We start from the raw sequence: 113,274 nt of genomic DNA on the forward strand, positions 1-113,274 counted from the left end.
GAGCCGAAGGGGCGAGGCGGGGTCAGACCGCCTGGGCGAAGGGTGCCGGGGCATCGGCGAGCGCCGCGAGGCCCGGGGGTACGTCCCAGCCCTTGCGGCGGAGCGACTGCGCCCAGAGCCGGCCCGCTCGGTACGACGAGCGCACCAGCGGCCCGGCGAGCACGCCGAGGAAGCCGATCTCCTCGGCCTCCTCGCGGATCTCCACGAACTCCTCCGGTCGCACCCACGACGCCACCGGAAGGTGCCGCGGCGAGGGGCGCAGGTACTGCGTCACCGTGATGATGTCGGTTCCGGCGTCGTGCAGGTCGCGCAGCGCCGACGAGATCTCGGCGCGGGTCTCGCCCATTCCCAGGATGAGGTTCGACTTGGTGATCAGCCGCGCATCCCGAGCCTGTGTCAGCACGTCGAGCGAGCGCTCGTAGCGGAAGGCCGGGCGGATGCGCTTGAAGATGCGCGGCACCGTCTCGACGTTGTGCGCGAACACCTCGGGCCGCGACGCGAACACGACCTCCAGCAGCGACGGGTCGCCCGAGAAGTCGGTGGCGAGGATCTCGACCCCGGTGCCGGGGTTGAGCTCGTGGATGAGCCGCACCGTCTCGGCGTGCAGCCACGCGCCCTCGTCGGGCAGATCGTCGCGGGCGACGCCCGTGACCGTGGCGTAACGCAGGCCCATCGAGCGCACCGACTCGGCCACCCGGCGCGGCTCGTCGGTGTCGTAGTCGGCGGGCTTGCCGGTGTCGATCTGGCAGAAGTCGCAGCGCCGGGTGCACTGCGAGCCTCCGATCAGGAAGGTGGCCTCCTTGTCCTCCCAGCACTCGAAGATGTTCGGGCAGCCGGCCTCCTGGCACACGGTGTGCAGCTCCTGCGACTTCACCAGCGACTGCAGCGCCTTGTACTCGGGGCCGAAGCGGGCCTTCGTCTTGATCCACTCGGGCTTGCGCTCGATCGGCGTCTCAGCGTTGCGCACCTCGAGCCGCAGCAGCTTGCGGCCGTCGACGGGGGCGGTCATGACGCCACCGCCAGCGCGGGCGCGGCGAGAGAAACGGGTGCCCCTCCGGCACGCGGCGACGGATGCCGGCCGGCGGCCTCGCGCGGCGACACGAACCGGTCGACCACCGCATCCGCCACCGCCACCGGATCGACGCGCCGGCCCACCAGGGCGCTCAGCGTGGTGACCCCCGCATCCCGGATGCCGCACGCCACGATCTCGTCGTACGGCTCGAGCGAGTTGCTGCAGTTGAGGGCGAACCCGTGCGTGGTGACGCCACCCGCCACCCGGACGCCGATGGCCCCGAGCTTGAGCTCGCGACCCTCGCCGGCCACCCACACCCCCGATCGCCCCTCGACGCGGTGCGCCGCCACCCCGAACGAGGCGACCACGTCGATCAGCAAGCCTTCGAGCAGGCGCACGTAGGCCACCACGTCGATGGGATCCGGCAGCCGCACGATCGGGTAGCCGACCAGCTGGCCCGGGCCGTGCCAGGTGATCTTGCCGCCCCGATCGACGTCGATCACCGGTGTGCCGACGGCAGCGGAGGGCCGCTCGGAGGGCTCGGTGCGCTTACCGGCCGTGTAGACGGCCTCGTGCTCGAGCAGCAGCAGGGTGTCGGGCGCCTCGCCCGCGAGAACCCGGTCGTGCAGGTGCGACTGCAGCGCCAGGCCGTCGGCGTAGGGCACCAGGCGTTCGCCCAGCCCCTCGATCACGATGTCGGTCATGAGCCGATCATACGATTAATGTACCGAGCACATAAAGCACGGGCATGCCTGCGGAAGCACCTTCACAGATCGGCAAGATCGCCCGAACTTTCCGCGGCTCACCCACCGGAATCCGGCCGCGACCTGTCATCGTGACAAGGTGACCCCGAACCGCCCCGACCGCATCACCCTCCGCTTCCTCGCCGCACCGCAAGACGCCGCCGCCGACGGCCGCACCGTCGCCGCCGGCCGCGTGCTCGAGTGGATCGACAAGGCCGGCTACGCCTGCGCCGTCGGCTGGAGCGCCTCGTACTGCGTCACCGCCTACGTCGGCAACGTGCACTTCACCCGCAGCGTCGAACCGGGCGATCTGGTCGAGGCTCACGCCCGCGTCATCCACACCGGTCGCACCAGCATGCAGGTGCTCGTCTCGGTGGAGTCGGCGGATGTGCGCAGTCGCCGCTTCACCCGCGCGACGCACTGCATCCTCGTGTTCGTCGCCGTCGACTCCGCGGGCGCGCCCACCGCTGTGCCGCCGTGGCGCCCTGCCGACGCTGACGATCGGATGCTGAACGAGCGTGCCGAGGAGAGGCTGGTTCCGCGCCGCGTCATCCGCGACGCCATGCAGGCGCAGAGCTACTCGGCCGAGGGCACCACGCCGAAGACGGTGTTCCGCTTTCTCGCCGCGCCGCAGGACGCCAACTACGGCGGCAACGCCCACGGCGGAACCGTGCTGCGCTGGATCGACGAGACCGCTTTCGCCTGCGCGGCATCCTGGGCAGGGGAGCACACGGTGGCGGTGTACTCGGGGGGCATCCACTTCTACCGGCCCATCCGCATCGGCGACCTGGTCGAGATCGAGGCGCGACTGATCCACACCGGGCCGCGGAGCCTGCACATCGCGGTGCACGTGCGCGCCGCCTCCCCCACGTCGCCGCACGACCTGCGGCTCACGACCCAGTGCATGACCGTGTTCGTGGCCCTCGGCGCCGACGGCCGGGCGCAGCCGGTCGACCCTGTGCCGCTCGTCTCCGACGAGGACCGCCGCCTCGACGAGCACGCCTTGGCCCTGATCGCCCTGCGGGCCGAGCTCGAGGCCCTGCCCGTCTGACCGGCCGCCCGCGCCCGACCCCGGCTGCCGACCCCGGACTCCCGACCCCGGCTGCCGACTTCCGGCTGCCGACTCCCGCCGAACGACGGAGATTCGGGCCGACACGCCGTCACAGCTCCGACCGAAGCCCGATGTGCGCCAGAACCCCGTCGTTACCGGGGTGGATGCCGGGTCGCCGGGGGAATGCGGGCGTGGCGGCGTGGCGCGCATCCGGTGCTCTTGGCGGGAACAGAGGCCGAGTCGGTAAGGTTCTTGCGCAGCGCCGAGTGGCGCGGAATGAGGAGCCCCACCAGGTATGAGCCCCGCCACCAGTGACAAGCGCATCTACGACGGTATGCCCAAGAAAGACCGGCAGGCCCTCGCCCGCGAACTCGCGCGCATCAAGCGCGAGGAGGAGCAGAAGCGCCGTCGCCGCAACCGCATCGTCGCCATCGTGATCGCGGTGGTGGCGGTCGTCGCCATCCTGGCCGGTGCGGGCTGGGCCGTGTACAGCGCGGTGCGGGCGAGCTTCGTGGGGCCGCTGAACATGCTGAGCGACGGCGTGATCCTGACGGGCGACGGCTCGGCGGTGACGTCCACGACGACGGATGCGATCCAGCCGGGCGAGCAGCCCGTGGCCTCGGAGCTCGACACCGCGTCGGTGCTGCGGCTGACGGAGTACGTCGACTACGGCAACGCCGACGTGGGCACCTTCGAGACCACCAACGGCTCGGCCCTGCAGTCGTACGTGAGCGCCGGCTACGCGAGCCTCGAGCTGCACCCGGTGGCGCTCGAGGGCCCCGACTCGTACTCGGCGCGGGCGGCGAACACGATCGCGTGCGTGGCGAACACGGTTCCGGATGCGGTGCTGCCGACCCACAACGCGCTGATCGCCAAGATCGCCGACCTGCCGGACGGCGGTCTCTCGAACGACGAGCTGGCGACGCTGGTGTCGGATGCGGGACTGACCGACGAGTCGGTCGCCTCGTGCATCCGGGGCAACGAGTTCTCGGACTGGGTGACCGACGCCACCGCGCGGGCGCAGTCGGGCGTGCCGAACTCCGACGTGTCGGCGCTCAGCACGGTGCCGCTGCTCGTGGTCGACGGCAAGGCGTACACCGGAGCGCTCGACGACGCGGAGGCGCTGCAGACCTTCATCACCGAGACGTACACGGCGGTGGCCGACCCGGCCGAGGGCGCGGACGCGGGTGACGCGGCCGACGCGGGTGACGCGGCCGACGCGGGTGACGGCGCCGCCACCGACGGCACCACCACCCCCCAGGACCCGACGGCCACCGACCCCGCGGCGACCCCGGCGCCGTAGGGCACCCGCACCCTCCGTCCCGCCGACCCCGCGTGGTGACCCTTCCGCGATCGACGGAGTTTCAGGCGGGATGACGAGAACGACGGATGCGCGACCCGCTCTGAGGTCGTGCATCCGTCGTTCACGGGGCTGAAGTGACGCTCAGTCGTCGGCGACCGTGATGGTGACCTCGATGTTGCCGCGGGTGGCGTTGGAGTACGGGCACACCTGGTGCGCGGCGTCGGCGAGCGCCTGCGCGACGTCGTGGTCGACGCCCGGCAGCACCACCTCGAGCAGCACGGAGAGCTGGAATCCGCCCTGGCCGTTGGAGTCGATGTTGACCTGACCGCCGACGGAGGACTCGCTGATGTCGACCTTCTGCGTGCGGGCCACCATCTGCAGGGCGGAGTGGAAGCAGGCCGAGTAGCCCGCGGCGAACAGCTGCTCGGGGTTCGAGCCGTTGCCCGAGCCGCCCATGGCGACGGGGATGGCGAGGTCGAGGTCGACCCGTCCGTCGGAGCTGCGCACGTGGCCGTTGCGGCCGGCACCCGTGGCGAGGGCTTCTGCGGTGTAGAGGGACATCATGTGCCTTTCGGTCGTGGCACCGCGGGTCGGTGCCGAGGTCGCGAAGCCGGGTGGGCTCCGCGGGTCGGGATGCGGCATCGGCGCCGCCGGGATGGGTGAGTGCGTCAGCGCTTGGCGTGCGGCGGGGTGACGGCCGAGGCTGCGGAACCGGAGGCGGCGGCGGGGGCGGCAGCGACCGCGGCGGCGGCAGAACCCGCGGCGGCGGCGCCCGGGGCGGCGGCCCGCATGCCGGACTCGATGCGGCCGAGGGCGGCCAGCAGGTTCGAGAACTCCTCGGCCGACGAGACGCCGTAGCGCGGCGAGATGCACTGCACCGCGTCGGCCAGCTCGGCGAAGGTGTGCGCGCCGGTGTCGGTGAGGGTGACGGTGACCCGCCGCTCATCCGGGTCGCGACGCTCGCGAGAGACGAGGCCCCGCTCGTCGAGCCGGCGGAGCATCGGCGACAGCGTGCCCGAGTCGAGGCCGAGCCGGGTGCCGAGTGCGCCCACCGTCAGGCCGTCGGGCGCGGTGGAGAGGGCGACCAGCGCGATGTACTGCGTGTACGTGAGGTTCCACGGCGCGAGCGCGTCGCGGTAGGCCTGCGCCACCGCGTTCGAGGCGCGGTAGAGGGCGAAGCAGAGCATCGCGTCCAGCGGCGACGCAGCGGAGGGCGCCGGCGCGGGTTCGGCATTGGTGTTCATGAGATCGACTGTACCCCATTGAATTGCGCACAACACAAATCGGCGAACCGGGAGAGCGGCAGGCCGGCCACCGATCAGTGGATCGCGGCCGACTCGATCACGACCACGCCCACCATGATGAGCACCAGGCCCACGATCATGCGCGGCGTGAGCCGCTCCTTGAAGAACACCCGCGCCCCCACCGCGGTGAGCGCCACCCCGCTCGCCGCCCAGATGCCATAGGCGATTCCCACCGGCATCCCCTCGGCCAGCGCGATCGCCAGCAGCCCGAACGCCGTCACGTAGAGCACGGCCACGGGCGCGATCCAGCGCTTCTTCTTCAGCCCCTCGGATGCACGCAGCGACAGCGTGGCCGCGACCTCGGTGACGATCGCTCCGGCGAGCAGCAGCCAGATCACGGCGCATCCTCCGACGACGAAGAAGGCGACGAAGGCGACGCCTCGCCGGTGGCCCCGCCCGTCTCCACGAGCACCACCCCCACGATCACGATCGCGATGCCCACCCCGATCGGCACCGTGAACGCCTCACCGAACACCACCGACGCGAGCACCGCCGTGAGCGCAACCCCGGTCGCCGACCACACGCCGTACACCACCCCGATCGGGGCCCCGCGCCGCAGCAGCGCGGCGAGCGCCACGAACGCGCCGGCGTAGCCGACGACAGCGAGCACGCTCCACACGGGCCGGTCGACGGCCGCCCGCAACGACAGCGTGGCCGTGACCTCGAGCGCGATCGCGGCCGCCAGGATGAGCCAGTTCTTCACGACACTCCCTCCGCGGGCACCGTTCGACGGCCACAGCCTAGCGGCCACCGACAACAACGCTCCGCCGGGCATCGGACCTGCAGGGCGCCCGATTGACTAGGTAAGCCTTACCTAACTAGGCTCGGGGGATTCCCTCTCCCTCGCTCAGTTCGGAACCATGCCCCCCACCACCCGCCTCCGCCCGCGCGCCGTCGTCGCTCTCGTCGTGGCGGCATCCGTCGCCCTCGGTCTCGGCGCCTGCAGCGCGACCGGCACCGGCACCGGAGAGGCCGGCGCGACCGCCGACCAGTGCCTCTCGAGCGACGTGGCGCTCGCCGACCTGCCCCTGGTGGACGACCCGAAGACGCACCCCGGCGAGGCCACCGCCTGCCTCGAAGACACCGGCATCGACCCCGTGGCCGACCCCGGCACGGTGCAGCCCGCGCTGCCCGCGACCGTCACCGACAACCAGGGCACCGAGGTGACGGTCACCGACACGAGCCGCATCCTGGCGCTCGACATCTACGGCTCCCTCGCCGCCACCGTCTACGGGCTCGGCCTCGGCGACAGCGTCGTCGGCCGCGACACCTCCACCAGCTTCGCCGGCGCCGAGCAGCTGCCGGTGGTGACGCAGAACGGGCACGAGCTCAATGCCGAGGCCATCCTGGCGCTCGAACCGACCGTGCTCATCACCGACTCCTCGATCGGCCCGTGGGACGTGGTGCTGCAGGTGCGCGAGGCCGGAATCCCCGTGGTGGTCACCACGCCCGAGCGCAGCATCGACAACGTGGGCGACATCGTCACTCTGGTGGCCGCGGCCCTCGGCGTGCCCGAGCAGGGCGCCGCCCTCACCGAGCGGGTGAACGGCGAGATCGCGGCCGAGGTGGCGACGATCGCCGCCGTGGCACCGGCCGACCCGGCCGACCGGCCGCGCATCCTGTTCCTCTATGTGCGAGGCAACGCCGGGGTGTACTACATCTTCGGCGAGGAGTCGGGCGCCGACACCCTGATCGACGCGCTCGGCGGCATCGACGTGGCGGGCGAGATCGGCTGGCAGGGCATGCGCCCGATGACGGCCGAGGCGCTCGTGAAGGCGCAGCCCGACATCCTGCTGATGATGACGGGCGGGCTCGAGTCGGTGGGCGGCGTCGACGGGCTGCTGGAGCGCATCCCGGCCGTGGGCGAGACGCCCGCCGGCCAGAACCGGCGCATCGTCGACATGAGCGACTACGAGATCATGAGTTTCGGTCCGCGAACCGCTGCGGTGCTCGATGCGCTGGCGCGCGCCGTATACGCGCCCGAGGCCTCCGGCACGGTGAACGGATGACGGGCACGGCCCTCCGCCCTCCCGCCGCCCCGCCGGCTGCCGAACGTGGGCACCGCCGCCGCGGGGTTCCGCTGCCCGCGCGCCGCGCCCTCCTGTTCGGCACGCTCGCGGTGCTGCTCGTGCTGATGTCGCTCGTCGCCGCAGGATCGGGGCAGCTCGCCATCGCCCCCGACGAGGTGCTCGGCTCGATCATGCACCGGCTGGGCGTGACCGTGTGGCCGCTGCCGGCGCATCCGAACGGCGACAGCGCCCTGTGGAGCATCCGCTTCCCGCGGGTGGCCCTCGCGATCCTGGTCGGCGCGGCTCTGGCCGCGGCCGGACTCGTGATGCAGGCCATCTTCGGCAACCCGCTGGCCGAGCCGGGAGTGGTGGGCGTGAGCTCGGGCGCCGCGCTCGGCGCCTCGGCCGCGATCGTGTTCGGGGTGAACGCGCTCGGCGAGTGGAGCATCGCGGTGTCGGCCTTCGTGGCCGGGCTCGCCGCGACACTGCTGGTGTACGCGGTGTCGCGCGCGAACGGCAAGACCGAGGTGGTGACGCTCGTGCTCACCGGCATCGCCGTGAACGCGTTCGCGGGGGCGGGGCTGGCGCTGTTCATGTTCCTGGCCGACACGCAGTCGCGTGAGGCCATCGTGTTCTGGCAGCTCGGCAGCCTGAACGGGGCGCGCTGGGCCGACGTGCTGGTGGTGCTGCCGGTGGTGGTGGCGGGCATCGCCGTGGCGCTCGTGCTCGCGCGTCGCTTCGACCTGCTCTCGCTCGGCGAGAAGGCGGCGCGGCACCTCGGCGTGAACGTGGAGGCGCTGCGCATCGGCTCGATCGTGCTGGTGGCGCTGCTCACGGGGGTGGCGGTGGCGTTCTGCGGCATCATCGCGTTCGTGGGACTCGTCATCCCGCACCTGATGCGCATGCTCATCGGGCCGGCCCACCTGCCGCTCGTGATCTCTTCGACGCTCGGCGGGGCACTGCTGCTCGTGAGCGCCGACCTCGTGGCGCGCACGGCGGTGCCGATGGCCGACCTGCCGATCGGCATGCTGACCTCGCTCATCGGCGGTCCGTTCTTCTTCTGGCTGCTGCGGCGCACCCGCAAGCGGGCGGGGGGCTGGGGATGACGCGGGCTCGACGCGCGAATGCGGCCGGGCGGAGCGGCGGGACAGCCCGCGCTGCCGGGCCGGCCGTGCGCGTGACCGAGGTCGACGTGTCGATCGGGGGTGCGGGCATCCTGCACGACGTGTCGTTCGAGGCGTCGGCCGGCGAGCTGGTGGCCCTGATCGGCCCCAACGGCGCCGGCAAGTCGACGCTGCTCGGTGTGGTCACCGGCGACCAGCCCGTGACGGCCGGACGCGTGCAGATCGACGGCCGCGACCTGGGTGCCTGGAGCCTGGCCGAACTCGGCCGTCGCCGGGCGGTGCTGCTGCAGCAGAACGGGGTGTTCTTTCCGTTCACGGTGCAGGAGGTGGTGCAGATGGGCCGGGCGCCCTGGCAGCGCACCGAGCGCGAGGCCGACGACGACCGCGTGGTCGACGAGGTGATCGCCCTCACCGAGCTCGACCGGATGCGCGACCGGGCCCTGCCCTCGCTCTCGGGGGGCGAGCGGGCGCGGGCGTCGCTGGCGCGCATCCTGGCTCAGCAGACCGGGGTGCTGCTGCTGGACGAACCCACCGCCGCCCTCGACCTGCGGCACCAGGAGGACGTGCTGCGGATCGCCCGCGACCGGGCCCGCGCCGGCGACTGCGTGGTGGTGGTGCTGCACGACCTCAGCCTCGCGGCGGCCTACGCCGACCGCATCGTGCTGGTGGCGGGCGGGCACGTGGTGGCCGACGGCACTCCGGACGCGGTGCTCACGGCGCCGCTGCTCTCGGCCGTGTACGAGCTGCCGGTGGAGGTGATGCGGCATCCGGAGACGGGCACCGCCGTCGTGCTGCCGGTGCGAGCCGCCGCAGCCGCCTCCGCCGACCTCGCAGCTCCGGCCGGCGCCGGCCGCGTCGGCCCCTCCCCCGCGGCCGCCCCCACGACCACACCGACCCCCGCATCACGACCCGTCGCTCAGGAGATCTCATGACGCCCGGCCCCGCATCCGTTCGCCCGCCCCGCCGCGCCCGCACCGACTGGTCCGGCGGCATCCGCCGACTGGTGGCGACCGCAGGACTGGCGGTCGGGCTCGTGGCCGTGTTCGCCGGACTGCTGCCTGGCCAGCCGGTGCCCGCCGCCCACGCGGCCGGGTCGGTGAGCGTCGTGGTGAAAGACCGGCCTGACCTCGTGGGCGTGGCCGACCCCACGTACCTCACCGAGGTGAGTGTGTCGGGCAGCGGGTTCCAGTCGGTGCCCAATGGCTTCGGCGGCATCTACGTGTTCTTCGGCTGGGTCGACGGCGGGGCCTGGGCTCCGAGCCAGGGCGGCACGACCGGATCGGGCTACCGGTACGTCTACGACGACGAGGCGAACCCGGTGGGGTACCAGATGTTCGTCAGCTTCCCGGGATCCTCGACCGAGTACGCGGCCAACGGCGGCGAGGTGTCGGCCGACGGCAGCTGGAGCGGCACGATGAAGATCCCGGGCTCGAGCTTCGAGTCGTACGACCGCAACGGCGACGTCACCACGGTCGACTGCCTGCAGGTGCAGTGCGGCATCATCACCATCGGGGCGCACGGCGTGGTGAACCCGAGCAACGAGAGCTTCACGCCCATCACGTTCCGCGACCTGTACTCGGGCGATGCGGCCGGTGCGGCGGCAGCTGGCGCGGCCGCTGCCGCTTCCGGGGGTGCGGCGACGGATGCGGCGGCGGCCGAGGCGGCGGCCGCCGAGGCCGCTGCGGCTGCGGCCTCCGCTGCCGAGGCTTCGCCGGCCGAGACCGAGGCGGATGCGCCGGCTCCCGTGAGCACCACCATCATCGCGGCTCCCGCGGCTGCGGCCGACGACGCGAACCTGGTGCCCATCCTGCTCGGCGCGATCGGCGGCGTGGGCGTGCTGGCGCTGGCGGCGATCGGGTTCCTGGTGTGGGCCATCGCGTCGACGCGGCGGCGGACGCGGGCACCTTCTGCTTCGGGCGTGGCTGCGGCCGGCGGCGCGGCCGCGTCCGCGGCGCCCGCGGCGAGCGCCCCGGTTCCTGCCGGTGGCGCGGCGGCGAGCGGCCCGGCGACGTCGGGCGAGGGCTCCTGATGGCGGGGGTGCGGCGGTTGCTCGCGGGCTCGCGCGGCCGGGTGGTCGCCACGGTGACCCTCGCGGCCCTGCTGGGCGGCGGCGGACTGGCCACGGCCGGCCCCGCCGGCGCGGCGACCGCCGCTGTGGCGCAGACGACCGCACCCGCGACGGTCTCGACAGGGGTGCAGGCCTCTCCCGTCGCCGCATCCGCGCTCGTTCCGACGCCCACGGGCGGAGCCGCGACGGATGACGGCTCACAGTCCCCCCCAGAGGTCGAACCGGTGCCGTCACCCACCGCCGAACCCACGCCTGCGCCTGAGCCCACGCCTGCGCCTGCCGAAGACACGACGCCCGACGCCGGCACCGAGCCGGCCTCCCCCGAGACCACCGACCCGGGTGCGGGTACCGGCGGCGGAACCGGCGCAGCCGCATCCGGCCCGCCGACCACCGAGGCGGCCACCCCCGACGAGGCCGCCGCCGGGGCCGAATCCGCCGCCGACGCCGAAGCGGCCGCCGCTGCGGCTGCTGCCGGGTCCGCCTCCCCAGCGCCCGGCACCCCCACCACGCCCGCGGCCCCCGGCGTCGCGACGCCCCTGCCCGCGTCGACGTGGTCGGCCACAGGCGACGCCGCTCCCGGAGAGGTCGTGCTCGAGGGCGACCCCGCCGGCATCGACTACGGCGTCGAGATCGCCTGGGCGCCACCGGCGTCGACGAGCGCTCCGGTGCTCGGGTACCGCGTGGAGCTGTTCTCGGGCCGCGGCGTCACGAATGCCAACACGATCGTGGCCCGCTCCGAGGTGGGGGCCACGACGACGTCGCTGCGCGTGGACGGTGTGGCCTTCGGCGCGACATCCGTCACCGCCCGCGTGACTCTGCTCGACGGCGCCGGCGTTCTCGACAGCCCGCTCGTGAGCGACCCGTTGACCCTGCCCGCCGCCAGCGCCGGCGCCCTCACGACCGCGCGCGCCGGGGTGCCGACCCTCTCCGACCCCACGGCCGACGGCTTCACCGTCACCTGGACCCCCGCCGACACCTCGGCCGGCGACCCCGCCCCGGCGGGCTACGTGGTGCGCGTGCTCGAGCGCCGGCACGAGCTCTCGGCCACCAGCGCGAGCTTCTTCATCGCCGCGACCCTGGATGCGGGCCCCGCGACCTCGACGCTCGTCACCGGACTCGCCGGGTCGAGCCGCTACCTCGCGGCGGTGGTGGCGTACGACGTGGTGGATGGCGTGAAGCGGTTCCGGCCCTCGTCGGCGTCGAGCGCGGTGCCGGCGTGGACGGCCGAGTACCCCGCCCAGACCCTCGGTGCCCGCGCGCCGCTCACGCCGTGGTCGACGCCTCCGGCTGCTCCCGTCGCGGCAGCGTCGGCCGCCGCCCCCACCATCACCTGGGCGGGCGACCCCGTCACCGACCGCTTCACGGGCGGGTCGCCGATCACCGGCTACCGCATCGAACTGCACCAGGCCGGCGTGGGACTCGTCGCCACCGCCGAGTCGTCGACCCCTGCGGCTACCTTCAGCGCCGCCGGAGCCGGGACCTCGGCCTCGACCACCGCCGCCGCGCCGACCCTCGCTCCCCTCCAGCCCGGTGCCCGCTACTCGGTGCGCGTCGCGGCCGTCAACGCCGAGGGCGTCGGCGAGCGCTCCGACTTCAGCCCCACCCTCACCCTGCCCGCCACGACTCCCACCCCGACGACACCCACCACCCCCACCCCCACCCCCGGGGCCGCCGGCCCGCGCACCCTCGACGACGCGGTGCTCCGCTGGGGCCTGAACGACGAGTCGAACAACGGCGCCTACTTCGGCGGCTGCAACTTCCTCTCGGCCGGCAAGACCGCCGACCCGGGCGCCTCGGCCGTGTTCACCGAATCGCAGTTCGCGAGCACCGCAGGCGCCGTGCGCATCGAGAAGCCCGACGCCTCGGGCGGCTACACGGCCGCCACCTGGGCGAACCGCTGCCTCGACCGCACCGGCGAGACGCTGCGCACCGGCAGCACCACACCCGCGGGCGGCAGCCAGTTCGTCATCACCGGCGGAACCGGCGAGGTCGACCCGGCCACCGGCAGTGCCCGCATCCGCTGGACCGGCGACGTCACCGTGGCCTACTACGGCGGCATGACGTTCTGGTACCTCAGCGACCCGCTTCTCACGGTGGAGAACGGCGTCGGCACCCTCACCGCCACGGCCAGCGGCTTCGGCACCGACATGGACGACCGCTCGAAGTGGCAGGCCATCCCCGCCCGCACCGTCACCCTCGCCACCCTCCCGGGCGTGCAGATCGGCGCCGAGGGCTTCACCGCGCTGCCCGACTACCGCGGCGTGGCCGTGTCGCTCCCCGCCGGTCAGACGGCGCAGTCGCGCGACGGCGCCGACTGGGGCTCGTTCCCGCAGAGCTTCGTCGACTTCCAGCTCGAGACGGGCCAGGCGGCGTACTGGTACTCCAGCGGCGGCCAGGCCGACGGCGCGAAACCGGCGACGGCGCTCACGGTCGGCTACGACGCCGCGACGTTCTCGGCCCCACCCCCGGTCGACGCCCCCGCCGCGGAGAAGCCGTCTGCGCGCGTGCCGCCGGCTCTGCGAGCGCCGCCCCGCTCGCCGCTCGCGCCCATCCCGGTGCCGGCCGCCGCCGCGGCCTCGGCTGCCGCCGCGAGCACCCCGGCCACCACCGCCCTGGCCGCCTCGTCGGTGGTCATCATCGAGCAGGCCCCGGATGCGGCACTCACCCGCGCCGAGCTCCTGCTCGCCCTGCTGCTGCTTGTGGCCCTCGGGCTCATCGTGGTGGTGGGCGCCGTCGGCGGCGGCGTGCTGATCCGGATGCGCCGCCCCTAGTGCGCGTGCTTCACCGGACGAGCGGGAACCAGTGTCGATCGCGAAGGGGGGAGCCGCCCGTGATGCCCACCCACGTGCCCTCGACGATCGGCGGGTTCTCCGAGGTCCACACGCCGAAGTGCGCGTGCGGCGTCGGCCAGGGATAGCCGTCCTGCGGTGACGCCACGACGTTCCGCACCGCCCCCACGAACACGAGGTGACTCCCGTCGCCGGTCAGCTGCTCCGCCAGGCTGGTGATTCCGAGCATGCCACCCGGGTCGTCGGGCTCGACCGACCGCAGCGGAAGGTCGAGTCGTCCGGTGTCCGCCCGGGGAATGCAGAAGACCCGGTCGGCCTGGCGGAGCAGGAGCCTGACTACGCACAGGGGCGTCGGCGGGGTGCTCCGCCGAATCACCTCGGCCCGGCCACCTGGGGGAAGCCACGCGGCGTCGGGTGTCACGTGGATGACGGTCTCATCGTCGGCAATCACCCCGCGAGCGTAGCCGAGCGGCTCCCGGCCGGCCTCACCGGCGGAGGTAGAATTGCGAGCGTTCGTGCGTGGGAAGGGAGCCGACGTGAACGACGCCAGGGCGCGCATCCGGCCCGTCGCCCGCTGTGGTGCGGCGACGGTGTCAATGCTCTTCGTGACCTCGATGCTCACCGGCTGCCAGGGCACACCTCCGCCACCCCTGTACGACGACGACACGGTGACCCAGGTCACGGTCACCATGGTCGACGCCGTCGACGACACCTTCGCCGCCTTCGGCACGACGGAGGGGTGGACCGACCGGAGCGGCCATGATCCCATCGATTCCTCAGGGGCCCGGAGTGCCGAGTTCGAGACAGAGGGGTGTTACGGCACCACGTGGATGGGCCTCAGAGAAGACGGCCCCGCCGGATTCCGCTATGCCATCGAACTCGACGGCGGAGCGCAGACGATCACCGACGACCTGCTGGCCCGGCTGACGTCGGCCTGGAGCGACCGCGGGCTCACCAGCATCTCCGGACCCGAGATCGGTGCCGACCAGCGCACACACCTCATCGCCACCGGCCCCGAGCAGCCGTCAGCGACCATCGACCTCTCCTACTACCCCGATTCGCCGACGCAACCGGTGCTCCTGGAGGCCCACGGAGTCTGCGCACACCCCTGATCAGCCAGGGCGACCCGTCGCGCTCAAGTTTCTGCTCAGGTTTTGCTCAAGACGCCGTGATCGACAGGCGTCGCCTACTAGCGTTCAGATGCCGGTGTGGGCCGCACCACCGGTGCGATCCCTCGGCGCCCACGCCACAGACGCACAACCGAGGACCGATGTCGAGATCGACGAGACCACCGTCAACCAGACGGCGACAATGGGGATCCGAGCGCACCCGCACTCCCCTCCCCACCGTTCACCGCCGCCCGAGCGACGCGAAGATCGTGCGGGGACGAGTGGCCATCATCGTCACCGTCTCCGCCTGGGTGCTCTATCTGGTGACGACGATCGCCCGCCAGATCTTCGAGTACGGCAACCAGGACTTCCGGCTCTCGATGGAGGCCGTCTTCTACCTCGTGGTCGTGACCTTCCTCACCTTCTCCGCCCTGATGTACCTCGTCGCCCGGCAGGGTGCGCTGCGCCGGTTCCGCGACCACGTGCGGGTGCCGCGAGCCGAGCTCGACCACCACTTCGCCTCCCCCCACCCCGATGGCATGACGGTGCTCGTGCCGTCCTACGCCGAGGAGCCGTCCGTCATCCGCAAGACCCTGTGGTCGGCGGCCCTGCAGGAGTACCGGACCCTCCGGGTCGTGCTGCTCCTCGACGACCCGCCGAAGCCCAGCGACCCCTTCGTCGCCGCACGCCTGGAAACCACGAGAGCGATCACCGACGACATCGCCCGCGCCCTCGAGGCTCCGGCGGCACGGTTCGCGGATGCTCTGCTCACCTTCGAACACGAGCTCCTGCTGACCGGGCTGGTCTCCCTCGACGCCGTCGAGATCCTCGCCGGCGAGTACGAGGAGGCCGTGCGCTGGCTTCGCGCCATGGCCCAGGACGAGCCTCACGAAGACCACGTCGACACCTTCTTCATCGACCAGGTTCTCGGCGGACTCGCCGACGACCTCGAGCTCACCGCCCTCGCCCTCCACGGCGCCCTCCACGCCGAGACCACCGGCGACCACCCGACCATCGGGTCGACTCTGAGCGGCGAGCGGATGCTCGAACTCCACCGCCGCCTGGTCTGGATCTTCGGGGTCGAGACGGCCGTCTTCGAGCGCAAGGCCTACGCCTCGCTGTCGCACGAGGCCAACAAGGCGATGAACCTCAACGCCTACATCGGCCTGATGGGCGGCCGCTTCCGCGAGGAGCGCATCCCCGAGGGCGTGGTGCTGCGCCCGGTGGCCGGCGCGCAACCGGCCGACGTCGTGGTGCCGAACGCCGAGTACCTCCTCACGCTCGACGCCGACTCGCTGCTGCTGCGCGACTACTGCCTGCGCCTGGTCTACCTGCTCGAGCAGCCCGACAACGCGCGGGTCGCCGTGACGCAGACCCCGTACTCCTCGTTCCGCGGCGCCCCGACCCGGATCGAGCGGCTCGCGGGCGCGAGCACCGATCTTCAGCACATCCTGCACCAGGGCCTCACCGAGTACGACGCCACCTTCTGGGTGGGTGCGAACGCGGTGATCAGGATGGAGGCACTCGACGACATCCTCGAAATCGAGACCGTCGGAGGCTTCGAGGTGCGCCGTTACGTGCAGGACCGCACCGTGATCGAGGACACCGAGTCGAGCATCGACCTCGGCCAGCACGGCTGGACGCTCGTGAACTACCCCGAACGCCTCAGTTACAGCGCGACCCCGCCCGACTTCGGGTCGCTCGTGGTGCAGCGCCGACGGTGGGCCAACGGGGGGCTGCTCATCCTGCCGAAGTTCTTCCGGCAGATGAAGGCGCGGAAACGCGCCGGCGACCCCGTGCGGCTGACCGAGATCATGCTGCGGGTGAACTACATGGCCTCGATCGCCTGGGCGAGCTTCGGCCTGGTCTTCCTCCTCGCCTACCCCTACGACAGCCGACTGCTGAGCCCGCTGGTGCTCCTCGCCGCGCTGCCCTACTTCATCGCGCAGGCCAGCGATCTCAAGGCCTGCGGCTACAGGTACAGCGACATCCTGCGCATCTACGGCTTCAACCTGATCCTCCTGCCGGTGAACCTGGCCGGGGTGCTCAAGTCGATCGAGCAGTCGTTGACGGGCAAGAAGATCCCGTTCGCCCGCACCCCCAAGGTGCGCAACCGCACCGCCACCCAGCTGCTCTACGTCGTGGCGCCTTACGGCATCGTCGCCTTCTCGGTGCTCACCGCCTGGCGCAACGTGATCGACCAGAACTGGGGCAACGCGGCCTTCGCGGCGTTCAACGCGTTCTGCGCCTCGTGGGCCATCCTCGGCAACATCGGCGTGATCAACTCGCTCGCCGACGTGTGGCTCGGGCTCACCGACTGGATGTGGGTCGACAAGAAGCACCGCGACCGCGATCACGACCAGAGCGGGAGCGCCGAGTTCGACTGGCAGACCGCGCTCTATCACGGCCACACCCCGGCCGGCGCTCCCAGCAGCTCGCGGCCCGCGCCGCGGCCGAGCGCCCGTGCGGCGCGACCCGCTGCGTCCGCCGCCCCGACCAGCCCCCGCCGGACACAGAACGAGACGCATCCCGCATGAGCACCCTCCCCCAGCCCGCCGGCCCGCGCGCCGGCAAGCGCCTGTCGTTCTGGCGGGTGCTGCTCGGCCTCGTCGTCGTGGCGGCCGTGGCGGCGGTGGCGGTGTTCGGCTTCCGTCTCGTCGTCGTCGACCAGGCCAGTGCCAGCGGCACCTCACCGTCGTTCGCCGGGTACGTGGATGCGACGCTCACTCCCGAGTACCCCTTCGAGACACCGGAGACGGGCGCCCAGGGCGACGTCGTGCTCTCGTTCATCGTGGCGGCCTCCCCCACCGACTGCACGCCGAGCTGGGGCGCGGCGTACTCGCTCGACGCGGCCGCAGAAGATCTCGATCTGGACCGCCGCACCGCCCGCCTGCGTCAGCTGGGCGGCGACGTCGTGGTGTCGTTCGGCGGTGCGGTCAACGCCGAACTGGCCACCGCCTGCTCGAGCGTCGACGACCTCACCTCGGCCTACCGCTCAGTCGTCGATCGGTACTCCCTGTCCACCGTCGACCTCGACATCGAGGCCGACGACCTGACCGACTCGGTCGCCGGAGAGCGCCGCGCGACCGCGATCGCGGCCTTGCAAGCCGAGCGAGAGGAATCCGGCCACGACCTGGCGGTCTGGCTCACCCTGCCGACCATGCCCACCGGCCTCACCACCGAGGGCAGCCACCTCGTCGACCAGATGCTCGCCGCGGGGGTCGACCTCGCCGGCGTGAACATCATGACGATGGACTACGGCATCGACCTCGGCGGCCAGACCATGGGCGACGCCGCGATCGACGCGCTCAACGCCGTGCACGGTCAGCTGGCGCGCGCCTACTCGATCACCGGTGACGACCTCACCGATGCCACCATCTGGGCCAAGCTCGGCGCCACCCCGATGATCGGGCAGAACGACGTGCCCGGCGAGGTCTTCACACTGGACGACGCGCACCGTCTGAACGACTTCGCGCAGCAGCACCGGCTCGGCCGCCTCTCGGCCTGGTCGCTCAACCGCGACCGCTCGTGCGGCCCGAACTACCTCGACACGACCACCGTGTCGAACCTCTGCAGCGGAGTCGACCAGGGCGACGAGACCTTCGCCGAGGTGCTCGCCACCGGTCTCTCGGCCGATGACGAGGCCGGCACCCCGACGGCGACCATGCCCGGACGACCGGCATCCGGTGGCCCCACCCCCACCGTGACCGGCGGCGCCGGCGCGGAGACGGCGACGTCCGGCCCCGGTCACGAGGGCGAGCCCCCTACCGACGACCCGGCCACCAGCCCCTACCCGATCTGGTCGCCCGGCGCCGTGTACCTCTCCGGCTCCAAGGTGGTCTGGCACGGCACGGTCTACTCGGCCAAGTGGTGGACCAGGGGCGACCGGCCGGACGACCCGGTCGCCGACGCAGCCGACACCGCGTGGACCCTCATCGGCCCCGTGCTCCCGGGCGAGACCCCGTACACGCCGCCGACCCTGCCGGCGGGCACCTACCCCGACTGGGCGGGTACGAGCGTCTACCAGGAGGGCGACCGCGTGCTGTTCCAGGGCATCCCGTTCGAGGCGAAGTGGTGGACGCAGGGCGACAGCCCCGCTGCGACCGAGCGCGACTCCGACGGGTCGCCGTGGGTCGCCCTCACGGCGGCGCAGGTCGAGGAGATCGCCGGTCACCGCTAGCCCCCGGCCGCACGGCGGTCGTGACGGCAGCGACGGAGTTCGGGCGCCGTTCCCGGTGACGACGGATGCCGGGACCGACGTCGGTGCGCATCTCCGTCGTTGCGCGGGGGTCGTCGGCAGACACCAGGGGCCGCGAGTCGCGGGTGGTTCGCAAATCGGTCGTCAACAGCCCCTTCACCGCCGGCGCCCGTTACGATCAGGTGGGGGCTCGCTTGACGAACGCGCCCCGTTCGTCGAGACGATCGGGAACGCCGACGCGCGTTCCCGTCTGGTGAAAGGAGGCCTGCTCGATGCCGTTCCGGAGCAAAGAGACCCTTGAAGCGTGGCTGGACGAGTTCCGCACGACCCGCGAGGGAGGGAACCTGATCAACGTCCTGGTGCAGGACGGAGACGACGGCGCCGACACCGGCCTCGTGATCGTGCCCCTGCGCAACGAGTCGACCGAGATCTACATGCAGCCCACCTCCCCGGGTTCCGACACCTGGGCGGTCACCCTCGGCCAGCGCGGAGGATCGTACGAGCTCAGCTCGGCCGAGCTGCAGGGGCTCGCCGCCGAGCTCGCCGTGGCCGCCTCGCTCTGCCAGTTCCTGCAGGAGAAGTCGGTCGACCACCAGGAGCCCCCGGCCGAATAGCACGACAGCCCGCGGAGACGGAGACGGGCCGGCCGGCACCGACTGGGGAAAGAAATTAGGTATGCCTTACCTTATTAAGGCTACGCTTACCTAGTCCTTCCCGTTCGCTGTGAGTCGCTCTGCCGACTCGCATCCGTCTCACTCGGAGCTTCTCGTGAAACCACATCCCTTCCGGGCGCGCACCGCCCTCGCGACGGGCGTCGCCGCCGCGCTCGCCCTCTCGGCGGTCGCCGCGGCACCGGCCATGGCCGCACCCGCCCCCGCCACCGCACCCGGGGCATCCACCGACACCGCTGCGACCGCAGCCGCAGCCGCAGCGGCCGCCACCCCCATCTCCGACGCCGTCTTCACCTGGGCCCTCAACAACGAGTCGGGCAACAAGGCCTACGCCCCCGGCACCTTCAACCTGCTCAGCGCCGGCATCCTGCCCAAGACCTCGGCCGCCGACACGGTGACCTCGAGCGAGTGGAAGGCCACCGACGGCAACGTCACCATCCAGAAGAACCTCAACGGCGCCTACTCCACCGCCACCTGGGCCGGGCTCACCACCGACACCACGGGTGCCGCCATCGTGAGCCCCACCAGCGGCAAGACCAGCGGCAACCGCGTCTCCATCGCCGCGGGCACGGGCACCGTCGACCCGGCCGCCGAGAACGCCGACATCCAGTGGGACGGCGACTTCACCGTGGCCTTCTACAGCGGCATGACCCAGTTCTCGGCGAGCGACCCGCACCTCGTGGTCGAGAACGGCGTGGGCACGGTCACCGCCACGCTGAACGGCTACGGCACCGACATGACCGACACCACCGAGTTCAGCACGCTGCCCGCCACCGAGGTGGTGCTCGCCGACCTGCTGAACGTCGACGTCACCGCCACGGGCTTCGAGGTGGCCCCCGAGTACCTCGGCGTCACGCTCACGCTGCCCGAGGGCACCAGCCCGCAGAACACCTCGGGCGCGACATCCGGGGCCTTCCCGCAGAGCTTCGTCGACTACCAGCTGCTCACGGGCCAGTCGTCGTACTGGTACTCCAGCGGCGCGGCGACGGATGCGGGCAAGGTCGCCCTGCCGATCGCTGTGGGCTACACGCAGCCGGCTCCGGCCCCGAAGGTCACGGTCTCGAAGGTCGACTCCCTCAACCCGCTGGGCGACACCATCACCGTCACGGGCACCGGCTTCGCTCCGAACGCCCCCGCCACCAACGGCGCCCGCCCGCCGTTCGCCGGCCAGTTCGGCGGCGTCTACGTGGCCTTCGGCACCTTCCTCGACACCTGGAAGCCCTCGGAGGGCGCGCCGAGCTCGGCGCGCAAGACCCTGCAGTCGGCCACCAAGTGGGGCGTGACCGCCTCGCAGCTGCCCACCATCGGCACCGACGCCGGCATCGTGGTCGACGAGAACGGCGGCTTCAGCACCACGCTCACCGTCTCGCGCGGCTTCGCCGGAGCCCTGTCCGCCGGCAACTACGGCATCTACACCTACCCCGGCAGCGGCGCGACCTACGCGCCGTTCGAGACCTACACGCCCCTCACCTTCGCGCTCGCGGGCGTCGACCGCATCGACGGAGCCGACCGCCTCGAGGTGGCCACGAAGGTGTCGCAGCAGGCCTTCCCCTCCGGCGCCGACACGGCGTACCTGGTGAACGGCTACGTGTTCAGCGACGCCCTGTCGGCCGCACCCGCCGCCGTCAGCGACGACGCCCCGCTGCTGCTCACCGCTCCGGATGCGCTGTCGGCCGGTGTCGAGGCCGAGCTGAAGCGTCTCGATCCCTCCACCATCGTCGTCGTGGGCGGGCCCGCCTCCGTGTCGGAGAAGGTCATCAGCTCGCTGAAGTCGATCGCCGGCACCGTCACCCGCATCGCGGGCGCCGACCGGTACTCCACGAGCATCGCCGTGGCCGAGTACGCGTTCGGCGGCGAGGGCGACTCGGTGGCCAACGCCTACTTGGCCACCGGAACGAACTTCCCGGATGCGCTCTCGGCGAGCGCCGCGGCCGGCACGAAGGGCGAGCCCGTCATCCTGGTGCACGGCCCGTCGTCGGCCGTCGACGCCGCCACGGCCGCGGCCATCACGGGGCTCGGCGCCTCCTCGGTCACCATCGCGGGCGGACCGGCCTCGGTGAGCGCGGGCATCCAGACCTCGCTGGCCTCGGTCGAGGGTGTCGAGTCGGTCACCCGGCTGGATGGGCCCGACCGCTTCGCCGCGTCGATCTCGATCAACAACGCCGCGTTCGACACCGCCTCGCAGGTGTTCCTGGCCACCGGCTTCAATTACCCCGACGCCCTGGCCGGAGCCGCTCTCGCGGGCTCGCTCGGAGCGCCGCTGTACGTGGTGCCCACCGACTGCGTGCCCTCGGGTGTGCTGACCGCGGTCGCCGACCTCGGTGCCGACGCGGTGACGCTGCTCGGCGGACCCGTGTCGCTGAGCCAGAACGTGGCCGAGCTGAAGGCCTGCTCGTTCTGACGGGCGGCGGCCTGACGGGCGGCGGCCTGCCCGACGTGACCGCCTGACGGACGTGACCGCCTGACCGGCCGACCACCCGCGCTCGACGGCGCATCCTGAACCCGCGTTCCGGCCCACCAGCCGGGGCGCGGGTTCTGTGTACCCGGCCACCCCGGAATATAGTTGTCGATACAACCGTTGACCAGCATCATGACAGACCACACTGATCTCCTCGCTCCCGACACCGTCATGGGGGCGGTGACCCTGCGCGTCGGCGACCTCGACCGCATGATCCCCTACTACCGCGACGCCGTGACGCTCGACGTGATCGCGCAGCAGGGCGACTCGGCGGTGCTCGGCCGCGGCGGGGTGCCGGCCGTCATCCTGAAGCACGCCCCCGAGCTGAAGAACCCCGAGCCGCGCGCGGCCGGACTCTTCCACACCGCCATCCTGTTCGAGTCCGAAGCCGCCCTCGCGGCCGCGGTGTACTCGGTCGCCACCCGCTTCCCGCACTCCTTCACCGGCTCGAGCGACCACCTGGTGTCGAAGGCGTTCTACTTCGACGACCCGGAGCACAACGGAGTGGAGCTCTACTGGGACCGCGATCGCACCGAGTGGAGCTGGGTGCACGGCCAGATCGAGATGTCGACGCTCTACCTCGACCCGAACGTCTTCCTCGAGCAGCACCTCACCCCCGAGTCGGTGGCCGACCCGCGACTGGGCGGCGCGAGCGTCGGGCACGTGCACCTCTCGGTGGGCGACGTGGCCACCGCCCGCGACTTCTACGTCGACACGCTCGGCTTCGAAGTGACGGTGGGCCTCGGCGCCTCGGCCCTGTTCGTCTCGGCGGGCGGCTACCACCACCACATGGCCATGAACGTGTGGAACTCCCGCGGCGCCGGCCGCCGGCAGCAGACCCTCGGGCTCGGCCAGGTGGAGATCGTGCTCCCGGATGCCGACGGCGTCGCCTCGGTCGACGACAGGCTGCGGCAGCACGGCCTGCAGACGGCGAACGACGGGCGCACCGTGACCGTGGCCGACCCGTGGGACAACACCATCCTGCTGCGGCCCGCCGCCGCCTGAGCCCCGGCCGGCGCACGCGAGAACGGCACCGCCTCCGTGAGGAGGTCGGTGCCGTTCCGACGTGCGCGAGGCCCTGGAGCTACGCCGAGGCCAGGCCGATGGAGCCCGTGGCGGGCACCGAGGGTGCGGTGCTGCGCGCCCGCACCCGGCGGGGAGCCTCAGGCTCGGCGTCGGTGTACCGGCCGACAGGCCGCTCGTTGGCCGAGTTCGTCGAGATGTAGGAGCCCCACACGTGTCGAGGGCCGTATTCTGGGGTGTGTTCGGTCATTCTTCTGCCTTCCAGAGGTGATGGTTGGATCGAACCTGCGGTGCCGGGGTCCAGCCCGGCACCGCACTTCTCATTCGGGGTCAGGCCTGGCCGATGCCGACCTGCTCGGGGGCGACGTCGGCGCCGGGAGCCGAGGGCTCGAGGGCCTCTGCCACCCGGAGCGCCAGCGTCGCGTCGACGTTGTGCCAGTACTCCAGCACGCGGGTGCGCAGCTCCGGGATGGTGACCTTCGACACGTGGCCGGCGATGTTCGCCACCAGGCGGTCGCGCGCCGCGTCGTCGAGCACCTCGCGCACGAGCGTTCCGGCCTGGCCGAAGTCGTCGTCCTCGGGGTGCAGGGTCGCCGCCGCGCGCACGAGCTCGCCGTCGGACTCCCAGCCCGCGTCGTTGCCGTGGCGCGCCGGGTCGGCGTGCGGGCCGCCGTAGGAGTTGGGCGCGTACACCGGACGGTCGGCGGGAGCGAAGTCGTACCGCATCGCGCCGTCTTTGGAGTACGAGTTCACCGGGCTGTGCGGCGCGTTCACCGGCAGCTCTGCGTGGTTGGTGCCCACGCGGTAACGGTGAGCATCCGCGTAGCTGAAGATGCGGGCGAGCAGCATCTTGTCGGGCGACGCCGCGATGCCGGGCACGAAGTTCGACGGCGCGAAGGTGGCCTGCTCGATCTGCGCGAAGTAGTTCTCCGGGTTGCGGTTGAGCGTCATCTTCCCCACCTCGTGCAGCGGGTAGTCGGCGTGCGGCCACACCTTGGTGAGGTCGAACGGGTTGAAGCGGTAGGTGGCCGCATCGGCGTAGGGCATGATCTGCACCGAGAGCGTCCACGAGGGGAAGTCGCCGCGCGAGATGGCCTCGGAGAGGTCGCGGATGTGGAAGTCGGCGTCTTCACCGGCGATCTGGTCGGCGGCGGCCTGCGAGAGGATCTCGATGCCCTGGTCGGTCTTGAAGTGGTACTTCACCCAGAACCGCTCGCCGGCGGCGTTGATCCACTGGTAGGTGTGCGAGCCGAAGCCGTCCATGTGACGCCAGGAGGCGGGCAGGCCGCGGTCGCCCATCAGCCAGGTCACCTGGTGCGCGCTCTCGGGCGAGAGGGTCCAGAAGTCCCACTGCATGTTGTGGTCGCGCAGGTGCGTGCCGGGCAGGCGCTTCTGCGAACGGATGAAGTCGGGGAACTTGATGCCGTCGCGGATGAAGAACACGGGGGTGTTGTTGCCCACGAGGTCGTAGTTGCCCTCGTCGGTGTAGAACTTCAGGGCGAAGCCGCGCGGGTCGCGCCAGGTGTCGGGCGAGCCCTGCTCGCCGGCGACGGTGGAGAAGCGGGCCAGCATGTCGACGGATGCGCCGGGCTGGAAGAGGGAGGCACGCGTGTAGGCGCTCACGTCACCGGTGGTCTGGAAGGTACCGAACGCTCCGCCGCCCTTCGCGTGCACGACGCGCTCCGGAACCCGCTCGCGGTTGAACTGAGCGAGCTTCTCGACGAGGTAGTGATCGTGGAGGACGACGGGCCCGTCGGCGCCGACGCTCTGCGAGTGGTCGTCGCTGGCGACAGGGGCACCGGAATTGGTGGTGGTGTAGTTGTCGGTCATGGTCTCCTCGTTCGTTTTCAGGATCTGTTCTCGCCCTTCATGATCTGACCTCGAGCTTCTGGCAGGCTGGGCACAGGCCCCAAAAAGTCACCTCGGCCGTGGTCACCCGGAAGCCGCCCGTCGACGAGGGCGCGAGGCAGGGGGCGGCCCCGTGCACGCAGTCCACGTCTTCGACGGCGCCGCATCCGGTGCACACCACGTGGTGGTGGTTGTCGCCGATGCGCCGCTCGTAGCGCGCCGGCGAACCGGCGGGCTCGATGCGGCGGATGAGCCCCGCCTCCGTGAGCGCGTTGAGCACGACGTAGGTGGCCTGCAGCGAGAACCCGGGCAGCCCCTCGGCGGCCCGGCGGTGAACGGCGTCGGCGTCGGCGTGCGGCAGCTCCTCGAGCACCCGCAGCACCTCCAGACGCTGCCCGGTGACACGCAACCCGGCATCCCGGATGCGCGTCTCCAGCTCGATGGTCATGGAACGACCGTAGCCGCTAATTATGAACAATTCATAATTAGCGGCTACGGCGGGCGTGTCGCCCAGGTGTCCAGCCGGGGTTACCGGGTGCAGACCGCCAGGTCGTCGACGCTCTTGGTCACCGAGGCCTCGCCACCGATGACCGTCACCCGGGTGGCCCCGAGATCGGTGATCTGGTCACGCGTCTCCTGCGGCACGCAGCCGCCGGGGATCGTGAACAGCGGGGCGTCGATGCGGGGCGCGTAGGCCGAGGCCGAGAGCGCATCCGTGAACGTCAGACCGGTCGTGAGCAGCACGCGGTCGGCGGTGTCGAAGAAGTACGCGTTGATGTTCCGCGACGCCTCGTACCGGTCCTTCCCGCCGAGCCGCTCGGTCGGCGCGATCGTGTTCGCGTCGGCGAGGATGCCGGCCGAGACCGACGCCTCACCGCCCACGATGACGAGCTTGTCGACGCCCAGGTCGGTGAGCAGAGCCTTGGTGGCGGCGTCCAGCTTCGACTGGCCGCCGTTCACCAGGATGACCGGAGCCTCGCCGGCCACCGCTGCACCCGCGGAGAGCGCGTCGGCGAACGACGTGCCCGTGGCGAGCACCGCGTACGGGGCGCCGTCGGGGTACGCGGCCTTCGCCACGTTCCGCGACACCTCGTACCGGTCGGCCCCGCCGATGCGGGTGACGGTGCCGAGCGTCTTCAGCTCGGTCTCGACCGCGGTCGAGACCGTCGCCGGCCCGCCCACGATCACGATGTTCTTCGCACCGAGGCGCACGATCTCGTCGCGCACCGCCTGCGGCAGCACGCCGTTCTGCGTGAGCAGGATCGGGCCGCTGTCGACCGTCGCGGCCGGGGCCGCGGCGAGGGCGTCGGGGAAGACCTCGCCCGAGGTGACGTAGACCGAGTCCGCGCCGTCGGGGAAGCCGTCCTTCGACAGGTTCACCGAGACCTCGAAGCGGTCGGCTCCGGCGATGCGGTCGACCTCCGGCGGGTTCGGCAGACCGTTCGAGACGGTGACCGGGATGCGCACGACGGTGCCGCTCGGCGACGCGGTGAGCACCAGCTCGCTGTTCTTGTACGCGTCGACCGGAACCTCGACGGAGACCGTCGCGCTGCCGTTCGTGACCGGGATGGAGGCGAACGTCGCCGCCGAACCCGTCCAGGTCGCCGTGAGCGAGGTGTTCTCCGGGCTGCCGAGGGAGGTCAGGTTCAGACCCGACACGGTCGCCGACACGTCGGCTCCCAGTTCGACGTCACCGGCGGTGACGCCGCTGACCTGCACGGCCTGGCGGGCGAAGTCGGGCGTGAGGCCCGGGTTCGACTCCAGGTACGAGATCCACGCGTCGCGGTCGACCAGACCCGAGTCGCGCGTGTTCGTGCCGCTGGTGAACTCGCGGAAGTTGTCGCCTCCCTGGAGCAGGAAGTTGAACGACCCGATGCGGTACGAGGCCGCGGGGTCGATCGGCTCCCCGTTGATCCAGATGCCGGTGATGTGCGATCCGCGGGCGGCCGTGGCGTCGAACGTGTAGGTCACGTTCTTCGACAGGCCGAGCTGCAGGTAGGGCCGCGACGGCACGGTGCCGTCGGGGTTCGTCTGCCACTGCTGCTCGAGAACGGTCTTGAACTGCGCGCCCGTGAGCGAGGTCGTCCAGAGGTTGTTCACGAACGGCAGCACCGCGTTGGCCTCGGCGTAGGTGATCGTGCCGTCGGTGTTCGCGGGGTTCGACGTGGTGTCGCCCTTGAACAGCAGCTCGGCACGCAGGCCGCCGGGGTTCACGACGCCGATCTCCGCGCCGCCGCGATCGGCGGAGCTGAGCGACGACACGAGCGAGTCGGCCACCAGGTCGCCGAGCGTCGACTCCGAGGCGCGGTCGTCACGCGAGCCGCCCACGTAGACGCCGTCGACGTAGCTGCCACCCGTGTTCGCGGAGGTGATGTCGGCGGTCACCGAGCCCTTGGGCTGGTTGCCGATCTCGGCCGCGTAGGCGAGGGCGGCATCCGTGATCGTCTTCACCTCGGCCACGGCCGGGTAGGTGTTGACGAGCTGGGCGTCGAGGGCGGCGCTGAGCGCTGCCGTCTCGGCCGGGGTCGCGCCGGTGGCCGAGGCGAGGCGCTTCACGTTGGTGGCCGTGTAGCTCACCAGCTCGTGGGTCTCAGGATCGATGCTCAGCTTCACCTGTCCGATGTTCTCGCCGTAGTTTCCGGTCTGAAGCACGGGGCGGGTCTTGTCGGTGCCCTTGATAGGACCGTCCCAGGCGTACTGCTTGTGGGTGTGGCCGGTGAAGATCGCGGCGACCTTCGCATCCGTGTCGTTCACGATCTTCGCGAACGCGCCGCCCTGAGCGAGCTCCTGCTCGAGGGTCGCACCCTCGACGAGGCCGGCTCCGGCCCCCTCGTGGTAGCTGGCGATGAGCACGTCGGCTTCGCCGTTGGACTCGTCACCGTCGGTGAGCTGGGCCGCGACGCGGTTGACCGCGTCGACCGGGTCGCCGAAGTCGAGGCCCGAGATGCCGCCGGGCGACACCAGCGAAGGCGTCTCCTGCGTGATCGCGCCGATGACTCCCACGCGGAGACCCCCGACCTGCTCGATCGCGTACTCGGGCAGCGCCGGAGTGGTGGTGCCCTTCTCGTACACGTTCGCACCGAGGTAGGCCCACTTCGCGTTGCGCGCGTCGTCGGCACCGATGATGCGGTCGGTGAGGTCGGCGTAGCCCTGGTCGAACTCGTGGTTGCCCACGGCGCTCGTCTTCAGGCTCAGCGCGTTCAGCACGTCGATGGTCGGCTGGTCCTGCTGCACGCTCGAGGCGAACAGCGAGGCGCCCACGTTGTCACCCGAGGAGATGAACATCGAGTTCGGGCTCTGGGCCTTCAGCTGCTCGATCGTTCCGGCGAACTTGACCGTGTTGGCATCGATACGACCGTGGAAGTCGTTGATGTCGATCAGGTTCAGCTCGACCGGACCGGCCACCGGGTTGTAACCCAGCACCACGGGGTCGTGGTCGCTGGAGCGGAAGACGCTCTCGTCGTAGAAGTTCGTCGCGTTGTAGTTGTAGCGGCTGTACTCCTTGGCGATCGTCTCACCCGAGTTGATGTTCCAGATGTCGACGCCGGTGACCTTGGCGTCGGCCGACGGCGAGGCGAACACGTGGTCGAGCGAACCGCTCGTGCCACCGAACGAGTAGCTGTACTTGCCCGACTTCGCGCCCTGGTCGATGTAGCCGGCATCCGTCAGCGCCACCGCCGGGTCTTCCTTCGAGTAGGCGTTGAAGTCGCCGATCAGGAAGACGTCGGTGGTGCCCAGCTCGGTCTGCAGCGACGACGAGAACGACAGCAGAGCCGCCGCCTGACGCGTGCGGTCGCCGTTGAAGGCGCCCTGGACGCCGTTGGCGTTGTCGCCCGTCGCGGGCGGCGTGCTGTCGCCCTTGGACTTGAAGTGGTTCACGATGGCGATGAACTCGCCGCCGGTGGCGCCGACCGGAGCGAACTCCTGTGCCAGCGGCTGGCGGGCGTTCGAGAACGCCGGGTCGATCAGCACACGTGACGCGCCCACGGGCTCGACGGCGGCCTTCTTGTAGATGAAGGCGGTGCGGATGACGTCCTGCTGCGCCAGCGGCGGCAGCGCGTCGGCGGCGGGCGAGGGCACGAACGCCCACTCCTCGGAGCCGAGGGCTGCGTTCAGCGCGGTGACCAGGGTCGACAGGGCCGAGTCGCGGTCCTCGCCGAACTTGGCCGAGTTCTCGATCTCCTCGAGCGAGACGACCTCGGCGCCGAGGCCGTTGATGGCCGCGACGATCTTGGCCTGCTGGCGGGCGAGGTCTTCGGCCTCGGCCGCACCGCGGGCGTCGCAACCCCGGTTCACGGTGACCGGGTCCTTGTCGCGGTCGACGTAGTACGTGCATCCGGTGAGCTGGTCACCGGTGGTGGTGAAGTAGTTCAGCACGTTGAAGCCGGCGATCTGGATGTCGCCACCCACCTCGGCGGGAGCGACGTCCTGCTCACCCGTGAACGTGGCCGGAGCGGTGCCGCCCACGGCGTACTGGGTGGTGGGCTGGAACTTCCAGGCGCTGTTGCGGAAGTCGAAGATCAGCGGCGCGGTGAACGTGGCCTTCGAGCCCACGACGATGTCGGGGTTCTCGGTGAGGTACGGCAGCGGGATGTTCTGTGCTGCTCCTCCACCGTTGGGCAGGAAGTTGATGCTCGCACCGTCGTCGAGGGTCACGGCGCGCGCGGCGTTCGACGCCACGGCGGCGGTGTACTCGGCGCTGTCGGGACGGGCCGTCTCGGTGGGGGTGACCAGCGGGGTGTCGCCCGCGGCCAGACCGATCTCGGCGTACTGGTTGGTGGAGTAGTTGTTCGTCACCGTGAAGTCACCCTGCGGTGCGACGAGCATGCTCTCCATCGTCTCGCGGGCGGCGTCGTCGAGCGGCAGCGTGAGCGCCAGCGGGGTGACGGCCTCGGCGGGGGTGTCGAGCTTGGTGAGCCCGGCGGCCGAGGTGACCTCGAACTCGGTCAGGCCCTGGAACTCCGTGACGGTTCCGGTGAGCTTCACGTGATCGCCGATGGCGACGGATGCGACGGTCGACGCCGAGTAGACGTAGATCGCGTCACTCGCGGTGCGGCCGGTGACCTGCGAGCCGGTGCCCGGGGTCTGGATGACGTAGCCGTTGAAGCCGCCCGTGGGGTACACCGCGGTGACGACACCGCTGGTGCTCACGACCGGCTTGTCCGAGGTGGCGAACGGCGACGAGGCGCCGGTGCCCTGGAGCTCGGCGATGGTGTACTCGGTGGGGTCGGCCGGAGGCGTCGTGGGCTCGGGCGTGCCGGTCGGCGTCGGCGTGGGCTCGGGGGTCTCGCCCTGGCCGCTGCTCTGCGGGGTGACGTCGGCCGACGAGACGAAGTCGGCCGAGTTGACGTCGGTGTCGGCGAAGCCGGTGCGGTTCAGCGAGTTCGGCACGCCGTTGGCGCCGTCGACGGTCGCGACGCCGCCCTCGAAGGTGTTGGAGGTGCCGTAGCCGACCAGGTCGACGATGTTCTCGGCGCCCACGACCGAGCCGGTGGCGGGGGTGAGCGCGGTGGTGGTGCTGGCGAGGAAGAGGGTTCCGTTGGTGCCCGACGGGTTCAGCGCGCTGCCCAGGTCGACATCGGCCTCGGGGAGCGCGGCGCCGGTGGTGCCGTTGCCGTTGATCGCGGCCAGGTAATAGCCGTCGGCGGGGATGGAGCCGGTGAGGGCGCCCACGCCGTTCGCGGCGGCGCTGGCGGATGCGCTGCGGTACTGCAGCGACCAGCCGTCGAGCGACACTGGGGCGTCGCCCGGGTTGTACAGCTCGACGAACTTCTTGTTGAAGGGGGCGTTGGCACTGCCGCCCTTGAGGTACGCCTCGTTGATGATCACGCCGGTTCCGTCGACGCTGGCGGATGCGGATGTTGCGACCCCGACGAGTGGCGCCGCGAGGAGCGCACCCCCCAGGATCGTCGCGAGAACCGCTTTCACGGTTCTCGTGGCTGATTCGGACATGGATCTCCTAGGACGAAGGGCTCACACGGATTCCGTCATGCTAGGGGCCTCATGCAACGAAAGAAAGACTGAACATTTCCAGCAGGTTAACTTAGGGAAACTGAAGGATTGTCACCCCCATGGGGGTCAAAAACACTATGGGACAGGCGCCGCGCTTGTCCAGAGCGCGACGCCTGTCGATTCTGTTCTGTGACCTTTTCAGGGGGCGTCGACCGGCCCCGCGGAGGCCGTGGCGAAGGACAGGCTCGCCACCTCCCCGGGCACCACCGGTGCGATCCCGACCCGCAGGGCCGTGACCAGGTACTGCGCGCTCGAGTCGCCATCCGCCTGTTCGAAGCCGGTGTCTCCCGGGGCGCCGAACTGATCGGGCTGCACGTTGGCCATCAGCGAGAGCACCTGCGGCAGGGCGCCCACCACCGCCGACAGGGCCGTCACGATCGGCGCCGTGGCCAGCGAGAGGGTGGAGCCGAGCGTGGTGACCGCTCCGATCGCCGTGGTGCCGACCGCGTTGGCGACGGGGGACACCAGGAAGGGCGCGAGAGCGTTCACGATTCCGAGCAGCCCGTTCAGGGTCAGGCCGAGCGGACTCAGCAGCGGATTCAGCACGATCGCCGCCCCGAGAGCCGTCGCACCGACCGTGAAGGTCGCCGTGCTGTCGATCACCGCGCCGAGCGGAGCCACGAGGTCGACGGTGACGGCCACCAGCGGAACCAGCCCGGCGAGCAGGTTCACCCGCAGGCCGAGATCGACGGTGAGCGTGGCCGCCCTGATCTCGTTCGTCAGCTCGGTCACCACGTCGGTGACGAAGTCGTCCAGCAGGTCGCCCACCCGTTCGACCAGGTCGTTGACGACCAGGTCGTCCAGCACCAGCTCCGAGTTGGGGGCCAGGTTGTTGATCGACGTGGAGTCGTAACCGAGCAGCTCGTCGAGGTCGACCGAGATGGTGCCGTTCACCAGGTCGATCGACACCACGCCGTCGCCGAGCGGAGTCGTCAGCAGTGTGGCGACCGAGCCGGCCAGGTCGAGCCCGGACAGGCCCACCGTGCCCGTCACGTCGCCGACCGCCAGACCGCTCACGAGCCGGGCGAGCAGCGCGGTGCTGATCGAGTTGGAGATGAGCCCGTTCGTGCCGAGCAGCGAGTCGATCGAGGACTGCACGGCGGGCAGCCCCGTCGAGACGTCGTCGACCAGGTCGCCGATCAGGGGTGAGTCGATCTCGAGGCCGAGGCCCGCGATGCCGTAGTCGCGCACCACCCCCGAGACGCTGCCGTCGCCCCAGAGCGCGGAGCGCAGGGCCGCGCACCAGTCGAGCGTGGAACTCGCCGCCACCGCCCCCACCTCGAGCCGCGCATCCGTGATGCCGGCCGCAGCGGGGAGGAACGTGCTGAGGCCCACCGTGGCGGGCTCGGGCAGATCGGCGTCGGGGGTGGTGGGGGTCACGCCCACCCCGCCGGAGTTGCTCACCAGCCCGGAGGCCCCGGCGGCGGTGCCGTAGCCCGACACCTGCGCGTACTGGTTGACGGCGCCGGCCGAGCCCACGGGGAGTCCTACGGTGAGGCCGGTCAGGTCGATACCGGCCACGCCGCCGAGCAGCGACACGTTCAACGGGTTGGTGTAGGTGGCGGTGGGCGGCGCCGATCCCTGGTCGATCGAGGTCGGCGGATCGACGGCGAGCGCGCCGTCGGCGGCCCGGTCGAGCTCGACCCCGTTCAGGGCGGCGAGCGAGTCGAGGTCCTGCGTCAGCAGCTCCCCCGAGAGGAAGCGGCCGAACGCCGTGGCGGCATAGCCCTCGTCGGTGCCGCACGCGAACGACGAGGTGCCGACGGTGCCGTGCACCCACTCCTCGTCGGGCCACGAGGCCGTGGTCGCCGCGATGGTCGAGGGCACGAGTGCCGTCGTGAGCACCGCGGTGGAGACGAGCGCGATGGTTCTGGTGACTCTGCGCATGTCAGATCTCCTCGTGGTGGATGCGGCCGGTGGGGGTGCGACCGGGCTCGGCCCGGCCGGTATCGGTGTTCAGGCCCGACAGGCTCTGCCGGCGCAGTCGCGTCCTGGCGATCACGAGGGCGAGCCCGATCAGGCCGGCGGTGAGCGCACCGAAGGCGATGACGCCCGAGAGCATCCCCTCGCGCCCGGTGTTCGCGAGGTTGCCCTTCGACGGCTTCACGGGAGTGATCGCCGCTCCGTCGACGGCGGTGGCGGTGAGGCCCACCCCCATGCCGCCGGTGAGACCCATCAGACTGCTGTCGGCCTGCGCCGCGGCCGAATCCTCGACCGCGAGCGTCACGAGCAGGTGCTCCGGGCTGCCGGGCACGAGCGGGGTGAGCTCGAAGCTCGGGCTGGTGGTGCTGTGGTCGTCTTCCGGGGTGGCCTGCGTGATGCGGGCCGCACCCTCGGCGCACGTCGGCGCGCCGGCCTCGACACCGGTCCAGGCGACCGAGCAGCGGTCGACGGTCATCACGAGGCCCCGCGGATGCTCCGCCAGTTCGCCGTCCTTCCGCAGCTCGAGCGAGAGGGTGGCGCGGGCGGCGTCCTCCAGCCGGGCGTCGACCCGCCAGTAGGCGGGGTCGCCGGGGCTGAGGTCGGGGAACATCGCCGGGTACGGGTCGGCCGCGAGAACCAGCCGGCCCGGCATCCCGGTGGCGGTCGGCACGTCGACGAAGGCGGCCCGGGCGGAGTCGGCGAGCAGCAGGCTCCCTGCCGTCAGAGCCAGAACGGCCGCGGCGCCGATGGCGCCGGTGACGACGCGCGAGGGCGCCGGCACGGCCGATGGTGGGTGGTGCATGTGTTTCCCCTGTCAGTGACGTGGAGCGACCGGGCGGCGTCTCGGCCAGAAGCCCCACGCGGCGATCGACGCCGCTCCCACCGTGACGGCGATCATCGCCGTGGGGGATCGAAGGGTCAGCACGGCCGAGCCGATGCCCGGGAAGGAGGCGACGACGCGGCCCACCTCGGCCACGACATAGCGGTCGCGGTCGGGGAAGGCGTTGTCGTCGCCCTTGAGGGTGAGCGTGCGCTCCGCGTCGTCGGCCGCCGGTTCGACGGCGACGACGCGGTGCGTGACGGGTGTGCCGCTGTCGGGCCGGTGAACCGTCACCACGTCGCCCACCCGCAGGTCGGCGGCGGAGACGGACTGCACGACGGCCGCGGTGCCGGTGGGCATGGTGGGCGACATCGACCCGGTGACGAACACGATCACCGAGAGCGAGAACACCCACGACACGAGCAGCCAGACCACCACGAGGATGCCCACCGTCCCCGCCGCGGCGACGGCGATGTCGCCGGTCCTCTGGGCGGTGACGGTGGGCATGTCGGTCTCCTCGTGGGTCGGGAAGGGTGCTGCTACGCGGTCTCGGCCTCGAACTCCCAGGCCGGGGCGAAGGTCAGGCCCATGTAGTCGTCCAGGGTGAAGCCGGGCGCCGGGGTCAGACCATCGGGCAGGGTCACCTCGAAGCAGTAGAACTGCGTGCTGCCGGCCTCGGCCCCGAGCGCCTGCTCCGCCGATCCACCGGTGCTGTCGAGCGCTCCGTCGGCGATCACGGCGGGGGCGCCCGGCGCTCCGCTGAACGCGCCGACCTCGCACGTGAACGCCGCGTCGTCGGTGGCGACCCGCACGTCGAGGGCGCCGTAGAGCAGACCGTCCGGGTCGTCCTGCACGATCGTGGCCGCGGGCACGGCGGCCTGCAGCAGCACGTCGCCGGCCAGCGAGGTGTCGGAGGTCTGCAGCGCCACTCCGGCGTAGACCGAGTCGCCAGGGGACAGCGACAGGGCGTCGAGACCGAAGGTGATCTCGCCACCGGGGTTGGCCTCGTCGTTCACGAAGTCGTCGGGGTCGGTGTACGGCGCGACGGTGTTCTGCAGCACCTCGAACGTCGAGGTGCCGATGCCCGCTCCCCCGGCTCCGTCGCCGCCGAACACCCATTCGGTGTCCGTCCAGGCGGCCAGGGTGGCGGTGGCTCCGATGCCGAGCACGGCGGCGCCGGCCGCGAGTGCGAAGACCTTGCGGCGGGCCGTACCGGTGGAGCGGCTCGCCTCTGAGCGATGTGATGTCATGTGGATTCCCCTTGTTCCAGTCGACCGGCTGCGTGCCACGATGCGGCGCCGGGTGATCCTCGATTCGGATCTGCACCGGACGCTATGGGCCGGCGGCCGGCCCGCACATCCCCTCAGAACGCCCTTTGCGTGGTCGCTCAGTGGTCGCTCCCCCCGGCGCGCACGGGTGCGTATCGCGACTCGGTAGTGGATTCAGTAGTGGCGTGGGCAACCACTCGGTCGTTCGCACCGAACACTGAATGAAGGACGACAAGAATGTCGACCTGAACATCAGGTGTTGAGTACAGTTGCGGCAACGGCAAGTCACGGGTGGGTATCGACTCGCGGGGTCGTCAGCGAAGAAGAGATGCACCGTTCGTGCTGACCGTGGGGGTTCAGGATGCCGGAGAACAACCGGAGACCAGCAAGAGACACCGGGGGCGACGATGTCGTCGGCCTCGATCGGAATGCGAAAGAGGTGGCGGCACGGCTGGCGCGAGGCGGCAGCGTCGTGGTGGTGGGCGAGCTGGGCACCGGCAAGAGCCACCTGTCCCGGGCGGTGATCACGCAGCTGCGCGAACGCGGGCTCGACCCGGTGCTGGTGCGCGGGGCGCGACCCCTCGCGAGCACCCCGTTCGGTGCCCTGCAGGCCGTGGGCGACCGGAGGCTGGCGCCCCTGATCGACCGGAACGACGAACCGGCCGACGGCCCCCCGCTCGTGCTCGTGGTCGATGACGCCCACACGCTCGACGACGACTCGCTCCGCGTGATCACCGACGCCGTCTACGACGGCAGGGTGCGCGCGCTGCTGTCGATCACCTCGGCGCCGACGAGCGCCCACCCCACCACCATGCCTCCGGCCGTCGCAGCCCTGTGGCTCGATGGCCTTGCCGAGCGCCACGACCTGCAGCAGCTCGATGACGAGGTGGCCGACGCCCTGATCACGTCGTTCGTGGGCGAGCACGTGCTCGACTCCGTGGCCCGGGCCGTGATCACCGTGCGGTCGGCGGGTTCCCGGATGCTGCTGCGCGAGTTCGCCCTCGACGCCGTGGAGGCCGTTCGCCGCGGGGAGGATCCGCTCGACCCCCGCCGCGCGCCGCGAGCCGGGTCACGGCTGTCCGACGCCATCCGGACCGTCGTGAGCGAGTACACCGAGGAGGAGTGTCTGGGGCTCGCCCTCACCGGCCGGCTCACCGGCATCGAGTTCACCACCCTCAGCCGGGTGGTGGCGCCCGAGGCGCTCGACGCTCTCCTGCGCCGACGTGCCGTGCGCACCGACGGTGGGCCGCAGCGGCTGCTGTACCCGAACGGGCCCCTCGCGCTGGAGGCCGAGCGGCAGCTGCCGGCCGGACTGCTCGACGCGACCCTCGACGCCCTGATCACCGAAGCGCTCAGCGGGCGGCGGGGGCGGCCGAGCGAGCCTGTGATGCGCGTCACGGCGGCGGCCTGGCACGAGGGCCGCGCCGGTGTTCCCGGCCCCGACGACGTCGACCACTGCGTCCGCGTGCAGGTGCTGTCGACCGCTGCGCGCTCCGCGAACGCCGAGGGCCGTGCCGATCTGGCGCTCGCCTACGTGGAGATCTGTCATGAGGAGGTGCCTTCGCCGGCGCTGCAGCTGCAGGTGTCGCGCGCGCACGCTCGACTGCGGCGCTTCGACCTGGCCTACGCCGCGCTGAGCGGACTCGACGCCACGACCATGCCGACCGACGATCTGCGCCGGGTGGTGCGCTGGTGGTCGACCCTGATCGGGTGGCAGCCGCTCGGCCGCGAGTTCGCGGAGATCGACGAGTGGCTGGCCGCGGGCGGGGTGACCGACCCGAGTGTGCTCTGCGAGCTCGCCGAGCAACGTGCCGAGGCGGCCTACCTCGAGATGGACTGGACCGAAGCCGCTCAGCGGGCCGCCGCCGTGCTGAACGTGCGGGAGGCCCACGTGCTCGTCCGCCTGAGGGCGGCCATCGTGGCGGCGATGGCCCTCGGGCAGCTGGGGCGCGGGCGCGCCGGCGTCGACCTGCTCATCACCGCCGACCGGCTGAACCGCGATCCGGTCACCGGCAACCCGGTGTCGGTGCTCGCCGAGCTGGCGCTGATCTGCTTCCAGGCGGTCACCGGCCTGATCGCCGACGCCATACCCCCCGGCCTCGAGGATCACTTGCGCCAGGCCGTGTCGATGGCCGCCCAGCGCAAGGACCGCAGCGGTCTGGTGCTCTCGGGCATGGTGTCCGGCGTGGTGCTCGGCTTCGCGCGCGGTGACGACCACCACAGCGACCGCGAGTTCGAGGCCGCCCTCGGTCGGGTCGACCGCATCGAGTTCGCCGTGTTCCGGCCGCTCATCGCGCACCTGCGCGCCAGCGCGCTCGCCCGGCTCGGACAGGCCGAGCAGGCGCGGGCCGTCATCGACGACGTCGACATCGAGCAGCTGAACCAGCACCGCCTCTTCCGCTACTCGCGGCGGGTCGCCGAGTTCGACGTGGCGCTCGCCGACGGTGATCTCGCGGGGGCCGAGGCGGCTCTCCTGGGCGCCGAGGACGAGCGCGCGGCCGGCGACCCCTCATCCGCCCCGTCACTGCTCGAAGAGCTGCGGATGGCCGCACTGCTGCAGGCGCTCGAGCGGGGCAGCGGCCCGCACCTCACCGCGGTTCCCGCTCTCGCCGAGCCGGAGCCCCGGGAGCTCACCGAACGCGAGCACGAGGTCGCGCTGCTCGTCGCGCGGAGGCTCAGCAACAAGGAGATCGCGCAGCAGCTCTACCTGTCGGTGCGCACCGTGGAGTCGCACATCTATGCCGCCCGAGGCAAGCTCGGCGCGGGATCCCGGCGCGAACTGGGACTGCTGGTGGCCGAGACCGAGGGCAGGAGGCACTGAGCGGGCGGTAGACTGGGGGCCGTCCTCCCCCGACCACTCGCCAGGAGCGCCTCCGTGCCGAAAATCGTCGTCGACGTCATGCCCAAAGCCGAACTCCTCGACCCGCAGGGCAAGGCCGTCGCCGGCGCCCTGGGCCGGCTCGGCAAGTCCCAGTTCACCGGCGTGCGCGTCGGCAAGCGCTTCGAGCTCACGGTGGAGGGCCCGGTAGACGAGGCCACCCTCGCCGATGTGCGGGAGATCGCCGACGAACTGCTGTCGAACTCGGTGATCGAAGACGTCGTGAACATCACGGTGCTCGACGAGGCCGGCTCGCACAGCGCCGCCGGAGCGCTCGCGTGACCCGCGTCGGGGTCATCACCTTCCCCGGTTCGCTGGACGACCGCGACGCCCAGCGCGCCGTACGGTTCGCCGGAGCCGAACCCGTGGCCCTCTGGCACGGCGACCACGACCTGCAGGGCGTCGACGCCGTGGTGCTGCCCGGCGGCTTCAGCTACGGCGACTACCTGCGCTGCGGCGCGATCGCGTCGCACTCGCCGCTGATGCGCGAGGTCGTCGAGGCCGCCGAGCGCGGAGTTCCCGTCCTCGGTATCTGCAACGGCTTCCAGATGCTCACCGAGGCGCACCTGCTGCCCGGCGGCCTCATCCGCAACGACCACGGCAGCTTCATCTGCCGCGACCAGGTGCTGCGGGTCGAGAACACCTCCACGGCGTGGACGAACGCGTTCACCGAGGGCCAGGAGATCACCATCCCGCTGAAGAACGGCGAGGGCGGCTACATCGCGTCGGCCGAGACGCTCGAGCGCCTCGAGGGTGAGGGGCGGGTCGTGTTCCGCTACCTCGGCGTCAACCCCAACGGCTCGCTGAACGACATCGCCGGCGTCTCGAACGAGCGGGGCAACGTGGTGGGTCTGATGCCGCACCCCGAGCACGCCATCGAGGCCGGCTTCGGCCCCGACACCGCCGTCGCCATGCGCTCCGGCGTCGACGGGCTCGGCGTCTTCGCCTCCGCCCTCCGCGCCCTCCTAGCCGCCTGACCCTCTCCCCTCCCCCCTGCCCACCTTTGTAAGCGACAGATCCTCACTTCTGAGGTATGGTGTCCTCTGCTCGTCGAGCAGACCCATCCATACCCAAGGAGATCCATGTCGACCACGACCTCACCTTCACCCTCACGGCGCAGATTTGCCGCACTCATAGCGGGATTCGCCGTCCTGCTCGCACTGGTGTCATTCATCCCCGCCCAGTCCGCGTCAGCTCGAGGCTGCGTGCTCGGTCCGAGTCTCGGCGCCGCCGCGAAGGCGGCCGGGGTCAGCTGCCCCGATGTGGAGGGAAACGGCTCCACCGGCGGCGAGAGCGGTGCCTGGGGACCCGCCAACGGCGGGTGCAAGTTCGGCTGGGACGCCAGCCAGCTTCCCGCCGGCATGCTCGACTTCCTCGATCGAGGCTCGGCGTTCCACAACGAGTATCCATCGACGGGCGGGTCGCGCATCACGACGACCACCTACCGTCGTGAGGGCAAGACGGTAGGGCAGGTGAGCGTCCACTACTACCCGAGCGACAAGACGTTCATCATGACGATCAATGTGTACGGGCGCGCGGGTAACAAGTCCGAGTTCGCCTACTTCGATTGTGCCGACTCGCGAGATGGCGCCATGTACGACAACATCCCGGGCAGCCCGACGATCGTCATGTCCGCTCCGGGCACGGCAGTCCCGGTCGGGGTCGAAGGCTATGTCGAAACCCGAGGAACCATGACCGCGGTTCCCGACGGACGGTACCTTCTCCGTATCGACGTGACGAACACCGGCTCGCAGGAGGGTTTCGCCGACGTCTACCTCGGCCTGAACGGATACTCTGTCGACAGCGTGGTCTCGCTGCCCCGGGTCGCCCGGTGTGCGCCCTACCAGGGCCTGATGTGCACGTTCGACACCCTGCTGCCGGGTCAGACGCTGTCGATGCTCATCGCCGTCCGAGCGGAAGGCGATGATTCAGTCACCTCAGCCATCGACGTCGACGTCACGGCGCTCGGAAGAAAGAAGGTCGCAGATGACGTCGGCTCCGCGCCGGTCAACCGCACTGTCGTGACGCAGAACCTGTACCAGGTTCTGCGTCCGTAGTCGCAGGCGGTCACCACGCCCCAGGGGGCGGTCTGGGTGGGGAGGTCGAAAGAAGACGTCGAACTCACCTCATCCCGGCCGCCCCAGAGCATAGGGTCAGCCTATGAGCGAAGCGATCACCATCGTGCGGGCCGACATCACCACGATGCAGGCCGACGCGATCGTGAACGCGGCCAACAGCTCGCTGCTCGGCGGCGGGGGCGTCGACGGCGCCATCCACCGCCGGGGCGGGCCCGAGATCCTCGCCGAGTGCCGGGCCCTGCGCGCCGGCCCGTACGTCGACGGCCTCCCGGCCGGGGATGCGGTGGCCACCACCGCGGGGCGGCTTCCCGCCCGCTGGGTCATCCACACGGTCGGCCCCGTGTACAGCCGCACCGACGACCGCTCGGCGGTGCTCGAGTCGGCCTACCGCCGGTCGCTCGAGGTGGCCGGCGAGCTCGGCGCCGCATCCGTCGTCTTCCCCGCGGTGAGCGCCGGGGTGTACGGCTGGCCGCACGCTGATGCGGCGCGCATCGCGATCTCAACCGTTCGGGCGAGCCCCTACGCCGGGGCGGTCGCCTTCGCCCTCTTCAGCGCCGACATGGTGGCAGTGTTCGAGGCAGCCCTGGCGTCCTGACGGCCCGCCCGGCCCTCGAACCGTCGCAACCCGCCCTCTGAGAGGCGCGGAAGGGCGGTTTGCGACGGTTCGGCGCCCGCAGGGCGGGGGGGGGGGGGGGGAGCGGGGCGGGCGGGTCAGTCGGCGTCGGGGCCGCGCTGGACCGCGGTGAGCGACGTGGTGTCGAGCGTGGCCGCGCCACCGTACCCGCTGCGCCGACGGTGCAGGAACGTCACGAGCCACAGCACCACCCCGAGCACCAGCAGGATGCCCGCGATCTGGTACTGCTGCGGGTCGCGCCCCGAGGTCCACGGCAGCACGAGGTAGAGGCACGCCACGGCGCCCACCACCGGCAGCACGGTGGGGGTGCGGAAGTGCCCGTGGTCCACGGGCTTCCGCCGCAGCACCAGCACGCACACGTTCACCACCGCGAACACCGCCAGGAGCAACAGCGAGGTGGTGCCGCCGAGCAGCACGGCGATGGGGTTGGCGGGGTCGATCGACACGAACGCCGTCAGCCCCAGCGCGATCACGGTGGTGAACAGGATGGCGGCCCACGGAGTGCGCCGCTTCGGCAGCACCTTCGACAGGAACGGCGGCAGCACACCCTGCTTGCTCATGCCGTAGAGCAGCCGACTCGCCATCATCATGTTGATCAACGCCGAGTTGGCCACCGCGAACAGCGAGATGAACGGGATGAGCGCCGAGATCGGGAAGTCCGGTGCCGCCGTCTGCACCACCGTCACGAGCGGGGTGTCGTTTCCGGCCAGCTCCCCCACCGGAACGATCGCCACGGCCACCACCGACACCAGCACGTAGATCACGGCGGTGATGCCGAGCCCGGTGAGCATCACCTTCGGGAAGATCTTCGAGGGGTTCTTGGTCTCCTCGGCCATGTTGACCGAGTCCTCGAAGCCCACCATGGCGAAGAACGCCAACGACGTGGCGGTCGAGATGGCGAGGAACACGTTCTTGTCGTCGGGCGTCTCGAACGCCACCACCCGCGAGAAGTCGGCCTGCCCGCCGAAGATGGCGAAGAAGCTGATGAAGATCACCAGCAGCAGTCCCGACAGCTCCACCAGGGTGAGCACCACGTTGAGCCCCACGCTCTCGGCCACGCCCCGCAGATTCACCACCGCGATCAGCAGCATGAACGACAGGGCGATCACGAGCGCGAGGCCCGGCCCCTTGCCCAGACCGAACCCGATCGCGAAGTTGCTGGCGAACGCCCCGGCCGCGGCCGACGCGGAGGTGACGCCCGACGACATCACCGTGAAGCAGATCAAGAAGGTCACGAAGTGGATGCCGAAGGCCTTGTGCGCGTACAGGGCGGCACCGGCGGCCTGCGGGAACTTGGTCACCAGCTCCAGGTAGGAGCACGCCGTGATGGTGGCCACCACGAACGCGATGAGGAACGGCAGCCAGGCCGCACCACCCACTTCGGCGGCCACCTGACCGGTGAGGGCGTAGATCCCGGTGCCCAGGATGTCGCCCACGATGAAGAGCAGAAGGAGCTTCGGCCCCATCACTTTCTTGAGTTCGGACTGGGTCTCCGGCGAGCCGGTCGACGCGGACGTCGTCGTCATGCACCCCAGCATGCACCCGTTAACCTTCGTTCGGCATAATGCCCCTATGGCGAAGAAGACGAAGACGGCACTGAAAGACCTCGTGAAGGCCCTGGAGAAGCACCAGGAGGTGCTGGCCGACCGCAAGAGCGGGGACGGCAAGCGCAGCCGGGCGGCCAGCCGGGTCCGCAGCGCGACCATCGCCTACGCCTCGGCCATCTACTCCCGCAACGGCGGCAAGAGCCCCTTCCTCGACCTGCCCGACCCGGGGCTCGACGCATCGACGGTCGCCTCGCTGAAGGCCGAGAAGGCGGCCCTCGACGCGAAGCAGTCGGCCAAGAAGTCGTCGTCGGAGCTTACCGAGCCGGCCGCCGACGCGCCCGCCGCCGCCGACTCCGCAGCGGCAGAGCCCGACGCCGGCACCGAACACCCCTCGGCCTGACCTCGCCCGGCGGCGAACACCACCCGCCGCTGCACGGCGAACCCCACCAGGTACAGCGTCGCCTCGGTGACCAGCTTCGCGACGAGCAACGGAGCACCGGCCGCGGTGAGCAGTTCGAGCAGGCCCACGTTGGCGGCCAGCAGTACGGCGACGAGCGCGGCGTAGCGCAGCGCATCCTGAACCGCCGGCCGACGCGACCGCTTCCGGAAGACGAACCGCCGGTTCACCGCGAAGTTCACCGAGGCGCTCACCACCCTGGCCCCCACCGCCGAGAGCACCAGCGAACCGGTGACGGCGACGAGCAGCTGCAGCAGCAGCACGTCGACCACGAAGGCCGCGGCCGACGAGGCGGCGTAGCGCAGCAGCGGCCGCAGCACCCGCCACGAGTCGACCACCGGCCGGAAGTGCGAGGAGGCGTTGCGCTCGAGGTACACGGTGTCGATCTCGAGCTCCTCGATGCGGTGGCCGGCCGCGCGCGACTCCAGCAGCACCGCGAGCTCGTACTCGAAGCGATCGCCCGGCAGTCCCACGAGCCAGGGCAGCAGGCCGGGCGGATAGGCCCGCAGCCCGGTCTGGGTGTCGCCGAGCCGGAGCCCCGTCGCCAGCCGGAACAGCCCGCACGAGACCGCGTTGCCGAAGCGGCTGCGGGCCGGCACGTCGCCGGTGAAGCGCCGCCCGCCGAGAACCATGGTCGACGGATGCGCGCGGGCCGCCCGCTCGGCCGCGCCGGCCACGCGCAGCACGTCGGCCACACGGTGCTGCCCGTCGCTGTCGGCGCACACCACCACCTCGCCGGGATGATGCCGCAGCGCGTGCCGGAACCCGGTCTTCAGGGCAGCTCCCTTGCCGCGGTTCACGGCGTGCCCGATCACCTCGGCACCGGCGGCCCGGGCGAGATCGAAGGCCAAGTCGTACTCGGCGCCGCTGCCGTCGTCGACCACGAGCACGGCCGCGTGCGGAGCCGCCGCCCTCAGCTCGGCCACCAGGTCGACGAGGCGGGCATCCGGTTCGAAGGCGGGGATGAGCACGAGCACGGCTCAGCCCTCGTTCGCGATGTAGAGGATGTCGGAGGTGCCCCGCTCGTCGGAGGTGCCGTTCGGGTCGTTCACCACCTGGCCGTCGAAGTACATCGTCGACGAGCCGCCGCCATCGAGGTTGTAGGCGGTGGTGGCGCCGAGCGACTGCATGATCTGGGCGAGGCCGGTCATGGTGACACCCGCGCTGTGGCCCGCATTCCGGCCGTCGACCACCACGAACACGAGGTGGTTGTCGTCGATCACGCCCACCGCGGTGCGCGGCTGCTCACCCTGGATGGTGTGGTTGCCGAAGTTGGTGTCCACCTCGACGCTGTCGATTCCGTCGACGATCTCGCCGCCCTCCACCAGGGCGGGCCCGAAGCTGAGGGTGTTCCAGACACCGTCGGCCACGAGCTGGTCGGCGGTGGTGGCGGTCTCGTCGTACACCTTCACGGTGCCGTCGGAGTAGAAGGCGAGCCCCTCGCGGGCGCCCTCGTCGCGATACACGACGCCGTTGCGGATGACGATGCCCGTGTCGCGGAAGCCGTAGTAGTCGCCGTTCACGGCGAAGATCGCGTCGTTGTCCTCGGCGGTGGCCGAGGTGGTCTCGGTGATGTTCTGCCCGAAGGAGTCGTCGGCGAAGGCCGAGCGGAGCACGGTGGCGTCGCCGAGGGTGACGTCGGCGACGTAGTAGGTGACGGTGTCGTCGCCGGATCCGGTGGTGACGGTGGAGAGCTGGATGTCGGCGTCGTCGGACGTGTAGCTCGTGGGGGTGGTGGTGACCGTGCCGGCGTCGCCGCTCGTGTCGTCGTCGACCGTGGCGGCCGTTCCCGACTGCGCGGCCTGCTCGGCCTCGTACTCGTCGACGTTCGCGATGGCCACGTGCGGCACCAGGTACCGCTCGGCGGCCCACGCGGCGCCGCCGCCGAGGCTGAGCGCCACCACCAGGGTGGAGGCGATGACGACGGTTCGGCGGCGCGACCACCGCCGCCGGGTGGGGGTCTGTTCGTTCTCGGTGTGCATACCTCCTTGCTACGCACCGAGTCCAGGCGCCCGCCTCGACGGAGCTTGCACCGCCTTATGAGTTGCTATCGGCCTCCGATGAGACCTCGGCCGCGCGTCACTCGGGCGAGCTGCCGATGTTCACCATCCAGTGGATGCCGAAGCGGTCGGTGAGCATGCCGAAGCTGTCGCCCCACGGAGCGGGCACCAGCGGCTCGTCGATCCGGCCGCCCGCCGCCAGGGCGTCGAAGTAGCCGTGCAGCTCGCCGGAGTCGGTGCCGCTCAGCGACACCGTGATGTTGTCGCCGACGGTGAGCTCCATCTGCTGCGGGGTGTCGGCCGCCATCAGCACGAGGCCGTTCGGCGAGGTGAGCTGGGCGTGCATGATCTGCCCCTCCTCGCCGGGCGCCACCGGCATCCCGAAGTCGGAGAACGTGTTCATCCGCAGGTCGCCGCCGAACACCGAGTGGTAGAACTCGATGGCCTCCTTCGCCTGGCCGCGGAAACTGAGGTACGGGTTGAGAGTGGTCATCGTCGGTTCCTCCTCGTGGTCGTGGTGGTCGTGCGGTCACGGTAGCAGAGCATGTGAACGGTGTACACATCTGTGCGATGAACGGATGCCGCGGCATCCGTCGCCCGCACCACGACCATCGAGGTCAGCCGGCGCAGGCTCCCGACGACACGGGCTCGGTGGCGCCCGCCGCCGCCAGCACGGGCGCGATCTCGCCCAGCGTCATGGCGTAGCCGGTCTCGGCGTCGATGGTCGACCGTGCGAACACCACGCCCACCACCTGGCCGTCGACGTCGAACAGGGGGCCGCCCGAGTTGCCCGGCAGCACCGTCGACCGCAGCGAGTAGATCTCGCGGGTCACGGGATCCTGGCCGTAGATGTCGCGCCCCACCGCGTCGACCACCTCGCGCACCCGCGACGGCACCACGGAATAGGGCCCGTTCTCGGGGTAGCCCGCCACGACTGCGGAGTCGGCCGACGCGAGGTCGGTGCCGAGCGGCAGCGGATCGACCGGCAGACCGGGCACGTCGAGCACCGCGAGGTCGCGGTCGGGGTCGAACACCACCAGTCGCGCGTCGAGCAGCTGTCCCACTCCGCCGAGCTGCACGAAGAGCTGCTCCGATCCCGCCACCACGTGGGCGTTGGTGACGACCCGGTCGCCTGCCACCACCCAGCCGCTGCCCTCGGCGTCGGAACCGCAGCGCGGGGCCGACGACAGGATGCGCACGACCCCCGTGGATGCCGCGTTGACGGCATCCGGAACATTCGGATCGGGCTCGGGCGCACCCTGGATGCTCTCGTCGCCGAACGCGAACACCTGCGGGAACCCGGCGTCGTCGAGCACCTGCCCGAGACTGCCGAGCGCGCTCTGCGACGGAACCGGGGCGAGCGAGTCGAGGGTCGAGACCACACGCGAGGACGCCACCGCCTGGGTCACCGGAGCGAGGCCCGTGGTCTGCAGGAACCCAGCGAGCAACCACACCACCACCGCCCAGGTGGCGAGGCCCAGGATGCCGCCGCCGAGCGAATCCAGCCCGCGGCCGATGCGCACCACCCCCACCACGCGTCGCAGCAGCCCCGCCACCAGCGAGAGCACGCCCACCGCCAGCGAGATGCTCAGGATGAGCACGGCGGCCGCGGCGAGGGTGCGTTGCAGACTGCTGCTCCAGCCGAGCCCGGCAAGCCAGTCGACGGCCGGCGGGGCCGCGACACTCGTGATCAGACCGCCCGCGACGATGCCCACGAGGGAGGCTGCCGTGACGAGGGCGCCACGGCGCCAACCGCCGATCACGGCGAGCAGGGCGAGCGCGAGCAGCACGAGGTCGATGAGGATGTCCATGTGGGTCTCATGGTAGGGACGCGGGGTTGGTCGAGCCTGGGAAGCGGGGCCCCGATTGTGGGGCTCGCTGTCGGACTGGATGGGTAGAGTGACGCCATGACCGCTGCGCTGACCGAGATCCCCCTCACCACGATCGACGGGGGCACGGCGACGCTCGCCGACTACGCGCCCGTGAAGCTCATCGTGAACGTGGCGTCGCGCTGCGGCCTGGCGCCGCAGTACGAGAAGCTCGAGGCACTGCAGAAGCAGTACGAGGCGCGCGGATTCACGGTGCTGGGGTTTCCGAGCAACCAGTTCCTGCAGGAGCTCGGCGACACCGAGAAGATCAAGGAGTACTGCTCGCTCACCTGGGGCGTCACGTTCCCGATGTTCGACAAGGTGAAGGTGAACGGCCGCTCGGCACACCCGCTCTACCAGGAGCTCACGAAGACCCCCGACGCCGACGGCAAGGCCGGCCGCGTGAAGTGGAACTTCGAGAAGTTCGTGGTGACGCCCGACGGCACGGTGCACCGCTTCCGCCCGTCGACGGAGCCCGACGACCCGGCCATCGTCGCGCTCATCGAGGCCTCGCTGCCCGCCTGAGGTTTCTGAGCTTTGCTCGCTTAATACGCGGTTCTCCAGTACCGTCTGGTTTGACCGGCACCCGCCGGCATCCCGATCGAACGGAGACCCCATGCCTCGCCGCACTCTAGCGACCCTCGCTGTCATCGCCGGCTGCTCCGCCATCCTCGCCGGCGGGGTGATCGCGCCGGCCGGTGCGGCCACTCCGGGTGTCGAGAGAATCAGCGGCGCAGACCGGTACGCGGTATCGGCCGCCATCTCGGCCAACACCTTCACTGGGCCCGACCCGGTGCCGATCGCCTACGTGGTGTCGGGCGAGGTGTTCTCCGATGCCCTGTCGGCGTCGGCACTCGCCGGCCTGCGGGGCGGCCCGGTACTCCTCACCACGAAGAACGCGGTGCCGGAAGCCGTGCGAACCGAGCTGTCGCGCATCGATCCGGTGAAGATCATCGTTCTCGGCGGCGCAGCCACCATCAGCGACGCCGTGTACCAAGAACTTCGTAAGCTCTCGCCCACGGTCACCCGGATCGGCGGGGCGGACCGCTTCGAGGTGTCCGCCAGTGCCGTGCACGACTACTACTCGGCGACGACGCCTCGTCCCGCCGTGCCGATGTCCTTCGTGGCATCGGGTGCCAACTTTCCCGACGCCCTGTCCGGTGCCGCAGCAGCCGGTCATCTGAGCGGTCCGGTGCTCCTCACCAGCAAAGATCGCCTCCCCGATTCGGTGCTCACCGAGCTGAAGGAGGAGAAACCGAAGAGCATCCGAGTACTCGGAGGTCCGAACAGTGTCGACCAGTCGGTGATCGATACGCTCACGAGTGGGGTCACCACGGACACAGCCCGTGTGCCGGGGGCGGATCGATTCGCCGTCTCGGCGAAGATCTCCGAGACCAGCTTCGGGGAGAGGGTACCGGTCGTCTACATCGCGTCCGGCGAGGTCTTCCCCGATGCGCTCTCCGGGTCGGCCGCGGCCATCGCCAAGGAAGCGCCGGTGCTTCTGGTCACCAAGTCGGCCATCCCCGGACTGATCGCAACCGAGCTGCAGCGTCTGAAGCCGGCGAAGATCGTCGTTCTCGGCGGAACGAACACCATCGACGCCGCGGTGGAGGCACAGCTCGGGGGCTTCGTGGTGAAGTGATGAGGTATCGTCGCGCGTAGAGTGTGCGCGATGAACGGCAACGACAGTCGCGGGGAGCGCGAGCGGATCGCGGGCGAGCTGCGGCGGGCCGGGTGTGTGTTCGCCGAGGAGGAGGCCGACGTCATCCTGCGGGCCGCCGGGGGCGACTCGGCGGCGGTGCGGCGGTTCGTCGCCGAGCGGGTGGGCGGCCGTCCGCTCGAGCACGTCGTGGGGTGGGCCGAGTTCGCCGGGCTGCGCGTGGTGGTGGGGCCGGGGGTGTTCGTGCCGCGGCGGCGCACCGAACTGCTGGTGCGGGTGGCGGTGGCGGAGGCTCCGGCCGGGGCCGTGGTGGTCGACCTGTGCTGCGGCTCGGGCGCCATCGGGGCGGCCATCTCGGCCTACGGTGACGGGCGCATCCGGGTCGCCGCCTCGGCCGACGGGGAGCCGACTTTCGTTCTCGGCACCCCGCATCCGGCCTCCACCCCGGGGTTCGAGGTGTACGCAGCCGACATCGACCCGGCTGCGGTCGCGGCCGCACGGCAGAACCTCGGCACCGGGCGGGTGTTCGAGGGCGATCTGTACGAGGCGCTGCCGGCCGGGCTGCGGGGTCGGGTACACGTGCTCGCGGTGAACGCGCCCTATGTTCCCACCGAGGCGATCGGCATGATGCCCGCCGAGGCGCGGCTGTACGAGGCCGCCGTGGCCCTCGACGGCGGGGGCGACGGCCTCGACGTCCAGCGACGCGTGGTGGCCGGCGCCGCGGAGTGGCTCGCGCAGGGCGGCCGACTGCTGATCGAGACCAGCGAGCAGCAGGCCCCGCTCACCGCCGCACTGTTCGAGGCCGCCGGGCTACGCCCGCGGATCCAGCGCGATGACGACCTCGATGCGACCGTGGTGGTCGGTACGCGGTGACGCGCGACGCTGCAGGTCAGCCCTTGTACGGGGCCTTGACCATGGCGATGAGTGCGGCGACGCCGAGCCCGCCTGCGATGAGGGTGATCAGACCGACCACGCCGATCAGTACTGCTCCGACCATGAGCGCCTCCTAGAACGTCCGCTCCAGCCTATCAATCGGCAGGCCGCCCCTCTCACGCCCACGGGTCGATCAGCACCTTGCCGTCGAGCTTGCCCTGCACGAGCAATTCGAGCTGCTCGCCGAGCGCCGACAGCGGCACCACGTCGACCAGCAGCTCCGGCCCCACCACGCCCTCGGCGAGGATGTCGAGCGCCGGGCCGAGGTCGTCGTCGCACACGTGCGCGAGGCTCGACTCGATGGTGACCTCGCGGAACACGAGGGAGTGCACGTCGAGCTCCGGCTTCGCCTTCGGCAGCCCCACGGCCAGCACCCGCCCGCCGTCGCGCACCAGCGACACCGCCGTGGCGAGCTGGCCGGGGGCCCCGCTGGCCTCGATCACCACGTCGGGACGCACCCCGCCGAACGCCGCCACCACCTCGTCGGCGAGCGCATCCGAGGGGCTCACCACGGCCGCGGCACCGAAGCGCAGCGCGCGCGCCTGCTTGGGGCCGGGGAACTCGACCACCACCACCGACGCGTCCACGAGATGACGCAGCCCTGCGAGCACGAACGACGCGATCGCCCCGCCGCCGATGATGAGCACGCGGTCGCCGGTGCGGGCGCCCGAACGCCGGGCGGCGTGGATGCCGACGGCGAGCGGCTGCGCGAGCGCGGCGTGGTCGAACGACAGCCCCTCGGGGATGCGCGCGAGCGTGCGCGCCGGCACCGCCACGTACTCGGCCATGCCTCCGTCGGTGCTGAGACCGAACGTGTAGTAGCGCTCGCACAGGTTGGTGCGGCCCTCGAGGCAGCGCGCGCACGTGCCGCACCACACCCCGGCCCCGCTCGCGACACGGTCACCGGGCTGGAAGCCGGTCGACGCATCCGCCGTCACCACCTCGCCCACGAACTCGTGCCCGGGAACCATCGGGCCCACGTGCCCGGTGACCCGATGGGGCACCGTGACCGGGAAGACCTTCGGGCCCACGGCCCACTCGGTGGCGTCGGTTCCACAGAGCCCGGAGCGCACCACCCGGAGCAGCACCTCGCCGGACCCCGGCTCGGGTGACGGGGCGGGCACCTCGGCGACCCGGATGTCGTGGTCGCCGTGATAGACCGCGGCCCGCATCACACCAGCACCTTGCGCCGTCGCCGCGCCACCGAGTAGAACACCGCGGCGACGAGGATGAGCACGCCCTGGAAGATGTACTGCCACATCTGCGACAGCCCCAGGAAGGTGGTGGCGTTGAGCACCTGGATGAGAAGGATCGAGCCGAACAGGCTGCCCACGAAGGTGCCGCGGCCGCCGAGCAGCGAGGTTCCGCCGAGCACCACCGCGGTGATGCTGGTGAGCGTGTACGAGACGCCCTGGGCCGGATCGCCGACGCCGATCTGGGTCATCAGCACGATGGCGCCGAGGAAGGCGAGCACTGAGGTGGCGACGTAGGCGAACACCACCGTGCGGTCGATGTTCACACCGATGCGCCGGGCGGCCTCCTCGTTGGAGCCGGTGGCCCGCAGGCGCCAGCCCCACTTGCGCTTGCGCAGCAGCAGTTCGAGCAGCACGGTCAGCACCACGAGCAGAACGAAAACCAGCGGCACGGGCCCCACGCGGGTGGTGACGAGCGCCGTGAACGAGCCCGCGATGTAGCCGCCGGGCGAGTCGCGCAGCAGGAAGCTGAGGCCCTGCAGCGCGATGTAGAGCGTGAGGGTGGCGGCGATGGCGGTGAACTTGCCGAACCTGATCAACGATCCGTTGATCAACCCCGTGGCCACCGCGAGCACGAACATCAGCAGGATGCCGAGCCCCATCACCCCGAACGGCTGGCCGTCGTTGACGAAGAACGACCCCACCACCACCAGGAAGCCGGCGAGCGGCCCCACCGAGAGGTCGATGCCCCCGATCAGCAGGGAGATGGTCTGCCCGAGGGCGATGAAGCCGAGGGCGCTCACCAGCATCAGCACCGAGAAGATGTTGAAGTCGGAGAGGTAGCGCACGTTCTGGCTGAAGATGAAGGCGCCGAGCACCGCGATCACGGCCACGAGCAGGGCCGACGGGGCGTAGTCGCCCTGGATGAAGCGGCGCAACGGTGTCGACTTCGCGACGTTCTCGGTGGCCAGCTGCGTGTTGGCGGTGTGCGCCGTCGACGTCACGGCCGACTGCACGATGCGGGTCTCGGTGATCTCGTCGCCCACCAGGGTGCCCACCGCGTTGCCGCGCGACATCACGATCACCTGGTCGCAGAGGCCCTCGAGCTCCTTCGCGTCCGACGAGGCGACCACCACCGGGATGCCGGATGCCGACACCTCCCGCAGGATCTTGTAGATCTCGAGGCGGGCTCCCACGTCGACGCCCTGGGTGGGCTCGTCGGCGACGACGATCGACGGCTCGGAGAGCAGCGCCCTGGCCATCACCACCTTCTGCTGGTTGCCGCCCGAGAGCGAGGAGACCACCGCATCCATCGACGACGCCTTCACGGCGAGCGAGTCGAGCGTGCCGCCCACCGTCTGCACCTCGGCGGCGCGGTTCACGAGAGCCCATCGCTTGAAGCGCTTGAGAGCGGAGACGGCGGCGTTCTCGCGCACCGTGAGGGTCATCATGAGTCCCTCGGTGTGCCGGTCGGCGGGCATGTACGCCGTCTTGCCGAGCAGCTGCGACGAACTCGTCTCCTGGCCGCCCACCACGATGCGGCCGGTGAATCCGTCGAGCCCGGCGAGCGAGCGCAGCAGTTCGCTCTGGCCGTTGCCCACCACGCCCGCGATGCCGAGGATCTCGCCGCGGCGCACCGCCGCCGACACGTCGACGAAGCCGTCTCCGGTGATGCCGTCGAGCACGAGGTTGATGTCGTCGTCGGCCGTGGCGGTGTACTTGGGCGGGAAGGTCGACTCCATCTGCCGGCCGACGATCATGGTGAGCAGCTCGTCGTCGGTGACCTCGTCGACCCGGGCGACGCCGCGGAGCTTCCCGTCGCGCAGCACCGTCACCCGGTCGGCGAGCTGGCGCACCTCCGCCATGCGGTGGGTGATGTAGACGACGGCCGTGCCGCGGGCGACCGCTTCGCGCACCCGGGCGAAGAGCAGGTCGACCGAGTCCTGGCCGAGCGGGGCGGTCGGCTCGTCGAGCACCAGCACGCGCGGTTCCAGCGCGAGTGCCTTGGTGATCTCGAGCAGGTGCTTCTGCGCCACGCTGAGCGTCTCCACCCGGTCGCCCAGGTGTGCCGTCAGCCCCGACTCCCGGATGAGCCGGGTCGCGTACTCCTCCAGCGGCCCCTTGCCCTCGAACACCGAGGCGGGAAGCGCCACCCGCAGGTTCTCGAGGATCGTCATGTCGGGCAGCACGGCCGGGTGCTGGTGCACGATGGCGATGCCGAGCCGGGCGGCGAGCGCCGGGCTGAGCCCGTCGATCTCGTCGCCGTTCACCCGGATGCGGCCGTCGTCGGGCTGCACCGTTCCCGACGCCACGTTCATCAGTGTCGACTTGCCGGCGCCGTTCTCGCCGAGGAGGGCGTGGACCTCCCCCGGCAGCACCTCCAGCGAGACGTCGCTGAGGGCCGAGACCCCGGAGTACGACTTCGAGATGCCGGTGAGCGAGAGAACGGCGACGGTGGTGTCGACGTCGTGCAGTTGTGTGTCCACGGAGTCGCTTTCAGTTCGTCACTTGAGCAGAGCCGCCTGGTCCTCGGGCGACATCTCGGCCGAGAGGAAGATGTCTCCCGGCAGGTCGGCCTCGCACTCCACCGGGTTCGGCGTCGACGACACCGAGTCCTCGAAGGTGGGGGCGTCGAACGTGGTGGTGTCGGGCAGAACGCCGCCGGTGGCCTTGGCCACGGCGTACTGCACGGCGAGGCGCACGTTGTCGTTGCCGGTGGCGACCGTCATCATCTTGAAGTCGGGGTTCGCGGCCTGGTTGTCCTTCCAGAAGCAGCCGAGCACGTTGCCGTCGGTGGTGACCAGGGCGGGGATCGAACGGCCGCTCTTGGTGAACTCCGGCAGGGCGCCCACGAGGGATGGGCCGAAGTCGGAGACGATCACGTCGATCTGCTGGTTCTTCGCGATGGCGCTGGTGAGCACCTGCTGCGTCACCGCCGGGTCCCAGTTGGTGGGCTCGAAGGGCGTCTCGCCGATGAACTCGTAGGCGCCGCCGTCGAGCACCGAGTTCATGCCGGTGAGCTCGTCCTCGCCCTGGCTGTTGCCCTTGGGGCCGGAGAGGAAGAGGATCTTGGCACCGTCGGGGAAGTTGGTCTTGATCCACTTGCCCCAGTTCTCACCGTCGGTGGCGAAGTCGGCGCCGATCCAGGCGTCGTAGTCGGTGCCGTCCTGGCCGCCCGGGTTCACCCGGTAGGGAACCGTCACGACGCCGGCCTGGTAGGCGCTTCGCAGGGCGGGAAGCATGGCCTCGCCGGCATCCGGGAACACCACCAGCGCGTTCACGCCCTTGGCGACCATGCCCTGGATGTCGGCGATGGACTTCTGGGTGTCGCCCTGGCCGTCGGCGTACTCGTAGCCGGTGACGCTCGGGCACTTGGCCACCTCGTCGGCACCGGCCGCGGTGGTGACCTTGCGCCAGCTGTTGCCGCCGAAGCCGTCGAGCAGACCGAGCGTGATCTGGTTGGGGCCGCACCAGTCGGGTGCGCCCTCGACGGGGGCGCCGGTGGCGACCGACCCGTTCGAGGAGGGTGCCCCTGAGCTGCAGGCCGTGAGGGCGAGGGCGGCGACGCCGATGCCGGCTGCTGCCAGGACGATTTTTCTGCGAATGACCATGGGATGGTTCCTCTCACTGTGCGCGGCGCCTCTGCCGCGGTGATCTCGGGTTCGGGATTGGTGTTCGGAGAACGAGTACTAGACGGCGGCGCGCACGCGGGGCCTGAACCCCAGCCGGGCTCGCAGGCCGGCCCAGTCGATGGTGTAGAGCGCCACGCCCACGGCGAGCGCCGCGGCCTGGATGATCGAGCGCACCGCGTAGGGCACGCCCGCCGCCAGCACGAACTGGTCGAGCTGGCTGAGGAAGACCGCCGCCACGACGGTCGCGAGCGGAAAGCCACGACCGCCGAGGAGGCTCGTACCGCCGAGGACCACCACGGCCACGGCGGGGATCAGGTAGGCGTTGCCCTGGAACGCCGTGGGCTGCGCCGTGATGCCGGCGAGCAGAATGCCCGCGAGGCAGTAGAGCAGCTGGGCCCACACATAGGCCGCGGCCTGGTGGGTGCGCACGCGCAGACCGGTGGCCCGGGCGGCGACGGGGTTGGCGCCGACAGCTTCGAACCGCCGGCCGGCCACGGTCTTCTTCACCAGCAGGGTCACCAGCACGAACGCGGCGAGGGCGAAGAACACGGAGTTGGGGATGCCGAAGCTCAGCCCGCCGGCCACGTCGCGCAGCAGCTGCGTGGTGGAGGTGGGGCTGCCGCCGGAGATGCCGAGCACCACCGCGAAGAGCAGGGCGTTGGTGCCGAGCGTGGCGATGATGGCGTTGAGCCCGAGGCGGCCGATCAGCAGGCCGTTCAGCAGACCCGCCAGCACCGCGAGACCCACGGCCAGCAGCAGCGCCGGCACGAGCAGCGAGTCGTCGCCGTTCGGGATGCGGCTGACCACCACGATGGCCAGCGACACGGCACCGGGGATCGACAGGTCGATTCCCCCCTGCTGCACCACGAGCATCTGCCCGAGGCCCACACAGGAGAGCACGGCGGCGAAGGGGAGCATGCCGAGCACGGCGCCCTGCGACACACTCGACGGGGCGAAGACCGCGCTCACGATGAAGAGGGCGATCACGGCGATCCCCACGGTCACGAGACCACGGGAGATCGACCACCGCGAGCTCGTCAGTGCGGGTTGCCGTCGCTCCGTTGCGCTCATACTGTCTCCATGATCGTCAGTGCCCATCATCGGGTCCGTCGTTGAGTATAGCTTTACACTCGCGGTCAAGTGTTCACAACCGCTTTTGATAACTATTCGGCTGGAATGGCGGAATTCCGGCGTTCTTCGCGCGAATCTCGAGCGGGCTCCCGCGGCCGTGAACCCGAAGTGTACGTTAGACCTGAACAGCCGACGAGAGGGAAGAACCATGTCTACGACCGCAACGGGGCGCCGCGCGCTGGTGATCGGATCGACCGGGATCGCGGGCCAGGCGCTCTGCCGGCAGCTGATCGAGCAGGGCTTCGAGACCTTCGGGGTGTCGCGCTCGCTCGCCACCCCCGTCGAGGGCGTCCGGCCCATCGCCGCCGACCTGCTGGACGCCGAGGGGCTGGAGGCCGCGCTGGCCGGCGTCGACCCCGAACTCGTGTTCATCACAGCCTGGATGCGGCAGGCCGACGAGGCCGGGAACATCGCGGTGAACAGCGCGATCGTGCGGAACGTGATCCGTGCCTCCGCCGCCGGGGGCGCGGTGACGCACGTGGCCCTCCTCACCGGGCTGAAGCACTACCTGGGCCCGTTCGACAACTACGCCACCGGCGTGATGGCCGACACCCCGTTCGAGGAGGAGTCGGAGCGGCTCGACAGCCCCAACTTCTACTACGCGCAGGAGGACGAGCTCTTCGCCGGCGCCGAGCAGCACGGCTTCACGTGGAGCGTGCACCGAGCCCACACGGTGTTCGGCTACGCGGTGGGCAACGCCATGAACATGGCGCTGACACTCTCGGTGTACGCCACCATCTGCGCGCGCACGGGCGAGCTGTTCCGTTTCCCGGGCTCCGAGACACAGTGGAACGGGGTCACCGACGTCACCGACTCCGATCTGCTCGCCGAGCAGCTCGTCTGGGCGGCCACCGATCCGGCGGGCCGCGACCAGGCCTTCAACATCGCCAACGGCGACGTCTTCCGCTGGCGCACCCTGTGGCCGCGGATCGCCGAGCACTTCGGGGTGCAGTGGGCGGGCTTCGAGAACGAGCCGGCGCCGCTGGAGAACCGGATGGGCCACGCCGCCGAGGTCTGGCGCGAGATCGCGGCCGAGCACGGTCTCGCCGAGGGCGACGTGTCGCGCCTGGCGAGCTGGTGGCACACCGACGGCGACCTCGGCCGCAACCTCGAGTGCTTCACGAGCATGAACAAGAGCCGCGAAGCCGGGTTCCTCGGCTTCCGCACCACGCCCGCGAGCTTCTTCGACAAGGTCGAGCGGTACCGCGCGTCGCGCATCATCCCCTGAAGCGAGCGGCCCTGAGCGGGCGGCGGATGCCGGTCCGGCGTTCCGCCGGCCCGGGTCAGCGCTGCCGGCCGGTCCACTCCAGCAGGCGGTCCAGCGGCCAAGTCGTGACGATGCGGTCGGCGGGGATCCCGGCCGCGGCCGCGCGCTCGGCCCCGAGGTCGATGAAGCCCAGGTGGCCGGGCGCGTGCGCGTCGGAGTCGATGCTGAACAGGCAACCCGCCTCGAGCGCTAAGGCGATCAGGTCGTCCGGCGGGTCCTGCCGCTCGGGGCGGGAGTTGATCTCCACCGCCACCCGCTCCTCGGCGCAGGCGGCGAACACCGCGGCGGCGTCGAACGACGACTGCGGCCGGGTGCCGCGCGATCCCTGCACGAGGCGGCCCGTGACGTGGCCGAGCACGTCGGTGTGCGGGTCTCGCACGGCAGCGAGCATCCGTGCCGTCATGGGCGGGCCGTCGTCGCGCAGCTTGGAGTGCACGCTCGCCACCACCACGTCGAGTCGGTCGAGCAGCTCGGGCTGCTGGTCGAGCGTGCCGTCGGCCAGGATGTCGACCTCGATGCCCGAGAGCAGGAGGAACCCCTCGGCGCCCCGGTTCACCTCGGCCACCACCTCGAGCTCGGCTTCCAGCCGCTCGGGCGTGAGCCCGTGCGCGATCTTCAGGTTCGGCGAGTGGTCGGTGAGCGCCAGGTACTCGTGGCCGAGGGCGCGCGCGGCGGCGGCCATCGACGGGATGTCGGTGGTGCCGTCGGACCACTCGCTGTGCGCGTGCAGGTCGCCGCGCAGCTGCTCCCGCAGGGCCTTCGCCGCCGGGTCGAGCTTCTCGCCGGTGCGGGCGCGCAGGTCGACCAGATAGCCGGGCACGCGGCCCTCGAGGGCCTGCTGGATGATCTCGAGCGAGCGGTCACCGATGCCCTTCGCGCGGGCCAGCCGGCCGTCGGCCGCGCGGGCGGCCAGCTCCTCCGGCGCCCACTCCGCGGCCACTGCTGCCGCCCGCCGGAAGGCCTTCACCTTGAAGCCCGGGGCCAGTTCCCGCTCGAGCAGGAATGCGGTCTCGCTCAGGGCGTCGACGGGGTCCATTCCCCCGACCCTAGCCCTCGGCTCTCGGGCGGGGAATGCCGCGCCGACGGGCATTCCGCGCGGGCCCGCCCGGGTCTACCGTGTGAGGGGAGGTGGCCATGGCGGCTCCGAGCGAGTACCTGCGGGCGCGACGCGATGCGGCGTTCCGCGAGCGGGTCGAGCGCGAGTACGACGGTCGCCACGACGTGCTCGACGCTCTGTGGTGGCGTGAGCATCCGGATGCGCCGTCGCCCGCGGGCGAGCCCGCTCCCTCGACCCGGCGGGCCGAGCTGCAGCGGGTCGCCTTCGCGCGGGCGGAGCCCGGCGCGGCCGACGCCGTGCCCCGGGCCGACCGGGCGGCCGCCGAGCTGCGGCGGCTCGATGCGGAGCTGGCCGAGGAGCGAAGGGCCATCGACGCGGCGGTGGCCGCGGCATCCGTGGCCGCGGCCACCACCGTCACCGCCGTCACCGCCGCACGGCCGAGCGCCGCCGGGCACTCTGCGAGCCACCCCGCCGGGCCCGACGACGAAGGGCTCGACGACGGTGTCGCGAACGGTTCAGGAGCCGACGGCCCGGCCGACATCCGCTCCGCCGCACCCTCGCCCACCGCCTCGGGCCTCGGGCGCCGCCGGCTCGCCGGGGTGGTGGCCGCCGCGTTCGCCGTGGCGGTGCTCGGCGGCGCCGCCGGTTTCGGCCTCGCGCAGACCGTCGCGGCATCCGGTGGTGACGCGGCGGGCGGCGACGGAGCCCCGTTCGCCGACGCCGGCACGGCCCTCGCCATCTTCGACCGGCCGCAGGCCCCTGGCGACCAGCCACCGCTGCTCTACAACGTGCAGCTGCGCGAGGAGACCCTGCGCACGCTCTCGATGCCGGGGGTTCCGCTCTACGTGGCGCGCGACATCGACGGCGACGTGTGCGTGGTGCTGGTTCAGACGAACGGCACCTACTCCGCCAACTGCGTGCCAGACGACCGGTTCCCGGCCACGGGCCTGCTGATCCGGGGCTCGATCGCCGTCACCGGGCGGCCGTCGCAGGGCGACCAGCAGCCGCAGAGCTTCGTCGACGTGGAGGCCACCTGGCTTCCCGACGGCACCACGGTCTGGGGCCAGAACCCCGAGACCCGGCGATCCGACGACCCCGACGACCCCGACGACGACTGAGCACCCCCGATCAGCCGGCCTCCCCGATCAGCCGTCGACGATCGGGACTCCCCTCAGTCGGACGCGCGGGCTGCGCCGGCCGCCAGGGCGGCGAGGCCCCGCTCCGACGCGGCGTCGGCAGCCCGCCACACCAGCAGCGTGTCGTGCTCGTCGCCCGGCACGGGGAGGCGATGGAAGACGAGGGTGATCGGCGGCCCGTCTCCCGGCCGGAAGGTCCACGCGCCGCTGCCCCGCACCGATGAGGAGTCGCGCGCGAACACCTCGGAGAACGATCGGCTCTGCGCGGCGAGCTCCCCGATCACGCTGCGGAACTCGTCGTCGGCCTCGTGCCGGTCGAGGCTCAGCCGGAACCCCGCCCCGATGTCCTCGGCCAGCGCGGGCCAGGTGGGCTCGCCGTGGCCCACCGACTCGTCCAGGAACGCCGAGCGCGCCAGGTTCACCCCCACCTCGAAGAACGGGGTGAGCGCCCGCGCGAGCGCGTTCGAGTCGATCACCGTGAGGTGCCGGTCGTGCGCCACCACCGGGAGGTTCCCGATGGCCTCCACCAGGTGGTGCAGGCCGTCGCGGGGTGAGGGTGAACGGGTCACGACATCCTCCTTCGCGAATCCTCACTCCAGATATAGAACCTCCCCGGCCCCGACCGGTGCGACAGAATGTCGAGAACCGGTGCGACCGGGCGCGGGGCGATCGGGCCGCGCGAAACGTGGCTCAGGGCAACTGGTGGCCGGCGGCCGTGAACAGCCGGTACCACTCCTGCCGGGTGAGCACGACGTCGGCGCCCGCGGCGGCATCGGCCACCCGGTTCGGGTTGGTGCTCCCGAGCACCACCTGAATTCCGGCCGGATGCCGCGTGATCCAGGCCGTGGCGATGGCGATCGGCGTCACACCGTACGCAGCGGCCAGCTCGTCGAGCACGTCGTTCAGCTCGGCGAAGTGCTCGCGATCGCCCAGGAAGACCCCGTCGAAGAAGCCCTTCTGAAAAGGCGACCACGCCTGCAGCGTGATGTCGTGCAGGCGGGCGTGGTCGAGCATCCCGAGGTCGCGGTCGACCGACTGGTCGAGCCGCACCATGTTCGCGGCCACGCCCTGGGCGATGATCGGCGCATGCGTGAGGCTCAGCTGCACCTGGTTCACCACGAGCGGCTGACGCACGGTGCGGGCGAGCAGATCGATCTGCCCCGGGGTGTGGTTCGAGACGCCGAAGTGGCGCACCTTGCCCGCGGCCTCCAGGGCGTCGAAGGCCTCGGCCACCTCCTCGGGCTCCACGAGCGCATCGGGGCGGTGCAGCAGCAGAAGATCGAGGTGCTCGAGCCGCAGCGCCTCGAGCGACTCGTCGACCGTGCGGAGGATGTGCTCGGCCGAGAAGTCGAACCAGCCGTCGCGGATGCCCACCTTCGACTGCACCACCACCTGCTCGCGTTCGGCCGGCGAGAACGAGACGGCGTCACCGAAGCGGCGCTCGCTGCCGTGACGCTCTCCGCCGTAGATGTCGGCGTGGTCGAACATGGTGATGCCCGCGTCGCGCGCGGTGCCCACGAGGGTGCGGATCTCGTCGTCGCTCAGCTCGGCGATGCGCATGAGGCCGAGGATGACGACGGACGGGCGGAGGTCGGTGCGGGCTATCGGGGTGGTCTTCACCCCTCCACCCTCACCCAATCTTCACGAACAGGCCAGTCGACCCTCCCGAAATGGGCACAGGCCCAGTAGGTTATTCGACGAACCGTCATCTCTGGGAGGAATCACATGACCAACCCTGTTTCGCAGTCCCCGCAGTCCGCGCCCGCCGGCACCGACTTCCCGGGCAAGACCCTCGGCATCGTCGGCCTCATCGTCGCGATCTTCTTCAACGTGATCGGCCTGATCATCTCGGCCATCGCGCTGAGCCAGTCGAAGAAGGCCGGGTACAAGAACACGCCCGCCCTCGCCGGCGTGATCGTGGGCGCCGTGCTCACCGTGCTCGGCATCATCTTCGCGATCATCGGTGTCGTCGCGGGCATCGGCGCCGCGTCGATGACGACCTACTGATCGACTGACGTCCTGATCGACTGACGTCGGTCGGCTCGGCCCGATCGCAGGCCGTCGCCCACCACCCTTCGAGGTGGGGGCGGCGGCCTTCGTCGTTCCGGGCGGGCGCGTGGTCGAACCCGCTTACGCTTGAGGGGTGACAGAGTTCGACGAACGGATGCCGGCCGAGCCGGGCAGCACCACCGCGCGCCGGCTGCTCACCACGGTGCGGGTCCTCTGGGTGCTGGCGGGCGCATCCGTCGCCGGGCCCCTGCTGCTCGGAGCGTTGCCGATCGACATCCCCATCTGGATCACCACGCTGCCCACGCTGCTCGCCCTGGCCGCCATCGCGCTCTGGGCCGTGTCGCGACGCACTAGACGCTAGTTGTGACTTCACGTCGAACGGATTCGCCCGTCTAGCAGGCGTCCGGTCCTGCCCACCACCGTGCCCAAGCTATCTGGTCGCTGCTGCAACCGTGGATACTTCGCATACGTCGAGGTGCGCGTGCAGCAGTACTGAAAAGGTTTGAACGTATTCGGGTTCGCCTGTGGTAGTGATTATTTGAATCGGACCAAGCTCGACAGGCTCGCTGGCTTCTTTTGTAGTGATAGCGATTGCCACGTTGATTGGGGTCGCCTCGGTCAGCTGGGCCGTCGTCGGATCAAACAATCCCCGCTGCCAGGGCAAATTGATCATTGCTGCAGTTGGCGCAGCATCTTCCGCAGCAAATCCAACGCCGCCCTCCCAAAGATCGACACCCACGATTGTTGCGTTCGATGCATCTACCGCCTGGGCACGAACTTGCCAATTGGAGGGATCCATCGCCGGCTTCGGCTTGAGTGTCATCACCACGATGACGCCCTCGCCATCATCCCTCACGTCGCAGCTCGGGTCTAACGCGACCGGCTCATAGAGATCGAACTGTTTCGGGGCGGTGACATTGCGAATGGCGATCGAACCGACAATCGCGATGACGACAACAAGAACTAGGCCACCGGCGAGACGCAGAGCGAGGGATATTCGATTCCGATGCGTGACCTGTTCCTTCTGCTCTGGAACGGGCGAGCTCTCTGAAGGAATCTGGTCCACGGAACCAGTCTGATGGCCGAAGACTTAGCAGACGAGACCAGTTTCATAACGAAATGGGCGAGTGATGCACCAGTAACAAATGTCCTGCAAGAAGGAGCGTTCCGCACTCGTCGATTAGCCACCGCATCTCGTGCTCGACAGACTCGACCCGCCACGGGGTCTCCACCAGGGCACCGTCGAGTTCCTGGACCACCCAGTAGTGGTCATCCTCGATACCACGGGCAATGAAGAGCACGCTCCGATTATGGCCGGGCGTGGATGGGTGTCGAGGGTCACAGTATGCGGTGGCTGGGAGTCTTAGATGTCTAAGAGATAGTCGCCTTCAGGCAGCGGGGACTGCTCTGAGTTCACGTAGGCGATGGAGAAGGTCGTTCACCGCCTCTTCCGTCGCTATGCGCGCACCGAAAGGAAAACCGCCGGTGATCGGAACGTCGAATCGAACGATCTGATCGGCCCAGAGCACGACAACCCCTACCGCCCGCCACGACTCGAGACCATTCTTGGCTACCCCCTGGTCGAGCTCGACCACATTCTGCCAAGGAAGCCACAACTCACAGGAAAAAGTCGACCGACCCGCCCATAACCCGACGCCCTCAGAGTTCGCCGCCAGAGTCAGGCCCCATGGCAGGCCTGACGGTCGCCCGAGGCGGCGGAGGTCGTCCGAGAGACGATCGGTTCTCAACGCTGGGGCGAGAACATCCCAGGTCCTCATTGACTTCAGGTGGTCGGATCTCCGCCCCCATCCCGCGACCAGGGCAGATGCGCCACAGAACATGAACATGAGCACGATCACCGCGACGACCATCGCGGCCGCAACGACAGACGCAGTGTCCATCCTCCCGAATTCCTGCCGGTAGGCGCGCACGAATTGGACAACGATGAAACCAGTCGCGCACAACAGAGCACCAAGCACGGCGACCCAGAACCCCCGCTTGTCAGCCATTGCTCACCACCATCAGTACGGCGCGAATAACACGCCTCCAGCGCCAATGTTTGTTGCGTTAGAAGCTACCCGTTTGAGGACAACTCTGTCGCGAACGGCGATTCGGGTCATCAGAAATCACGAGCCTCCAGCGATCAGCGCGCGCACTCCCGACAGGCCAATCGTTACAGCGAGCAACATCATTCCTGACCCAACAACTGCCGTGAACCAAGGGCGAGCCTTCCTAGCAGCCCGTTCGCCAAGCGGGCCATAACGGGACCGCAACTGAGCAGCTTGGTACTTGGTGATCGGCTCTCGAAATATCACAAGAGAAAGACCGACGCAAAGTCCAACTACAGCCGCAACGAGGGGCACGATTGCCGTCACGAGTCGCCTACTTTTTGACTATCGATTCCGATTTTGATCAGGTCTTCGATTGTGCTGGAGAAGAACTGCGAAGCGCAAAGACGAAGATGGCAAGCCGAGTCATTCGCCTAGTTGACGCGTACATTGCGAGGCCGTCAGCAAGCCGATCAGGACCGCACCTGCGAAGAAAATCACCGTCGCAGTTTCCAGATACGCCCCCGTCCAGCTGGTCCAGATCTCTTTGCCGGCCAACAGGGTCGAAGGCAGTGAGATTTAGGTCACCGCAAAGATCATGCCACTCAAGCAGATGGGCGCAAATAGACAGCAGACCAGCGGCCAGCTAAGCGATCAAAGTCGTGAGGAGCGACCATAGCAATGGCGTACGTCCCGTCACCGCCTCACACCACTAACGATCCGTTGTCATCGATTCGTTCCTCACGCCCGTAGGAGGACTCCGGAACACTTTGAAGCCCGACGCCACTGCCTCCTAGTCGACGCGACTGACCGCTTGTACTGACCTTCAAACATCAGCTTGGGCACACGAACCATACGCGGCGCTTCATCACGACGAGGATTCAGGAACTGAATGAAAGGTCCCTGGTTCCTCAGTGAGTCGGATCATTCTGAGTCCTGTTGACGTGAGAATTGTTTCCTCGAGGTGAATTGATAGAAGTCTGTAGAAAATAGTCTGCTCATCGTCGCCAGGCCAAATGCCTTCAGCAGAACTCACAATCCGCTCACGAATGTCGCGGAAAACGGTTTCGTCAATCTCGACCGTCGGACGATCGTGCGGCCGCTGTTCCGAACCTGCGCGAAAGCGCCAAACTCCTCTTGGGTCGGGACCTTCGAGGTTGGTTCCATCCACGAAGTCGACAAACTCCGAGACACCTGCGTCATTGCGGGTCAACGCTATTCCCAATCATTTTGGCCTGCGCAAGCAGGCGCTCCGCGAGGTCTTTCTGCACCCGAATGGTTCAGCCTTCGAAATCCGAGCACCCCTCAGCAGCCCTGCGGTCATCTCGCGTCATCCATTCGTCGCTGAGCCGAGCGATGTCGAAGGCGGCTACTGTTTGCGTCTCTCCATCCTGCCCGAACAGCACCGTGAGTGCCCCCTCCGTAGCCAGCGGTTCGGGATCCATGGACGCACTCCATGAGTCCGGTAAGACGCCATACGTCACCTCGAACGGGGCAGTCAGCCCCGGGCCGGATGCGCTCCACAGCTCCATGTCCATGCCTGGCCCCTGCATCGAGGAGTTGTCAACGTCGACAACGAATCTGTCGTCACAGATCAAGATCGTGACGCCACCGTCGTCGGTTCGCGCGAGCGCTTGATAGCTGGTCGTACAAGCGGAGAGAGCGAGAGCTCCGCCCGCAGCAACGACGAACAGGCCTGCGGCTCGCGCTCTGTTCATCATCTGCCGAATGCTCGAAACGAGCATGTTTTCCTCGGCGGCGGGAGTCACGAGAGGTCGAATTCGTCGTCGAGGTCGTTGGGCTTACGTCGTCTCACACGCTGGTGGAAGACGTGATTCCACACGAACATCGCCAACACGAGTCCGAACGACCCCGAAAGCCCTAGGAGCAGCACCAGCTGAACGACCTGCGAACCAGACATTCCCGCCCCCGACTCCGTTTGCGTCACAGACCACGATCCGCCATCGACACTAGGGCAATCCGTCGCATACTCTGCTGGCTCGGCGGCGAGAAGGCTACGAGACCTCGTGCTCGGACCTTCGTTCTCGGATCTGCCGCGCGATCTCATCCACCTGTCGAGCCGTGGGATTTGCGAGGCTCCCTTCGGGAAGGACGCTCAGGTCTACCACTCCTTCTCGTCCGGAATGCCTCAGCGCGATTCTCAACTTTGCCCAGGTCGTGATGCTGTGTTTTGCCCTCCCCTCGACAGAAGCCAGCAATTGGACTTCATCCCACCGGGATGTGATCGATTGACTCTTTCCGTCGCCCAATGTGAGACCGTCCGCATCCGCCGCGAGAGCTGAATAGATGCGTCTCTTGCTGCGAGCCAGTCCGAATATCGCCAATCCCGCGTCGAGGAACGCGTCCGCAACGACGATGTAGACGATCGCTCCTGGTCTTTGAGCAGCCAGCCTCGCTCGTGCACGAAGAGCCGCTCGTAGCATCAGGGAAAAAGTTATCGCCAAGCCGATCGATGCGATTCCCAGGCCGAACAGGAAGCTGGAGACGCGGGATGCTTGGCCGGGTGCCAGATCTTCGTCCCTCAGACCGAGGAACAGTCGCAGCCCGATGGCGATCGCGAGAAGGGCGACCCCGCTGATCCCTAGTGCTCTGTTCGCTCGTGTCACGGCTGGCTCCTCACGGCGTAATCCGCTGCGGCATTGCGTGGCTGATACCGAAGTCGGTGGCGATCTGCCGATCTGCTCAGTGGTGACGCCGCTCTCACGGCTGAGAGCGACTGCAACGACGTGAGGCTACGCAGCGCTCCGACAATCGATTCAGCGACCGCTCTACGCTTGAAAGATGCTCTCAGTATTCGTCTATCGGGCAATCCATCCTCTTGACGTAGACACAGCCCGCCAGATCAAGGCAGGCAATCTGGTTCTCATCGAGACTGAGGCTGAAGGACACCTGACGTCTCTATGGCCGAACGCCGCCATACTCTCATTTCGATTCGAGTTCGAGTCGCTCTCTGGCCCCGATGAAGCGGTGGCGCGAGGATGTCACCGGGCGGTCAACGCGGCTCTGAACGGAATGGGCGTACCGTACTTGACTCCTCGTGATGGCTCAGGCGATGCACGCCGTAAGCTCTCCTCCTCACTGCCATCAGTCGCCGCCGCACGGGAACAGGTGCATGGCTCTGCGGGTGACGCCGAAGCGCTCCAGCACCTGTTTGACTCCGTGCAAACACTCTCGGGTCTCTTGGAAGAAATGCTGCGCCAGCGGCAATAGGTTTGCGATGGCTGACCATTGCCTGGGGAACAGCAGACCCTTGATTTCTAGTTCGCCGGGGTTCCCGGCCCGCTCGGTACCACCGCCGGCTCAGGGAGCCGCGGCCCGAGGCCGCGCCCCGGCGCCGAGGGCGTCGGTGAGCGCACCGATCAGCGGCCGCCTCGCCGCCCCCCCCCTCCCCGGCGCACCGCGAGCGACACCACCCACGGCGGCAGCACCTCGCCGAGCGGCAGCACCGCGCAGCCCGGCGCCTCGATCACCTCAGGCACCACGGCCACCCCGGACCCGGCCGCCACCCACGGCGCCACACTCGGCAGGTCGGCCACCTCGTCGGCCAGGGCGCCGCTCGGCGTGGGCCCGCACCTGGACCCCTCCAGCGCGTGGATCTCATTCGCCTTGTGACGGTGTGTACCAGCTGTCGAGTCCGACTGAGATCGGGCCGTCGCCTGGGCTGGACGAGAATTGCCGTAAGGAGAACGCCGCTGAAGAAAACCCGACCAGAGCCGAGATACCTAAGCCTGCCAGCCATGACTGCAGGACGGAAGCCGATTGCGGGTTCCATTCCTCCCAGGTGCTGAGTAATGGCCCTGCCGCAAGTTCCCCGTAGAGGCACGTTGTTGATACCGCAAGGATGAAGATGGCGAGCCGAGTCGTTCGCCCCCAGAGACGGGTAGTCGACGCGAACATGGCGAGGGCCGTCAGTAAACCGATCAGGATCGACATCGTCGACTACTCCGAAGACCCGCCGACCTTCTGTGTGGGCTGAGATCGACGCTCTGCCGTGGCCGCCGTCAGGGGGCCCGAAAGACCAGCCCGACATGCCTAGCTCTCCACAGGGCTAGCGTGTGGGTGACTCCCAGATAGACGTAGGTTCATTGTCAGCTGCCTGAAAGCATGGGTGTCAAGCGCTATGCCGAACGGGCTGGCGTTCGATGTCGACCCTTGCGGCCATCTTGCGTCATCCATTCGCCGCTGAGCCGAGCAACGTCTAAGGCGGATGCTGTTTGTATTAATCCGTCCTGCCCGAACAGCACCATGAGTGTTCCCTCCGTAGCCAGCGGTTCGGGATCCATGGATGCACTCCATGAGTCCGGTAAGACGCCATATGTCGTCGAACGCCGGCAAATCGCGATCCCCTTGCTTTAGGGACCCAGCTGCGCGACCGCATCCTTGCTGTCTTGCGTCGTTCTAGGGGCGGTCACGCCGCGAAGTCTAATCCTGACGGCTCGCATGTCGAAGTAGGCGAAATATGCCACGGACAGCGGAAAGTTGCGGCAGGCTGCATTTGTGCGAGCTACACGACCGAATCTTCAATTAATGGCCGTCCTGTTGACCGTGGTCGCTGGCATGGGTCTGGCGCTGTTCACGCTGTGGCTGGTAGTCAGCCCTTCCTACCCTTGCCCAATTACAGCGGATGACGGAGCTCTCATGGGATCGGTAGAGCCCGTGCGCTCCTGGTGGCCAATTGGCGTCACTTGCCGCTATACGCTCCACGGCGCGCGCAGCGAATTTGGTCCTGACTGGGGTCTAACCGTCCTTATTGTCACCGCACTGATCTCAGCGGTATTGGCGGGTATTGCATGGATGGCCTACCGGAGAGCCTCTACGGAGTAACGCCACTCCATACACATGCATACGGCGAACATTTCGGGGCGACCGTCCTCACCAGTTGCACGCAGCAGCCACCGCACGTTCAGACACGACGGAACGGTGCCTCGACAAGCCACGAGGCATTCTCCGGCCTATTTAGCTCCAGGTCGTAAGTGTCTGCCAGACCGAAGGCCGATCCCATCTCGCCGAGCGCATGGCAGGCCAATTGCTGCTTAACGGTTCCCGTCGGTTCGATACCCATCCGATCGAAGGCCTGGAGGCCGCTTGTGTACGCAAAGACGTGCGCCAATAGGTCGAGCACCTTCCTCTCCGCAAACTGTTCGCTCTGGGTGAAGGAATAACGGAATCCGTGCACCTCATCCCACTTGATTTGAAGAAATTTGTATGCCGTGCCCGGAGTTAAATATGGTCGATCCAATGCCATCTTGGCAGTGCTACCTAAACCACCCCCATACGTGCGGACGTTGGCCGGAGATGCATAAAACGACTTGTTGCAGGAAGTAGTTCCACAGTCTCGGCGCTTACCATCCAGATCGAACATGTTCACGGGGTCGTTGGGATAGTTGTACCAACCCGTATTTCCTCCGGCGACTGGATCTGCCGCCAGGAATCGCCCAAGCCCTGGCCCGTACATTCGCATCCCCATCTCGATGATCGAGATGGAGCCCACGTGCTCGTAGCCCTTCCCTTTGCCTCCGACCCACCCAAGGTCGTATTCGCCGGGCAGGTTGTTGGGGATCGCCTCATCCGCGGTGGCGCTTCCGATGACCTTGTTGGTTTGGTCGAGGGGTTGCCCGAAGGGGTCGTAGAGGAAGAAGCCGGTGCGGGTGCCGGTGTTGTCGGTGGTCCAGGTGTTGTCTCCGTGGATGTTGGGGTAGGACCACTTTCGGGCGGCTATGTCAGCTGCCGGGTCGGAGCTGATGGGGATGGAGACGGTCACCCCGCCGGGGAGTCCTAGGGTGCGTTGCACGGGGGTGCTGCCGTTGAGCACAAAGGGGCCGGTGTAGCGGTACACGGTCGGAGGGCCTGTGACGGGCGTTTCGGTGCGGGAGATGACGGCGCCGGTGGCGTCTCTGGTGTAGTCGACTTTCGTTCCGGGCACTCCGGCGGCTCCGTCCAGCACGGTGGTGTTGGAGTGGCGGCCGGCGTGGTCGTAGGTGAAGGTCTGGTCGCCGAGGCGGGTGATGTTGCCTTGGGGTCGTAGGTGAGGGTGGCGGCGGTGATGGTCTTGGCCGGGCGGATCATGTTTGCCGGGGTGCTGGCGGTAGTGGTGACCGTTCTTGCCCGCGGAGGGGCTGGAGCCGGCAGCGCACGTCCCGGCCGGGGTGTTTCCGAACTCGTAGGTGAGGGTGTGTCCGGGGATGGTGGCGTTGGTGAGTCGCCCTGCGGTGTCGAATGTGTACGTGGACCACGAGCGAATGATGCTCTCGCTGTGCACGGTGGATGACGTGTTCAACACGGGCAGGTCAACACCCTCCAGAATCACTCCGAAGACGCGCCGGCGCCGAGGGCGTCGGTGAGCGCGCCGATCAGCGGTCGCCTGGCCGCACCCCGGCGCACCGCGAGCGACACCACCCAGGGCGGCAGCACCTCGCCGAGCGGAAGCACCGCGCAGCCCGGCGCCTCGATCACGTCGGGCACCACGGCCACCCCGAACCCCGCCGCCACCCACGGCGCCACACTTGGCAGGTCGGCCACCTCCGCGGCCACCCGCCGGGTGAGCCCGCGGTCGGCCAGAGCCCGGTCGAGCTGCACCCGGTTGCCGTAGCCCGGCAGCACGTCGACCCACTCCTCTCCGGCCAGATCGGCCAGCAGTACCGACGGAGCCGCGGCCAGGCGATGGCCCTCCGGCACCAGGGCCACGAAGGGGAACTCGGCCACCGGCCACGCGTCGAGCTCGGGCGGCGCCGGCAGAGCCAGCAACGCCAGGTCGAGGCGGCCGTGCACGAGATCGGCGATCAGCCCGGTGGAACCGACGGGCGACGACACGAGCTGGATGTCTACGAGGGGGTGGTCGCGGCGGAACCGGCCGAGCATGTCGGGCAGGTCGAGCACCGTCAGCGCCGTGAACGTGCCGATGCGCACCCGGCCGCGGAGGCCTGCCCGCGACTCGGAGGCCGCCCGGCGCACCTCCTCGACGTCGTCGATCAGGGCGCGGGCGAGCGGTAGCAGCACCTCGCCCGCGGGCAGCAGGCGCACCGTCTTCGTGGTGCGCTCGAACAGGGCGGCCCCGAGCTCCCCCTCGAGACTGCGCAGCCCCGCCGACACGGTGGACTGCGCCACGAACAGCCGTTCGGCCGCGCGGGTGACACTCAGTTCGTCGGCCACGGCCACGAAGTACTCGAGTAGGCGGGTCTCCATGAGAGCGATCATAGATCGCGTCGATGACACTCTGCATGATAAATCGTTGGACACGATCAATGTGGCGACGCAGGATCGATCCATGACCACATCGCTCGAACCCGTCACCGCTTCACGCCCCGTCGTGCGGCCCGCCCGCATCCTGAACGGGCAGTCGCGCCGGCCATCGCGGAGCCGCCTCACCCTGCCGCACTCGGCGGGTTTCTGGGTGACCGCCGTCGCGTTCCTGGTGATGATGGCCTTCAACACGGTGCCCACCCCGCTCTACGCGCTCTACCAGCAGCGTGACGGGTTCCCCACCGTGGTGGTCACGGTGATCTTCGCCGCGTACTCCACCGGCGTCATGCTCGCGCTGTACCTCGCCGGGCACCTCAGCGACCGGCTCGGCCGGCGGCGCGTCATCCTGGCCGCGGCGGCGATCGAGATCGTGGCGGCGGTGCTGTTCCTGGTGTGGCCGGATGCCGTGGGCCTCGTGGTCGCCCGCTTCGTCGCCGGGCTCGGCATCGGCATCCTCACCGCCACCGCCACCGCGCACCTCGCCGACCTGCGCCGCCTGGCCCGGCCCGGCGCCTCGATCGGTTTCGCGGCCACCATCGCGGGCGTGGCGAACATGGGCGGGCTCGCCCTCGGTCCGCTGATCGGCGGTGTCTTCGCCGAATGGGCCGGGCAGCCGCTGGTGGCGCCGTTCGTGGTGTTCATCGCAGCCCTCGTGGTGATCGGCTTCGCGTACGCCTTCGTGCCCGAGACGGTGACCCGGCCGAGCGCCCCGGCGCCGTACCGGCCACAGCGCGTGAGCGTGCCGGCCGAGAGCCGCGGCGCCTACTGGGCCGCGGGCATCGGCGGGTTCGCCGCGTTCGCCATCACCGGGCTCTTCGGCTCGGTGGCTCCCACCTTCCTCGCGCAGCTGCTGCACCAGACCGACCACCTGGTGGCCGGCGTGGTGGCGTTCTCGGTGTTCGGCGCCGCGGTTCTCGCCCAGGTGCTGTTCGTGCGGGTGTCCACCCGCCGCCAGCTCGAGATCGGCGTGTCCGCCATGGTGACGGGGCTCGTGCTGCTGGGAGCGGCGGCCCTCGCCGCGGTGCCGGCCGAGGCCGCGGCCGGCGTGCTGTTCGTGGGCGGCGGCGTGGTGGCCGGCGGCGGAGTCGGCCTGGTGTTCCGAGGTGCGCTGGCCACGGCCGGCTCGCTCGCCTCGGGCGCCAACCGCAGCGAGGTCACCTCGGGCATCTTCCTGCTGGCCTTCGCGGGGATGACTGTTCCGCCGCTGCTCGTGGGTGCGGCGCTGCTCGCCCTGCCGCTCGTGCCCGTGCTGCTCGGCTTCGTGGTGCTCGTGCTGGCGCTGATCGCCTGGGCCGGGCCGCGCATGATCCGCACCACGCGCTGACCCGGCCGCATCCGTTCGCCGACGGTGCCCTAGGAGTCGCCGCCGACGGCGGGCTCACCCACGAACTGGTGCGCCTCTGAGGCCAGTTCGCCCCAGTTCTGGCGGTCGGCCACAGCCACCCAGCGACCCTTCGCCGGCGCGGGGCCCTCGGCGCCGCGTGCCTCGTCGCGGCCGATGAGGTCGGCGGCCCGGGCGGCGGGCAGGTCGACCACGAGGTCGTCGCCCACGACCACGGCGAACGCGACGCCCTTGACCAGGAGGGTCTGGCCCTCGACCGACACGTCGTCGTCGGGGTCGGCCAGGAGGGCGCGGGAGAGATCGTCGAAAGCGGCGGAGTAGTCCATCTGTGCATCCTTCTCGCGGCCCGGCGTCCATCCGCTCTCGGCTGAGCCCGGCGACCGCATCCTGGCCATCCTCCCTCAATCAGACTCGACCGGCGTAGGGTTCTCAGGGTCACCCTGCGCGTTCGGGGTGGCGGCAGGACACACAGCGGTACCGAGGGAGTCAGGGCGTGACAGACAGCGAGAGGCCGATCGGCTCCGAGCGACAGGATCTGACAGCGGCACTCTCCGAGTTCATCGCGGCGCAGAGCGGCCTGCGGCGTCGGCTGCGGGCCACGACGGAGCTCTCCGACGCGGCCTGGACGACGATGCTCGTCCTCAGCTCGGCCGCCCGGCACGGAGCGACCATGTCGCCGAAGGAGCTCGCGACGATGCTGGCGATCCGGAGCGCCTCGGTCACCACCCTGGTGGACAAGCTCGTTCGCCGCGGGCTCGTCGATCGCGCGCCGAGCACCGTCGACCGCCGCGGTTTCGCCCTGTCGCTCACACCGGCGGGGGTGGCCTTCGTGGAGCAGCACGACGTGGGGGGCCGGGCCGAGGCCCGGATCGCCGACGATCTGAGCGACGACGACGCCCGACTGGTGGCCCGGTTCTTCACCGAGCTCACCCGGGCCGTCGAGACGACGGCGACGAAGACGACGACACCGACCCCGGGCTCGTAGCGGGACTGCGTCGAACCCTCCCGGGTGTGCGAGGCTGTTTCTGCGCATTCGACCGGAGGAGACAGAGACGATGCCGTTCCGCAGCAAAGAGGTGCTGGAAGCCTGGCTGAGCGAGTACGACGCCGACGGCGAGTCGGTGGCCGGCTACGCCGAGGTGGTGGTGCAGGACGGCTCCGACGGCTCGGACACCGGACTCATCGTCATCCAGCTGAAGAACGCGACCACCGACGTCTACATGCAGCCCGTCGCGCTCGGCGACCCGCACTGGGAGGTCACCTTCACCGCACGCGAGCGCGACCTCGCCCTCGACGCCGACGGGGTGCTCGCCCTGTCGACCGAGCTGTCGTCGGCCGCGCGCCTCTGCGGGTTCCTCGAGCGCAAGTCGCTCGAGCACGTCGAGGCCCATCCCGACCAGGCCCATCCCGCCGAGGCCGAGGCCGGGGCCGCCGGCGAGGCCGCGCCACACCACGGATGACCGACGCGTCCGAGAGCATCGCCTCCCGCCTGGGCCTGGGCCTCGCCGCCCTCGGCCGACCCGCGTACATCACCGCCGGCCGCGACGCGGATCTCGGCGATCCCGCCGGGCGTTCGGTGGAGGCGATGCGGGAGCGGGCGCACTCGCTGATGGATGCGGCGTGGTTCCTCGGCATCCGCTATCTCGACGCCGCCCGCTCGTACGGCCGGGCCGAGGAGTTCGTGGGCTCGTGGCTCGCCGCCCACCCCGGCCGACGTGACGAGCTCACCATCGCGTCGAAGTGGGGCTACGAGTACCTCGGCGACTGGCGCCTCGACGCCCCGGTGCAGGAACGCAAGGAGCACAGCCTCCGGATGCTGGACACGCAGTGGCCCGAGACCCTCGACGCCCTGGGCACCCGACCCGACGTATACCTCGTTCACTCCGTGACGCCGGAGAGCCCCTTGCTCGACGACGGCCCGCTCGTGGAGCGGCTGCGCCAGCTCGCGGCCGACGGGGTGCGTGTGGGCTTCTCCACCAGCGGCCCGCGTCAGGGCGAGGTGATCGAGCGCGCGCTGACGCTCGGCGACTCGCCGTTCTCGGCGGTGCAGACCACGTGGAACCTGCTGGAGCCCTCGGCGGCACCCGCCCTCGCGGCCGCGAACGACGCGCGGTGGCTCGTGGTGGTGAAGGAGGTGCTCGCGAACGGGCGGCTCACCACAGCGGAGGGCTCACCGGCCGCGCTCGGACTGGCCGAGGCCGACGGGCAGCCGCTGGAGCAGCTGGCGATCGGCGCGGCCGTCGCGCATCCGTGGGCCGACATCGTGCTGAGCGGGGCGGTCACGCGCGCCCAGCTGCGGGCGAACACCGTGGCCCGGGTGCCGGCGGTCGACGAGCAGCGGCTCGTCGGACTGGCCGAGCCGGCCGACACGTACTGGTCGGCCCGCTCGGCGCGCGACTGGAGCTGACGTGGCTGCCGCGCTTCAGGCGGGGGTGACGTGCCGCGAGGGCACCGGGCTGGAATAGACGACGCTGGTGGTGATGCCGCCGAGGGTCGCGAGCCGACCGGTGATCCGTTCCAGATCGCGCATCGAGCGGGCAAGGACCTTGATGATGAAACAGTCTGCGCCCGTGACGTGGTGCGCCTCGATGATCTCGGGCATTCCCGCGACCAGCGAATGGAAGGGCGCATAGTCGCCGGAGGGATAGGCAAGCCGCACGAAAGCGGTGACGGTGTAGCCGAGGGCTTCCGGATCGACGGTGATCGAGTATCCGGTGATGACCCCGGAGTCGGCAAGCCGACGCACACGCTCGGCCGTCGCGCTGGCGGAGAGATTGATCAGTCGGGCGAGCTGAGCGACGCTCGTGCGCCCATCTTGCTGGAGGTGGTGGATGATCGCGTGATCGGTCGCATCGAGCGGGAGGAACGGATTCGACGGCATAGATGAGACGGTACCGCGGATTCGACGGTTGAACCGACTGAACACCATTGACAGCCTGTTCCGCTACAGGGGGTTCCTGCACTTTGCTGGAGGCATGACGACGCTTCTCTCCGCGGCCGACTTCTTCGCCGCCAAACTCCAGTACGAGACCGACCCCTCCGACCTCGCCGCCGACCGCGCGGCCGGCCGGGTGCAGTTGCTCCTCGATGTCCGCAACGACGCCTCCTGGAGCCGGGGACGTATCCCCGGCGCCGTTCATGTCCCGGTTGCCGACCTCGCCGAGCGCGCGGCAGAGGTCGCGCCGGACCGCGATGCGGAGGTGGTGGTCTACTGCTGGGGCCCCGGTTGCAACGGCAGCACCCGCGCTGGGCTCATCCTCGCGCGGCTCGGCTACACGCGGGTCCGGGAGTTGATCGGCGGTTTTGAGTACTGGGCACGCGAAGGACTCGCGATCGTCAGCGACGAGGGGCGCTCCCGCCGCCCCACCGACCCACTGACCGCGCCGGCATGACCGTCGTCATCCAGCGCGTCCACACCGAGACGCAGTGCCTTGACGTCCGGGCAATGGTGGAAGCCCACGTCCGTTTCGAACGGAGCGACGTCGCCATCCCGGACGACTGGGCCGCGAGGACGGCGCGTTCGATCGGGTCGGGGCGGTTGAAGATGCTCGTCGCCGTCGCCGACGGGGCCACCGTGGGCTACGCGTCCATCTCGAGGGAGCACTCGACCTGGACAGCGGCTCCTTTCGCGCACCTGGACTGTCTATTCGTCGACGCCGATCATCGAGGCGAAGGGGTCGGTGTGCTCTTGTTCGATGCAGTCGCCCGGGAAGCGGGCGCAATGGGGCTGTCGCAGTTGCAATGGCAGACCCCCGAGTGGAACACCCGAGCAGCGGAGTTCTACAGTGCGCTCGGAGGCCGCGCGCAACAGAAACTGCGATTCTCCCTCATTCTCGAGCCGACACCCACCACGTGACGGGACAGGGATCGGGGGATGTCCGAGTACGAATCCGTCTCGCGCGTTTGGTCGCGGCGGCGCTCCCGAGAACCGCCCCGGCTCAGGCCAGGGGGTCGCGGTCGGTGGTGCGGCGGGTGACCTGCTCGCCGCTGGCCGGGTCGACGGCCGAGCGGGTGGTCGACACCGTGGAACGGCGGCGGAGCGTGAGCACGAGGCTGATCAGGAACACGACCACACCCGCACCCATCAGGATGTAGCCGATCAGGCTGAGGTTCACGAAGCCGCCGAGGTCGACGTTGACCGCGAAGGCCAGGATCGCTCCGATGACGAAGAGGGCGATGCCGGTACCGATACCCATGAGGGCGTCCTTTCGTTCGTGCCCGGCACCCTGCCGGCCCGGCCCCCTGACAATCGTCTGACCGTCGCAACGCCTGGGTGCCGTTCACCGTCTTGCCTACCATGATTGAGTCAGTAGCGATTGACTCACCAGGGGTTGTTTACCGATGTCCGATCTCACGCGCCGAGCGACCACGTTCGCGGCGCTCGCGGACGCGACCCGGCTCTGGATCGTCGACCTGCTGGTGCTCGGAGATCTGTCCTCCACCGAGATCCAGGTGGCGCTGGGCCTGCCGTCGAACCTCGTGGCCCACCACGTGCGGGTGCTGGAGAAGGCGGGCATCCTCACCCGCGCCCGGTCGGAGTTCGACGGCCGCCGCACCTACCTGCACCTCGTGCGCGACGCCTTCGACTCGCTGATCCCGGGCCCGCTCACGGTGCGCGGCCGCGTGGTGTTCGTGTGCACCGCGAACTCCGCACGCTCCCAGCTCGCCGAGGCGCTGTGGCGGCGCTCCAGCAGCATCCCCGCCCTCTCCGCCGGGATGAGCCCGGCCGCCGAGGTGAACCCCGGTGCGGTGGCCGCCGCCCGCCGCCACGGGTTCTCGCTCGACGGCGCCGCCCGGCCCCGGCACGTCGACGACGTGATCGTGGAGGGCGACTTCGTGATCAGCGTGTGCGACGGCGCGCACGAGCAGCTGCGGGGCGACGACGACCTGCACTGGTCGATCCCCGACCCGGCCGCGCTCGGCACCGAGGCCGCCTTCGACGAGACCGTGCTCGAGCTGACCGACCGCATCGACGTGGTGGCGGGCCGACTCCAGCCGGCCTGATCGCCTGAACCGGGCGCGCCGGGCGTGCACCGCGCATCCGCCCGACCGTTGTGGCCGGACGCGCCGCCTCGCTAGGTTGGGCGCATGCAACCGCTGCAGCGTGTGACCGCGCCCACCGTCGACGTGCTGTCGGCGATGCTCGACGGTTCGGGGCCCATCTGGGGGCTGCGGATCGTGAAGGAGTCCGGCCGGCCCTCCGGAACGGTCTATCCCATCCTCGACCGGCTCGAACGGCAGGGCTGGATCGAGTCGACCTGGGAGGAGCTCGGCGGCCGGGAGAGCCCGCCCCGCCGGCTCTACGAGTTCACCGACGAGGGGCGCGAGGCCGCCCGCGATCTGCGCTCGTCGTTCGCCGAGCGACACCGCCCCTGAGGAGACGACGCCGGCGTTCCTCGGCGGCGCCTACCTGAACAGGTGCTGGACGGGAGTCGCAGTCCCACCGCTTTCTCACTACCCTCGACCTCTGACGACTCCGATCCCGGGTCGCCCCTCGAGAGAACGCGATGATGACCGACGAGAACCCTGCGGCCGCTTCGCCCCTGCCGTCACGCGAGCTCGCCCCGTGGCTGCGCCGAATGGATGTCGCCGACCAGATCTTCCTCACCGGCACCGCCCTGGTGCTGCAGCAGATCCGCGAGCGTCGACCGGTGCTGCCGTTCGCCTTCGACGAGCGCCGGCTCTGCACGGCGCCGACGCCGGAGGAGGCCGCCGGCTACGCCTCGGCCATCTCGGCCGCCTACCGGGATCAGCCGCCGTTCGCCGCGCCCGACGGCGTCGACGAGCACTGGCGCATCAGCAGCATGACCGGCGCGTTCGCCGCGCGCATCCGGTTCGCCTACCCCGAGCGCGACTGAGGCACGCTCCACCAGGCGCAGCAGCTCGTCTTCGTAGGCGTCGATCATGCGCTCCAGCGAGTACCGCGCCGCGCGCGCCCGTGCGGCCACGGGCGTGATGAGCGAGGCCTCCCGGATGGCGACGGCGAGCGCCGTCGCGGAGTCGTCCGCAGCCACCGCCCCCGCGGCGGGCCCCGACGCCGCCGACACGAGTTCGGGCACGGCCCCGTTCGGCAGCGTGGCCACCGGGGTTCCCGATGCCAGCGCCTCCACCACCGAGAGCCCGAACGGCTCCTCCCACACCGGGCTGGCCACGAACACCTGGGCGGCGGCGTAGAAGGCGGGCAGCTCGTCGTGGCCGAGATGGCCCACGTACTCCACGTCGCCCGCTGCGAGCTGCGGTTCGATCTCGTCGGCGAAGTACCGCGGATCGGCGATCGGCCCGGCGATGCGCAGGCGGAATCCGGCCGCCCGGGCGGCGGAGATGGCGATGTGCAGCCCCTTCTCGGGCGTGATGCGCGCAGCCCATACGGCGACCCCGGGCTCGCGGGCCCCGTCGACCGCCCAGCGCTCGAGGGGGATGCCGTTCGGCACGCACACCACCTGGGGCAGCCGCGGCAGCCAGGCCCTGGCGTTCGTCTCCGACACCGTCACGTAGGAGTGCAGCGGCGACGGCGACCAGCCCGGGGCGTCGAGGATGGCGTTGACGTCGGTGAGGGTGGGCGGCGTGTGCAGCACCGTCATCATGGGCAGTTCGCGCAGCCTCCGGTAGGGCAGGCTGCTGAGGGAGTTGTTGATCACCGCGTCGAAGCCGCCCTGCTCGATCAACTCGATGCTGTGCAGGCTCGCCTCGGCGAGGAACCCCTGCTGCTGCTGACGCACGAGCGGTGAGGCGGCGAACGCGAACTCGAAGTCGCTGGGCACGAGGGGATGCACGGTGGCCGCCGTGCGGGAACCCTCCTTCGCGAAGAGGGTCACGTCGTGCCCGCGCCGCACCAGCTCGTCGGCCAGCAGCGCCGTGTGCGACTCCGTTCCGCCCTGGAACGGCTCGGCGATCGGGTGGTGCAGATGACACAGGATGGCGATTCTCATGCGGCGTCCGTTCGGGCGTAGGTGTCGGTGTCGGGGTCGTGCGCGATCAGGCCCCGGGCTTCGAAGGCGTCGAGCCAGCCCTGCATCGGGTGCCGCCCCCACTTCTGCCGGAAACGGGTGGCGTTCTGCACGATGTCGTCGAGGTGCTCGACCGGGGGGTCGCTCACCGGGTGGTACTGGTGGTCGGCCTCGGCGCCGCCGATGAACAGCAGCGGCACCCCGGCCTCGCGGGCCGAGCTGCCGAAGTCGGTGTCCTCGGCGCCGTAGCCGGTGTAGCCCTCGTCGAAACCGCCGATGCGGGCCCAGACCTCGGCGGTGCAGGCGAACGAGAGCGACCAGAAGAGGTCGTGGCTCGCCTCCTCCACACCACCGGGTGCCGGGCGGGGGCGGAAGCCGTGCACGGTGCCGACGGCGTCGAAGGCGTCCGGCCGGTCGTAGTCGACGCCCTCGGGCAGGTAGGTCACGGCTCCCGAGAGCAGGGCTCCGGGGTGCCCGGCCGAAGCGCGTCGGTAGGCCGCGAGGAGGCCGGGGCGCGGCAGGCAGTCGACGTCGAGGAAGACGAGCAGGGTCGCGCCGGCATCGAGCGCGGCGGCGGCCCCCGCGTTGCGCGCCTCGGCCAGCGGCAGGGCTCCGGTGGCCGAGCGTTGCCGGCGCAGCACGATGGCGCCGGGCGCGTCGACGGGGTCGTCGTCCATCGCCACGATCACCCGCAGGCGCCCGACGCCGTCGGCCGCCAGCCACTGCTGCTGGCGCTCGAGGTGCCGGCGGCGGCCCGCCACGGTGGTGATCACGGCGAGACGGATGGCGGCGCTCACGCGGCCTCGCCCAGGGCGGGGCGGCCCGTGGCCAGCCCGGCGATCACGGCGGCGATGCGCCGCGCCGCGAGGCCGTCGTTCCAGCGCGACCAGCCGGCACCGTCGAGGGCGAGAGCCAGCCGGTGCTCGGTGATCCAGTCGGCACCCGCCACGGCGTCGGGGGTCAGGATGCGGCAGGGCAGCCCGGCGGCGGCGAGAGACGCCGCGAGATGCTGCTGCTCGTCGTGCGGGCGCGCATCCGGAATCAGCAGGGCGGGCCGGCGGGCCGCCGCGATCTCGGCCACCGCGCTGGCACCGCAGTGCGACACCACGAGCGGGGCCGCCCGCAGCTGCTGCCACACCTCGGCCGACCCGGCGCCGCGCAGTTCGCGCACCGGGAGTCCGACCGCGCGCATCCGTTCAGCCGCCTGCGCCACCGGGTTCTCGCCCCGGCCGCCCGCGCCGTGCAGCACGACCACTGGGGCGTCGAAGCGCACCGGCGCCGGCCGGTCGGCCACCGGCGCGAAGCGGCTGAGCGCGCCCACGCGGTGAAGGCGCTCGGGCGGAGCGCTCGGGGCCTCGGGGCCGATGTCCGCCGGCCAGGCCGCGATCACGGCGTCGGAGAGGGCGTAGCCGAGCCGGTGTGCCGGATCGTCGCGGCGGCCGGGCAGGGTGAAGGTGATCACGGGCACGCCGAGCAGGCGCACGAAGGCGGCGACCTCGACCGACAGGTCGACCACGAAGGCGTCGGGCCGGGCCTCGGCGACCCACCGCGCGATGCGGGCGAGACGGGCGGTGTGACCGGCGGAGGCGGTGGGGGCCCAGTGCAGGGCGCCGTGGGCGGTGGGACCGCCGCCCGATGCGGTGGTCGCCGCGGCGGAGGTGTCGAGGTCGGTGTCGGTGTCGAGCGGGAGGGCGATCGTGCGCGCCGCCTCCGGCACCTCGGCGGCCGAGGTGAACACGGTGACCTCGGCGGGCAGCCAGGGGATCACCGCGGCCGCCGTCATCCGGTGCCCGGCGCCGCGGTGGTGCACGTACCAGCCGATGCGTGGGCTGCGAGAAGCGGGGTGCGGGATGCGGGCTGTCCTTCCTCGACGCCGCCGACGCCCGACGGGCGCGGAGGGAGGAGCCGAACGGCCCCACTTCCTCGTCTACACGCGTGGGCGTGGATCGGAAGGGGGTTGCGTGCGGGGACCGATCAGGGCATGGCGGCGGGCGGGGCCTCGGCCGGGGTCGCGGGCGGGGTCTCGGCCGGGATCTCGGCCGGGTCGCTCGGCTCGCTCATCGCCTCGAGCAGAGCCGGCAGGGTACGGCGCACGTAGGGCGAGGAGTGGAAGTCCGCCTCGTCGTTGCCGTTCAGCAGCCAGGTCTCGAAGGAGCGCTCGTAGGTGTCCAGGATGACGCGGGTCGAGCGCACGGCCGACCAGCTGAAGCGGCGCCCGAGCCGGGCCATCAGCTCCGAGAGCACATCGACGAGGGCGTCGAGGAAGCGCTTCTCGGCCATCAGCACCGTGGTGCCGTCGTCGCTGCGCCGCAGGGCGCGGGCGCGGCGATCGGCCCGGATGAGCACGCCGGCCCGGTCCAGCGGCCACGAGTCGGCGAGCGCCACGGCGGCCTCCTCGAACGAGGGCGCCGCGTCGGGCCGGGTGGGCGCGAACGCCTGCACGCCACCGCGCAGTCGCGCCACGGTGTCGTCGACGAGGCCGTCGTTCACCGCGTCGAGGAAGGCGTCGTCGTCGGGGAAGAGTGTGCGGAACGAGTGCGGGTGCACCCCGGCCTGCCGGCAGATGTCGTCGATCAGCTGCGGGGTCAACCCGCCCGACTCGGCCAACGGGCCGCGGGCCGCCGTGGCGAGTCGGTGCATGACCGTCTTGCGCTGATTCTCGATCCGGCTCATCCCGTGCTGCCTCCGCCTCCAGCCTAGGGTGTGCCCAAGCCCTGCCGAGTTGCGCCGAATCGCCCTCTCGGGCGCCGCGAAGGGGCGATTTGGCGCAACTCGGCGGAGGAGGGGGGTGGGAAAACGCTGGGAGGCGGAATCCGGGAACCCGTGGGGCGGGTTCACGTCTGGGGTGCGTGCACCTGTTACCCGGGCGGGCGTGCATCCGGCGCCCGCTGATTCGACGAAAGGCCCCTTCGTGAAGCTCTTCACCCCCCTCATCGCCGGCGATCTCGAGCTGCCCAACCGGCTCGTGATGGCCCCCATGACCCGACTGCGCGCCGACGAGCAGGGCGTGCCCACCGCCCTCATCGCCGAGCACTACGCCCAGCGGGCGAGCATGGGGCTGATCATCAGCGAGGGCGTCTTCCCGAGCGCCGAGTCGCGGGCGTACCCGGGCCAGCCCGGCATCGTCACCGACGAGCAGGCCGCGGGCTGGCGCACCGTCGCCGACGCCGTGCACGAGGCCGGCGGGCGCATCGTGATGCAGCTGATGAACGGCGGCCGCGTCACGCATCCGGGCGTCACCGGCACCGACCGCATCGTGGCCCCCAGCGCCATCGCCATCCAGGGCGAGACCCGCCTGGCGAACGGCGAGAAGGTGGCCTATGCCCTGCCGCACGCGCTCACCGCCGAGGAGCTGCCCGTCGTGCGCGACGAGTTCGTGGCCGCCGCCCGCCGCGCCGTCGACGCCGGCTTCGACGGTGTCGAACTGCACGCCGCCAACGGCTACCTGCTGCACGAGTTCCTCTCCCCCGTGTCGAACACGCGAACGGATGCCTACGGCGGCTCGCCCGAGGCCCGCGCGTCGTTCGTGCTCGAGGTGGTGCGTGCCGTGGTCGACGAGGTGGGCGCCGGGCGCGTGGGTGTGCGCATCTCGCCGAGCCACAACATCCAGGACGTGCTCGAGACCGACGCCGACGACGTGCTCGCCACCTACGGGACGCTGGTCGACGGGCTGGCTCCGCTCGGGCTGTCGTACCTCAGCATCCTGCACGCCTCGCCCTCGGGTGAGCTCGTGCAGGAGCTGCGCCGCCGCTTCGGCGGGGTCGTGGTGGTGAACAGCGGATTCGGCGGCATGACCACGCGCGACGAGGCCCACGACATCGTGGGCTCCGACGTGGCCGACGCCGTGGCCGTCGGCCGCCCCGTGATCGCGAACCCCGACCTGGTGGAGCGGTGGCAGGGGTCGCACCCCGAGAACGAGCCCGACCAGGCCACCATCTACGCCTCGGGGGCCGAGGGGTACACCGACTACCCGCGCCTGTCGGCGTAGCCCGAACGCGACGGCCGTCGTCTCCCTCGCGGGGGCGGCGGCCGTCGCCGCGTGCGGGAGGCGCTGTCGCCGCGGGCGTCGCGCTGTCGCCGCGGGCGTCGGCAGACGCCGGGGTCAGGCCTCGGCGATCCGTTGCTCCGCCGCGGTGCGCAGGCGGCGGAGGCGGCGGTAGGTGCCCGCCAACGTCGACACCACGATCGCGGCCAGCACGATCGAGATGCTCGAGCCCAGCAGCACGGCGAGCGTTCCCTCGTCGGCCACCTCGGGCTGCGCGGCGAACGCCAGCTCGTTCATCAGCAGCGACACCGTGAAGCCCACCCCGCCGAGGGCGCCGGCGGCCAGCAGGCCGTGCAGGGTGAGGTGCGGCCGCTTCTCCCGGGGCCCCACGAAGCTCGACAGCCACCCCCCGAGGGCGATGCCGATCAGCTTGCCCACCGGCAGGGCGATCAGGATGCCCCAGAACGGCGCCGCGAGCTCGCCCGGCGACACCTGGGGAATCGCCACGAGGGCGGCCGAGAACGCGAACAGCGGCAGGATGCCGCCGTTGGTGACCGGCTCGAGGTGGTGGCGAACGCGCATCGCGGGCTTCCGCACCATCGCGAGCCCGAGGGCCACACCGGCGATCGTGGCGTGCACCCCCGACAGGTACACCAGCGACCAGGTGACCAGGGCGACGACCACCAGGGCCGCGGCCACCGGCATCCGGAATCGCGTGCCCAGCAGGCGGCTGAGCAGCCCGAACGCCAGCACACCGACGGCAGCGAGGGCGATGAAGAGCAGATTCGGGTCGGCGGTGAAGAACACCGCGATGATGAGGATGGCGACGATGTCGTCGAGGATCGCCAGCGCGAGGATGAAGATGCGCAGTCGCGACGGGATGCCCTTGCCGAACACGGCGAGCACCCCCAGGGCGAACGCGATGTCGGTGGCGGTGGGGATGGGCCAGCCGCCCTCGTAGCCGGACCCGGCCGTCACCGCGAGATAGATGAGCGCCGGCACGATCACGCCGCCAAGCGCGGCGATGGCGGGCCGCACGGCCTTCGACACCGAGTTCAGCTGGCCCACCGCGAACTCGTTCTTGAGTTCCACGGCCACCACGAAGAAGAACACGGCGAGCAGGCCGTCGCTGATCCAGTGGCCCACCGACAGGTCGAGCGGGGTGCCCGGGATGGCGAGGTGGGTGTCCTGCAGCCCCATCAGGGCCGGCCCGATGGCGGTGTTGGCCGCGATGAGGCCGAGGGCTGCGGCGACGAGGAGGAGCAACGCGGCGACGCGTTCCGAGCGGATGACGGCCATAGGGGATCCTTGCTGCCACGGGGTGGCTCAGCGAACGGGGAGAGCGACCCTGTGACCGCCCGCCGACCAGACTTCCCGGCACACCAGTTCCCAGTTTACCGTGGCACTCCCTCTCGCGCCGCGTCGGACGCAGTCTCGACTGCCGTCGGGAGGCCGGGGCGGCCGGCACGGCTAGTCTCAGGCCGTCGAACGGAAGGACGCCCTATGACGCACCCGCCCAGACCCGACCACCGATCGTGGTCGGCCGCCCTGATGGTGTTCATCGGGGGCGCCGCGGGCACGGTGAGTCGGGAGGGCCTCGATCTGGCCACCCCCGGCGACCGACTGCTCTACACCACCTTCCTCATCAACATCGTGGGCTCCTTCACGCTCGCGGTGCTGTACGCGGCGCTGCGGTCGGGTGCCGAGGCGCCGGCGGCCGAGCGCAGACTGCGGCTGCTGGTGGGCACGGGCTACCTGGGCGGCTTCACCACCTACGGGTCGTTCGCGGTGGGCGTGGCGGCGGCGGGCATCCGGGGGTCGTCCGCCGACGCGATCCTGTATGCCGTGGGGAGCGTCGTGCTCGGGGTCGGGGCCGCACTGATCGGGCGGTGGGTCGTCGAGCGGGCGACCGGTCGGCGGCCCGGAGGCACGCGACCCGCGCCCGAGACCGGGAGCACGCCGTGACCGGGGTCTCGATCGTCACGGTGCTCGGCATCGCCCTGGCGGGCGGGCTCGGCGCCGTCGCGCGCCTCGTGGTCGGAGGCAACCTCCAGCAGTGGGCGCCCACCACGTTCCCCGTCGGAACGGCCGCCATCAACATCGTCGGGTCGTTCCTCCTGGGGCTCGTGATGAGCGAGGCCACAGCCTCGTTCGCCCCGGCCTGGCTCGCCGTGGTGGGAACCGGACTCCTCGGCGGGTTCACGACCTTCAGCACGGCCAGCGTCGACTCGGCCGACCTGATCCGGCGCCGTCTCCCGGGCCGGGCGGCCGTCAACGCTCTGGTCGTGGGATGCCTGTCGATCGGGGCGGCAGCCGCGGGCTTGTCGCTGTGAGCGCGCTCGGCGGCAGGACCGGCGGAGAGGGCTATCGTTGCGCCTGAAGCGCTCGGCGCCGCGGCGGCGGGAGCGCGATGCATCGGGAGAGGAACGGTCATGGCGACACCACGGCGGGAGGCCCCCACGTTCTGGCATCGGGCGGGATCACGGGTGGCCGTGATGTTCACCGTGTTCATCGTGGTGTCGGTGGTGACCGGCCTGGCGGGCTCGTGGCTGTTCGCGCCGGCGGTGGGCTGGATCGCTGCAGCGGGCACCTACTCCATCTGGGTGTGGCGCACGATCGGCCGCCTCGACGCCGCGGAGACGGCCAGCCACGCCACCCGCGAAGACCCCACCCAGCCGGTGGCGCAGACCCTGCTCCTCCTGGCCAGCCTCGCCAGCTTCGGCGCCATAGCGCTGCTGCTGGTGGAGTCGGGAACGCTGCGCGGCGGGGCGGAACTCGGCCTGGCGGCGGCCGCGCTGGTGACGGTGGCCGCATCCTGGTTTCTGGTGCACGTGCTGTTCACGCTGCGGTACGCCGCCGCCTACTACCGGGCGGGAGGGAAGGGCGTGGACTTCAACCAGAGCGAGCCGCCGAGCTACCTCGACTTCGCCTACATGGCCTTCACGCTGGGGATGACCTATCAGGTCTCCGACACGAGCCTCACGAACTCGACCATGCGGCGGGAGGTGCTGCGGCACGCGCTGCTGTCGTTCCTCTTGGGCGTGGTGGTGCTGGCCTCGAGCGTGAACCTCATCTCGAGCCTCGCCCGCTGACGCGGCTCGCCTCACGCCGCCCGGCGGCGCGCAGGCGTGGTGATGACGACCGGCTCGGTGCATCCTGGAAGGCATGAGAACACGTCGGAGAATCTCGCGGCTTCTGCTGGGCAGCGCCGTCGTCGTCATGCTGGCCGGATGCGCACCCACGTCGACCGGGGCGGGCGGGAGTACGACCTCACCCAGCAGCAGCGCCACGCCGTCGACCCCATCGGCTTCTGCCACACCGACGCCGACGCCCACGCCGACGCCCACCTGCGGCCCCGCCGACGGACGGCAGGCCGCCGCCGCCGCGATCGCCGCACTGCCGGCCCCGGAGGGACTGAGCGACGCCGTCTGGGATGCCGAAGGCGCCGACTACAGCGGCTACGACCCCTGCGCGGCGCTGTCGTGGACGGTGGTGACGCTGCAGTACGCCACCGTCAGCTCACCCAACGCCGTTCTGCTGTTCCACTCCGGCACCTATCTGGGCACGGCGACGTCGACGCCGTACGGGTTCACCCCCGCGGTCGAGCGGCTCTCCGACGACTCCATCAGCGTCACCTACCGGTTCACCCAGGGCACGGAGTCCAACGCCGAGGCGTCGGGCCGGGCCACTGCCACCTTCAGCTGGAACGCGGCCACCGGGAGCGTCGACATGACCGGCGACGTTCCTCCCGGCTACTGAGCCCGCGCCCCGTCAGGAGGCCGGGACGGGGGCCGTGAGCTCGATGTGGGCCTTGATGACGCCGCGCTGGGCGGCCGCCGTGGCCACCGCATCCGTCGCCTGGTCGATGCCGTAGACGTGGGTGATCAGCGGCGACAGGTCGATGCCCGACGTCGCCAGGAACCGCAGCGTCTGCGGCCACACACCGGGCGAGCCGATCGAGCCCGTGATGGTGAGCTCCTTCGACTGGATCAGCCCCAGCGGCGCCGGCGCCGAGCGGCCCACGTCGATTCCGATGTACGCGATGCGTGCGCGGAAGGCCGCCAGCTCGAGGGCGGTGGCCATCACCTCGGGCCGGCCGGAGCATTCCACCACCACGTCGGCACCCCGCCCGCCCGACAGCGACGCGAGGGCGTCGGCCGCGTCATCCGGATGCACGGCCGAGACGGCCCCGAGTGCGAGCGCCACCTCGCGGCGTTCGGCTGAGGGCTCCACCACGAGCGTCACCGCACCGAGGGCCGACGCCGCCGCCGTCACCGCGAGACCGATGGGCCCGGCACCGAGCACCACGAGCACGTCGCTGCCGTTCACGTTGCCCACGCGCATGAGCGCGTAGTACGCCACGCTGAACGGCTCCACCAGCGCGCCGGCCGCCCACGACAGCTCCGAGGGCAGCCGATGCAGCCACGACGGCTTGGCCACGAAGTACTCGGCCGCGGCCCCCGAGATCGAGAAGCCGAAGTGATCGTCGCCGATCACGCACTCGCCCACCACGCGGTCGCCCACGGCGAAGTCGGTGACCGCCGAGCCCACGGCCGCCACCTCACCCGACCACTCGTGCCCCGGGATGACCGGGTACTCGAACGGGATGATGTACCGCCCCTCGAGCAGCTCGATGTCGGAGTGGCACACCCCCACCCGGCGCGAGGCGATGAGCACCTCGTCGGCGGCGATGGGCGGGATGTCGAGGGTGCGCACGGCGGCGGCATCCTCCGAGACGAACTGCAGAGCCTTCATGGTCACGCCGTCCTCGCCTGGATGAGCACCTTCACCTGGTCGCCCTTCGGCGACAGCAGCGTCTCGAACCCGGCCACGACGTCGTCCATCGCCACCTGGGCCGTCACCACCTTCTCCACCGGGTACCGGCCTCGCGCGATGAGATCGATGATGCGGGGCCAGTCGGTGACGGGATAGCACCAGGTGCCGGCGAGCGTGATGTCGTGCTCCGAGAGCACCATCGGGTCGATCGAGGCGGCCTTCGTGTGCAGCCCGGTCTGCGAGATGCGGCCGGCCGAGCGCACCGAGGCCAGCGCGGCCTGCAGTGCACGCTCATTGCCCGAGCACTCCACCACCGCATCCACCCCGACGCCCTCGGTGCGGTCTTTGAGGTAGGCCGGCACGTCGACCGACGTGGGGTCGAGCACCTCGCCCACGTCGAGCGCGCGGGCCAGCTCGGCCCGGTGCGGGTTGACCTCCGAGATGAAGACGGATGCGCCGAGCGCCGAGGAGTACAGCGCCGCGAGAGCGCCGATCGGCCCTGCGCCGGTGATCAGCACGGTGTCGCCGGGGCGCACCTGCGCGGTGTCGACCCCGTACGCGGCCACCGCACCGGGCTCGACCAGCGCACCCTGCAGGTCGCTGACCCCATCCGGAAGCACGCTCACGTGGGTGGCGGGCACCACCGCCAGCTCGGCGATGCCGCCCCAGGCGTAGCTCAGGCCGATGCAGGCCATGCGCTGGCAAAGGTGGTTGAGCGCCCGGCGGCAGTAGTAGCAGGTGCCGCACGAGAGCAGGGGCATCACCGAGACGCGGTCGCCGGCCTTCACGTTCGTGACGCCGGCACCCACCTCGACGACCTCGGCCGAGAACTCGTGGCCGAGCACCTGGGGCGCGGTGGCGCCGGTGAGGGCGTGGGGCGTGGCCGGGATGACGATGGGGCCCATCGCGTACTCGTGCAGGTCGGTGCCGCAGACTCCGCACCAGTAGGGGCGCAGCAGCACCTCGCCCGCTCCGGCACCGCTGGGCTCTGGAACGTCCTCGACCCGGATGTCGTGCGCGGCGTGGAAGACGGCTGCTCGCATGCTGAGCTCCTTTGCATCATCGAAAAGTTCATCATCACTGTACACGCGGAGCGGTGTGTTCGGCGCCGGGCTGGCGTTTCTGCGGGCCTGTAGGCGAGAGTGTTCAGTGTCACACCCCACTTCGAAGGAGAAGACCAAGCCGCATGTTCGGCCTCACTCCGGGCCCGGCCGGGCGCGCGGCCGGGCGTCCTCGAACGACGGAGATCCCCGGCCCATCGAGCGAACGACGGATGCACGGACCGACGTGCGCCCGAAACTCCGTCGCCACCGGGGTCGGGAGGGCCGGGCAGGTCGGGGGGGGTCAGGGGCGGGCGGCGGCGCGGGTGACCTCGGCGATGGAGGCCCAGTCGAGGTCGGCCTGGCCGTCGGCCAGCGCCTTCTCGAACACGCCGCGGAGGGCGCTGCCCGTGGGGAACGTGATTCCGGATGCGTGCGCCGCGTCGAGCGCCAGCATCAGGTCTTTGAACCCCAGCTCGGTGGTGAACCCGGCCGGCGTGTAGCCGCCGCGGGCGATCGCGCCGCCGTAGCCCGAGTACACGACTCCCGGAAACAGGCTGTCGCCCAGCAGGTCGACGAACATCCCGGTGTCGATGCCGCGCGTCTCGAGCAGGGTGATCGACTCGGCCATCGCCTGCAGGGCGTGGATGATCAGGTAGTTCACGCCGATCTTCACCACGTTGGCCTGGCTCGGATCGGTACCGATGGGCCAGACCCGTCGGCCGAGCACCTCGAGCACCGGCCGCGCCCGCTCGACGGCGGCGGGTTCGCCGGCGGCGAGGATGGTGAGGGCACCCGAGGCGGCCGCAGGCGGGCGGCCGAGCACCGGGGCGGCCACGTAGGCGACGCCCGCCGACCGGTGCCGCTCGAGCAGTCTCGTGGCGGCAGACGCACCGACCGTGGCGAGGTTCACGTGCAGGGCGTCATCCGGAGCAGCGGCGAGCACCTGCTCGTCGAACAGGTCGAACACGACCGACTCGTTCGAGAGCATCGAGAACACGGTTCCCACGGCGAGCGCGTCGCCCACGGAAGCGGCTCGCTCGGCACCGCGGGCCACGAGCTCGTCGACGGCGGCCGGCGAGCGGTTCCACACCACCACCTCGTAGCCGCAGTCGAGCAGGCGGCCCGCCATCGCCGAGCCCATCGAACCGAGGCCCACGACGCCGACGCGGCCGCCACTCGGGCCGCTCTGGCCACTCGGGCCGCTCACCGCAGCCTCGGTCACGCGCCGGGCTCGCCGCGCCCCGCGGCCGTGTTGAGGTGCGACTGCGAGTCGCGGAGGGTCGGCAGGCTGCCCCCCACCGTGAAGTAGCGCTTACCGGCCACGAGCAGGTCTTCGGCCGGGAACTTGGTGATCACCTGGCAGCCGGTGGCCGTCACGATCACCTCCTCCTCGATGCGCGCGGCGCCCCAGCCGTCGGCGGCGGGCCAGTATGTCTCGAGGGCGAACACCATGCCCTCCTTCAGCTCCTCCGGGTGGTCGAGCGACACCAGGCGCGAGAAGATCGGCTTCTCCCAGATCGACAGCCCCACCCCGTGCCCGTACTGCAGCGCGAACGCGGCTTCCTCGTCGGCGAAGCCGAACTCCTGCGCGGTGGGCCAGACGGCCACGATGTCGGCCGTGGTGGCACCGGGGCGCACCAGGGCGATGGCACGGTCCATGTACTCACGGGCCCGCGTGTAGGCGTCGCGCTGCGCCGAGCTCGCCGAGCCCACCGCGAAGGTGCGGTAGTAGCAGGTGCGGTAGCCGTTGAAACTGTGCAGGATGTCGAAGAACGCGGGGTCGCCCGGCCTGATCAGCCGGTCTGAGAACACATGCGGATGGGGCGAGCACCGCTCCCCCGAGATGGCGTTGACGCCCTCCACGTACTCGGAGCCGAGGTCGTACAGCTTCTTCGACACCAGCCCGACGGCCTCGTTCTCACGCACGCCCGGCCGCAGGAATTCGTACAGGTCTTCGTAGGCCGCATCCACCATCGACGCCGCCTGGGTGAGCAGGCCGATCTCGTCGGCCGTCTTGATGCGCCGCGCCTCCATGAACACCTGCTGCCCGTCGACCACCCGGATGCCCTGCTTCTGCAGCGCGAACAGGATGGGCAGCTCGATCACGTCGACACCGAGCGGCTGGTCGGCCACCCCGAACTTGTCGAGCTCGCGCTTGATCTTGGCGGCCACCCGGTCGGCGATCTCGGCGTCGGGGCTGAACGCACCGCGGAGGGTCGAGATGCCGGCGCGCGACCCGCTCTCGGCGCGCGGCCGCACGGCTCCGTGATGCGCGGCGTGCGGATCGGCATCCGCCTCGGCCGTCGTGGTGTCGAGCCAGGGGTTGAAGAGGGAGTGGTGCTTGGCGGCCGAACCGAAGTCCCACATGATGGGGTCGGTGTTGCGGGTGAGCAGGCTGAACCGGATGAGCTTGTCCATGGCCCAGGTGCCGATGTGGGTGGAGGTCATGTAGCGGATGTTCGAGAAGTCGAACGCGAGCACCGCACCGAGATCGCTGCGGTCGAGCTCGGCCTTGAGCCGCGCGAGGCGTTCGCTGCGCAGGCGGTCGAAGTCGATGCGCTGCTCCCAGTCGACCGCGTTCGTGCCGCGGGTGGCGGTGGGGATCGTGGCGTAGCCACCGGCCGGAGCCTGGCCGGCAGGTCTGGCCTCCGCCGTTGCCGCTGCCGTCGCGCCCGCCCCGTCGAATGCGGGCCGGGCTGCACTGCCGTCGAATTGTGTGGTCATACCAGGACCATCCCTCCATCGATCATGATCACCTGGGCGGTGAGGTAGTCGGAGTCGGATGACGCGAGGTAGAGCGCCGTCCCGACGATGTCGTCGACGGTGGCCGTGCGGCCGCGGATGATCCCCGCCGCGAACTCGTCCATGGCCCCGCCGGCCGTCGTGGTCTCGCCGATGGCGAGCAGGTCTTCGTCGAGCTTCACCCAGAGGGGCGTGTCGACCACCCCGGGCGCGAACGCGTTCACCGTGATGTCGTGCTCGGCGAGCGCTTTGGCCGCCGACTGCGTGAGCGAGATCACGGCCGCCTTGGCCGCGGAGTAGGGGGCGAAGGCCGGAAAGCCCTGGCGCCCGGCCATCGAGGTGGTGTTGACGATCTTGCCGCCGCCGCCCTGGGCGATCATCTGGCGGGCCGCCTCCTGGGTGCCGATCAGCACACCGAGGGCGTTGACCTCCATGATCGCGCGCCAGTTCTGCTCGGTGACGTCGAGGAACCTCATCGGCGCGTTGAAGCCGGCGTTGTTGAACCACACGTCGATGCGGCCGAACTCGGCGACCGCGGCATCGACGGCGGCCTTCACCTGGGCGCGGTCGGAGACGTCGGCGCGCACTCCGAGGGCGGCGCGGCCCTCGTCGCGGAGCCCGGCGGCAGCGGCCTCGGCAGCCTCGGCATTCAGGTCGGCGATGACGACGGATGCCCCTTCGGCAGCCAAGGCCCGGGCGATGCCCAAGCCCATCCCGCTCGCCGCTCCGGTGACCACCGCCACGGTTCCCGCCATACGATTCGCCATTGATTCGTCCTCTCGGCTGTTCAGCCTAGCTTGTCACAGTGTTCAGTCTAACAACACACTCTGCCGATGCAGCCCGCAACCCGGCGCTCTCTGAGACGGCCGGTTCGTATACTCTTGCTGCACAGAATCCGGTTCGGGCCGAGAGCCCGCGAGCGAGGAGTGCGACCATCACAGACGACATCGGCCCCCGGCTGCGTGCGGCGCGGATCGCGCGCGGTCTCAGCCTCCGCAGCGTGGCCACGGCACTCGGGGTCTCGGCATCCCTCATCTCGCAGGTCGAGACCGGCAAGACCCAGCCCTCGGTGAGCACGCTCTACGCGCTGGTGAACCACCTCGGCATCTCCTTCGACGACCTCATGGCCGGCAGTGCGCATTCCGATCAGCCCGCCGCCGTCGGCCGGCCGGTCGCGGTGGGCTCCGATCTGCCGCCAGCGTCACTGAACACTCCGGATGCCGCCGGCCAGCCGCTCCCCGCCCTGCAGCGCGGCACCGACAACCCGGTGCTCGAGATGGAGAACGGCGTGCGATGGGAGCGGCTCGCCGCGAGTCGCGACGGAGCGGTCGACCCGCTGCTCGTCACCTACGAACCGGGAGCATCCAGCTCGATCGAGGGCCGCATGATGCGCCACAGCGGCGTGGAGTACGCCTACCTGCTGTCGGGCGAGCTCACCGTGCGCCTCGACTTCGACACCTTCGTGCTGAAGGCGGGCGACTCGCTGAGCTTCGACTCCGTGCGACCGCACCTCTACCTCAACGAGGGCAGCGTGCCCGCGAAGGGGCTGTGGTTCGTGGTGGGGCGGCGGGAGTTCTCGCAGGAGATGCCCTCCTCGGGACAGCCCGTCCGCTCCTCGGAGAACCTCGCCTCGGCGGTCGACGTGCTCCGGGCGATGGACCGCCTGGCCTGACCTGCCCCCGCACTTCTCGCCGAGGGCCGGGCGACGGGGCAGGGGTCAGACGAGGATCGTGAGGGGGTTCTCGATGCTCGACTGGAACGCCGCGAGCCAGCGGGCCGCGAGGGCGCCGTCGACCGCACGGTGATCCACCGAGAGCGTCACACGCATCACCGTCGCCACCTCGACCGCTCCGTCGATCACCACGGGCTGGGGCTTCGCAGCCCCCACCGCGAGGATGCCGGAGTGCGGCGGATTGAGGATCGCCGCGAATTCGAGCGCGCCGTACATGCCGAGATTCGACACCGAGAAGCTGCCGCCTTCGAGCTCGTCCTGCCGCAGCTTCTTGGCTTTGGCACGGCCGGCCAGGTCGGCGATCGACGTGCTCACGGAGGTGATGCTCAGCCCGTCGACTCCCCGCACCACCGGGGTGAGCAGTCCGCCGTCGGTGGCGACGGCCACCGCGATGTCGACGGAGCGGTACACGCGCATCCCCTCGTCGCTCCAGGTGACGTTGGCCTCGGGCACCTCGCGGAACGCCGCGGCCACCGCCTTCACCACGAAGTCGTTCACCGAGACGCGCACCGCCGACCGCTCGTTGACCTGCGCCCGCAGCGCGAGCAGCTCGTCGACGCGGCACTCGGCCGTGAGATAGAAGTGCGGCACCGTCGACTTGCTCTCGGTGAGCCGCCGGGCGATCGCCTTGCGCATGGGGGTGTGCCGAACGAGTTCGGTGTCGTCGGCCTCGGCGGATGCGCCCGCCGAAGCAGTCGTCGCGACCTCGGGTGCGACGCCCGGCGCGGCCGAGGCCGTCGCGCCCGCTGCCGCGGTGCCCGTCGGCGCACTCGTCGCGGACACCGAGCCCGTGGGTGCCCCGGCAGCCGCCACAGGTGCGGCACCCGCCACGGGGGCGGCGGCCTGCTGCGCCGGCGCCTGCTCCACGTCGCGGCGCACGATGCGCCCGCCGGGACCGGTGCCGGTGATGGACGAGGGGTCGAGCCCTTTCTCCCTCGCGAGCTTCCGGGCGATGGGGCTGAGGAACAGCCGCTCGCCGTCACCCGACTCCTGGGCAGACGTTCCCGGCACGGCCTCACGCGTGGCTGCCGCGGGGGCGGGCACGTGTGAGGGCACAGGGGCGGCCGCGGATTCGGCGTCGGGGGCCGATTCACCCGCCCGGGCCGACGGCTCGGCCTCGGCGGCAGCGGCCTCCATCGAGGCGGCCTCCTGCACGGGCGCACCGGAGTCGGGGTCGCGCCGGGTCGCATCCGGAGCCGAGCCCGGACCGTTGACGGGTACGCCAGCCGCAGGCCCGCCCCCGAGCACGGCGTCGATGTCGGCGTCGGTCTCCCCCTCCGCGATGAGCACCGCGATCGGCATCCCGATCTCCCCGGCCTGACCCGGTTCGAGCAGCACGCGCCCCACCACACCGGCGTCTTCGGAGTTGTACTCCACGACGGCCTTCTCGGTCTCGATCTCTGCGAGCGGGTCGCCCACTTCCACGCGTTGACCGGGCGTCACGAGCCAACTGGCGATCGCGGCCTCCTCCGAACCCGCGAGCACGCTCGGCATCCTGATGATCGTCGCCATCTCAAGCACCCCTTCCGAATCCGGCACGCACTCGTTCGAGGCCCACCACCACGTCGTCGGACTTCGCGATCGCGGCCCGTTCGAGCACCTTCGAGATGCTCGGCGAGGCCTCGGACCCCGTCACCCGCTGCACCGGCTGGTCGAGCCAGTCGAAGAACCTGCGCTGGATCTCGTCGGCCAGCCATGACCCGTACGACGTGCCCTGAGCGCCCTGCTCCACGATCAACACCGCATTGGTCTTGCGGATCGACTCACCCACGGTCTCCCAGTCGAGCGACGCCCGGTCGAGGAAGCGCAGATCGATCAGCTCGGCGTCGACGCCGGTCTGCTCGATGGCCCTGGCGCTCTCACCGACCATCGACAGGTAGGTCAGCACAGTCACATCGGAGCCCGGCCGGCGCACCGCTGCGGTGCCGTACGGGATCTGGTAGTCGAGGTCATCCGGGATCTCACCCGACTCGGCATAGAGGTCGACGTGTTCGATGATGAGCACCGGGTCGTCGATCGCGAGGGCCGCGTTCATCAGGCCCACGTAGTCGAACGGGGTCGACGCCGCCATGATGCGCCACCCCGGGCTGGTGGCGAAGATGCCCGCCGGATCCATCAGGTGCTGCGAGCCGTAGCCCGAGCCCATGGCGATCTTCGTGCGCAGCACAAGCGGCACCGGGTTGTCGCCGCCGAACATGTGGCGGGCCTTGCCGATCTGGTTGAACACCTGGTCGGCGGCCACCCACATGAAGTCGGGGTACATGAACTCCACGACGGGCCGGTAGCGGCCGTCGAGCGCGATGCCTCCGCCGAGACCCGCGAAGGCGTTCTCGCTGATGGGGGTGCCGAGCACGCGGCCGGGGTACTTCTCGGCCAGGCCCTTGGTGGCGCCGTTCGTGCCGCCCTTGAGGCGATGGATGTCTTCACCGAGCACCACGATGCGATCGTCGGAGCCCATTCGTCGATCCATCACCGCGGCCACCGCGTCGACGAACTTGCCCGTCGAGCTGGTGCCGGCGTAGTCGGCCTGCTCGAGGGTGGGCGCGTCGGCGATCTCGGCCAGGTCGCCGCGGATGCCGACGTCGACGAAACCCGGGTCGGGCCAGAGATCGGGGCGGATGCGCTTCACCCCCGGCTTGCCGTCGGGGTCGGGCTCGGTGAGTGCGTCGACGGCGTGACGGACAGCGTTCTGCGCCTGCGAGCGCACGCTCGCGAGGCCCTCGTCGTCGATGAGGCCCAGGGCGGTGAGCTCGCGAGCCATCCGGAGCAGCGGGTCGCGCTCACGCCAGGACTGCTCCTCCTGCTTGCTGCGGTACCCGAACGCGCTACCCGGGTAGGGACCGTTCTGGTGGAAGAACCGGTACACCTCCGCCTCGATCACAGCCGGCCCGCCACCCGAGCGCATGAGCTCGGTGGCCTGCTGCATCGCGAGGTGCACGGCCAGCGGATCCATGCCGTCGACCCGCCAGGCCGGGATGTCGAAGCCCAGCGCACGGGCCGAGAGCCGCGGTTCGGCGGTCACCTCGGTGACGTGGGTCGACACCGCGTAGAGGTTGTTCTCGATGAAGAAGCAGAACGGCAGCTTCCAGGCCGCCGCGAGGTTCATGGTCTCGAGCACCGAACCGATGTTCACGGCACCGTCGCCGAAGTAGCTCACCGTGAGGTCGGAGTCGAGAGCGGTTCCGGATGCGGCGGGCTCCGCGCCGGTGCCGTCGGTCTCGCCGCGTTCGTCGCCCCGCGTCGCGCCCGCCTCCGCCACGGCGGCCTGCCGCTGGGCCCACGCGTTACCCGCCCCGAGCGGCACCCCGCCGCCCACGATCGCGTTCGTGCCGAGCGCACCGGCCTCGTGCCACTGCAGGTGCATCGAGCCACCGCGACCGCGGCAGTATCCCTGCGCCAACCCGAGGATCTCGGCGAGCGTCTTCTGCAGCACCTCCTGCACCACGGGGGTGACGAGCGCCTCGGGGTCGAGCCCATCGGGCGCCACGTGCGCCAGCGCCTTCGCCAGGAACTGGTGGTGCCCGCGGTGCGACCCGTTCACTCCGTCGCTCGAGCGCAGCGCCACGATGGATCCGACCGCGCCACCCTCCTGGCCGATGCTGGAGTGCGCAGGGCCGTGGACGAGGCCGGCGCCCGCCAACTCGAGCACCGCCTCCTCGAAGGCGCGGATGAGGTGCAGCTGCCCGAGCATGGTGCCGAGGAGCGCCGGATCAGCGGCCTTCCAGTCGGCGGGGGTGGTGCTCAGCTCGACCCAGGGCGATCCGGGCTGAAGACGTTTCTCGCGTGGCATTGCAGGTGCTCCTTCGCACGTGGGTGAGGCACGTTGAAGAGCACACTATGCGGCGAATGTATCCATTGCAACCCTTTTCTTCGCGTATCGACTACGCTAGCATCCTCAGTGGATCCATTCGCATCCGAACGGAACCCGTCGAAAGGAGGTGACCGTGGCCATTCCCGGCCTGCGAGGCGCCGAGCACATCGGCTTCACGGTGCCCGACCTCGACGAGGCGCACCGCTTCTTCGTCGACGTGATCGGCTGCACGCCTGTGTACTCGCTGCCCACCATGCGTCGCGACGACGACTGGATGCGCGAGCATCTGAACGTCGAGCCCCGGAGCGTCGTGCGCGAGATCCGCTTCTACCGGTGCGGCTTCGGCCCGAATTTCGAGGTCTTCGAGTACGAGCCGACCGCCGATCAACGCCCGCAACCCCGCAACAGCGACCTGGGCGGGCATCACATCGCGTTCTACGTCGACGACCTCGATGCCGCCGTGGCATCTCTGGAGGCCGCGGGCATCCGGGTTCTCGGCGCCCCCACCGCGAGCCGCAACGCGTCGGAGGGCCAGCGCTGGGTGTACTTCCTCAGCCCCTGGGGCATGCAGTTCGAGCTCGTGAGCTACCCGCACGGCAAGCAGTACGAGGAGCAGGCCGAGGTGCTGCTGTGGCATCCGGCCCGCCCGGGAGAGTGAGGCGCCGATAAGATTCGACGCAATGACCGACTCCCCCGCCGACCGCGGCGCCAGCGCCGATACGGCAGGCCTTTCTGAGAGCCCACCGCGCTCCGAGGGCACCGGTGGCTCCCCCATCGAGCGCCTCCTCGGTGCCGCCATCGCAGACAGCTCCGTGGCGAGCCATCGCATCGCCGACAGCCTCCGCCGCGAGATCCTCGGCGGGGCTCTCGCACCGGGAACGCGCATCCGGCAGGAAGACCTGGCCGAGCGCTTCGGTTCGAGCCGTATCCCGGCCCGCGAGGCCATCCGAATGTTGCAGGCCGACGGTCTTGTCACGCTCGTCGCGAACTCTGGCGCCTGGGTGTCGCGCCTCAGCCTCGAGGAGTGCGTGGAGGCCTACTCGATCCGCGAGCGGCTGGAGCCCCTGCTGCTCTCGCGCAGCCTGCCGCACCTCACCGACGAGCAGATCGCGCGGATGACCGAGCTCGCCGACCGCATGGAGACCAACGCCGACGTCGACGTGTTCATGGCGAGCGACCGGGAGTTCCACCTGCTGAGCTACTCGGGGGCGGCCACCGGATCGCTCTGGGAGATCATCCACCGGCTCTGGAACACCACGCAGCACTACCGCCGCGCCTACGCCACCCTCGTGGGGGTGTCAGGCATCGGGGTGACACACCTGGAGCACCACCTGTTGGTGGACTGCATCCGTCGCCGCGACCCGGATGACGCCGAGCGGGTGCTTGTCACGCACATCCGGCGCACCCGCCTCGAACTCGAGAAGCACCCCGACCTCTTCGCCTGAGCCGCAGGGCCCCGACGCTGGGCGCGGGCCTGCCCACAGCCCGCCATCCCGACCCCTACCCCTACCCCTAGCCTTCGCCGAGTTGCGCCGAATCACCCCGAAAGGGCGCCTCACAGGGCATTTTGGCGCGACTCGGCGGAAGCGGAGTCGAGGGAGGAGCCATGGGCGGGGGCAGGTGCAGGCTCGGGGTGAGAGCCAGAGGCCGACGCCGGCGGCGCCGACGCGGCACGCGCCCGGCGCGCCAGAAGCGCCGCCACGACCATCACCGCGAGGGCGCCCAGCGTGATGAGCGCACCCGCCCAGAGCGGCGAGGTGTAGCCGAGCCCGGCGCTGATGGTGAGGCCGCCGATCCAGGCGCCGAGGGCGTTGCCCACGTTGAACGAGGCGATGTTCGCGCTCGAGGCGAGCGTGGGCGCCTGCTCGGCGTACTCCATCACCCGCGACTGCAGCGCGGGCACGGTGCCGAAGCCGAACGCGCCCATCAGCACCAGTGCGATCACCGCGGCCACGGGGATGGCGGCCAGCACGGCGAACGCCGCGAGCACGAGGGCCAGCGCGGCCAGCATGGCGATGAGGGTGCCGTCGATCGACTTCTCGGCCGCCTTGGCACCGAGGGCGTTGCCGGCGAAGGTGCCCACCCCGAACACGATCAGGAGCCACGGCACCACCGCGCTGTCGAAGCCCGAGACGCCCGTGAGCGTGTACGCGATATAGGTGAAGGCACCGAACATGCCGCCGAACCCGAGCACCGTGACCACGATCGACAGCCACACCTGGCCCGAGCGGAAGGCGCTCAGCTCGGCGCGCACGCTCGTGCGGGCGGCCTTCTCGGTGGGCGCGGGAACCAGCAGCGCGATGCCGACCAGTGCGATCACGCCGATGACGGTGATGGCCCAGAAGGTGGCGCGCCAGCCGAAGCTCTGACCCACGAAGGTGCCGAACGGCACGCCCAGCACGTTGGCGAGGGTGAGGCCCGTGAACATCACCGCGATGGCGCTCGCGCGCTTGGCCGGGGCCACCATGCTGGCCGCCACCACCGAGCCGATGCCGAAGAAGGCGCCGTGGCAGAGGGCGGCCACGATGCGGCCGACGAGCATGGTGGCGTAGTCGGGGGCGAGCGCCGAGATGAGGTTGCCGGCGATGAAGAGCACGAGCAGGCCCATCAGCACCTGCTTGCGCGGGAGCCGCGTGACCGCCAGCGTCAGCAGGATGGCACCGACCGCCACGGCGAGCGCGTAACCCGAGATGAACCAGCCGGCGGCGGCCTCGTCGACCCCGAAGTCGGCGGCGACCTCGGGCAGGAGCCCGGCGATGACGAACTCGGTGAGCCCGATTCCGAAGCCGCCGATGGCGAGCGCGATGAGACCGATGGGCACGGTGGTTCCCTTCGAGAGTGATGACGAGGGTGGAGAAGCGAGGATTAGACGCGTACGCTTGTTGTTGCACGCGCCGGGTAAAATAGTTGCACGCGCGGCATGAAAGCGCAAGCAACGAACGGAGCGCGATGAGCATCGATGACGACGCCCTCGAGGTGCGTGCCCAGGGCTGGCGCACGCTGGCCGCCCTGCACGCCTCCATCGAGACCGAGCTCGAGCAGGCCCTCGCGCGCGCGGCGAAGCTCTCGGTGGTCGAGTACACGGTGCTCGACGCGCTGGGCCGGCAGGACGGCTGGCACATGCGCATGCAGCAGCTCGCCCGTGCGGCCGCCCTGAGCAGCAGTGCCACCACCCGCCTGGTGAACCGGCTCGAGGAGCGGTCGCTCCTGCAGCGGGTGCTCTGCGCCGACGACCGGCGCGGCATCTACACCGAGCTCACGGCGCCCGGCCGGGCCCTGCTCGAGAAGGCGCGTCCGGCGCACGACCGGGCCCTCGAGGCGGCACTCGACGCGGCCGAGCAGACGCCCGAGCTCGCACCCTTGGCCGCAGCCCTGCATCAGGTGACCCGGGCGGGCGTTTAGCTGCACGCAGCTGCGTGTAGCAGCGCGCAGACGTTCACAGCGGAGGAGAATGTCCGTTACGAGGCGCATATGGCCTCGTCGACGTCATTCTCCTCCGCTGCGAACCAGCTCCGGCGCCAGCCCCGGCGTCAGTGCCGGAACTCAGTGCCAATCTGCTCGCCCCGGTCGAAGGCGGCCTGCTCCCGCTCCCGCAGCTCCACCCGCCGGATCTTGCCCGAGATGGTCTTGGGCAGCTCGAAGAACTCCAGCCGCCGCACCCGCTCGAACGCCGACAGCCGTTCGCGGGCGTGGGCGAAGATGGCGTCGGCGGTCTCGGCCGTGGCCTCCCAGCCCTCGGCGAGCGCCACGTAGGCCTTCACGAGGCTGTGGCGCACCTCGTCCGGCGCCGGCACCACCGCCGACTCGGCCACCGCGGGATGCTGCAGCAGCACGCTCTCGACCTCGAACGGCGAGATCTTGTAGTCGGACGACTTGAAGATGTCGTCGGTTCGGCCCACGAACGTGATGGTGCCGTCGGGGGCGCGCACGGCGACGTCTCCGGTGTGGAAGTACCCGTCGGCCCGGGCCTGAGCAGTGCGCTCCTCGTCGCCGAGGTACCCGGCCATCAGGTTCGTCGGCTCCACCGCGAGGTCGAGGCAGATCTCGCCGGTGTCGGCGGGCTCGCCGCTCACCGGGTCGATGATGGCGATCGTGACGCCCGGCAGCGCCTGCCCCATCGCGCCCGGCACGATCTCCGCACCCGGTGGGTTCGCGATGATGGCGGTGGTCTCGGTCTGGCCGTAGCCGTCACGGATGGTGAGCCCCCAGTCGCGCTGCACCGTGGCGATCACGCCCGGGTTGAGCGGTTCGCCGGCCGAGAGGATCTCGGTGAGCGCGCGGGGCTTGGTTCCGAGGTCGGACTGGATGAGCATCCGCCACACCGTGGGCGGCGCACAGAATGTGGTGACCCCGGCCCGATCCAGCTGCCCCCGGAGCGCCACGGGGTCGAACCGCCCGTAGTTGTACACGAACACGGTGGCCTCGGCGTTCCACGGGGCGAAGAAGCAGCTCCAGGCGTGCTTGCCCCAGCCGGGTGAGCTGATGGCCAGGTGCACGTCGTCGGGCCCGACGCCCAGCCAGTACATGGTGGTGAGGTGCCCCACGGGGTAGGACTCGTGGGTGTGCACCACCATCTTGGGCTTGGAGGTGGTGCCGGAGGTGAAGTAGATCAGGCACGCGTCGCTGCTGTTCACGCGCACCGTCGGGCTGATGCCGAAGGCATCGACCGAGTCGGCGAAGTCGAGCCAGCCCTCACGCGCCTGCCCCACCGCGATGCGGGTGAAGTCGCCCTCGAGACGCTCGAACTTCGCGGTCTCGGCGGCATCCGCGATCACGTGCGCCACGCCGCCGCGCTCGATGCGGTCGGCCAGGTCGGCGGGCGAGAGCAGTGTGGTGGTGGGCAGGATGACGGCTCCCAGCTTCATCACCGCGAGCATGGCCTCCCAGAGTTCGACGCGGTTGCCGAGCATGAGCATCACGTGGTCGCCCTGCTGCACGCCCAGGCCGTGCAGCCAGGCGGCCACCTCGTCGGATCGCCAGCGCATCCGGTCGAAGGAGACCCTCGTCTCGGTGCCGTCCTCGTCGACGATCCAGAGTGCGGTCTTCTCGTTGCCGATGGCGATGGCGTCGAACCAGTCGACGGCCCAGTTGAAGTGCGGGCCCACGTCGGGCCAGTCGAAGGCGGCGGAGGCCGCTGCGGCGTCGGTGCGGTGCTGGAGCAGGGTGTCGCGGGCGGCCCGGAACGACTCGGTCGGGTTCATGGAATCAGTCTCCCCCAGGAACCATGCCGAACGCCGCACCCCTCAGGCCAGCAGCAACCCGATGTTCTCCGGTGACCGCACGAGCGAGCCCGCCTCGATGCGGCGCGCGAGCTCCACCACCCGTTCGTTCGCGGGTGCGCTGCCGCCGAGTCGCCGCTGTTCGTCGACCACGAGCCCGTTGATCTCGTGCACCTCGTTGCGGCGCCCCTTCGTCCAGTCCTGCAGCGACGTGGTGCGGGTGGTCGGCGAGGAGAACCGGCGCAGCACCTGCTCGAACAGCTGCTCGGCGAACCGTTCCGGATCGTCGAGGTCGGCGTCGGTCATGCCGAAGATGGGCCGGAGCGCCACCCCGGTGTCGACCGCAGTGCGGGCCGCCTCCGTGCCGCAACGCAGCATGAACTCGTACATGCCCGGCACCTGGATGGCCTTCGCCAGCTCGAGGTCGAGGATGGCCGACGGAACGAGCTCGGCGGCGTTCACGATGAGCTTGCCCCACTTCGACGAACGGATGTCGCCCGACACCTCCACCGTGCCCGCGTGCTGCAGCACCTCGGCCACCTCGTGCTCCCGCCCGAGAACGGCGGGGTGGATGCCGCCGATCGCGAACCAGGCCTCCTCCGGCGGCGTCTCGCGGTTGCAGATGCCGGGCTCCCACATGTTCGACGCCACCTCGATCACGGCGCCGACGGCGCGCTCCGGGCCCATCACCGCGGCGATGTCATCGATCGACATGCCGTTCTGCAGCCCCACCACGAGCCCGTCGGGCTTCACCAGCGGTTTGATCAGCTCGCACGCCCAGCGGGTGTCGTAGGCCTTCATCACGATGAAGACGATGTCGAACGGCTCCCGCAGCGTGGCCACCTCGAACAGGTCGTACACGGTCACCGCGGTGTTCTCGGTGCGGTCGGGCATCACCACGGTGAGGCCGTTCGCGCGCATGGCGGCGACGTGCGCGGGCCACTGCTCGATGAGGGTGACGTCGAGGCCGGCGCGGGTGAGGTCGGCGGCGATCGACGCGCCGTTCGCACCGGTTCCGACGAAAGCGATTCTGGGGTCGATCGACATTGATCTCCTTCTAGCGTTCAGTGCAGCTGCACACTGTTCGACGCTACTACAAGCGACCAAAACCATGTGAGCCTGGGCGGCAGCCGTGAACCCCCGTAGGGTGAGCCCATGGCAGCGGAGTTGACGCTTGGCGCAGAAGAAGAGCTCCACCTGATCGACCTCCAGAGCGGAAAGCTGTCCGCGAGGGCGCCGCAGATCCTGTCGCGCCTCCCGGGCGAGAACTACTCCGCCGAGATCCAGCGCACCACCGTCGAGACCAACACCGACGTGGTGACGACCCTCGACGGGCTCCGCCAGGAGATCCTGAGGCTGCGCCGGGGCGTGATCGAGGCGGCTGCTCCGGATGGCGTGGGCATCGCGTGCGTCGGCACCGCGCCGCGCTCCGAGTTCGCCGATTTCGAGCTCACCACCACCGGCCGCTACGGCCGCATGCAGGAGCAGTACCGCCTGCTGGTCGACGAGCAGCTCATCTGCGGCACCCAGATCCACGTGGGCGTCTCCGACCGCGACCTCGCCGTGGAGATCGCGCAGCGCATCGCGCGGCATCTGCCGGTGCTGCTGGCCATCTCGGCGAGCTCGCCGTACTGGAACGGCCACGACACGGGGTACTCCAGCATCCGTTCGATCATCTGGCAGCGCTGGCCGAGCGCCGGGGCCACCGGTGACCTGGGCTCGGCCGCCGAGTACGACGAACTTCTCGCCGACCTCATCGCCACCGGCGTGATCGCCGACTCGAAGATGGCGTACTTCGAGGTGCGGCCCTCGTCGCACGCGCCCACCCTCGAGCTCCGGGTGTGCGACGCCTGCCCGGTGGTCGACGACGCGGTGCTGATCGCCGGTCTCTTCCGGGCAGCCGTGCGGGCCGCCGAGGTCGACATCGAGGCCGGCCGCCCCTACCGGCCCGTGGCCGCACCCATCCACCGGGCGGCGATGTGGCAGGCGGCGCGCGGCGGGCTCTCGGGCGACCTGCTCGACGACAACCCGCATCCGCGCCCCGTCTCGGCAGCCGCAGCCGTGCGCCGGCTGGTGCAACGACTGCGCCCGCAACTGGAGGAGCTCGGCGATTACGACGAGGTGTTCCAGCTCGCCGAGACCCTGCTCGCCCGGGGCAACTCGGCCGACCGGCAGCGTGCCGCCTTCGCGGAGCGCGGCGACCTCGACGCCGTGGTGAAGCTCGTGGTCGACGAGACCCATGGCCCGGCCGGCGGCATCCCGCCCGCGGTTCCGGCCCTGCGCACCTACCGCACCCGCGCCGGTGACGAGGCGGTCGGGCCGGGCTCTCGCCCGAGGCCCGCCTACGAAGACCTGATCGCGCACTTCGAGGGGCTGAGCCCCACGAGCATCGAGGAGGCCCGGCGCGCGGCGCACGAGTGGACGGCGGCGCGAGGGCTCGCGTTCCGCGTCGACGGCGAGGAGCGGCCCTTCGAGGTCGACCTGGTGCCCCGCATCATCAACGCGCACGAGTGGGCTCAGATCGTTCCCGGCCTCACCCAGCGCGCTCGGGCGCTCGAGGCGTTCCTGCAGGACGTGTACGGCGAGCAGCGCATCCTGGACGACGGAGTGGTGCCCCGCTGGGCCGTGGAGGACAGCCCCGGTTACTCGGCCGAGGCCCGCCGGGTGCCCGCGGGCACGACCCGGTCGGCCGTGTTCGGCTTCGACCTCGTGCGAAACGAGTTCGGCGGCTGGCGGGTGCTCGAGGACAACGTGCGCAATCCCAGCGGGGCGGCGTACGCCATCGCCATCCGCGAACTGATGGACGACGTGGCCGAGAAGGCCCCGCGCCCCGGCGCCCTGCTCGACCCGCACGGGGCCTTCGGCGCCCTGCGGCGAAGCCTCCTGGTCGGCGGACGCGTGGCCGCTGGGCTCGCCGACGGCGCGGGCCGGGCCCCCGTCGCCGCCCTGCTGAGCAGTGGCCCGACCACCGGCGCCTGGTTCGAACACCGGATGCTCGCGCAGGGCGCGGGCCTGGTTCTGCTCGAGCTGCACGACCTCGACGTGGTCGACGGGCTCGTCACGCTCCGCTCCGACGGCACCGTCGTCGACGCCCTGTACCTGCGTCTCGACGAGGAGCTGCCCGACGCGGTCGACGCGGAGGGCCGCCCGATCGGGCGCGACCTGATGCACGTGGCGGCCTCCGGGCGGGTGTACCTGGCGAACGCGCCGGGCAACGGCGTCGCCGACGACAAGGCCATGTACTGCTTCGTGCCCGCCCTGATCGGCTACTACCTCGACGAGCGGCCGCTGCTGGAGCAGGTTCCGACGTATCGCACCAGCGACGAGGCCGAGCGCCGCACGGTGCTCGAACGGGTGGGCGAGCTGGTGACGAAGCCGGTCGACGGGCACGGCGGACACGGGGTGCTGATCGGCCCCGCCGCCGGTGCCGCCGCCGTGGCGGAGCGCCGGGCGGAGATCGCCGCCGACCCGCTGGGCTGGGTGGCGCAGGAGGTCGTGCCGCTGTCGTCGCACCCCACGTTCACCTTCGCCGAGGCCGCCCCCGGTGCCGAGGCGGCCGGATCGTCGAGCCTGCTCGAGCCGCGGCACGTCGACCTGCGGGTGTTCGTGTACGCCACCGGCGACGGCGAGTACGGGCTCGAGGTGGCCGACCTGGCTCTCACGCGGGTGGCCCCGGCCGGCAGCATGGTGGTCAACTCCTCGCAGGGCGGCGGGTCGAAGGACACCTGGATCGTGGCGCGCGAGGCCTCGCCAGCTCCGAAGGGGGCCTGAGGATGTGCGGCCTCGCGGGTGAGCTCCGCTTCGACGGGCGCAGCGCCGACCTCGGCGTCGTCGACCGGATGACCGCCTGCCAGGTGCACCGCGGCCCCGACGGCAGCGGACTCTGGTCGAACGGGCGCACCGCCCTCGGTCACCGCCGCCTCTCGATCATCGACCTCTCCCCGGCGGGCGGCCAGCCCATGGTGGATGCGCCGCTCGGCCTCTCCGTGGTGTTCAACGGCTGTATCTACAACTATCGAGACCTGCGCACCGAGCTCGAAGGCAGCGGTCACCGCTTCTTCTCCGACTCCGACACCGAGGTGATCGGCAAGGCGTATGCCGAGTGGGGCATGGACTGCGTGCAGCACCTGATCGGCATGTTCGCCTTCGTGATCGTGGAGCACGCCTCGGGTCGGGTGATGCTCGCCCGCGACCGGCTCGGCATCAAGCCGCTCTACCTCGACGAGCGGGCGGGCCGGCTGCGGTTCGCCTCGACCCTGCCCGCCCTGCTCGAGGCCGGCGACGTCGACACCTCGATCGACCGGGTGGCCCTCGAGCACTACCTGAGCTTCCACTCGGTGGTGCCGGCACCGCGCACCATCCTCGCGGGGGTGACCAAGCTGCCGCCGGCGACGGTGCGGATGATCGAGCCCGACGGCTCCGCATCCGAGCACGTGTACTGGCGGCCCGAGTTCGTGCGCGACCCCGACCGCGCCGGCTGGAGCGACGAGGACTGGCAGGCGGCCCTGCTGGGGAGCCTTCGCACGGCGGTCGAGCGCCGCATGGTCGCCGATGTGCCCGTGGGGGTGCTGCTGTCGGGCGGCATCGACTCGAGCCTCGTGGTGGCGCTGCTCGCCGAGGCGGGCCAGAGCGACCTCGCCACCTTCAGCATCGGCTTCGACTCGGCCGGCGGCGAGTCGGGCGACGAGTTCGAGTACTCCACCCTCGTGGCCGAGCACTTCGGCACCGACCACCACCGCATCCCGATCGACTCGGCGCGGCTGCTGCCGGGTATCGACGGGGCCGTGGCCGCCATGAGCGAGCCCATGGTGAGCCATGACTGCGTGGCGTTCTACCTGCTCTCCGAAGACGTGTCGACGTCGGTGAAGGTGGTGCAGTCGGGCCAGGGCGCCGACGAGGTGCTCGGCGGCTACGACTGGTACCCGCCCCTGGCCGGGGTGCCGCGCTCCGAGGCCGTCGAGGCCTACTCGGCCGTGTTCTTCGACCGGCGCTGGCCCGAGTTGCAGCAGTTGCTCGGCCCGGCCTGGCGCGACGCGGCGCGGCCCGACGCCGCCACGGAGTTCATCCGGCGCGAGTTCGCCCGGCCCGGCGCCGAGACCACCGTCGACGCCGCCCTGCGCAACGACACCACCGTGATGCTGGTCGACGACCCCGTGAAACGGGTCGACAACATGACCATGGCCTGGGGTCTCGAGGCCCGCGTGCCGTTCCTCGACCACGAGTTCGTGGAGCTGGCCGCGAGCATCCCGCCGTCGCTGAAGCTCTCCGACGGCGGCAAGGGCGTGCTGAAGCGGGCCAGCCGGGGGGTGGTTCCGGATGCCGTGATCGACCGCACCAAGGGTTCGTTCCCGGTGCCGGCCATCCGCCAGCTCGCCGGGCCGTACCTGGAGCGCGTGCGCGAGGCCCTGACCGCGCCCGAGGCGCGCGAACGCGGACTGTACGACCCCGCCACGGTGGAGCGGCTGCTGGCCGACCCGAACTCCGAGCGCACGGCGCTCGGCTCCAACTCGCTCTGGCAACTGGCACTGTTGGAGATGTGGCTGCAGGAGCGGGGCATCCGGTGACCGTGACGAGCGGGCGAACCGCCGAGCCGCGCGGGGACGACGGGATGCGCGACCACGGCGGCCCGGGGGAGGTCGCCCCCGACCTCGACCTCGCCGCGGCCCTCGTGGCCGCCTGGGGCAGCTGGGGCCCGTCGATGACGCCCGACGCCTCGCGAGTGGCCTTCATCAGCGACCGCGGCGGCAGCCCCGAGCTCTGGGTGCAGGACGTGGTGCTCGACGGGCCGGCCCCCGAGGCCACCCGCATCCGGTTCAGCGACGACCCGGTGCTGATGGTGAGCTGGTCGGCCGACAGCGCCTGGCTCGCCTGCACGGTCGCCACCGACGGCGGCGTGCGCACCCAGGTGTGGGTGGTGCGCCCCGACGGCCGCGACGCCCGGCGCATCTCGGGGCCGCCCGAGCGCCACGCCGAGCTCGGACCGTGGACGAGGAGCGGCCATCGCGTGGTGCTCAGCGTGCCCTCGACCGAGCTTGGCGAACCCACCCGGGCCTACCTCGCCGACCCGGCCACCGGCGAGCTCGACCCGCTCGCGGTGGGCGAGCTCATCCACGTGCTCGACCTCTCGGCGTTCGAGCGCATGCTCGTGATGCGCGACGGCGCGCGCGGGCACGAGTTCTGCGTGGTGGTCGACCGGGAGACCGACGTCGATCACGCGGTGATGCCGCATCCGGCTCGCGGGGCGACCGACCGGGCATTCATCCGCCCCTCCCCGCCCGGCGAGAGCGCCCCGGCCGTGGTGTACGCGGCCACCGAGGTGGGCCTGCCCCGCCTGCAGCTCGTGGCCTCCCCCGTCGACCCCGACGACTGGTCGCGCCCCGCCCGCGTGCTCGCCACGCGCGACGACGCCGAGCTCGAGGGGCTCGACGCCGACGACGAGGGCCGCCTGCTGCTGCTGGTGTGGAACGCGGCCGGCCGCAGCGAACTCGAACTGCTCGACACCCACACGGGCGCGCGCACCCCGGTTCCGGGCCTACCGGGTGCCGTCGCCACGAGCCCGGTGCTCAGCCGCGACGGGTCGAGCGTGCTGCTCGCGGTGGAGGGGCCCACGCGCCCACGCGAGCTCTGGCACCTCGACACGGCCTCCCTCAGCTGGCACCGGGTGACGGATGCGCCGCCCCTGCCGGCGACCCCCTTGGTCACCCCCACCCTCGAGCGCTACCGCTCCCCCGACGGCCTCGAGATCACGGGCTGGCTCTACCGACCCCCGGTGGCTCCCGCCGAACCGTCGCAAACCGCCCTCTCCGGGCGGCCGGAGGGCGATCTGCGACGGGTGGGCCGCGCCATGCTGCACTTGCACGGCGGACCCGAGTCGCAGGAGCGCCCCACCTTCAGCCCGCAGCACCAGGTGCTGGCGGCCGCGGGCATCACCGTGTTCGCCCCGAACGTGCGCGGCTCGTCGGGTTTCGGCCGGGAGTTCGTGCACGCCGACGACGTGCACCGCCGGCAGGGCGCGTTCGACGACGTCACGGCCGCGGCGGCGCACCTGGTGGACATCGGAGCGGCCGACCCGACGCGCATCGCGGTGACCGGGCGCTCCTACGGCGGCTACCTCACGCTCGCCGCACTCGCCTTCACCCCCGGGGTGTTCGCGGCCGGGGTCGACGTGTGCGGCATGTCGCACCTGCTCACCTTCTACGACGAGACGGAGCCCTGGATCGCGGCCGCCGCGGTGACCAAGTACGGGCATCCGCAGGTCGACGAGGAGTTCTTGCGCTCGATCTCGCCGCTCGAGCAGGCCGCGCAGATCGACGTTCCGCTGCTCGTGGCGCACGGCGAGCTCGACACCAACGTGCCCATCGGCGAGGCGCACCGCATCGTGGCAGCGCTCGGCGAACTCGGGCGGCCGGTGGAGTACCTCGAACTCCCCGGCGAGGGCCACGAGTACCGCCGGGCCTCCTCGCGGCTCGCCCTCGTGCGGGCGATGCGCGACTTCCTCACCCGCACCCTCTGACCCCGGGCATCCCCGCGGCTCGTCCCGAATCGGGGCGCGACACGGCGTGTCGCACCGATTCGGGACGGGTCGCGGGGGTGGGGTGCGTCAGGCGACGGATGCGCAGCGGGGCATACGCAGGGCGAAGAGGGCGGCGGCGGCCATCAGCACGGTGGCCGAGGCGAAGGCGGCCTCGAAGCCGTAGGCGTCGACGAGCAACCCCGCGGCCAGCGGCCCCACGATGGCTCCGGCGTCGGCCACGGCCTGGAACACCGCCACCGGCTGCCCGCCCCTAGCCCCCGCCGCGTCCCCCACGGCAGCGGCCGGAGCGGTACCCATGAACGCCGCGGCCACCCCGTACACACTGAGCAGCACGATCAGCAGCCAGATGGAGTCCACCGCGGGGATGGCGAGCATCACCACCGCGCCCACGGCGAAGGCGCCCACGATGGCCGGCCGGCGCCCCACACTGTCGACGAACCGGCCCGCCGGCACGAGGGCCACCGTCTGGGCCACGGCCGCCACGGCGAAGGCGATGCCCGTCCAGGCGGGCTCCTGGTGCAGCACCTCCACCACGAGCACCGGCACGAGCGAACTCCGCACACCCATGGCCGACCAGCCCTGGGCCAGGTTCGCCAGCAGGGCGGCCTGATAGCCGCGGTCGCGCAGCACCTGGCGGAACGGACGCGCGGGCTCGACCACCGCATCCGGATCTCGGCGGTGCCGCTTGAGCAGGGCGAGGCCCACGGCGCCGGCCACCACGAGGGTGGCCGCGTAGAAGAAGAACGGGGCGTGCAGCGAGATGCCCGCGAGCAGCCCGCCCACCGCGGGGCCGGCCATTCCCCCGATCAGGAAACCGCCCTGATAGAAGCCCACGGCCCGGCCGCGCACCGACTTGTCGGTGGAGGCCAGCAGGAGCGTCATGGCCGACACCGAGAACATGGCCGAGCCGATTCCACCGGCGCCGCGCAGCAGCAGAACCTGCAGGTAGCTGTCGGCGAGACCCACCAGAGCGCTCGACAGCGCCACGATGCCGATGCCGGCGGCGAGCACGACCCGTTCGCCGCCGCGATCGATGAGCTTGCCCACGAACGGGTTGGCCACGAGCCGCATCACCGCGAACGCCGACACCACGGCGCCCACCTGCAGGTAGCTCACGCCGAAACTGCGCACGTACACGGGCAGCACCGGCACCACCACGCCGAAGCCGAGCATCACGAAGAAGGCGATCACGCCCAGCACCACGACGTCGCGCGGCAGGCCGGCGCCACGACCCCAGATGACGTCGCGCACGCGTCGGAGAAGAGCGGATGCGCGGGTCACCCCAGAAGCGTAGTCGGCCTGGCGACGGGCGAGGCGCGGGGCCGGGTGGCCCTGGTGCGGGGCGAGCCGGAGCGACGGGGATCTGCTCCGGCCCGCCCCGGGTCAGGGTAGGTGGCGCGAGCAGCGGCATCGGGTCTGCCAGGGTAAAGCCGCTCGCGCCACCTCGTCGGCATCGGGTAATGCCGGGGATGGCGCTCTGGGGAAGAGCAGCTCATCCGTTGGGGGGTGTTAACGACATTACCCGAATGGGACTCGGAGTCCTATCGGCTCCGAACGGGCCCGGAGAGCGCTCTCCTGAGCTTTCGGTCGCGCGAGAAAACTACCGCTGACCAGGCACTCCATCCGCCCGTCCGATGTGGCGCTCGTGCTCGTCTTGACCGTTCCTTGAGGTGATCCTGAGCGAAAACTGCGGTACTCCTGGCGCGTCCGGGCCGGGGGGCTAGGCTCCGAACATGAGCTACGTGCAGCCCGGAGAGTTCACCCGCGACACCGCCTACATCGAAGATCGCATCACCCGCGACGGCCGTGACGGCTGGCCCGTCGAGGCCGGCCGCTACCGACTCATAGCCGCGAGGGCATGCCCGTGGGCGAACCGCACGGTGATCGTGCGCCGCCTGCTCGGGCTCGAGCAGGCCATCTCCCTCGGGATGCCAGGCCCCACCCACGACGAGCGCAGCTGGACCTTCGACCTCGACCCCGACGGGCGCGATCCGGTGCTCGGCATCGAACGCCTGCAGGAGGCGTACTTCGCCCGCTTCCCCGACTATCCCAAGGGCATCACGGTGCCCGCCGTGGTCGAGGTGTCCAGCGGCATGGTGGTCACCAACGACTACCCGCAGATCACCCTCGACTTCAGCACCGAGTGGACGGAGTTCCACCGCGACGGCGCCCCCGACCTCTACCCCGAGCGCCTGCGCGACGAGATCGACGAGGTGAATGCCGCCGTCTTCCGCGACGTGAACAACGGCGTGTACCGTGCCGGGTTCGCCGGATCGCAGAAGGCCTACGAGCGCGCCTACGACGCCCTGTTCGCCCGGCTCGACGAGCTCGGCGACCGGCTCTCCCGCCGGCGTTACCTCGTCGGCGACACCATCACCGAAGCGGATGTGCGGCTCTTCACCACGCTCGCCCGCTTCGATGCGGTGTACCACGGGCACTTCAAGTGCAACCGGCAGAAGCTGGCCGAGATGCCGGTGCTCTGGGCCTACGCGCGCGACCTGTTCCAGACCCCTGGATTCGGCGACACCATCGACTTCGCGCAGATCAAGGCGCACTACTACCAGGTGCACCGCGACATCAATGCCACCGGCGTCGTTCCGAAGGGCCCGGATGCGCGGGGCTGGCTCACCGAGCACCACCGGGCCGAGCTCGGCGGGCGGCCGTTCGGCGACGGCACACCTCCGGCGGAGCCGCCCGTGGGCGAGCGGGTGCCACCGCTGGCTTGAACCGCTGCTCGCCCGACCCGCTCTAGGAGAGCACGTCCTTCGTGGCGAACCTGGCGTATGCCAGGGCACCGAACACGGCCACGTAGGCCAGCTGCAGACCCGCGTTGCCCCCGAACGACGTCCAGTCGATGGGCTGCCGCAGCAGGTCGGCGAAGTCGAGCCAGTGGTAGCTGAGCAGGAACGGATGCAGGAACTCGGTCTGCGAGAGCTGGCCGAGCACCTGCGAGAGGATGGCCACGACGACCGTGGCGGCCATGGCGCCCACCGGTGCATCCGTGAGGGTGGAGATGAACAGCCCGATGGCGGCCAGCCCGAGCAGCCCGAGCGCCACGTAGCCGGCGATCAGCAGCGCGCGCAGCAGGGCTTCACCCACGCTCACGGTGTCGCCCGAGAGCAGGGTGACGGGGCCGATGGGAAAGAGCACCGCCCCGGCCAGGATGCCCGCGAGCGACACCGTCAGGGTGGCCGCGAGGCAGAACACCACCGCTGAGGCGAACTTCACCACGAGAAGACGGATGCGCCCGACGGGCGACACGAGCAGGTAGCGCAGCGTTCCGGTGGAGGCCTCGCCCGAGATCGAATCGCCGGCCACCACGCCCACCGTGAGGGGCAGGAAGAGCGGTATCGACACCACGAGCGCCGTCATGCCCACGAACAGGCCGTTCTGGCTGATGCGGTCGAGGAACGCCGGGCCGCGGCCGCTCCCGCCGCCGTCGGCGAGCCGGATGGCGACGGCGATGAGGATGGGCACCGCCGCGAGCACGGCCAGCATGGCCTGGGTGCGGCGGCGACGGAAGAGCACCGAGAGCTCCGACGCGAAGAATCCCCACCCGGCGGCGCGCCGCTCCGCCCTCGCGGGTGCGGCGCCGACCGGGTGGGCCGATGTGGTCTCGTTCACATCACTGGAGGACATCGAAACCCTCCCCGGTGAGTGCCACGAAGCTGTCTTCGAGTGAGGGGCGTCGCATCTCGAAGCCGCGCACCCGCACCTCGCCGGAGACGAGGGCCGCCACCACGTGTTCCGGCAGGAGGCCCTCCGCGACCGGGGCGGTGAGCACGACGTCGTCCTCGGCGCCCACGAGGTCTTCAGCCCCGACGAGGTTTGCGGCGTCCGCGCCTTCGGCGGACGTCGCGGCGGAGGTCGCGATGGCGGCGGGCGTGGCGGGCGCGGCAGGCGCGACGACGGCGGCGCGCGGTGCCGCGGCGGTGACCGTCAGGGCGAGGCCGGCGAGTACACGCGCGGCACGAGCCGCGTCGGGAGCCGCCACCGTGACGCGCAGGGTGGCGGCACCCGTGCGGCGCAGGTCGTCGATGGTGCCCTGCGCCACCAGGCGGCCGCCGCGCATCACGCCGATGTGGGTGCACATCTGCTCGATCTCGGCGAGCAGATGGCTCGAGACGAAGACCGTCGTTCCGGCCGAGGCGAGGTCGCGGATGAGGGTGCGCACCTCGCGGGTGCCCTGCGGATCGAGCCCGTTGGTGGGCTCGTCGAGCACGATCAGGCTGCGCGGCATCAGCAGCGCGTTCGCGATGCCGAGGCGCTGCTTCATGCCGAGCGAATACGCCCGCACCTTCTTGCCGCCCGCCTGGGTGAGCCCGACCTGCTCGAGAGCACCGTCGACCCGGGCCCGCCGGGTGCGGGTCGGCGCCCAGCCGTCAGCGGCGTCGAGCCGCGCGAGGTTGGCCGCGCCGGAGAGGAAGGGATAGAAGCCGGGGCCCTCGATCAGGGCGCCCACTCGGGGCAGCACCGACGACAGACCCGCGGGCATCCGCTCGCCGAGCACCGAGATCTCGCCCGCCGACGCGTCGGCGAGGCCCAGCAGCATGCGGATGGTGGTGGTCTTTCCCGAGCCGTTCGGACCGAGGAAGCCGAACACCGACCCCGCCGGAACATC

At 70.6% G+C, this 113,274-nt stretch carries 103 protein-coding genes (1 of these 103 only partly in view); 47 read left to right on the forward strand and 56 right to left on the reverse strand.

The window, feature by feature from the left end:
• Window positions 1-22: 22 nt before the first annotated feature.
• On the reverse strand, window positions 23-1,009 hold the full coding sequence (gene lipA / locus ACEXOR_RS07720) for a lipoyl synthase (RefSeq protein WP_374848899.1): 987 nt from the start codon (window positions 1,007-1,009) through the stop codon (window positions 23-25).
• Complete coding sequence (lipB, locus tag ACEXOR_RS07725; protein WP_374848900.1) at window positions 1,006-1,716, reverse strand: lipoyl(octanoyl) transferase LipB; 711 nt, start codon at window positions 1,714-1,716, stop codon at window positions 1,006-1,008. Before lipB ends, lipA begins: the two co-directional genes overlap by 4 nt.
• A gap of 139 nt (window positions 1,717-1,855) precedes the next feature.
• Here lipB and ACEXOR_RS07730 point away from each other — a divergent pair, with 139 nt between their 5' ends.
• Complete coding sequence (locus tag ACEXOR_RS07730; protein WP_374848901.1) at window positions 1,856-2,806, forward strand: acyl-CoA thioesterase; 951 nt, start codon at window positions 1,856-1,858, stop codon at window positions 2,804-2,806.
• Between the two features lie 295 nt (window positions 2,807-3,101).
• Entirely contained in the window at window positions 3,102-4,109 is a 1,008-nt protein-coding gene (locus ACEXOR_RS07735) for a DsbA family protein (RefSeq protein ID WP_374848903.1), read from the forward strand.
• Between the two features lie 141 nt (window positions 4,110-4,250).
• Here the strand turns inward: ACEXOR_RS07735 and ACEXOR_RS07740 are convergent, their stop codons facing one another.
• From ACEXOR_RS07740 to ACEXOR_RS07755, 4 genes are all read right to left on the reverse strand, one after another.
• A complete protein-coding gene (locus ACEXOR_RS07740; RefSeq protein ID WP_374848904.1) occupies window positions 4,251-4,673 on the reverse strand; it encodes an organic hydroperoxide resistance protein in 423 nt (140 codons plus the stop codon).
• Between the two features lie 104 nt (window positions 4,674-4,777).
• A complete protein-coding gene (locus tag ACEXOR_RS07745) occupies window positions 4,778-5,353 on the reverse strand; it encodes a MarR family winged helix-turn-helix transcriptional regulator (protein WP_374848905.1) in 576 nt (191 codons plus the stop codon).
• Between the two features lie 74 nt (window positions 5,354-5,427).
• Window positions 5,428-5,751 carry a DMT family transporter gene (locus ACEXOR_RS07750; protein ID WP_374848907.1) on the reverse strand — a complete coding sequence of 108 codons (324 nt, stop codon included), beginning with the start codon at window positions 5,749-5,751 and terminating at the stop codon, window positions 5,428-5,430.
• Window positions 5,748-6,116, reverse strand: a complete 369-nt coding sequence (locus tag ACEXOR_RS07755; protein WP_374848908.1) for a DMT family transporter — start codon at window positions 6,114-6,116, stop codon at window positions 5,748-5,750. The genes ACEXOR_RS07750 and ACEXOR_RS07755 overlap by 4 nt, the downstream gene beginning before the upstream one ends.
• 157 nt (window positions 6,117-6,273) lie before the next feature.
• Between ACEXOR_RS07755 and ACEXOR_RS07760 the strand changes: the two genes are divergently transcribed.
• The 5 genes from ACEXOR_RS07760 to ACEXOR_RS07780 all read left to right on the forward strand — a co-directional run bounded on the left by ACEXOR_RS07760 (window position 6,274) and on the right by ACEXOR_RS07780 (window position 13,385).
• The gene (locus ACEXOR_RS07760; RefSeq protein ID WP_374848909.1) at window positions 6,274-7,422 is read left to right on the forward strand and encodes a heme/hemin ABC transporter substrate-binding protein; all 1,149 of its coding nucleotides are present in this window, start codon (window positions 6,274-6,276) and stop codon (window positions 7,420-7,422) included.
• Window positions 7,419-8,528 (forward strand): FecCD family ABC transporter permease, encoded by a 1,110-nt coding sequence (locus ACEXOR_RS07765; RefSeq protein WP_374848910.1) that lies wholly within the window; start codon window positions 7,419-7,421, stop codon window positions 8,526-8,528. Before ACEXOR_RS07760 ends, ACEXOR_RS07765 begins: the two co-directional genes overlap by 4 nt.
• A gap of 71 nt (window positions 8,529-8,599) precedes the next feature.
• Window positions 8,600-9,478 (forward strand): heme ABC transporter ATP-binding protein, encoded by an 879-nt coding sequence (locus ACEXOR_RS07770; protein WP_374848912.1) that lies wholly within the window; start codon window positions 8,600-8,602, stop codon window positions 9,476-9,478.
• On the forward strand, window positions 9,475-10,575 hold the full coding sequence (locus ACEXOR_RS07775) for a hypothetical protein (protein WP_374848914.1): 1,101 nt from the start codon (window positions 9,475-9,477) through the stop codon (window positions 10,573-10,575). The genes ACEXOR_RS07770 and ACEXOR_RS07775 overlap by 4 nt, the downstream gene beginning before the upstream one ends.
• On the forward strand, window positions 10,575-13,385 hold the full coding sequence (locus tag ACEXOR_RS07780; protein ID WP_374848915.1) for a fibronectin type III domain-containing protein: 2,811 nt from the start codon (window positions 10,575-10,577) through the stop codon (window positions 13,383-13,385). The genes ACEXOR_RS07775 and ACEXOR_RS07780 overlap by 1 nt, the downstream gene beginning before the upstream one ends.
• A gap of 10 nt (window positions 13,386-13,395) precedes the next feature.
• Here the strand turns inward: ACEXOR_RS07780 and ACEXOR_RS07785 are convergent, their stop codons facing one another.
• On the reverse strand, window positions 13,396-13,854 hold the full coding sequence (locus ACEXOR_RS07785; protein ID WP_374848916.1) for an NUDIX hydrolase: 459 nt from the start codon (window positions 13,852-13,854) through the stop codon (window positions 13,396-13,398).
• Between the two features lie 64 nt (window positions 13,855-13,918).
• On the opposite strand from ACEXOR_RS07785, the gene ACEXOR_RS07790 reads away from it, so the two are divergent.
• The 6 genes from ACEXOR_RS07790 (at window position 13,919) to ACEXOR_RS07815 (ending at window position 22,844) form a co-directional block, all read left to right on the forward strand.
• Window positions 13,919-14,515: a hypothetical protein gene (locus ACEXOR_RS07790; protein ID WP_374848918.1), complete on the forward strand. Its 597-nt coding sequence runs from the start codon at window positions 13,919-13,921 to the stop codon at window positions 14,513-14,515.
• A gap of 158 nt (window positions 14,516-14,673) precedes the next feature.
• Window positions 14,674-17,049: a glycosyltransferase family 2 protein gene (locus ACEXOR_RS07795; RefSeq protein ID WP_374848919.1), complete on the forward strand. Its 2,376-nt coding sequence runs from the start codon at window positions 14,674-14,676 to the stop codon at window positions 17,047-17,049.
• The gene (locus tag ACEXOR_RS07800) at window positions 17,046-18,692 is read left to right on the forward strand and encodes a chitinase (RefSeq protein WP_374848920.1); all 1,647 of its coding nucleotides are present in this window, start codon (window positions 17,046-17,048) and stop codon (window positions 18,690-18,692) included. The genes ACEXOR_RS07795 and ACEXOR_RS07800 overlap by 4 nt, the downstream gene beginning before the upstream one ends.
• Before the next feature lie 290 nt (window positions 18,693-18,982).
• Window positions 18,983-19,324 (forward strand): hypothetical protein, encoded by a 342-nt coding sequence (locus ACEXOR_RS07805; RefSeq protein WP_374848921.1) that lies wholly within the window; start codon window positions 18,983-18,985, stop codon window positions 19,322-19,324.
• A gap of 154 nt (window positions 19,325-19,478) precedes the next feature.
• Window positions 19,479-21,782, forward strand: coding sequence for a cell wall-binding repeat-containing protein (locus ACEXOR_RS07810; RefSeq protein WP_374848922.1), 2,304 nt, complete (start codon window positions 19,479-19,481; stop codon window positions 21,780-21,782).
• 189 nt (window positions 21,783-21,971) lie between these two features.
• Complete coding sequence (locus tag ACEXOR_RS07815; protein WP_374848923.1) at window positions 21,972-22,844, forward strand: VOC family protein; 873 nt, start codon at window positions 21,972-21,974, stop codon at window positions 22,842-22,844.
• Between the two features lie 79 nt (window positions 22,845-22,923).
• On the opposite strand, the gene ACEXOR_RS07820 is transcribed toward ACEXOR_RS07815, so the two are convergent.
• From ACEXOR_RS07820 to ACEXOR_RS07855, 8 genes are all read right to left on the reverse strand, one after another.
• Window positions 22,924-23,112 (reverse strand): hypothetical protein, encoded by a 189-nt coding sequence (locus tag ACEXOR_RS07820; protein ID WP_374848925.1) that lies wholly within the window; start codon window positions 23,110-23,112, stop codon window positions 22,924-22,926.
• Between the two features lie 80 nt (window positions 23,113-23,192).
• A complete protein-coding gene (locus ACEXOR_RS07825) occupies window positions 23,193-24,692 on the reverse strand; it encodes a catalase (RefSeq protein WP_374848926.1) in 1,500 nt (499 codons plus the stop codon).
• Between the two features lie 37 nt (window positions 24,693-24,729).
• On the reverse strand, window positions 24,730-25,158 hold the full coding sequence (locus ACEXOR_RS07830; RefSeq protein ID WP_374848927.1) for a Fur family transcriptional regulator: 429 nt from the start codon (window positions 25,156-25,158) through the stop codon (window positions 24,730-24,732).
• 80 nt (window positions 25,159-25,238) lie between these two features.
• Complete coding sequence (locus ACEXOR_RS07835) at window positions 25,239-30,662, reverse strand: ExeM/NucH family extracellular endonuclease (protein ID WP_374848928.1); 5,424 nt, start codon at window positions 30,660-30,662, stop codon at window positions 25,239-25,241.
• Window positions 30,663-30,860: 198 nt separating this feature from the next.
• Window positions 30,861-32,609 carry a choice-of-anchor G family protein gene (locus ACEXOR_RS07840; RefSeq protein WP_374848929.1) on the reverse strand — a complete coding sequence of 583 codons (1,749 nt, stop codon included), beginning with the start codon at window positions 32,607-32,609 and terminating at the stop codon, window positions 30,861-30,863.
• Window position 32,610: 1 nt separating this feature from the next.
• Window positions 32,611-33,447, reverse strand: a complete 837-nt coding sequence (locus tag ACEXOR_RS07845) for a hypothetical protein (RefSeq protein ID WP_374848931.1) — start codon at window positions 33,445-33,447, stop codon at window positions 32,611-32,613.
• Between the two features lie 12 nt (window positions 33,448-33,459).
• Window positions 33,460-33,972: a signal peptidase I gene (locus ACEXOR_RS07850; RefSeq protein ID WP_374848932.1), complete on the reverse strand. Its 513-nt coding sequence runs from the start codon at window positions 33,970-33,972 to the stop codon at window positions 33,460-33,462.
• A gap of 32 nt (window positions 33,973-34,004) precedes the next feature.
• A complete protein-coding gene (locus tag ACEXOR_RS07855; RefSeq protein WP_374848934.1) occupies window positions 34,005-34,715 on the reverse strand; it encodes a SipW-dependent-type signal peptide-containing protein in 711 nt (236 codons plus the stop codon).
• A 379-nt stretch (window positions 34,716-35,094) separates the two neighbouring features.
• On the opposite strand from ACEXOR_RS07855, the gene ACEXOR_RS07860 reads away from it, so the two are divergent.
• The 5 genes from ACEXOR_RS07860 (at window position 35,095) to ACEXOR_RS07880 (ending at window position 40,284) form a co-directional block, all read left to right on the forward strand.
• Window positions 35,095-37,554 carry a helix-turn-helix transcriptional regulator gene (locus ACEXOR_RS07860; protein WP_374848935.1) on the forward strand — a complete coding sequence of 820 codons (2,460 nt, stop codon included), beginning with the start codon at window positions 35,095-35,097 and terminating at the stop codon, window positions 37,552-37,554.
• Window positions 37,555-37,608: 54 nt separating this feature from the next.
• Complete coding sequence (gene purS, locus ACEXOR_RS07865; protein WP_374848937.1) at window positions 37,609-37,893, forward strand: phosphoribosylformylglycinamidine synthase subunit PurS; 285 nt, start codon at window positions 37,609-37,611, stop codon at window positions 37,891-37,893.
• Window positions 37,890-38,588, forward strand: a complete 699-nt coding sequence (gene purQ / locus ACEXOR_RS07870) for a phosphoribosylformylglycinamidine synthase subunit PurQ (protein WP_374848938.1) — start codon at window positions 37,890-37,892, stop codon at window positions 38,586-38,588. The genes purS and purQ overlap by 4 nt, the downstream gene beginning before the upstream one ends.
• A 105-nt stretch (window positions 38,589-38,693) precedes the next feature.
• Window positions 38,694-39,668: a hypothetical protein gene (locus ACEXOR_RS07875; protein WP_374848939.1), complete on the forward strand. Its 975-nt coding sequence runs from the start codon at window positions 38,694-38,696 to the stop codon at window positions 39,666-39,668.
• Between the two features lie 103 nt (window positions 39,669-39,771).
• Window positions 39,772-40,284, forward strand: coding sequence for an O-acetyl-ADP-ribose deacetylase (locus ACEXOR_RS07880; RefSeq protein WP_374848940.1), 513 nt, complete (start codon window positions 39,772-39,774; stop codon window positions 40,282-40,284).
• Window positions 40,285-40,400: 116 nt separating this feature from the next.
• On the opposite strand, the gene ACEXOR_RS07885 is transcribed toward ACEXOR_RS07880, so the two are convergent.
• The 5 genes from ACEXOR_RS07885 to ACEXOR_RS07905 form a co-directional block, all read right to left on the reverse strand.
• Window positions 40,401-41,849 (reverse strand): APC family permease, encoded by a 1,449-nt coding sequence (locus ACEXOR_RS07885; protein ID WP_374848941.1) that lies wholly within the window; start codon window positions 41,847-41,849, stop codon window positions 40,401-40,403.
• Between the two features lie 198 nt (window positions 41,850-42,047).
• Window positions 42,048-43,304 (reverse strand): GtrA family protein, encoded by a 1,257-nt coding sequence (locus ACEXOR_RS07890; RefSeq protein WP_374848943.1) that lies wholly within the window; start codon window positions 43,302-43,304, stop codon window positions 42,048-42,050.
• Window positions 43,305-43,307: 3 nt separating this feature from the next.
• Window positions 43,308-44,309, reverse strand: coding sequence for a phosphodiester glycosidase family protein (locus tag ACEXOR_RS07895; RefSeq protein WP_374848945.1), 1,002 nt, complete (start codon window positions 44,307-44,309; stop codon window positions 43,308-43,310).
• A 97-nt stretch (window positions 44,310-44,406) separates the two neighbouring features.
• Entirely contained in the window at window positions 44,407-44,820 is a 414-nt protein-coding gene (locus tag ACEXOR_RS07900; RefSeq protein WP_374848947.1) for a VOC family protein, read from the reverse strand.
• Window positions 44,821-44,944: 124 nt separating this feature from the next.
• Complete coding sequence (locus ACEXOR_RS07905; RefSeq protein WP_374848949.1) at window positions 44,945-46,138, reverse strand: MarP family serine protease; 1,194 nt, start codon at window positions 46,136-46,138, stop codon at window positions 44,945-44,947.
• Window positions 46,139-46,234: 96 nt separating this feature from the next.
• Between ACEXOR_RS07905 and ACEXOR_RS07910 the strand changes: the two genes are divergently transcribed.
• The 3 genes from ACEXOR_RS07910 to ACEXOR_RS07920 all read left to right on the forward strand — a co-directional run bounded on the left by ACEXOR_RS07910 (window position 46,235) and on the right by ACEXOR_RS07920 (window position 48,728).
• Window positions 46,235-46,720, forward strand: a complete 486-nt coding sequence (locus tag ACEXOR_RS07910) for a glutathione peroxidase (protein ID WP_374848951.1) — start codon at window positions 46,235-46,237, stop codon at window positions 46,718-46,720.
• Window positions 46,721-46,811: 91 nt separating this feature from the next.
• Window positions 46,812-47,837, forward strand: a complete 1,026-nt coding sequence (locus tag ACEXOR_RS07915) for a cell wall-binding repeat-containing protein (RefSeq protein WP_374848953.1) — start codon at window positions 46,812-46,814, stop codon at window positions 47,835-47,837.
• A gap of 30 nt (window positions 47,838-47,867) precedes the next feature.
• On the forward strand, window positions 47,868-48,728 hold the full coding sequence (locus ACEXOR_RS07920) for a putative protein N(5)-glutamine methyltransferase (RefSeq protein ID WP_374848955.1): 861 nt from the start codon (window positions 47,868-47,870) through the stop codon (window positions 48,726-48,728).
• Window positions 48,729-48,904: 176 nt separating this feature from the next.
• On the opposite strand, the gene ACEXOR_RS07925 is transcribed toward ACEXOR_RS07920, so the two are convergent.
• The 4 genes from ACEXOR_RS07925 to ACEXOR_RS07940 form a co-directional block, all read right to left on the reverse strand.
• Window positions 48,905-49,960 (reverse strand): zinc-dependent alcohol dehydrogenase, encoded by a 1,056-nt coding sequence (locus tag ACEXOR_RS07925; protein WP_374848957.1) that lies wholly within the window; start codon window positions 49,958-49,960, stop codon window positions 48,905-48,907.
• Complete coding sequence (locus ACEXOR_RS07930) at window positions 49,960-52,467, reverse strand: ATP-binding cassette domain-containing protein (protein WP_374848959.1); 2,508 nt, start codon at window positions 52,465-52,467, stop codon at window positions 49,960-49,962. Before ACEXOR_RS07930 ends, ACEXOR_RS07925 begins: the two co-directional genes overlap by 1 nt.
• Before the next feature lie 18 nt (window positions 52,468-52,485).
• Window positions 52,486-53,592 (reverse strand): substrate-binding domain-containing protein, encoded by a 1,107-nt coding sequence (locus ACEXOR_RS07935; protein ID WP_374848961.1) that lies wholly within the window; start codon window positions 53,590-53,592, stop codon window positions 52,486-52,488.
• Between the two features lie 78 nt (window positions 53,593-53,670).
• Complete coding sequence (locus tag ACEXOR_RS07940) at window positions 53,671-54,618, reverse strand: ABC transporter permease (protein WP_374848963.1); 948 nt, start codon at window positions 54,616-54,618, stop codon at window positions 53,671-53,673.
• A 274-nt stretch (window positions 54,619-54,892) separates the two neighbouring features.
• On the opposite strand from ACEXOR_RS07940, the gene ACEXOR_RS07945 reads away from it, so the two are divergent.
• Complete coding sequence (locus tag ACEXOR_RS07945) at window positions 54,893-55,972, forward strand: SDR family oxidoreductase (protein WP_374848965.1); 1,080 nt, start codon at window positions 54,893-54,895, stop codon at window positions 55,970-55,972.
• A 55-nt stretch (window positions 55,973-56,027) separates the two neighbouring features.
• Here the strand turns inward: ACEXOR_RS07945 and ACEXOR_RS07950 are convergent, their stop codons facing one another.
• Window positions 56,028-57,047, reverse strand: coding sequence for a PHP domain-containing protein (locus tag ACEXOR_RS07950; RefSeq protein ID WP_374848967.1), 1,020 nt, complete (start codon window positions 57,045-57,047; stop codon window positions 56,028-56,030).
• Window positions 57,048-57,145: 98 nt separating this feature from the next.
• Between ACEXOR_RS07950 and ACEXOR_RS07955 the strand changes: the two genes are divergently transcribed.
• Window positions 57,146-58,186: a hypothetical protein gene (locus ACEXOR_RS07955; protein WP_374848969.1), complete on the forward strand. Its 1,041-nt coding sequence runs from the start codon at window positions 57,146-57,148 to the stop codon at window positions 58,184-58,186.
• 53 nt (window positions 58,187-58,239) lie between these two features.
• Here ACEXOR_RS07955 and ACEXOR_RS07960 read toward each other — a convergent pair whose 3' ends face one another.
• Together ACEXOR_RS07960 and ACEXOR_RS07965 are read right to left on the reverse strand one after the other, a co-directional pair.
• A complete protein-coding gene (locus ACEXOR_RS07960; protein WP_374848971.1) occupies window positions 58,240-58,773 on the reverse strand; it encodes an MmyB family transcriptional regulator in 534 nt (177 codons plus the stop codon).
• 121 nt (window positions 58,774-58,894) lie between these two features.
• Complete coding sequence (locus ACEXOR_RS07965) at window positions 58,895-59,824, reverse strand: aldo/keto reductase (RefSeq protein WP_374848972.1); 930 nt, start codon at window positions 59,822-59,824, stop codon at window positions 58,895-58,897.
• 105 nt (window positions 59,825-59,929) lie between these two features.
• On the opposite strand from ACEXOR_RS07965, the gene ACEXOR_RS07970 reads away from it, so the two are divergent.
• Entirely contained in the window at window positions 59,930-60,211 is a 282-nt protein-coding gene (locus ACEXOR_RS07970) for a hypothetical protein (RefSeq protein ID WP_374848974.1), read from the forward strand.
• Window positions 60,212-60,347: 136 nt separating this feature from the next.
• The gene (locus ACEXOR_RS07975; RefSeq protein WP_374848976.1) at window positions 60,348-60,575 is read left to right on the forward strand and encodes a hypothetical protein; all 228 of its coding nucleotides are present in this window, start codon (window positions 60,348-60,350) and stop codon (window positions 60,573-60,575) included.
• 69 nt (window positions 60,576-60,644) lie between these two features.
• Here the strand turns inward: ACEXOR_RS07975 and ACEXOR_RS07980 are convergent, their stop codons facing one another.
• The 5 genes from ACEXOR_RS07980 to ACEXOR_RS08000 form a co-directional block, all read right to left on the reverse strand.
• Window positions 60,645-61,280 carry a hypothetical protein gene (locus ACEXOR_RS07980; protein ID WP_374848978.1) on the reverse strand — a complete coding sequence of 212 codons (636 nt, stop codon included), beginning with the start codon at window positions 61,278-61,280 and terminating at the stop codon, window positions 60,645-60,647.
• Window positions 61,281-61,323: 43 nt separating this feature from the next.
• Window positions 61,324-61,515 (reverse strand): hypothetical protein, encoded by a 192-nt coding sequence (locus ACEXOR_RS07985; RefSeq protein ID WP_374848980.1) that lies wholly within the window; start codon window positions 61,513-61,515, stop codon window positions 61,324-61,326.
• An 87-nt stretch (window positions 61,516-61,602) separates the two neighbouring features.
• Complete coding sequence (locus ACEXOR_RS07990) at window positions 61,603-62,223, reverse strand: hypothetical protein (RefSeq protein WP_374848982.1); 621 nt, start codon at window positions 62,221-62,223, stop codon at window positions 61,603-61,605.
• 1,319 nt (window positions 62,224-63,542) lie between these two features.
• Window positions 63,543-64,031: a hypothetical protein gene (locus tag ACEXOR_RS07995; protein WP_374848984.1), complete on the reverse strand. Its 489-nt coding sequence runs from the start codon at window positions 64,029-64,031 to the stop codon at window positions 63,543-63,545.
• 246 nt (window positions 64,032-64,277) lie between these two features.
• On the reverse strand, window positions 64,278-64,889 hold the full coding sequence (locus ACEXOR_RS08000; RefSeq protein ID WP_374848986.1) for a hypothetical protein: 612 nt from the start codon (window positions 64,887-64,889) through the stop codon (window positions 64,278-64,280).
• Window positions 64,890-65,064: 175 nt separating this feature from the next.
• Between ACEXOR_RS08000 and ACEXOR_RS08005 the strand changes: the two genes are divergently transcribed.
• Window positions 65,065-65,493 (forward strand): hypothetical protein, encoded by a 429-nt coding sequence (locus ACEXOR_RS08005; RefSeq protein ID WP_374848988.1) that lies wholly within the window; start codon window positions 65,065-65,067, stop codon window positions 65,491-65,493.
• A 149-nt stretch (window positions 65,494-65,642) separates the two neighbouring features.
• Here ACEXOR_RS08005 and ACEXOR_RS08010 read toward each other — a convergent pair whose 3' ends face one another.
• From ACEXOR_RS08010 to ACEXOR_RS08020, 3 genes are all read right to left on the reverse strand, one after another.
• Window positions 65,643-65,819 (reverse strand): hypothetical protein, encoded by a 177-nt coding sequence (locus tag ACEXOR_RS08010; RefSeq protein WP_374848990.1) that lies wholly within the window; start codon window positions 65,817-65,819, stop codon window positions 65,643-65,645.
• Between the two features lie 1,367 nt (window positions 65,820-67,186).
• Window positions 67,187-68,590 carry an RHS repeat-associated core domain-containing protein gene (locus ACEXOR_RS08015; RefSeq protein ID WP_374848992.1) on the reverse strand — a complete coding sequence of 468 codons (1,404 nt, stop codon included), beginning with the start codon at window positions 68,588-68,590 and terminating at the stop codon, window positions 67,187-67,189.
• On the reverse strand, window positions 68,587-69,465 hold the full coding sequence (locus ACEXOR_RS08020; RefSeq protein ID WP_374848995.1) for a LysR family transcriptional regulator: 879 nt from the start codon (window positions 69,463-69,465) through the stop codon (window positions 68,587-68,589). The genes ACEXOR_RS08015 and ACEXOR_RS08020 overlap by 4 nt, the downstream gene beginning before the upstream one ends.
• Before the next feature lie 82 nt (window positions 69,466-69,547).
• Between ACEXOR_RS08020 and ACEXOR_RS08025 the strand changes: the two genes are divergently transcribed.
• Window positions 69,548-70,846, forward strand: coding sequence for an MFS transporter (locus tag ACEXOR_RS08025; RefSeq protein ID WP_374848997.1), 1,299 nt, complete (start codon window positions 69,548-69,550; stop codon window positions 70,844-70,846).
• A gap of 29 nt (window positions 70,847-70,875) precedes the next feature.
• Here ACEXOR_RS08025 and ACEXOR_RS08030 read toward each other — a convergent pair whose 3' ends face one another.
• On the reverse strand, window positions 70,876-71,190 hold the full coding sequence (locus tag ACEXOR_RS08030; RefSeq protein WP_374848999.1) for a hypothetical protein: 315 nt from the start codon (window positions 71,188-71,190) through the stop codon (window positions 70,876-70,878).
• Window positions 71,191-71,357: 167 nt separating this feature from the next.
• On the opposite strand from ACEXOR_RS08030, the gene ACEXOR_RS08035 reads away from it, so the two are divergent.
• The 3 genes from ACEXOR_RS08035 to ACEXOR_RS08045 all read left to right on the forward strand — a co-directional run bounded on the left by ACEXOR_RS08035 (window position 71,358) and on the right by ACEXOR_RS08045 (window position 73,271).
• Window positions 71,358-71,849, forward strand: coding sequence for a MarR family winged helix-turn-helix transcriptional regulator (locus ACEXOR_RS08035; protein WP_374849001.1), 492 nt, complete (start codon window positions 71,358-71,360; stop codon window positions 71,847-71,849).
• A 70-nt stretch (window positions 71,850-71,919) separates the two neighbouring features.
• Window positions 71,920-72,324, forward strand: a complete 405-nt coding sequence (locus ACEXOR_RS08040) for a hypothetical protein (protein WP_374849003.1) — start codon at window positions 71,920-71,922, stop codon at window positions 72,322-72,324.
• Complete coding sequence (locus tag ACEXOR_RS08045; protein WP_374849005.1) at window positions 72,321-73,271, forward strand: aldo/keto reductase; 951 nt, start codon at window positions 72,321-72,323, stop codon at window positions 73,269-73,271. The genes ACEXOR_RS08040 and ACEXOR_RS08045 overlap by 4 nt, the downstream gene beginning before the upstream one ends.
• Before the next feature lie 15 nt (window positions 73,272-73,286).
• Here ACEXOR_RS08045 and ACEXOR_RS08050 read toward each other — a convergent pair whose 3' ends face one another.
• Window positions 73,287-73,745, reverse strand: a complete 459-nt coding sequence (locus ACEXOR_RS08050; protein ID WP_374849007.1) for an Lrp/AsnC family transcriptional regulator — start codon at window positions 73,743-73,745, stop codon at window positions 73,287-73,289.
• Window positions 73,746-73,839: 94 nt separating this feature from the next.
• Here ACEXOR_RS08050 and ACEXOR_RS08055 point away from each other — a divergent pair, with 94 nt between their 5' ends.
• A complete protein-coding gene (locus ACEXOR_RS08055; RefSeq protein WP_374849212.1) occupies window positions 73,840-74,256 on the forward strand; it encodes a rhodanese-like domain-containing protein in 417 nt (138 codons plus the stop codon).
• Window positions 74,253-74,720, forward strand: coding sequence for a GNAT family N-acetyltransferase (locus ACEXOR_RS08060; RefSeq protein ID WP_374849009.1), 468 nt, complete (start codon window positions 74,253-74,255; stop codon window positions 74,718-74,720). The genes ACEXOR_RS08055 and ACEXOR_RS08060 overlap by 4 nt, the downstream gene beginning before the upstream one ends.
• Window positions 74,721-74,802: 82 nt before the next feature.
• On the opposite strand, the gene ACEXOR_RS08065 is transcribed toward ACEXOR_RS08060, so the two are convergent.
• The gene (locus tag ACEXOR_RS08065; RefSeq protein WP_374849011.1) at window positions 74,803-75,060 is read right to left on the reverse strand and encodes a DUF6458 family protein; all 258 of its coding nucleotides are present in this window, start codon (window positions 75,058-75,060) and stop codon (window positions 74,803-74,805) included.
• 145 nt (window positions 75,061-75,205) lie between these two features.
• On the opposite strand from ACEXOR_RS08065, the gene ACEXOR_RS08070 reads away from it, so the two are divergent.
• Both ACEXOR_RS08070 and ACEXOR_RS08075 read left to right on the forward strand, forming a co-directional pair.
• Window positions 75,206-75,868, forward strand: a complete 663-nt coding sequence (locus ACEXOR_RS08070; protein WP_374849013.1) for an arsenate reductase/protein-tyrosine-phosphatase family protein — start codon at window positions 75,206-75,208, stop codon at window positions 75,866-75,868.
• An 84-nt stretch (window positions 75,869-75,952) separates the two neighbouring features.
• Entirely contained in the window at window positions 75,953-76,240 is a 288-nt protein-coding gene (locus tag ACEXOR_RS08075; RefSeq protein WP_374849015.1) for a PadR family transcriptional regulator, read from the forward strand.
• A 173-nt stretch (window positions 76,241-76,413) separates the two neighbouring features.
• Here the strand turns inward: ACEXOR_RS08075 and ACEXOR_RS08080 are convergent, their stop codons facing one another.
• The 4 genes from ACEXOR_RS08080 to ACEXOR_RS08095 form a co-directional block, all read right to left on the reverse strand.
• The gene (locus ACEXOR_RS08080; RefSeq protein ID WP_374849017.1) at window positions 76,414-77,793 is read right to left on the reverse strand and encodes a glycosyltransferase; all 1,380 of its coding nucleotides are present in this window, start codon (window positions 77,791-77,793) and stop codon (window positions 76,414-76,416) included.
• Window positions 77,790-78,608 (reverse strand): glycosyltransferase family 2 protein, encoded by an 819-nt coding sequence (locus tag ACEXOR_RS08085; protein ID WP_374849019.1) that lies wholly within the window; start codon window positions 78,606-78,608, stop codon window positions 77,790-77,792. Before ACEXOR_RS08085 ends, ACEXOR_RS08080 begins: the two co-directional genes overlap by 4 nt.
• Window positions 78,605-79,621 (reverse strand): glycosyltransferase, encoded by a 1,017-nt coding sequence (locus ACEXOR_RS08090; protein WP_374849021.1) that lies wholly within the window; start codon window positions 79,619-79,621, stop codon window positions 78,605-78,607. The genes ACEXOR_RS08085 and ACEXOR_RS08090 overlap by 4 nt, the downstream gene beginning before the upstream one ends.
• Before the next feature lie 164 nt (window positions 79,622-79,785).
• On the reverse strand, window positions 79,786-80,484 hold the full coding sequence (locus tag ACEXOR_RS08095) for a hypothetical protein (protein WP_374849022.1): 699 nt from the start codon (window positions 80,482-80,484) through the stop codon (window positions 79,786-79,788).
• Between the two features lie 238 nt (window positions 80,485-80,722).
• Here ACEXOR_RS08095 and ACEXOR_RS08100 point away from each other — a divergent pair, with 238 nt between their 5' ends.
• A complete protein-coding gene (locus tag ACEXOR_RS08100; RefSeq protein ID WP_374849024.1) occupies window positions 80,723-81,799 on the forward strand; it encodes an alkene reductase in 1,077 nt (358 codons plus the stop codon).
• 114 nt (window positions 81,800-81,913) lie between these two features.
• On the opposite strand, the gene ACEXOR_RS08105 is transcribed toward ACEXOR_RS08100, so the two are convergent.
• Window positions 81,914-83,095 (reverse strand): Na+/H+ antiporter NhaA, encoded by a 1,182-nt coding sequence (locus ACEXOR_RS08105; protein ID WP_374849026.1) that lies wholly within the window; start codon window positions 83,093-83,095, stop codon window positions 81,914-81,916.
• A gap of 204 nt (window positions 83,096-83,299) precedes the next feature.
• Here ACEXOR_RS08105 and ACEXOR_RS08110 point away from each other — a divergent pair, with 204 nt between their 5' ends.
• From ACEXOR_RS08110 to ACEXOR_RS08125, 4 genes are all read left to right on the forward strand, one after another.
• Window positions 83,300-83,761 (forward strand): fluoride efflux transporter FluC, encoded by a 462-nt coding sequence (locus ACEXOR_RS08110; RefSeq protein ID WP_374849028.1) that lies wholly within the window; start codon window positions 83,300-83,302, stop codon window positions 83,759-83,761.
• Entirely contained in the window at window positions 83,758-84,129 is a 372-nt protein-coding gene (locus ACEXOR_RS08115) for a fluoride efflux transporter FluC (RefSeq protein WP_374849030.1), read from the forward strand. The genes ACEXOR_RS08110 and ACEXOR_RS08115 overlap by 4 nt, the downstream gene beginning before the upstream one ends.
• Window positions 84,130-84,228: 99 nt before the next feature.
• A complete protein-coding gene (locus ACEXOR_RS08120) occupies window positions 84,229-84,888 on the forward strand; it encodes a DUF1345 domain-containing protein (RefSeq protein ID WP_374849032.1) in 660 nt (219 codons plus the stop codon).
• 73 nt (window positions 84,889-84,961) lie between these two features.
• Window positions 84,962-85,555 carry an LppP/LprE family lipoprotein gene (locus ACEXOR_RS08125; protein WP_374849034.1) on the forward strand — a complete coding sequence of 198 codons (594 nt, stop codon included), beginning with the start codon at window positions 84,962-84,964 and terminating at the stop codon, window positions 85,553-85,555.
• A gap of 12 nt (window positions 85,556-85,567) precedes the next feature.
• On the opposite strand, the gene ACEXOR_RS08130 is transcribed toward ACEXOR_RS08125, so the two are convergent.
• From ACEXOR_RS08130 to ACEXOR_RS08150, 5 genes are all read right to left on the reverse strand, one after another.
• Window positions 85,568-86,551, reverse strand: coding sequence for a zinc-dependent alcohol dehydrogenase (locus ACEXOR_RS08130; RefSeq protein ID WP_374849213.1), 984 nt, complete (start codon window positions 86,549-86,551; stop codon window positions 85,568-85,570).
• A 2-nt stretch (window positions 86,552-86,553) separates the two neighbouring features.
• A complete protein-coding gene (locus ACEXOR_RS08135) occupies window positions 86,554-87,615 on the reverse strand; it encodes a 2,3-butanediol dehydrogenase (protein ID WP_374849036.1) in 1,062 nt (353 codons plus the stop codon).
• A gap of 301 nt (window positions 87,616-87,916) precedes the next feature.
• Window positions 87,917-88,837, reverse strand: coding sequence for an NAD(P)-dependent oxidoreductase (locus ACEXOR_RS08140; RefSeq protein ID WP_374849038.1), 921 nt, complete (start codon window positions 88,835-88,837; stop codon window positions 87,917-87,919).
• Complete coding sequence (locus ACEXOR_RS08145; RefSeq protein ID WP_374849040.1) at window positions 88,834-90,339, reverse strand: M24 family metallopeptidase; 1,506 nt, start codon at window positions 90,337-90,339, stop codon at window positions 88,834-88,836. Before ACEXOR_RS08145 ends, ACEXOR_RS08140 begins: the two co-directional genes overlap by 4 nt.
• Window positions 90,336-91,124 carry an SDR family NAD(P)-dependent oxidoreductase gene (locus ACEXOR_RS08150; protein WP_374849042.1) on the reverse strand — a complete coding sequence of 263 codons (789 nt, stop codon included), beginning with the start codon at window positions 91,122-91,124 and terminating at the stop codon, window positions 90,336-90,338. Before ACEXOR_RS08150 ends, ACEXOR_RS08145 begins: the two co-directional genes overlap by 4 nt.
• A gap of 38 nt (window positions 91,125-91,162) precedes the next feature.
• Here ACEXOR_RS08150 and ACEXOR_RS08155 point away from each other — a divergent pair, with 38 nt between their 5' ends.
• Window positions 91,163-92,029, forward strand: a complete 867-nt coding sequence (locus ACEXOR_RS08155) for a helix-turn-helix domain-containing protein (RefSeq protein ID WP_445451947.1) — start codon at window positions 91,163-91,165, stop codon at window positions 92,027-92,029.
• 45 nt (window positions 92,030-92,074) lie between these two features.
• Here the strand turns inward: ACEXOR_RS08155 and ACEXOR_RS08160 are convergent, their stop codons facing one another.
• Together ACEXOR_RS08160 and ACEXOR_RS08165 are read right to left on the reverse strand one after the other, a co-directional pair.
• A complete protein-coding gene (locus ACEXOR_RS08160) occupies window positions 92,075-93,601 on the reverse strand; it encodes a dihydrolipoamide acetyltransferase family protein (protein ID WP_374849044.1) in 1,527 nt (508 codons plus the stop codon).
• 1 nt (window position 93,602) lies between these two features.
• Window positions 93,603-95,879, reverse strand: a complete 2,277-nt coding sequence (locus ACEXOR_RS08165) for an alpha-ketoacid dehydrogenase subunit alpha/beta (protein ID WP_374849046.1) — start codon at window positions 95,877-95,879, stop codon at window positions 93,603-93,605.
• Window positions 95,880-96,033: 154 nt separating this feature from the next.
• Here ACEXOR_RS08165 and ACEXOR_RS08170 point away from each other — a divergent pair, with 154 nt between their 5' ends.
• Both ACEXOR_RS08170 and ACEXOR_RS08175 read left to right on the forward strand, forming a co-directional pair.
• Window positions 96,034-96,558, forward strand: a complete 525-nt coding sequence (locus ACEXOR_RS08170; RefSeq protein ID WP_374849048.1) for a VOC family protein — start codon at window positions 96,034-96,036, stop codon at window positions 96,556-96,558.
• A 22-nt stretch (window positions 96,559-96,580) separates the two neighbouring features.
• Window positions 96,581-97,345 (forward strand): GntR family transcriptional regulator, encoded by a 765-nt coding sequence (locus tag ACEXOR_RS08175; RefSeq protein WP_374849050.1) that lies wholly within the window; start codon window positions 96,581-96,583, stop codon window positions 97,343-97,345.
• Window positions 97,346-97,455: 110 nt separating this feature from the next.
• On the opposite strand, the gene ACEXOR_RS08180 is transcribed toward ACEXOR_RS08175, so the two are convergent.
• On the reverse strand, window positions 97,456-98,721 hold the full coding sequence (locus ACEXOR_RS08180; protein WP_374849052.1) for an MFS transporter: 1,266 nt from the start codon (window positions 98,719-98,721) through the stop codon (window positions 97,456-97,458).
• 128 nt (window positions 98,722-98,849) lie between these two features.
• Here ACEXOR_RS08180 and ACEXOR_RS08185 point away from each other — a divergent pair, with 128 nt between their 5' ends.
• Window positions 98,850-99,302, forward strand: coding sequence for a MarR family winged helix-turn-helix transcriptional regulator (locus tag ACEXOR_RS08185; protein ID WP_374849054.1), 453 nt, complete (start codon window positions 98,850-98,852; stop codon window positions 99,300-99,302).
• A gap of 128 nt (window positions 99,303-99,430) precedes the next feature.
• Here ACEXOR_RS08185 and ACEXOR_RS08190 read toward each other — a convergent pair whose 3' ends face one another.
• Together ACEXOR_RS08190 and ACEXOR_RS08195 are read right to left on the reverse strand one after the other, a co-directional pair.
• Window positions 99,431-101,101, reverse strand: coding sequence for an AMP-binding protein (locus ACEXOR_RS08190; RefSeq protein WP_374849056.1), 1,671 nt, complete (start codon window positions 101,099-101,101; stop codon window positions 99,431-99,433).
• Between the two features lie 42 nt (window positions 101,102-101,143).
• The gene (locus ACEXOR_RS08195; protein WP_374849057.1) at window positions 101,144-102,166 is read right to left on the reverse strand and encodes a ketopantoate reductase family protein; all 1,023 of its coding nucleotides are present in this window, start codon (window positions 102,164-102,166) and stop codon (window positions 101,144-101,146) included.
• A 108-nt stretch (window positions 102,167-102,274) separates the two neighbouring features.
• On the opposite strand from ACEXOR_RS08195, the gene ACEXOR_RS08200 reads away from it, so the two are divergent.
• Genes ACEXOR_RS08200 through ACEXOR_RS08210 form a run of 3 tightly spaced genes read left to right on the forward strand, consistent with a single transcriptional unit; the run spans window position 102,275 to window position 108,632 of the window.
• Window positions 102,275-104,890, forward strand: a complete 2,616-nt coding sequence (locus tag ACEXOR_RS08200; protein WP_374849058.1) for a glutamate--cysteine ligase — start codon at window positions 102,275-102,277, stop codon at window positions 104,888-104,890.
• Between the two features lie 2 nt (window positions 104,891-104,892).
• On the forward strand, window positions 104,893-106,683 hold the full coding sequence (locus tag ACEXOR_RS08205) for an N-acetylglutaminylglutamine amidotransferase (protein WP_374849059.1): 1,791 nt from the start codon (window positions 104,893-104,895) through the stop codon (window positions 106,681-106,683).
• Window positions 106,680-108,632, forward strand: coding sequence for a S9 family peptidase (locus tag ACEXOR_RS08210; RefSeq protein ID WP_374849060.1), 1,953 nt, complete (start codon window positions 106,680-106,682; stop codon window positions 108,630-108,632). The genes ACEXOR_RS08205 and ACEXOR_RS08210 overlap by 4 nt, the downstream gene beginning before the upstream one ends.
• An 87-nt stretch (window positions 108,633-108,719) precedes the next feature.
• On the opposite strand, the gene ACEXOR_RS08215 is transcribed toward ACEXOR_RS08210, so the two are convergent.
• On the reverse strand, window positions 108,720-109,934 hold the full coding sequence (locus tag ACEXOR_RS08215) for an MFS transporter (protein WP_374849061.1): 1,215 nt from the start codon (window positions 109,932-109,934) through the stop codon (window positions 108,720-108,722).
• 452 nt (window positions 109,935-110,386) lie between these two features.
• Between ACEXOR_RS08215 and ACEXOR_RS08220 the strand changes: the two genes are divergently transcribed.
• A complete protein-coding gene (locus ACEXOR_RS08220) occupies window positions 110,387-111,379 on the forward strand; it encodes a glutathione S-transferase family protein (protein WP_374849062.1) in 993 nt (330 codons plus the stop codon).
• Window positions 111,380-111,401: 22 nt separating this feature from the next.
• Here the strand turns inward: ACEXOR_RS08220 and ACEXOR_RS08225 are convergent, their stop codons facing one another.
• Both ACEXOR_RS08225 and ACEXOR_RS08230 read right to left on the reverse strand, forming a co-directional pair.
• A complete protein-coding gene (locus tag ACEXOR_RS08225; protein WP_374849063.1) occupies window positions 111,402-112,292 on the reverse strand; it encodes an ABC transporter permease in 891 nt (296 codons plus the stop codon).
• Window positions 112,279-113,274, reverse strand: partial view of an ABC transporter ATP-binding protein gene (locus ACEXOR_RS08230; RefSeq protein ID WP_374849064.1) — the 3' portion only. 75 nt of this gene lie beyond the right edge of the window; 996 of the gene's 1,071 nt are visible here — the last part of the coding sequence; its start codon lies beyond the right edge, outside the window; it ends in the stop codon at window positions 112,279-112,281. The genes ACEXOR_RS08225 and ACEXOR_RS08230 overlap by 14 nt, the downstream gene beginning before the upstream one ends.

The organism is Herbiconiux liangxiaofengii, assembly GCF_041927335.1.
In the GTDB taxonomy this organism is placed as follows: domain Bacteria; phylum Actinomycetota; class Actinomycetes; order Actinomycetales; family Microbacteriaceae; genus Herbiconiux; species Herbiconiux liangxiaofengii.

Coding starts and splice junctions, on each gene's coding strand:
- ACEXOR_RS08005 (WP_374848988.1), top strand. CDS start 65,065: ATGCTCTCAGTATTCGTCTATCGGGCAATCCATCCTCTTGACGTAGAC.
- ACEXOR_RS07765 (WP_374848910.1), top strand. CDS start 7,419: ATGACGGGCACGGCCCTCCGCCCTCCCGCCGCCCCGCCGGCTGCCGAA.
- ACEXOR_RS07800 (WP_374848920.1), top strand. CDS start 17,046: ATGAGCACCCTCCCCCAGCCCGCCGGCCCGCGCGCCGGCAAGCGCCTG.
- ACEXOR_RS08070 (WP_374849013.1), top strand. CDS start 75,206: ATGTCCGATCTCACGCGCCGAGCGACCACGTTCGCGGCGCTCGCGGAC.
- ACEXOR_RS07955 (WP_374848969.1), top strand. CDS start 57,146: ATGGCGGCTCCGAGCGAGTACCTGCGGGCGCGACGCGATGCGGCGTTC.
- ACEXOR_RS08205 (WP_374849059.1), top strand. CDS start 104,893: ATGTGCGGCCTCGCGGGTGAGCTCCGCTTCGACGGGCGCAGCGCCGAC.
- ACEXOR_RS07860 (WP_374848935.1), top strand. CDS start 35,095: ATGCCGGAGAACAACCGGAGACCAGCAAGAGACACCGGGGGCGACGAT.
- ACEXOR_RS08175 (WP_374849050.1), top strand. CDS start 96,581: ATGACCGACTCCCCCGCCGACCGCGGCGCCAGCGCCGATACGGCAGGC.
- ACEXOR_RS08060 (WP_374849009.1), top strand. CDS start 74,253: ATGACCGTCGTCATCCAGCGCGTCCACACCGAGACGCAGTGCCTTGAC.
- ACEXOR_RS08190 (WP_374849056.1), bottom strand. CDS start 101,101: ATGAACCCGACCGAGTCGTTCCGGGCCGCCCGCGACACCCTGCTCCAG.
- ACEXOR_RS08075 (WP_374849015.1), top strand. CDS start 75,953: ATGCAACCGCTGCAGCGTGTGACCGCGCCCACCGTCGACGTGCTGTCG.
- lipB (WP_374848900.1), bottom strand. CDS start 1,716: ATGACCGACATCGTGATCGAGGGGCTGGGCGAACGCCTGGTGCCCTAC.
- ACEXOR_RS07920 (WP_374848955.1), top strand. CDS start 47,868: ATGAACGGCAACGACAGTCGCGGGGAGCGCGAGCGGATCGCGGGCGAG.
- ACEXOR_RS07740 (WP_374848904.1), bottom strand. CDS start 4,673: ATGATGTCCCTCTACACCGCAGAAGCCCTCGCCACGGGTGCCGGCCGC.
- ACEXOR_RS07900 (WP_374848947.1), bottom strand. CDS start 44,820: ATGACCACTCTCAACCCGTACCTCAGTTTCCGCGGCCAGGCGAAGGAG.
- ACEXOR_RS07990 (WP_374848982.1), bottom strand. CDS start 62,223: ATGGCTGACAAGCGGGGGTTCTGGGTCGCCGTGCTTGGTGCTCTGTTG.
- ACEXOR_RS07825 (WP_374848926.1), bottom strand. CDS start 24,692: ATGACCGACAACTACACCACCACCAATTCCGGTGCCCCTGTCGCCAGC.
- ACEXOR_RS07760 (WP_374848909.1), top strand. CDS start 6,274: ATGCCCCCCACCACCCGCCTCCGCCCGCGCGCCGTCGTCGCTCTCGTC.
- ACEXOR_RS07935 (WP_374848961.1), bottom strand. CDS start 53,592: ATGGTCATTCGCAGAAAAATCGTCCTGGCAGCAGCCGGCATCGGCGTC.
- ACEXOR_RS07775 (WP_374848914.1), top strand. CDS start 9,475: ATGACGCCCGGCCCCGCATCCGTTCGCCCGCCCCGCCGCGCCCGCACC.
- lipA (WP_374848899.1), bottom strand. CDS start 1,009: ATGACCGCCCCCGTCGACGGCCGCAAGCTGCTGCGGCTCGAGGTGCGC.
- ACEXOR_RS08110 (WP_374849028.1), top strand. CDS start 83,300: ATGACGCACCCGCCCAGACCCGACCACCGATCGTGGTCGGCCGCCCTG.
- ACEXOR_RS07880 (WP_374848940.1), top strand. CDS start 39,772: ATGAGCGAAGCGATCACCATCGTGCGGGCCGACATCACCACGATGCAG.
- ACEXOR_RS07830 (WP_374848927.1), bottom strand. CDS start 25,158: ATGACCATCGAGCTGGAGACGCGCATCCGGGATGCCGGGTTGCGTGTC.
- ACEXOR_RS07795 (WP_374848919.1), top strand. CDS start 14,674: ATGTCGAGATCGACGAGACCACCGTCAACCAGACGGCGACAATGGGGA.
- ACEXOR_RS07815 (WP_374848923.1), top strand. CDS start 21,972: ATGACAGACCACACTGATCTCCTCGCTCCCGACACCGTCATGGGGGCG.
- ACEXOR_RS07855 (WP_374848934.1), bottom strand. CDS start 34,715: ATGACATCACATCGCTCAGAGGCGAGCCGCTCCACCGGTACGGCCCGC.
- ACEXOR_RS07905 (WP_374848949.1), bottom strand. CDS start 46,138: ATGGACATCCTCATCGACCTCGTGCTGCTCGCGCTCGCCCTGCTCGCC.
- ACEXOR_RS07845 (WP_374848931.1), bottom strand. CDS start 33,447: ATGCACCACCCACCATCGGCCGTGCCGGCGCCCTCGCGCGTCGTCACC.
- ACEXOR_RS07835 (WP_374848928.1), bottom strand. CDS start 30,662: ATGTCCGAATCAGCCACGAGAACCGTGAAAGCGGTTCTCGCGACGATC.
- ACEXOR_RS08105 (WP_374849026.1), bottom strand. CDS start 83,095: ATGGCCGTCATCCGCTCGGAACGCGTCGCCGCGTTGCTCCTCCTCGTC.
- ACEXOR_RS07840 (WP_374848929.1), bottom strand. CDS start 32,609: ATGCGCAGAGTCACCAGAACCATCGCGCTCGTCTCCACCGCGGTGCTC.
- ACEXOR_RS07745 (WP_374848905.1), bottom strand. CDS start 5,353: ATGAACACCAATGCCGAACCCGCGCCGGCGCCCTCCGCTGCGTCGCCG.
- ACEXOR_RS07950 (WP_374848967.1), bottom strand. CDS start 57,047: ATGGACCCCGTCGACGCCCTGAGCGAGACCGCATTCCTGCTCGAGCGG.
- ACEXOR_RS08125 (WP_374849034.1), top strand. CDS start 84,962: ATGAGAACACGTCGGAGAATCTCGCGGCTTCTGCTGGGCAGCGCCGTC.
- ACEXOR_RS07945 (WP_374848965.1), top strand. CDS start 54,893: ATGTCTACGACCGCAACGGGGCGCCGCGCGCTGGTGATCGGATCGACC.
- ACEXOR_RS08025 (WP_374848997.1), top strand. CDS start 69,548: ATGACCACATCGCTCGAACCCGTCACCGCTTCACGCCCCGTCGTGCGG.
- ACEXOR_RS08195 (WP_374849057.1), bottom strand. CDS start 102,166: ATGTCGATCGACCCCAGAATCGCTTTCGTCGGAACCGGTGCGAACGGC.
- ACEXOR_RS08055 (WP_374849212.1), top strand. CDS start 73,840: ATGACGACGCTTCTCTCCGCGGCCGACTTCTTCGCCGCCAAACTCCAG.
- ACEXOR_RS07915 (WP_374848953.1), top strand. CDS start 46,812: ATGCCTCGCCGCACTCTAGCGACCCTCGCTGTCATCGCCGGCTGCTCC.
- ACEXOR_RS08050 (WP_374849007.1), bottom strand. CDS start 73,745: ATGCCGTCGAATCCGTTCCTCCCGCTCGATGCGACCGATCACGCGATC.
- ACEXOR_RS08020 (WP_374848995.1), bottom strand. CDS start 69,465: ATGGAGACCCGCCTACTCGAGTACTTCGTGGCCGTGGCCGACGAACTG.
- ACEXOR_RS07895 (WP_374848945.1), bottom strand. CDS start 44,309: ATGCACACCGAGAACGAACAGACCCCCACCCGGCGGCGGTGGTCGCGC.
- ACEXOR_RS07925 (WP_374848957.1), bottom strand. CDS start 49,960: ATGCGGGCCGCGGTCTATCACGGCGACCACGACATCCGGGTCGCCGAG.
- ACEXOR_RS08120 (WP_374849032.1), top strand. CDS start 84,229: ATGGCGACACCACGGCGGGAGGCCCCCACGTTCTGGCATCGGGCGGGA.
- ACEXOR_RS07875 (WP_374848939.1), top strand. CDS start 38,694: ATGTCGACCACGACCTCACCTTCACCCTCACGGCGCAGATTTGCCGCA.
- ACEXOR_RS07910 (WP_374848951.1), top strand. CDS start 46,235: ATGACCGCTGCGCTGACCGAGATCCCCCTCACCACGATCGACGGGGGC.
- ACEXOR_RS08165 (WP_374849046.1), bottom strand. CDS start 95,879: ATGCCACGCGAGAAACGTCTTCAGCCCGGATCGCCCTGGGTCGAGCTG.
- ACEXOR_RS08130 (WP_374849213.1), bottom strand. CDS start 86,551: ATGAAGGCTCTGCAGTTCGTCTCGGAGGATGCCGCCGCCGTGCGCACC.
- ACEXOR_RS08065 (WP_374849011.1), bottom strand. CDS start 75,060: ATGGGTATCGGTACCGGCATCGCCCTCTTCGTCATCGGAGCGATCCTG.
- ACEXOR_RS08185 (WP_374849054.1), top strand. CDS start 98,850: ATGAGCATCGATGACGACGCCCTCGAGGTGCGTGCCCAGGGCTGGCGC.
- ACEXOR_RS08150 (WP_374849042.1), bottom strand. CDS start 91,124: ATGGCGAATCGTATGGCGGGAACCGTGGCGGTGGTCACCGGAGCGGCG.
- ACEXOR_RS07820 (WP_374848925.1), bottom strand. CDS start 23,112: ATGACCGAACACACCCCAGAATACGGCCCTCGACACGTGTGGGGCTCC.
- ACEXOR_RS08225 (WP_374849063.1), bottom strand. CDS start 112,292: ATGTCCTCCAGTGATGTGAACGAGACCACATCGGCCCACCCGGTCGGC.
- ACEXOR_RS08145 (WP_374849040.1), bottom strand. CDS start 90,339: ATGACCACACAATTCGACGGCAGTGCAGCCCGGCCCGCATTCGACGGG.
- ACEXOR_RS07970 (WP_374848974.1), top strand. CDS start 59,930: ATGACCAACCCTGTTTCGCAGTCCCCGCAGTCCGCGCCCGCCGGCACC.
- ACEXOR_RS08030 (WP_374848999.1), bottom strand. CDS start 71,190: ATGGACTACTCCGCCGCTTTCGACGATCTCTCCCGCGCCCTCCTGGCC.
- ACEXOR_RS07780 (WP_374848915.1), top strand. CDS start 10,575: ATGGCGGGGGTGCGGCGGTTGCTCGCGGGCTCGCGCGGCCGGGTGGTC.
- ACEXOR_RS08045 (WP_374849005.1), top strand. CDS start 72,321: ATGACCGACGCGTCCGAGAGCATCGCCTCCCGCCTGGGCCTGGGCCTC.
- ACEXOR_RS08200 (WP_374849058.1), top strand. CDS start 102,275: ATGGCAGCGGAGTTGACGCTTGGCGCAGAAGAAGAGCTCCACCTGATC.
- ACEXOR_RS08135 (WP_374849036.1), bottom strand. CDS start 87,615: ATGCGAGCAGCCGTCTTCCACGCCGCGCACGACATCCGGGTCGAGGAC.
- ACEXOR_RS08160 (WP_374849044.1), bottom strand. CDS start 93,601: ATGGCGACGATCATCAGGATGCCGAGCGTGCTCGCGGGTTCGGAGGAG.
- ACEXOR_RS07805 (WP_374848921.1), top strand. CDS start 18,983: ATGCCGTTCCGGAGCAAAGAGACCCTTGAAGCGTGGCTGGACGAGTTC.
- ACEXOR_RS07885 (WP_374848941.1), bottom strand. CDS start 41,849: ATGACGACGACGTCCGCGTCGACCGGCTCGCCGGAGACCCAGTCCGAA.
- ACEXOR_RS08220 (WP_374849062.1), top strand. CDS start 110,387: ATGAGCTACGTGCAGCCCGGAGAGTTCACCCGCGACACCGCCTACATC.
- ACEXOR_RS08040 (WP_374849003.1), top strand. CDS start 71,920: ATGCCGTTCCGCAGCAAAGAGGTGCTGGAAGCCTGGCTGAGCGAGTAC.
- ACEXOR_RS08080 (WP_374849017.1), bottom strand. CDS start 77,793: ATGAGAATCGCCATCCTGTGTCATCTGCACCACCCGATCGCCGAGCCG.
- ACEXOR_RS07735 (WP_374848903.1), top strand. CDS start 3,102: ATGAGCCCCGCCACCAGTGACAAGCGCATCTACGACGGTATGCCCAAG.
- ACEXOR_RS08095 (WP_374849022.1), bottom strand. CDS start 80,484: ATGAGCCGGATCGAGAATCAGCGCAAGACGGTCATGCACCGACTCGCC.
- ACEXOR_RS07850 (WP_374848932.1), bottom strand. CDS start 33,972: ATGCCCACCGTCACCGCCCAGAGGACCGGCGACATCGCCGTCGCCGCG.